Genomic DNA, 115,343 nt, shown 5'->3' with positions numbered 1-115,343 from the left:
GCGCAGCAGCAGCCCTGCCGCGAAGCTGGCACACAGCACCGTGGCGCTGGCTAACATAAACCCGCTGGTGAAGAGCCAGAAGCTGTGGCCGGACATCTCCACGCCGTGCGCCCAGCCGTGGAACATCGCCAGGGCTGGCACCGCCAGCAGCAGGCGATTTTCAGTCTTAAACATCATCACGCCGCAGACCGCCAGCGAGGCGATAATCAGCATCTCCATGCCGCTAAAGCCGCCGAGCAGGCTGCCCGCAACGGCACCAGCAAGCATCATGCCGAGCGTCGCTAACGGCAACAGCAGCTTGCGGCCGCTCAGGGCGGAGAGCACGCCAGCCCCCGTCAGCATCAGCAGGTGATCCAGCCCGGTCAGCGGATGGAGAAATCCTGCCTGGAAGCTGTCGGTCCCGTGGCCGGGATGGGCAAGCGCCGGAACGGAAAAAGCCAGCAGTAACAGCGGTAAGTACTTGCGCATGATGAGTCCTTAATGTGAATGAGCGTGAGAGTGGCTATGGCTGTGGGCATCGCTGGTGTAAGCGCCCGCTTCCGGTTCAAATGGCAGGCTGGCGAAGGTCACCTCCAGCCCGAACTGACGCAGCATATCGTCGAGGACGTGGTCGTGGTGGTAGCGCAGTTCGCCAGGCATTATTTGCAGCGGTACGTGACGATTGCCCAGGTGATAACAGGCGCGGGCGAGCAGGAACGGGTCGGCGCAGCGCACCACGGAAACCGACTCCGGGGCGGCGATCACTTCGATCACCTCGCTGCCATCGTCGGTAGTCAGCAGGTCGCCCCCGCGCAGCAGCAGGCCGCGCGGCAGCATTAGCCCGGCTTCGCGGCCGTCGTTCAGCGCCACGCGGGCGCGGCTTTTTACCCGCACATCAATCGGTAGCGTGACGCTGGCGGTAATCGGATGCGCATGGTCCAGGCGTTGGGTTAAATAGATCATCATGACTCCTCAAAACAGAAAATAGCGTTGCGCCATCGGCAAAACCTCTGCCGGTTCGCTGGTGATCAATTCGTCGTCGACGCGTACTTCATAGGTTTGCGCGTCAACGGTGATATTCGGCTGTAAATCGTTGTGGATCATGTCGGCCTTTTTCACCGACCGGCAGCCTCTCACCACCGCGGTGGCGCTTTGCAGTCCGAGCCGTTGCGGAATGCCGCTGGCATCAGCAGCCTGAGAGACAAACGTCAGCCGCGTGGCGTGGCGTGCGGCACCAAGGGCACCAAACATCGGGCGGTAATGTACCGGCTGCGGCGTGGGGATCGAGGCGTTGATGTCGCCCATCGGCGCGCAGGCGATCATCCCGCCTTTGACGATGGTGGCGGGTTTGACGCCAAAGAAGGCGGGGGACCAGACCACCAGATCCGCCAGCTTGCCCGCCTCAATAGAACCGACCTCATGGGCGATGCCGTGGGTCAGCGCCGGGTTGATGGTGTATTTGGCGACATAGCGCTTCACGCGGAAGTTATCGTTATCGCCGGTCTCTTCCGGCAGTGCGCCGCGCTGCACCTTCATGCGGTGCGCCACCTGCCAGGTGCGGATAATCACTTCCCCCACGCGGCCCATTGCCTGTGAATCTGACGAGGTGAGCGAGAACGCGCCGATATCGTGCAGCACGTCTTCGGCGGCGATGGTCTCCCGGCGAATGCGGGATTCGGCAAACGCCACGTCCTCGGCGATATCCGGGTCGAGGTGATGGCAAACCATCAGCATGTCCAGGTGCTCGTCGATGGTGTTGACCGTGTAGGGCAGCGTCGGGTTGGTGGAGGAGGGCAGAATATTCGGGTGCGCGCAGGCGGTGATGATATCCGGCGCATGGCCGCCGCCCGCCCCTTCGGTGTGGAAGGTGTGGATGGTGCGCCCGGCGATGGCGGCCAGCGTGTCTTCGACAAAACCGGACTCGTTCAGCGTGTCGCTGTGCAGCGCCACCTGAATATCCATCTCTTCAGCGACCTCCAGCGAACAGTTGATGGCCGCAGGCGTCGCGCCCCAGTCTTCGTGGATCTTAAGCCCGATGGCACCTGCCGCGATCTGCTCGCGCAGCGCGTCCGGGTTGGAGCCGTTCCCTTTACCCAGCAGGCCAATATTCACCGGTAGCGTATCGGCTGCCTGCAACATGCGGGCGATATACCACGGCCCCGGTGTGCAGGTGGTGGCGTTTGTGCCTGCCGCAGGCCCGGTGCCGCCGCCGATCATGGTGGTGACGCCAGACACCAGCGCCTCTTCCGCCTGCTGCGGACAGATCCAGTGGATGTGGGTGTCGATCCCGCCGGCGGTGACAATCCTCCCTTCGGCGGCGATCACCTCCGTTGCCGCGCCAATCGGGATCGTCACGCCGGGCTGAATGTCCGGGTTTCCGGCTTTGCCGATGGCGAAGATCCGCCCATCTTTTACGCCGATATCCGCTTTCACGATCCCCCAGTGATCGACGATTAGCGCGTTGGTGAGCACCAGATCCACGCAGTCGTCGGCGGTCATCTGCCCCTGTCCCATACCGTCGCGGATCACTTTTCCGCCGCCGAATTTAACCTCTTCGCCGTAGATCGTGAGATCGTCTTCCACTTCGATCCACAGCTCGCTGTCGGCCAGCCGCACTTTATCCCCGGTAGTGGGGCCGAACATATCGGCATACGCCTGGCGTGAAATCTCAGCCATGTTTCACCTCGCCCATGACCTCGCCGCGAAAGCCGAAAATGCGCTGTGCGCCCGTCACCTGCACCAGCGTCACTTCCCGCTTCTGGCCGGGCTCGAAGCGCACGGCAGTGCCGGCCGGGATGTTCAGCCGGTAACCTCGGGTGGCTTCGCGATCGAACTTCAGCGCCGGGTTGACCTCGTAAAAGTGGTAGTGCGATCCGACCTGGATCGGCCTGTCACCGTGGTTTTCCACGATCACACTTCGGGTTTCGCGCCCGACGTTGAGAGCAATGTTTCCGGACTGGATCCGGTATTCGCCTGGGATCATCACGCGCTCCTTACACGATCGGGTTGTGGACGGTGACGAGCTTGGATCCGTCCGGAAAGGTGGCTTCCACCTGGATATCCGGGATCATCTCCGGCACGCCTTCCATCACCTGATCGCGCGTCAGGACGTGGCGGCCGGCTTCCATCAGCGAGGCGACGGTTTCGCCATCGCGCGCGCCTTCCATAATAAAGGCGCTGATCAGCGCGACCGATTCCGGGTAGTTGAGCTTTACCCCGCGCGCGAGGCGGCGTTCGGCAACCAGCGCGGCGGTGAACAGCAACAGCTTGTCTTTTTCTCTGGGAGTCAGTTCCATAGCGTTTCTCTTATGTCTGCCAGATGCGCGGCGAACAGGCGGTTTTGGGAGTTAAAAGCGGGCGAAGCGACTGCCAGATATCGCGCATCACCCGCTGACAAATCAGGTTGTCGTGGGAGAGAAAACGCACCGACAGCAGATCGTCGGTGAGCGTCGCCCCGCCAACGTTTTCCAGCGGGGCGAGAAGCGCACGCACCGCGTCGAGAAGTGCTTCCCGGGCCGGATAGAACAGCAGCGTGCCGACCCACGGATGGTCCGCGACGGGCGTCAGATCGCCACCGCTGAGATGCAGTCGCTCAATCAGACGCGGCTCGCCATCCACCCACACCTCAAGGCGGTTCTCCAGCGTGCCGTGGCTGAAGGTTTCGTTTATCACCGGACGGCCCAGACAGTACAGCTCCCACGCCAGCAGCGTGCTGGTGGCGTGCAGGTGAAAGACGGAACGCAGCGCGGCGTTAGCGCCGGGGAAAATAATGGTGTCCTGCGGCAGCCACTCCAGCGTGGCCTCTTCGTCGAGGTAAAAATGCTGACTGAGGCAGGCCAGCGGGCCGTTGCTGCGATAGAACTTACTGGCGCCGGGCATGGTGATGAGGGCATGGCTTTTGGCGTCGAGCCGCACGGAAATATCCAGCGTATCTCCGCCCACAATTCCGCCTGGCGGGTGCAGCAGGTAAAGGTGGCAGGTTTCCCCTTCGGGATAAAACGGACGCTGAACGGTGAGCGGCCCGCTGTGACGCGCGGAATGGAGGAGGGTTTTCTCAGGGGTATGACAAAACTGGAGGGCAAGCGAGGCCTGCCAGCCTTTGTATGAATTATCAGTGACCTGAGTTGCTAACATGGTGCTTCCATTTCCACACTATCGGGGTACGTTTCAGTATGCCCTGGCGGAAATGAAGGCTGTCATATGAGTCGCTTATGGATAAAAAAACGGCTCATGTGAGCCGGTTTCAGTAATGTAGGCCGGGTAAGCGCAGCGCCACCCGGCAAGAAAGGCTACCGATAATCCTCTGCATCCACATCATACCCCGACGGCTCCCAGCGGATCGCCAGCAGCGACGCCAGACCGATAAACGGCGCCAGCGCAATCACCCAGAACACGGCGGTATCCAGCGAGGCGACCAGCAGCGGGAACAGAAACAGTGACAGCGTTGAACTGCTGCGCATCAGCGTCTGGTTAAGCCCCACGCCCACGCCGCGCAGCGAGGTCGGGTAGCTCAGGGAGGCAAACGTCATGGTATGCGCACCTGGACCAAAACCCTGACCAAACAGGAACAGCGCCAGCATCGCGACGGCGAACACGCCTTCCGTGGCCCCGTCAGGCCGGCCAATCAACGCCAGGCCGAGCAGTGCCGCAAGCTGGCACGCATAACCCGCCAGAGACATCCGCCATGCGCCGAAGCGCGGAACATAGCGCACCGCCAGCAGCCCGCCGACAAAGGCGAACAGCAGGTTAAGCGCCAGCGAGATCAGAATGGTGGTCAGCATCGACTGCACAAAGAAGCTGGAGATGATCACCGGCAGGCCAAAGGCTACGGCGTTATAGGCGAACGAGGAGACCACTGACAGCAGCGTGGCGAGCGTGGTACGCCGCAGATAGATACCGCGGAACAGGTTCAGGTAGTTCGACCATTTTGCCTTGTTCACGACAGGCGCGGGCTGGTCGAGCGCATCCTGCGGTACGTGGGCATTAATATTGTAAGACTGCCGCAGGATGGACGCCGCCTCCTTCAGATTGCCCTGATTCGCCGCCCAGACCGGGGATTCGCTCATATAGCGGCTGCGGATGGCGATAATCACCAGCGCGGGCACCGCGCCAAAGCCAAGGATCAGACGCCAGAGCCAGTCGCTGTGGCTTTCCGGCAGCACGGCGTAAAAGAAGAGCACCAGAAGATAAGAGATGCTGATGGCCGCGTACCAGGTGGGGCACCACATTGCGACGCTGGAGGCTTTATTCCCCGGGCCTTTCAGCCTGGCGAACTCGCTGAGAAACGCCATCGCGACGGGAAGGTCGATCCCAACGCCAAGACCCATCACAAAGCGCGCGCCCGCAAGCACATATTCGTTCGGGGCCAGCACACAGGCGATAGCGGCAACGACAAAGAACACCATGTCGGCCATAAAGACGCGGTAGCGCCCGATTTTATCCGTAAGATAGCCGCCGAGCAGCGCCCCGACAATCGCGCCAAAGGTAATCGCCGAGGCCACCATGCCGGTACCGGCGGGCGTCAGGTTAAATTCGCGGGTGATGTCTTTGATGCCGAATGCCAGCGCGCCGAGATCGTAGGCATCGAGGAAAATTCCCCCGAGCGCGATACCGACCACGATGCGGGCATTGGCCCGGCCCTGAGAGCCGTCATTAACGAGACGTGAAACGTCCGATGCGCTACGTACCCACTTGATGTCGCCATCCGGGGTATTTCCTGCCGTTGGAAGGGGAGTTGAATCTGTGATTTCTGCCATTTTCTTTTTGTGTGGTTGTGTTGTGTCTCTAACAGTTACCACAGGCAGAAGGTGACAAAAATCACATTTGGTTATAAGGCATAACGAACGGTTTACTGAGCGTCTTTCTTTTTACGCCTGAGCTTCGTCCAGATCTTCGTTTCCTTACGCCGCCACAGGCGCTGAATGTTGTCGTGGTGGCGCAACAGGATCAGACACGAGAGCATCGACACCGGGAAGGTAAACTGCGGTTTAAACCACCAGACATAAAACGGGGCGATCAGTGCGCTGACGATGGCGCCCAGCGACGAATAACCGCTCAGCAGGATGGTCAGCAGCCAGGTGCCCGCCATCACGCCGGTGAGATCCCAGCCGATCGGCGCAATCGCGCCAAACGCGGTGGCAACGCCTTTACCGCCTTTAAAACCAAAGAAAACGGGCCAGATGTGGCCGACGCAGGCGGCGATGGCAATCAGCCCCAGCCAGAAGGGTGTGACGCCGAGCGCATACGCGCCCCAGACGGGAAGCATTCCTTTCAGAACATCAAAAATCAAAACCGCTACGGCTGCTCCCTTGCCGCCAATTCGTAGTACATTGGTCGCCCCCGGATTCCCGGAACCACTTTCACGCGGGTCAGGCAACCCGGCGATGCGGCAGACCAGAATGGCGCTGGAGATTGAGCCGCAAAGGTAGGCGAGGATAATCATTCCAGGCGCGATTGCACTCATAACGCTGTTCCGTTTTGAAAATGTATCTGTATTCTCAGCATCTGTGGATAATACGCATAATTCGCCGGAAGTGGTATCCGGTTTAGCCAAAAAGCAGGCAGGTCGTGATGGATATTGTATTTATAGAGCAACTTTCGGTAATCACCACAATTGGTGTTTACGACTGGGAACAGACCATCGAGCAGAAACTGGTGTTCGATATCGAAATGGGCTGGGACAACCGCAAGTCAGCAAAAAGCGATGATGTGAATGACTGTCTGAGCTACGCCGACATCAGTGAAACGGTCATCGCCCATGTTGAAGGGCAACGTTTTGCGCTGGTAGAACGCGTGGCGGAAGAGGTAGCAGACCTGCTGCTGAGCAAATTTAACTCCCCATGGGTGCGCATTAAGCTAAGCAAGCCGGGAGCGGTGGCGCGCGCCGCCAATGTGGGCGTGATTATCGAGCGTGGCACAAATCTGAAAGGAAAGATTTAACGTCATAATAGCTAAACCATTTTAGGTTATATCGGTCTTAAAGCTGTATCTTTCACGGTTGTCCGCGTGGGACACCGTTTTTTTATATCTTTTTAGGGGTTTATAGATGAGCGATATGCACTCGCTGCTGGTGGCGGCAATACTGGGTGTGGTCGAAGGATTGACGGAGTTTTTGCCGGTGTCCAGTACGGGCCATATGATTATCGTTGGCCATCTCCTGGGCTTTGAAGGCGATACCGCAAAGACGTTTGAGGTGGTGATCCAGCTGGGCTCTATCCTGGCGGTGGTCGTGATGTTCTGGCGACGTCTGTTTGGTCTGATCGGTATCCACTTCGGGCGTTTGCCGCAGCGTGAAGGAGAGGGCAAAGGGCGCCTGACGCTGATTCATATTCTGCTCGGGATGATCCCGGCGGTGGTGCTGGGGCTGGTGTTCCACGACACCATTAAATCGCTCTTCAACCCGATTAACGTGATGTACGCGCTGGTTGTCGGCGGCTTCCTGCTGATTGCCGCCGAAGTGCTGAAGCCAAAAACCCCGCGTGCGGAAGGTCTGGACGATATGACGTATCGCCAGGCGTTTATGATTGGCTGCTTCCAGTGTCTGGCGCTGTGGCCGGGCTTCTCCCGTTCAGGGGCAACCATTTCCGGCGGGATGCTGATGGGCGTGAGCCGTTACGCGGCGTCTGAGTTCTCGTTCCTGCTGGCGGTGCCGATGATGATGGGTGCCACCGCGCTGGATCTCTACAAAAGCATCGGCTTCCTGACCGTGGGCGACATTCCGATGTTCGCCGTGGGCTTTATCACCGCCTTTATTGTGGCGTTGATCGCCATCAAAACCTTCCTGCAACTGATTAAGCGTATTTCGTTTATTCCGTTCGCGATCTACCGCTTTATCGTCGCGGCTGCCGTGTACGTGGTCTTCTTCTGATGACCGACCGCCCTCAGTCTTTCGGCTGAGGGCAACGTTTTTCCTTCCACGCTGCAACCGCATCAATCCGCCGCTTCGTCAGCTCTTCGCGGATCGCCGGGCCTTTAAACCCTGCCTCCACCACCTCTTTTGTTGGCACCGCTTTCGCTACGTCCCACGCCTCACGCAGCAAACGACCCTGCGGATAATCGGACGCTTCAAACCCGGTGCGGCCGCGCACGTCGGCTTCGCTGGTCAGCGCAATTTGCTCCACGCGCTGCGGTTTGCGCCAGGCGTCGATGTTATCAAACAGCCTGACGATGGTAGCGGGTTTCAGGATCGGGAAGGTGTGGATCAGGTCGTGGAACTCAGCCACCAGTTTTGCCAGATCGCGAATGTCATTCGGCACGCGCAGGCGCTGGCAAAGCCCTTCAACCAGCTTCACGCCAGCCGGACCGTGCCCGTGGTGGCGTGGCCACAACTCCTTTGGCGTTAACCCTTTGCCGAGGTCATGGCAGAGGGTGGAAAAGCGCACGTCCACCTCCGGGCTGAGCATGGCGGCCATGCTCAGCGTCATCAGGGTGTGAATGCCGGTATCAATTTCCGGGTGCCATTTCGCCGGGGCGGGCACGCCAAACAGCGCATCTATTTCCGGGAATAGCACTTTCAGCGCCCCGCAGTCGCGCAGTACCTGGAAAAAGACCTGTGGATTGCGGGTAGTCAGGGCGTTTTCGGTCTCTTTCCAGACGCGTTCTGGCGTCAGATGTTCCAGCTCGCCCGCGTCGGTCATGGCCGTCATCAGCGCCATCGTCTCGTCGGCGATGCGGAAGCTGAGATGGGCATAACGGGCGGCAAAACGCGCCACGCGCAGTACGCGTAACGGATCTTCAGAAAAGGCGGGGGAAATATGGCGTAAAAGACGGTCGCGCAGATCGTTCTGGCCGCCGTAGACGTCGATAATATGGCCTTTTTCGTCCTGCGCCAGGGCATTAATGGTGAGATCGCGGCGCAGTAAGTCCTGCTCCAGCGTCACATCCGGCGCGGCATAGCAGGTGAAGCCGGTATAACCGGAACCGGATTTCCGTTCGGTACGCGCCAGGGCGTACTCTTCCCGGCTTTTCGGATGGAGGAACACAGGAAAATCGCGGCCTACCTGCTGGTAGCCCGCGTCAATCATCGCTTCGGGCGTGGCACCGACCACGACCCAGTCTTTATCTTTGACCGGCAGACCTAATAACGCATCACGTACCGCACCACCGACCAGATAACTCTTCACGCCAACACTCCCGTTTTCTCTTTTCGCAAGATGATACGTAAGTGTGGCAGAGAAGACGAGTTAGTTCATCCAGCGGTCTTTACGTTTACGGCTCGGGATAAGGTGAGGAAGCACCAGACCCAGCACCAGACCGACGCCAAGCACCCCGCCGCCATACATAAACCACTGCATGATGATGGTGCGTTGTTTGTCATCCAGCTGTAGATTCGCGGCGTTCACTTTCTTCTGCGCGACGATGAGCTCATTTTTCAGCTTCTGATTTTCATCTTTCAGACCGGCGATCACGCTGTCGCTTTGCGCCACTTTCTGCTGCATCTCTGCGGTGCGCTGGTTCCAGGTGCCGTCAATGTTGTTCAGCTTATCGGTCAGGGTTTTCACCTGATTTTCCAGGTCCGGCACGCGGGTGCGCAGGCTTGGCACCGTGCTCAGCTCTTTCAGCGGGATCCATGAGGTGCGGCCAGAGCTGTCACGAACCTGACCGTAATTGGTGTCTGCATTGGTTTGCAGCAGAGTCACTTCCTCGCCGGCATTTACCGTACCCACGAGGCGATAATTGTCTCCAGGGCCGCTGCGTACCCAGGTATTCAGTTCATCAGAAACGTAACGTTTCTCTTCAGCGTGGACCGCGGTTGCGGCGCTAAAAGCGAGTAAAGTAAGTCCAATCAGGCGTAATTTAAGCATATCAGTCGTTATTTTCATAAAAAGTGGAACGATAGTAGTGGTATCAGTGTCGCTACGCAAAGGATTCATCATCAATCGGAATCATCTGTGTCATGATTTCCACCGCTTTAAACTTTTACGCCCGTCAAATTGCTCATTGCGTGGCAATTTGGCGCAAAATACTATGTACTGACAAACAAATGGCGAGGAAGTTCGCCTTCATCGACGCGTCTGTGACGCACGCAAAAGTACAAGGCTATGGCACAAGAGATCGAATTAAAGTTTATCGTCGAAAAAGACAGCGCTGACGCGCTCCGCCAGCATCTGAATACGCTGTCCGGCGAGCACCATGAACCCGTACAGCTGCTCAACATCTATTACGAAACGCCGGACAACTGGCTGCGCAACCACGATATGGGCCTGCGCATCCGGGGTGCGAACGGGCGCTACGAGATGACGATGAAAATCGCCGGTCGCGTGGTGGGCGGTTTGCACCAGCGTCCGGAATACAATATCGACATCAGTAAGCCAGAACTTGAGCTGGATCGTTTTCCGGCGGAAGTGTGGCCGGAAGGAACGCTGCCCGCAACGCTGTCGGCAGAGGCGCAACCGCTGTTCAGCACCGATTTCTGGCGCGAAAAATGGCTGGTGACGGAAGGCAAGAGCCGCATTGAGATCGCGTTTGATCGGGGTGAAATTAAGGCGGGTGAAGAGCAGGAGCCGATCTGCGAATTGGAACTCGAACTGCTGGAAGGCGAGGCGAGCGACGTGCTGAAGCTGGCGCACAAGCTGGTGAACCAGCCTGGCCTGCGTCAGGGCAGCCTGAGTAAAGCGGCACGCGGCTATCACCTGGCCGCCGGGAATGCGCCGCGCGTGCTGCGAGAAACCCCGATTCTGCGCGTTGTGCCGAAAGCCTCCGTTGAGCAGGGCATGGAAGCGGCGCTGGAGCTGGCGCTCTCTCAGTGGCAGTACCACGAGGAGCTGTGGGCGCGTAACGTGAAAAATGCCAAAAAACAGGTGCTGGCCGCTATGGGGCTGGTGCGTCATACCCTGACGCTCTTTGGCGGCATTGTACCGCGTAAAGCCAGCACTCACTTACGTGATTTGCTCACTCAAACCGAAACGCTGATGCTTTCCGACGTGTCGGCACAAACGGCGATCTACAGCCCGCAAAACGCCGGCGCGAAACTGGCGCTGACCGAGTTTCTGGTGACGCGCGGCTGGCGCACGTTCCTCGATGCGAAAGGGCAGACCAAAATTGCGGAAAACTTCAAACGTTTTGCGGATATCCACCTCTCCCGTCACGCAGCCGAGCTGAGAACCACCTTTGCGCATCCGCTGGGCGACCAGTATGGCGATCAGCTTCCCCGCCTGGCGCGTAACATCGACAGCATGTTGCTGCTGTCAGGTGCGTATGAGGGCGTGAAGGCGCAGGCCTGGCTGGAGAACTGGCAGGGGCTGAAGCATGCCATCGAGACCCGTCAGCAGATCGAGATCGAGCATTTCCGCAACGAGGCCATTTCGCAGGATCCGTACTGGCTGCACAGCGGAAAACGTTAATTCTGGCAAGGAACCCCTGATATGCCGCTTTCTTTGCAGTTACAACAGCACTGGCAGACCGTTTGCGAACGCCTGCCTGAGTCGTTACCCACGTCATCGTTAAGCGAGCAGGCGAAAAGCGTGCTCACGTTCAGTGATTTTGTGCAGGAGAGCGTCAGCGCCAACCCGGACTGGCTGGCAGAGCTGGAAAGCGCGCCGCCGCAGGCTGACGAGTGGCGGCATTATGCTGGCTGGCTGCAAACCGCGCTGGCAGAGGTGGCAGATGAAGCCACGCTGATGCGCGTTCTGCGTCAGTTCCGCCGCCGGGTGATGGTACGCATTGCCTGGGCGCAGGCGCTGGAGCTGGTGAGCGAAGAGAGCACCTTGCAGCAGTTGAGCGAACTGGCGCAGACGTTGATTGTCGCCGCGCGGGACTGGCTCTACGCCGCCTGCTGTAAAGAGTGGGGCACGCCGTGCAGCGAAGCCGGGGTTCCGCAACCGCTGTTGATTCTGGGGATGGGCAAGCTGGGCGGCTGCGAGCTTAATTTCTCCTCAGACATCGATCTGATTTTTGCCTGGCCGGAGAACGGCTCCACGCGCGGCGGTCGTCGCGAGTTGGACAACGCCCAGTTCTTTACTCGCCTGGGGCAGCGGCTGATTAAGGCACTGGATCAGCCCACCCAGGATGGTTTTGTCTACCGCGTGGATATGCGTTTGCGTCCGTTTGGCGACAGCGGTCCGCTGGTGCTGAGCTTTGCCGCGCTGGAAGATTATTACCAGGAGCAGGGTCGCGACTGGGAGCGTTACGCGATGGTCAAAGCGCGGATCATGGGTGACAGCGACGATGCCTGGGCCAACGAGCTGCGCGCCATGCTGCGCCCGTTTGTGTTCCGCCGCTACATCGACTTCAGCGTGATCCAGTCCCTGCGAAATATGAAAGGGATGATTGCCCGCGAGGTGCGTCGCCGTGGCCTGAAAGACAACATCAAGCTCGGCGCGGGCGGTATTCGTGAGATCGAATTTATCGTCCAGGTCTTCCAGCTGATACGCGGCGGGCGTGAACCTTCTCTGCAATCCCGCTCGCTGCTGCCGACGCTGAGCGCTATCGAGCAGCTGCATCTGCTGCCGGAAGGCGATGCGCAAACGCTGCGTGACTCTTATCTCTTCCTGCGTCGTCTGGAAAATTTGCTGCAAAGTATCAACGACGAACAGACCCAGACGTTACCGGGCGACGAGCTGAACCGGGCGCGTCTGGCCTGGGGGATGCGGTTGGATGACTGGGCGGCGCTGACGCAACGGCTGGAAGCGCATATGGCGGGCGTGCGCCGCATCTTTAACGATCTGATCGGCGACGACGAAAGCGAATCGCAGGATGATGCGCTCTCCGAGCACTGGCGCGAGCTGTGGCAGGACGCGCTCCAGGAAGATGACACCACGCCGGTGCTGGCGCACTTAAGCGACGATGCCCGCCATCGCGTGGTGGCGCTGATTGCCGATTTCCGCTTCGAACTGAACAAACGCGCCATTGGCCCACGCGGTCGTCAGGTGCTGGATCATCTGATGCCGCATCTGCTGTGCGATGTCTGCTCCCGCGAGGATGCGCCGGTGCCGCTGTCGCGCATGATGCCGCTGCTGAGCGGGATCGTCACGCGTACCACTTACCTTGAACTGTTAAGCGAGTTTCCCGGCGCGCTGAAGCACCTGATTTCTCTCTGCGCCGCCTCGCCGATGGTGGCGAACAAGCTGGCGCGTTATCCGCTGCTGCTGGACGAACTGCTCGACCCGAATACGCTGTATCAGCCTACGGCGACGGATGCCTACCGCGACGAGCTGCGTCAGTATCTGCTGCGCGTACCGGAAGAGGACGAAGAGCAACAGCTTGAGGCGCTGCGTCAGTTTAAGCAGGCGCAGATGCTGCGCGTGGCGGCGGCAGATATCGCCGGTACCCTGCCGGTAATGAAAGTGAGCGATCACTTAACCTGGCTGGCGGAAGCGATCATCGACGCGGTTGTCCATCAGGCGTGGGTGCAGATGGTGGCCCGCTACGGGCAGCCGAAACACCTTGCAGAGCGCGAAGGCCGCGGTTTTGCGGTGGTGGGTTACGGCAAGCTGGGCGGCTGGGAGCTGGGCTACAGCTCCGATCTGGATCTGATTTTCCTCCACGACTGTCCGGCAGACGTCATGACCGACGGCGAACGTGAGATTGACGGGCGGCAGTTCTACCTGCGTCTGGCCCAGCGCATCATGCACCTGTTCAGCACCCGCACCTCATCCGGCATTCTGTATGAAGTGGATGCGCGTCTGCGCCCGTCCGGCGCGGCAGGCATGCTGGTCACCTCGACGGAGGCTTTCGCCGACTATCAGAAGAACGAAGCCTGGACGTGGGAGCATCAGGCTCTGGTGCGCGCCCGCGTGGTATACGGCGATCCGCAGCTCAAAACGCAGTTCGATGCGATCCGCAAGGCGGTCATGACGACCCCGCGCGAGGGCAGTACGCTGCAAACCGAAGTGCGGGAAATGCGGGAGAAGATGCGCGCGCACCTTGGCAACAAACATCGCGATCGCTTTGATATTAAAGCCGATGAAGGCGGCATTACCGATATCGAGTTTATCACTCAGTACCTGGTGCTGCTGCACGCGCACGATAAGCCGAAGCTGACCCGCTGGTCGGATAACGTGCGCATACTCGAACTGCTGGCGCAGAACGACATTATGGATGAGCAGGAGGCGCAGGCATTAACCCGCGCCTACACCACGCTGCGTGATGAGTTGCACCATCTGGCCTTACAGGAACAGCCGGGCCATGTGGCGCTGGACTGTTTCGCCGATGAACGCGCGCAGGTGACCACAAGCTGGCAGAAGTGGCTGGTGGAACCGTGCGTAACAAAACAAGTGTGATATTATCGCGCGCAAATTGTGAATCTTTCTGGAGTCAGGAATGAAAGTAACACTGCCAGAGTTTGAACGTGCTGGAGTTTTGGTTGTCGGTGATGTGATGCTGGATCGCTACTGGTATGGGCCGACCAGCCGTATCTCTCCGGAAGCGCCGGTGCCGGTAGTTAAGGTCGACACCATTGAAGAGCGTCCAGGCGGCGCGGCAAACGTGGCGATGAACATAGCCTCGCTGGGCGCGCATTCGCGTCTGGTGGGCCTGACCGGCATTGACGATGCGGCGCGTGCCCTGAGTCAGTCGCTGGCGGACGTGAACGTGAAGTGCGACTTCGTTTCTGTTCCGACCCACCCAACCATCACCAAGCTGCGCGTCCTGTCGCGTAACCAGCAGCTGATCCGCCTCGATTTCGAAGAAGGATTCGAAGGCGTTGATCCTGAGCCGCTGCACGAGCGTATTAGCCAGGCGCTGGGCAATATCGGCGCGCTGGTGCTGTCTGATTATGCCAAAGGCGCGCTGGCGAGCGTGCAGACCATGATCCAGCTGGCGCGTAAAGCCAGCGTACCGGTACTGATCGATCCGAAAGGCACCGATTTTGAGCGCTATCGCGGCGCAACCCTGCTGACGCCAAACCTCTCTGAGTTCGAAGCGGTGGCGGGCAAGTGCAAAACTGAAGAAGAGCTGGTTGAGCGCGGCATGAAAATCATCGCTGATTTCGAGCTGTCTGCGCTGCTGGTGACCCGTTCCGAGCAGGGCATGACGCTGCTGCAACCGGGCAAGGCGCCGCTGCATATGCCAACCCAGGCGCAGGAAGTGTACGACGTGACCGGTGCCGGTGATACGGTGATTGGCGTGCTGGCGGCGACGCTGGCGGCGGGTAACTCCCTGGAAGAAGCATGCTACTTCGCGAACGCCGCGGCGGGCGTGGTCGTTGGTAAACTCGGGACCTCCACCGTTTCGCCAATCGAGCTGGAAAACGCGGTGCGTGGGCGTGCGGATACCGGCTTTGGCGTCATGACCGAAGACGAGCTGAAAGTGGCCGTTGCTGCCGCGCGCAAACGCGGTGAAAAAGTGGTGATGACCAACGGCGTGTTCGACATCCTGCATGCGGGTCATGTCTCGTATCTGGCGAATGCGCGTAAGCTGGGCGATCGCCTGATTGTGGCGGTCAACAGCGATGCCTCAACCAAACGTCTGAAGGGTGAAACGCGTCCGGTGAACCCGCTGGAGCAGCGCATGATAGTGCTCGGCGCGCTGGAAGCGGTGGACTGGGTGGTCTCATTTGAAGAAGACACCCCGCAGCGCCTGATTGCCGGGATCCTGCCTGACCTGCTGGTGAAGGGCGGCGATTACAAACCAGAGCAAATCGCAGGTAGCGAAGAGGTCTGGGCAAATGGCGGTGAAGTGATGGTGCTCAACTTTGAGGACGGGTGTTCAACCACCAACATCATTAAGAAGATCCAGAAAGACAGTCAGTAAAAAACGGGCCAACAGGCCCGTTTTTTTATGTCGGGTGGCGGCTGCGCCTTACCCGACCTACGCGTTCATCCAGGCCCGGTAAGGCGTAGCCGCCACCGGGCACAACAGGCCGCACTTATGCCTGGTCATCCACCGGTGGAATAGCTGGCGCTGGCTTCACTTCTTCCGGCGCATTGCGGCTCTCCAGCTCGCTCAGACGCTGTTCCAGCAGCGCCAGCTTCTCGCGGGTGCGCAGCAGCACCTGCGTCTGCACGTCAAACTCTTCGCGACTGACTAAATCAAGGCGAACCAACTGTGCCTGCAACGTCTGGCGGATTTTCTTCTCAACGTCATCACCAAACTCACGAATACCTTTCGGCATGGACTCATGAACCTGACGCGCGATCTGCTCAATTTTCTTTGGGTCAATCATTGTCGTTTCCCTTGATGAAAAGGTGTTAGTGCCTATTGTAGCGCGTCATGCCGTGGGTTAAACAAAATTGTTTGAAGCTTATGCATTGCCCAGGGTAATCAATAGCGTTATAGTTATCTCGCTTATTCTCAGGGCGGGGCGAAATTCCCCACCGGCGGTAAATCAGCTTAACGCTGAAAGCCCGCGAGCGCTTTGGGTGAATTCTCAAAGGTCAGCAGATCCGGTGTAATTCCGGGGCCGACGGTTAGAGTCCGGATGGGAGAGAGTAACGATCCAGTCGGGCATGGCCCGCTCACGTTATTTTTTTGCCGCTAGTACGGCGCTCCTAAGACTGCCCTGATTCTGGTAACCATAAAGTTAATGAGGTTTTTTTACCATGAATCAGACGCTACTTTCCTCTTTTGGCACTTCAACTCAACGTGTTGAGCATGCACTGGATGCACTGCGCGAAGGCCGCGGTGTGATGGTGCTTGACGATGAAAACCGTGAAAACGAAGGCGACATGATTTTTGCCGCCGAGAACATGACCGTTGAGCAGATGGCGCTGACCATCCGTCACGGTAGCGGCATCGTATGCCTGTGCATCACCGAAGACCGTCGCAAGCAGCTTGATCTGCCGATGATGGTTGAAAACAACACCAGCGCCTTTGGTACCGGCTTCACCGTGACCATTGAAGCAGCGCATGGCGTAACCACCGGTGTGTCGGCGGCTGACCGCCTGACTACCGTGCGTGCAGCGATTGCTGATGGTGCGAAACCATCCGATCTGCACCGCCCTGGTCACGTCTTCCCGCTGCGCGCGCAGCCTGGCGGCGTGCTGACCCGTGGTGGTCATACCGAAGCGACCATCGATCTGGTTACGCTGGCTGGCTTCAAACCCGCAGGCGTGCTGTGCGAACTGACCAACGATGATGGCACCATGGCGCGCGCGCCGGAGTGCATCACCTTTGCGCGACTGCACAATATGCCAGTGGTGACGATTGAAGATCTGGTTGAGTACCGCCGGGCGCACGAGCGCAAAGCCAGCTAAACATGCTGATGTGAAAAAGCCGGGGAAACCCGGCTTTTTTGTTTCTAGTGGTAGTTAATTTTGAAGAGTACCACGGTTTCAAACGGCCCGGACTGAATCGCTTTCCCTTCTTCCCGTGAAAGTTCAGCCGTGTAGTTTTGCTCAACATTCATCGTATCGCCCGTAAAATCGGCGTACTCCTTGTACTGGTTGAAGGTGTAAGGCTCCGTTCCGTTAAGAATACGCAGCTTTAACCCATTCCCTATCAGTACCGCGGTGTCGTCTGCGCTAAGCGTTTCGGTTGTGTAAAACGACGAGTCCATCTTAAATCCGTCCGAGCATTGGGCATCCTGCACTTTGGTGGTTCGTATTGAAAACGTGCGCATACGCGTCTGCTGATTCACAATGTCGCGCGCGCTGAAGGCGCCGAAGTCGATCTCCTGATTTTCAGGGAAAATGCTAAACGTCGCTCCGCAATCAAGCACCGTAATGTTTTGCAGTCCGTTGATGTGATACTTGAGGTTCTTCGCGTCGGCCATCTGATTCACGCCACCCTTACCGTCAAACTGCACAACGATGTAATCGCTGAGCGAACTGACATAACCATGTGGCGGCATAGTCTTAATTCTCACGAAAAGTCGTAATCGGGCGACGAACGTGCGTGAAATATGGATATCATCCGGATTGCCGGAGCAGATGCGATTCTCCCAACCCATCTGGCGGATTTGATCCGGGGTGTAAATGGTGATGTTATCGTTGTCCAGACACTGGCGGGTATCCACGCCGTTGGGCTGGCCTGTGGCATCGTAATCTATGCCTTCATAGGTAACGCCCAGTTCATAATAGGGATCGGTTGCGGCAGGATAAGGGTTTACCCACGCAAAGACATCTTCCGGCTGAAAATTGCTCGTGACGTTGTTGTCACAGGTCACCGGAATTTTAATGTCATCAGACTCCCATATTTTTTGACCAACCTGAGCGTTGCTGGGTATCGCAAAAGAGGTGATCGTTTTTGTCTCCTCGACGGGGCCGCCAGATCCACCCAGATAGCAGTTAAGCGCCAGCGCATCTTTCAAAGGCAGCGCTGAAAGCAGCAGTGTAAACAGCAAACTAGCGAGCTTTTGCATCTTTATCGATTTTCCGTTCGGTAAGTTTACATAGCGCCGTTCCGGTGCACTGCACGTCGACTTTTTTTAGGGCGCCGTAATCGTCGATATAGCCGATGCTGTAATAACTACCGTGGTAATCGCCGGTAGAGGCGGTTGCCGTGGCGAAAGGCGCAATCATCAGACTGTCAAAACCCGGCAGCATGGTTTTGGCATTTTTGCTCAGCCACGCCAGCGTGATGTAGTACGGCGTAGGGTTGTGGATCGTGAGTCCTTTCGCGCTGGCGGTAATTTCCATGCGCATTTCAGTCAGTTCGCCAGATTTTTTGCGAATCGCTTCCGGACGCCAGAACAGCTTAATTCGGCTCTGCATGGCAACCTGCATCACGCTGCGCTCCTCGCTGGCGCTGGTGCTTTTTGGCGGTACTTCACGCAGGTTGAAATAAAACAGCGATTCCCTGTCTTTTGGCAGCTGGCGGGTAGCGGCTTGTTTAACAATTCTTACCTGCGACGAGGCGCCTGCTTCGATACGTTGAATAGGGGGAAGCGCCATAAAGTGCGTATCTTCTTTTTGCCCCTTTTCATCTTCAATCCAGGAGAGCGCCAGATAAGGCAGCGCCTTGCTCTGGTTGTCCACTTTCAGGCTGCTGGCCTTGTCGCTTTCTGGAAAAACAATGCGCGTGCGGTCCAGATTAATGGCCGCATGGGTGGTAAATGCTGTGCTGATTAGCATCAGGCACAGGCTTTTAATCGGCGTTAATTTCATGATGATTTCTTACTGACACGGCAGTATCAACTGCATACTGTTTTCTAAGTGAGAAGGTAACGAGAAGCGACACTGTTGGTTGTCGCCCCATGTCACGCGAAACTGCTGTTCTGGCTCAACGGCGCCCAGCCAGACGTGGCCTTCATCGGCCACCATCCCAACCTGCAAATCGCTTTCTTCCAGGCGAACAATCGCCCCGAGCGGTGGCGTTCCTGATGACATCCGCAGAACGCCTGCCACGTCCTGACCTGCACGCGTGGCAATCTGACGAAAACCAATGGCCCCCTCAGTCCAGGTTGAGGTCACGACGCGGCTGTCCACGTCCACGCCATCCGGAAGGTTGTTCATATTGACCTGCACGCTGGAGGGGGAATAGCTGGAAAATGACGGTAAAACGCCGATGCCAAAACGGTTGGTTTCATCTCGCGACATATTCAGCGGGATATTGCCTACCCCGTCGGTGCTGACCATTACGCGGGGTTCATTACCGTAGCTGCGCCGGTGCAGCGCGGCGCCTTTCGCTGTTGAGGTGAAGGAACCGCTCCAGCTTGCGCTGAGGGAGTTATATTCGTCAGCTTTATAACTGCCGGAGAGATTGAGATCGCCGTACGCAGAATAATGCTGATAATTCCCGCTGACCTGCGCGCCGGAGTCTGGCTTCCCGCTCTCCGCGCCCGCGGAAACGCCCCAGGTGTTATTGCGATCCGACGTGTCGTACCACGACACGTTATGGCTCAGCGTGTCGCGGTTACGCAGGTCATAGTTAAGTCGATGATCGGGATCGAGCGGTACGCTGAGCGAGAGATAGAACTGAGTATCGTCACTTTCGTCTTTCTCATCGTAATGCGTTTTACTCCAGGACAGGGTTACGCCAAGGTTCTTCCAGCGGCCCATATCAAAGTTGTAGCCCGCCGTGATACTGCCGGTCGTGGAGGGTGAATCATTCCACCATGTCTGACGCAGCATATTGACGTACAGGTTCAGGGATAACGCCGAAATGTACTGGCTTGCCGTCACGCTCAGGGTTTGTTTTTCCGACTGGCGGTCACCGTCGTCATAATCAAGGTAGCGGGCGTAGCTCAAAAACTGTGGATCTGAGTAGCGGTAGCTGGCGAGCGTAAGCTGACTGCCGGTGGTATCGAAACGCTTGCTGTAGTTAATGCGATAGCTGTAACCCGTCTGGCTGCGCTGGTGTGGCAGCTGGCTGGTGGCCTGCGTGACGTCAAAAGAGAGCGCCCCCAGCCAGGCCATATTCTGGCCGATCCCGGCAGCGACGGAACGATAGCGGTCGCCATCGGCCAGCGTACCGCCATACAGGGAGGTGTGCGACAGCATGCCCCAGGAAAATTCGCCGCTCATGAAGGCGTTATCTTCAACGTCATGGGAGGCGCCCTGGCGCGCTTTACCCGCCGCGAGCTTGTAGCGCACCTGACCCTTGCGCGTTAAAAATGGTACGGATTCGGCCGAGACCTGGAAGGTGCTGACGCGTCCATCCTCTTCCGTGACTTTGACGTCCAGCGTGCCCTGAACCGACTGGTTAAGATCCTGAATAACAAAAGGACCTGGCGGCACTTTACTCTGGTAAATCACGCGATCGGCAAGGCTTACGGTTACCGTGGCGTTGGTTTGCGCTATCCCGGTAATCTGCGGGGCATAGCCGCGCAGCGACCATGGCAGCATACGTTCATCGCTGATTAGCGATGCGCCGGTGTAGGTAAAGGCGTCAAAAATTGCGGACTGGAAATCCGTTTCACCCAACGTCAGTTTCGCACCGATCGAGGGCAGAGGGCGGAACATATACACGCGTGAAAAACGTCCATTATGCTCCGAGCCTGCGTCAGTATGGCTTTGCGTGTACTGGTAATCGCTGCGTAGCCGCCACGCGCCCATGTTCGCACCGGCGGTGCCATAGGTATTGGCGTTGTCATTGTTGCTGCCGCTATTGGGCTGATAATGGCTGGCAAAAAGATTGTAATCCAGCAGTACGCCCGGCACGCCGATGTCCCAGGTGGATGGCGGCATCCAGTCAACCGCACGGTATTGCAGCCACGCCTGGGGGATGGTCACTTTCAGGGTCTGGCTGCCTTGCTCAAAAGTAAATCGGATGTCGGGTCTGGCGGAGAAATCAACGCATCCCTCTTTCTCAGGCAAAGCGTGGCGAACGTCATCCTGCAACGCAAAGGTATCGACCAGCTCGGGGGGAATACAGACCTGAACGGCATTATTTATTTCTCGCCAGCGAAGCTGCCAGCCATTTGCCAGCGGAATATCATTGACGGCAACCGTAACGAAATAGCTTCCCGGCGTAACCGATATTTGATCTTTAAACAGTGATAAATCGACGCTGCCGCGCTGATCTTTATCGATGGCGTTTATATTAAACTCGGTGGCAGAGGCAACTTTCGTCATTAACAGGGACGCAATGATGATTATCCATTGTAATTTGTATGTCATCATCCTGTTACTCGAGTAAATAGAGAGTGCCGACCGGCATGAATTACCAGTCGGCTGGTGCCGTGACGTAACAGAATTATTTGTACATCAGGACGTAGTTAGCCATGGCTTCAACCTGGCCTGCCGTCGCAGTTTTACCTGTAGGGACTTCCATAACCGCTTTGAAATGCAGCGTCTGGGTGGTTGAACCCGCCAGCAACTCAACCTCGTTGGCTTCTCCCAGTGTGATAGCAGACTCCGCGTTATCCAGCAGACGCACCCCCACGTTCTGCGCACCGCTTGCATAGGTGTTGCTCATCAGGCTGGTATCCGCCGCGTCTGTCGCTGCGCTGGTAAAGGTCACATCCACTTTGGTAATTGGCGTGTCGGTCTCGTCTGCCGGATCGTCAAGCTGGCAGTTTTCCAGATTGATATCGACCGGAACCGGGGTAGATTTTTTGTTGGCGTTGATAACAGCCGTGGTCACTTCACCCAGATCGACTTCTTTATCAACGCTGTCTGGTGCGATACTGCACGGTGCGTCAATAACAATACCTTTGAATTTGATTTTTCCTGAGCCTTGATCATCTGCAAAAGCAGCACCCGATACAATGACTGCCATAGCCGTCGCTAACAGTAGTTTTTTACCCATATACATGAAAATATCCTTTTTCAGAGTGATTCATAATGTGAATATTAATTTCAGAATACTCGCGAAGTATACGAATTGGGGTGGGGAGACGCGATTAACATGACTTAAATATATTTTTAGATGGTTTTAATTAATATTTGCAGGCTATCTTAAGAGGCGTGGTTTTTCGGGATTTTTACAGGTCTATATTTTTCAGGTTATTATAGGTGAAATATATAGGATTGTTTTTTTGAATAATATAAAGCCTCCGTATAAAACGGAGGCATAAATTCTTAGCCAATACCGGCCGTTTGCAGCAGTACCAGACTCATCCCCATCACTGACATTCCACACAGTACGCCGTAGCTGGGGTTATTGTTGGGATCGATCTCTTTCGCCAGCGGCATCAGCTCATCGACAGAGAGCGCGACCATAATCCCGGCCACGGCAGCCATAATCGCAGCCATCACAATCGGGGAGACGAGGCTACCGAGGATCAGCCACGCCAGCACGCCGCCGAGAATTTCAGCCATCCCGGAGATACCCGCCCAAAAGACCGCCGTACGTTTTGAGCTCGTGGCGGCATAAACGGGCCCGGCAACGGCAAGTCCTTCAGGAATATTGTGCAAAGCCACGGCCAGCGCCACACCAAAACCCATTTCCAGGTTGCTGCTGGCCGTGACATAGGTGGCGATACCTTCCGGAAAGTTATGCAGGCTGATACCCAGCGTCAGCAGAATGGCCGTGCGTTTGATATTGCCCGGGATGGGGGTAACGCTTTTTTGCATTAAATCCTGCGGGTGCGCGTGAGGAAGAATACGGTCGAGCGCAAAATAACCCAGCAGTCCAATGATAAACATGCCATAGCCCAGAACAGGCGACATACCTTCGGTGTGAAGCGCGGCGGGCAGCATCTCCATCAGCGAGATAAGCAGCATGATCCCGGCGGCGAAACCCAGCGAGAAGGCCAGAAGGCGATTAGAGGGTTTTTGCCCGAGTACCCCGAGGAACGCACCGATAAAGGTTGCGGCGCCCGCGAGTAAGGTCAAAATCAACGGTACTGACATGCATTCTCCTTAAGCGATATCTGACATTCAAATTTCCTGATGATGATCTTCACGGTTATCTGCGTTCATCTTCACCTGAATGCGCGTAATGTAGGCCCATCACATTGACACCTTCTCTAAGGATATCACCATGTCTTCTTCTCGTATGCCAGCACTGTTTTTAGGCCATGGCAGCCCAATGAACGTCCTGGAAGATAACGTCTATACCCGCGCCTGGCGTGAACTGGGTGAGACGTTACCGCGTCCGAAGGCAATTGTGGTGGTCTCTGCGCACTGGTTTACCCGGGGTACCGGCGTGACGGCCATGGAAACGCCAAAAACGATCCATGATTTTGGCGGCTTTCCGCAGGCGCTGTATGACACGCATTATCCTGCGCCGGGCTCCCCCGAGCTGGCGCAGCGGCTCGTTGATCTGCTCGCCCCTGTTCCGGTTGCGCTGGACAAAGAAGCCTGGGGCTTTGACCACGGCTCATGGGGGGTGTTGATCAAAATGTATCCGGATGCCGATATCCCGATGGTGCAACTGAGTATCGACAGCACCAAACCGGCTGCCTGGCACATGGAGATGGGGCGTAAGCTGGCTTCGCTTCGTGATGAGGGCATCATGCTGATTGCCAGTGGCAACGTGGTACACAATCTGCGTACGGTACGCTGGCACGGTGAAAATACGCCGTACCCCTGGGCAACAGCCTTTAATGACTATGTAAAAGACAACCTGACCTGGCAAGGGCCGGCCGAACGACACCCTTTGGTGAACTATCTGGATCACGACGGCGGTTCGCTCTCTAACCCGACGCCGGAACACTTCTTGCCATTGCTGTATGTATTAGGCGCGTGGGATGGTCAGGAGTTTATTACAATCCCGGTCGACGGTATTGAGATGGGGAGCTTGAGTATGCTGTCGGTGCAGGTGGGGTAAAAACATGTCGGGTGGCGGCTTCGCCTTACCCGACCTACATATTGAGCGTAGGCCCGGTAAGCGTAGCGCCACCGGGCAAGTCTTACTCGACGAAAATATGCGGGTAGAAACGCGACAGATCCTGCGTAATCAGCGCGCGATCTTCGCGAATGCCAATCCCGGCAGGCTGATCGTTAATAAGCCAGCTGCCGATCAACGTATAGCTGTCGCCAAACTTCGGCAGTTGATAAAACGCCTGGACGATCATCCCTTCTTCACCGTACGGCCCTTCAACCGCTTCCAGCGTTTTACCGTTTTCGATAATCGAGACGTTTGCCCCTTCTCGGGAGAAGATTGGCTTAACGACGTATTTCTCCATCGGTGGGAAATCATCTTCAGCAAAGTAAGCAGGCAGCAGGTTCGGGTGATTCGGGAACATCTCCCACAGCATCGGCAGCAGGGCTTTATTGGAGATAATGCTCTTCCAGGCCGGTTCCAGCCAGCGCACGCCGGCGTCTTCCAGTTTGGTAGAGAACATTTCCCGCAGCATGTATTCCCACGGATAGAGCTTGAACAGGTTGCTGATGACCTGATCCTGCATGTCCGTAAACTGACCTTTTTCACCTAAACCGATATCTTCGATATAGAGGAATTCCGTCGCCACTTCCGCTTCGGCTGCGCAGTCCTGCAAATACTGAACCGTACCGCGATCTTCTTCGGTATCGCGGCAGCAGGCGAGGTGCAACAGGTTGAAACCGTGCTGTTCACGCAGTTCGACGAAACGCTCAATCAGCTTTTCCTGAAGGCTGTTGAACTGGTCGCTGCCTTCGGGCAAGTTTCCGGCATTCGCCTGATCTTCCAGCCAGATCCACTGGAAGAACGCGGCTTCGTACAGGGAGGTTGGCGTATCCGCGTTGTTTTCTAAAAGCTTCGGTTCACCCACGCCATCCCATGCCAGATCGAGGCGAGAGTAGAGCGAAGGCTGGTTCGTTTTCCAGGACTGACGAACAAAACTCCAGGTGTGCTTCGGAATGCGGAATTTGGTCATCAGCTCATCGCTGTCGATGACTTTTTCTACTACCTTCAGGCACATCTGGTGCAGCTCTGCGGTTACCTCTTCAAGCTTTTCGACCTGAGCGAGCGTGAGCTTATAGTAAGCATCTTCACACCAGTACGGCTCGCCGTACATGGTGTGAAAGTTGAAACCGTATTCGGTGGCTTTTTCGCGCCAGTCCGGGCGCTCAACAATACTGACTCGTTCCATGATCAGCCGCCCATTGAGCGAGTTGAGGAGCCGGTCGCACTACGCTGCATGGTGGTTTGTTTGGCAACAGACTCACCAAAGCCGCCACGGGTAATGGTGCTGGTGGTGGCTGGTTTCGGCGCCATTGCGGTTTTCGGTACGGTCATCGTACGGCCTGGCGTTGCAGCACCGTAACCCTTGCCGGTGGCATCGGTGTATTTACCGTAGGCCGGGCTGTTCGGGTTTTTGGAGCTAAACAGCGGCTGCTGCTGGTAGCCCGCACCGCCGCTCATCAAACGGCCCATCATATAACCCGCCATCAGCGGCATCCAGAAGCTACCGCCGGACTGTGCCTGCGCCTGGTTTTCCGGTGCCATACCCGCCTGAGCAGGAGCCTGCTGGCACTGGCCTTCACCGAATTCGGCTACACAGTCTTCGCGAGAGGCATATTTCGGCGCGGTACGTTCCGCTTCTTTGAGGGCGTTGTTATAGGCCGTCGTACACTCAGCGGCTTTACCGGTTGCGCTCGCGCAGTCGTCTGCGTTTTGATACAGCGAAACCGTTTCGTCGTTTTGCTCACAGCCTGCCAGCATAAAGACGGCGGTGACCGCCAGCGCGACAGGTGTCAGGTGGCGTGCGTTCCAGCTTTTGCGGAACGACGCGTGATTCATCGTTTTTGTCCGTTTCATATTTGTCTTCCAGGACCCAGTGGTAATAACGCTCAGGATAGAGGATGAGTGGTTGAAAATGAAGCGAAGAGGGGCGAAATGCGGGGGATCTTTACGTTGGCTTACGTTCAGGTGTGATTTTGCGCCGGGTGGCGCTGTGCTTACCCGGCCTACGGTTAAGTAGGCCCGATAAGCTCAGCGCCATCGGGCAAGGCTTAATGACGGAACGGATTCGTACCGCTGCTGGCAGGTGCGGTGCTACGCGCTGCCGCTGGCTGCGCAAGCGGGGCGCTGCTGTTAGGGGTGAAATTATCAACGGCGGCATCCTGCTGTGGATTTTCCGGCGCGACGCTGTCAGGCGACGTAGGGACCGGTTTGCCTAGCGTGCTGTTCAGCATTTGCAGATCCTGCTCGTTCAGCGTACCCAGCGCCTGCTTGATGTTCAGCTGGTTAATCAGATACTGATAACGTGCGCTGGAGAGCTGCTGTTTCGCGTTATACAGCGTGGTCGTTGCGTCTAACACGTCCACGATGGTACGCGTACCTACGGAGTAACCCGCTTCGTTCGCATCCAGTGAGCTCTGGGCAGAGACGACGGCCTGTTTATAGGCGTTGATGCTGCTGATAGAGGCATTTACGTTGTTGTAGGAAGAACGCACGGTCTGCACCACGTTGCGGTGTGCGCTTTCCAGCTGCTCGCTGGCGCCCACAAAGTTGTACTGCGCCTGTTTCACCTGAGAGTTAACCATCCCGCCCTGGTACAGCGGCAGAGAGAAGCTGAGACCCACTTTGTTCTGGCCAACGTTGCTGTCGTCATAGGCCTGAGAGGTCGTTTTAGACCCGCTGTAGCTGGTGTCCGATACGCCGGTAGAGGCGCTCAGGCTCAGAGTTGGCAGGTGACCATCCTGTGCAAGACGGATCTGTTCGCGCGCCAGATCCTGGCTCAGGCGTGCCTGCAACAAGGTCAGGTTGCGGTTTTCCGCTTCTTTCAGCAGGGCGTTAACCGCCTGCGGTTTGTCCGTTTTGAAACTGTCCACGTTCAGAGAGGCCAGCTCAGGATAGTAGTTACCGGTGACCTGACGCAGTGCTTCCAGGGCGTTGTCGAGGTTGTTACGTGCGGTCACTTCGTTAGCCAGTACGGTATCGTACTGTGAACGGGCGTTCTGCACGTCAGTAATGGCGACCAGGCCCACGTTAAAACGCTGGGTGGTTTGATCTAACTGACGGTAAACCGCCTGTTTCTGCGCTTCGGTGTAGGAGAGGGCGTCAATCGCGCTCAGAACCTGGAAATAGGCGGTCGCGGTATTCAGGATCAGCGTCTGCTGATCGGTTTGATAGGTGACATCCTGAATGCCGGCGCTCTTTTCCTGCAAGCTCAGTTCCCGCCATTTGGACATGTCGAACAGGGTTTGTGTAAGCTGTAAAGAGGCGCTGGTGGCATTCGAATCGATGCCATTGTTATCGCGAAAACCGTTAGTGTAGGTATAATCTGCACCTAAGCCTAACTGCGGCAGCAGTGGACTACGTGCTTCGTTAATCTTTTCAAACGCAGCATCACGATCGGCCGCTGATTTACGTAAATCAGGGTTGCCCAGACGTGCCTGCTGGTAGACCTGTAACAGGTTTTCTGCCTGGCTCATTGCACTGAAGCCCGTCAGGCTCAGGCCGATAAGGATGGGGAGCAATTTCTTCATTTGCATTCCTTGTTGTGAAGCAGTATTAGCGCTGATCTAATTAAAAATAATTGCCGATTCTAACAGAATCATCCACACCAAAAGGTTGGCGTAACGTGCCATCTGGCGGTAATTTGCTCCAATCTACCATATAGCCATACAAACGGCAGCCAAACAGCCTTGAAATTCACAATTTCATCACCATTGCTACCAGGACTCGACCGATGCAAAAACCAGAAAACGTGCCTGTCACCTTCGCCAAAAACGATGTAGAAATTATTGCACGAGAAACGCTTTATAGCGGTTTTTTTTCAATGGAACTTTACCGTTTCAGGCATCGTCTGTTTAACGGTGAGATGAGCGGTGAAATCAAACGCGAAATTTTTGAGCGCGGGCATGCGGCTGTGTTGCTACCCTATGACCCAGTGCGTGATGAAGTGGTGCTGGTCGAACAGGTGCGTATTGCGGCTTATGATACCAGCGATACGCCGTGGTTGCTGGAGATGGTGGCCGGGATGATCGAAGAAGGTGAGTCGGTCGAAGACGTCGCTCGCCGTGAGGCGCTGGAAGAGGCGGGCCTGGCGATCGGCCGGACGAAACCGGTGTTGAGCTACCTGGCAAGCCCGGGTGGGACAACGGAACGTTCATCTATTATGGTGGGCGAAGTGGACGCCAAGACAGCGGAAGGGATCCACGGTCTGGCAGATGAAAACGAAGATATTCGGGTTCATGTGGTGAGTCGGGAGCAGGCTTACCAGTGGGTAGAAGAGGGGAAAATCGACAACGCAGCGTCTGTCATCGCCCTGCAATGGCTACAGCTGCATTATCAGACATTACGACACGAGTGGAAAAAATGAAGCGTTATACACCTGACTTCCCAGAAATGATGCGCCTGTGCGAAACCAATTTCGCCCAGCTGCGCCGCCTGCTGCCGCGAAACGACGCGCCCGGCGAAACGGTGAGCTATCAGGTGAGCAACGCGCAGTATCGGTTAACGATAACAGAATCAACGCGCTACACTACGCTGGTGGAGATTGAGCAAACGGCGCCGAGCATCAGCTACTGGAGCCTGCCGTCGATGACGGTACGTCTTTATCATGACGCGATGGTCGCTGAAGTGTGTTCAAGCCAGCAGATCTTTCGCTTTAAAGCGCGGTATGATTACCCGAATAAAAAGTTGCATCAACGCGACGAAAAGCATCAAATTAACCAGTTTTTAGCCGACTGGCTAAGATATTGTTTAGCACATGGAGCAATGGCGATTCCGGTTTGTTAGCGTCATAAACCTACCTAAGGACACCATTTGGAAAGCCTGTTGAACCTGACTGTTGCTGGTGGGGCGCCAGTCAGGATATTACAAATCACCGACACCCACCTTTTTGCCGAAAAGCATGAGACGCTTCTGGGCGTGAACACCTGGGAGAGTTATCAGGCGGTTCTTGACGCGATCCATGCTGAAAAGCGGCCATGCGATCTGATCGTCGCGACGGGCGATCTGGCGCAGGATCAATCCTCCGCAGCCTATCAGCATTTTGCTGAAGGGATTGCGAGCTTTAGCGTGCCTTGCGTCTGGCTACCGGGCAATCACGATTTTCAACCCGCTATGTACAGTTCGCTTCAGGATGCGGGGATTTCACCGGCAAAATGTGTCTTTGCGGGGGACCAGTGGCAAATTCTGCTCCTCGACAGTCAGGTGTTTGGCGTTCCGCACGGTGAGTTGAGCGACTATCAGCTTGACTGGCTGGAGACAAAACTGGCCGCCGAACCGAATCGCAATACGCTGCTGTTGCTGCATCATCACCCGCTGCCGGCGGGCTGTAGCTGGCTCGATCAGCACAGCTTACGCAACTCTGCGGCGCTGGACGGCGTACTGGCGAAATTTCCGCGCGTGAAAAATTTGCTGTGCGGGCACATTCACCAGGAACAGGATCTCGACTGGAATGGTCGCCGCCTGCTCGCGACGCCCTCTACCTGCGTGCAGTTTAAGCCGCACTGCGCCAACTTTACGCTGGATACCATCGCACCGGGCTGGCGCTGGCTGGAGCTGCATGCCGATGGCTCGCTGACCACCGAAGTTTGCCGTCTGGCCGGGGCTCAATTCCGCCCGGATACCGCTTCGGAAGGCTATTGATGTCGACGCTTCTCTATCTGCATGGGTTTAACAGCTCACCACGATCGGCGAAAGCGACGCAGCTTCGCCAGTGGCTGAGCGCGAATCATCCCCACGTGGAGATGATTATTCCGCAGTTGCCCCCTTATCCGGCGGATGCGGCAGAGATGCTGGAATCGATCGTGCTTGAACACGGCGGCGAATCGTTTGGCGTTGTCGGGTCGTCGCTCGGCGGCTACTACGCCACCTGGCTGTCGCAGTGCTTTATATTACCCGCTGTCGTCGTCAACCCGGCGGTCCGGCCATTTGAGCTGTTAAGGGACTTTCTTGGCGAAAACGAGAACCCCTACACCGGCCAACAATATGTGCTAGAGTCACGCCATATTTACGATCTCAAAGTTATGCAGGTCGACCCGCTTGAAGCGCCCGATCTTATCTGGCTGCTGCAACAGACGGGAGATGAAGTGCTGGATTACCGCCAGGCAGTGGCGTATTACGCATCCTGCCGCCAGACTGTAGAAGAGGGCGGTAACCATGCTTTCACGGGCTTTGAAGATCATTTCACCCAGATTGTCGATTTTCTTGGACTGCACAGCCACTGACAATCAATGCGAATTGCTAGCTTAAATCATGACGCAAACCTATAACGCTGATGCCATTGAGGTACTCACCGGGCTTGAGCCGGTTCGCCGCCGCCCGGGGATGTACACCGATACGACGCGCCCAAACCACCTGGGCCAGGAAGTAATTGATAACAGTGTGGACGAAGCGCTGGCAGGCCATGCCAGACGCGTGGACGTTATCCTGCACGCCGATCAATCGCTGGAAGTTATCGACGACGGCCGCGGCATGCCGGTAGATATCCACCCGGAAGAGGGTGTTCCCGCCGTTGAGCTGATCCTCTGTCGTCTGCACGCGGGCGGTAAGTTCTCCAACAAAAACTACCAGTTCTCCGGCGGCTTGCACGGCGTGGGGATCTCCGTGGTTAACGCCCTGTCAAAGCGCGTGGAAGTGAACGTTCGTCGCGATGGCCAGGTGTATAACATCGCGTTTGAAAACGGCGAAAAAGTGCAGGATTTGCAGGTCGTCGGGACGTGCGGTAAACGCAACACCGGCACCAGCGTCCATTTCTGGCCTGACGAAAGCTTCTTCGACAGCCCACGCTTTTCCGTTTCTCGCCTGACGCACCTGCTGAAAGCCAAAGCGGTGCTGTGCCCGGGCGTGGAAATCACCTTTAAAGATCACGTAAACAACACCGAACAGAGCTGGCGCTACGAAAAGGGTCTGAACGACTACCTGTGCGAAGCGGTTAACGGCCTGCCGACCCTGCCGGAAAAACCGTTCGTCGGGAATTTCGAAGGTGACACCGAAGCGGTGGACTGGGCGCTGCTGTGGCTGCCGGAAGGCGGTGAGCTGCTGACGGAAAGCTACGTCAACCTGATCCCAACGCTGCTCGGCGGGACGCACGTCAACGGCCTGCGTCAGGGGCTGCTGGATGCGATGCGCGAGTTCTGCGAATACCGCAACATTCTGCCGCGCGGCGTGAAGCTTTCCGCAGAAGATATCTGGGACCGCTGCGCCTACGTGCTCTCCGTGAAGATGCAGGATCCGCAGTTTGCCGGTCAGACTAAAGAGCGCCTGTCGTCACGCCAGTGCGCGGCGTTCGTCTCCGGCGTGGTGAAAGATGCGTTTACCCTGTGGCTGAACCAGAACGTTCAGGCCGCAGAAATGCTGGCTGAAATGGCGATCTCCAGCGCCCAGCGTCGCCTGCGCGCGGCGAAGAAAGTGGTGCGTAAAAAGCTGACCAGCGGCCCCGCGCTGCCGGGCAAGCTGGCGGACTGTACCGCCCAGGATCTCAACCGCACCGAGCTGTTCCTGGTGGAAGGGGACTCGGCAGGCGGATCGGCCAAGCAGGCGCGCGATCGTGAATATCAGGCGATCATGCCGCTCAAGGGTAAGATCCTCAACACCTGGGAGGTCTCGTCTGATGAAGTGCTGGCCTCGCAGGAAGTACACGACATCTCCGTGGCGATCGGCATCGATCCGGACAGCGACGATCTGAGCCAGCTGCGCTACGGCAAGATCTGTATCCTCGCGGATGCGGACTCCGATGGTCTGCACATCGCCACGCTGCTCTGTGCGCTGTTCGTGAAGCACTTCCGCACGCTGGTGAAAAACGGTCACGTCCACGTGGCGCTGCCGCCGCTGTACCGTATCGACCTTGGCAAAGAAGTCTACTATGCGCTGACGGAAGAAGAGAAAGCGGGCGTGCTGGAGCAGCTCAAACGCAAGAAGGGCAAACCGAACGTTCAGCGCTTTAAAGGGCTGGGCGAGATGAACCCGATGCAGCTGCGTGAAACCACGCTGGATCCGAACACCCGCCGTCTGGTGCAGCTGACCATCAGCGATGAAGACGAACAGCAAACCAACGCCGTGATGGATATGCTGCTGGCCAAGAAACGTTCTGAAGACCGACGTAACTGGCTCCAGGAGAAAGGCGACATGGCGGATATAGAGGCCTGATGTCCCCTCACCCTAACCCTCTCCCACAGGGAGGGGGTTAGGATCGTAGGCCCGGTAAGCGTTAGCGCCACCGGGCTTTTTTACGTCAAAACTCCATCTTCACCGTAAACTGCACTTCACGCGGGTCGCCAATCTGGTTGCCCAGGTTGTTGGTCGCAATCGACGACGTGTAGTAGGTCTTATCGAACAGGTTCTTCACGTTCACCTGTAGCGTCACCGGATATTGCAGCTTCATTTTGTACGCCGCAAATGCATCCGCCACGAAATAGCCCGGCAGATAATAATCCGCACCGTTAGTCGCTGAGCGGCGGCTTACGCCGTGCCCGCCGCCGCCAATTGTCAGCGTATTCCCGGCAAACGCATTGTGAATATCGTACGTCAGGAACAGGGAGCCGGTATGGCGCGGTACGTTCGGCAGCGGTTTGCCCGCGTAGTCCGGGTCTTCCAGCACCTTCGCATCGGTATAGCCGTAGCTGGCGATAATGTTGGTGTTCTCGGTCAGCGATCCGGCGAGATCCACTTCGACACCCTGCGAGCGCACGCGGCCCGCGGTTTTGGCGACGGTTTCATCACCGACGCTCTCGGTGTACAGCACGTTGCGCTTGTGGATATCAAACAGCGCGATGTTGGCGGTAATGCCGTCGAACAGGTCGAACTTAGCGCCTATTTCATACGCGTTCGACGTTTCCGGCGGCAGGTCGCCGATGTAGCTCGCAATGGACGACTGCGGCATAAACGTCTGGGAATAGTTGGCAAACAGGGAGACTGCCGGCGTGAGCTTGTATACCAGGCCCAGCTTCGGCGTCCACTGGTCGTCGCGGCTGTCGGTGTTGACGTTAAACGGACGGCCTTTGCCCGCGTACTGGGTGTAATACTGGTAGCGCAGTCCGGCAACGGCGATCCATTTATCGGTCAGGTACAGCGCGTCCTGCGCGTAGGCGGAGTAGCTCTCCTGCTTGATGGTTTGATCGCTGTCGGCTGCCGAGACGGTGGTGCACTTGCCGAGGCTGCCGTAGCTCGGGTTGTAAATATTGAAATCCTTAACGTTCTTACAACGGATCATGTCCGTGCGCAGCAGATCGTAATTCTCATACGACACGCCGGTCAGGATCTCATTGTAAAAGCCCGCGATGTCCACGTTCCCCTGCAAATCTGCCCGCGTTGTGTGCATACGCTGGGTCGAACCCTGGGTCGCATCCACGCGGCGGGTCAGGTTGCCGGTTTTTGAATCGTAGGCCATCACGCGAGCCTGGTTATCGCTGTACTTATCCTGGCTGTAGCTGTAGTCGAACTTCGCGGTCCACTGGCTGTTGAGCCGATACTCCGCGTTAAGCTGAGCGAGGTCGGACTGACCGTCGGTCACGTTAAATGGCTCATCAAAGCGGGTTTTGCGATCGACGTCGACGGCCTTTTTGGTGTTGAGATCGAAGATCGTTCCGCGATCGAACGGCGTTTTATAGTCGCGATGCGAATAGAGCACGGTCACGGTGGCATCATCGCCGAACCAGGTCAAAGACGGGGCAATAAAGGTGCTGCGTTCGGTGCCGAAATTACGCCAGTAATCCTCGTCCTGATACTCCCCCGTCAGGCGATAGGCCAGACGCGTACCTTCAATTGGACCGGTGACGTCAAACTGTCCGCTACCGCCGCCAAAGCTGGTTGATGTGGCAGAAATCGAGCCGCCGAAGGTTTTCTCCGGGCGTTTGGTCACCACGTTAATCAGGCCGCCGGGGTCGAGAATACCGTAAAGGGTCGAGGCCGGGCCTTTTAGCACCTCCACGCGCTCGGTTGCGGCATTGAAGCTGCGCGGCAGCACGGTGCGCAGGCCGTTGGTCATGATCGAGCCATCGCGGTTTGCGCCGAAGCCACGGCGCACGAAGGCATCCTGCGTGCCGCCCAGGGTGTTGGTCTGCACCACGTTGCTGACGTTATACAGCGCCTCGTCTAGCGTGGTCGCGTTTTGGTCTTCCAGCACTTTATCGCTGACGGTATTGACCACCTGCGGGATGTCCAGCATCGGCATGTTGGTCAGCGTGGCGGTGGAGGTGTTCAGGGGCTGATAGCCGCTGGTGGCGTCGGTGGAAGCGTAAGGATCGGCAGTGACGGTAAGCGTCTCACCGTCTTTTGCTGCTGCGTGCACCAGAGGCGCCATGAACAGGAGTGAAAAGAGCGCGCGCCCTTTTACCCCGGCGAATGAAGGTGTGAACTTAGCCATTACATCTGTTTTCCCAAAATATCCTGCGATGAAATGCTCGCGGAAGAATGTGTGAGTCATTGCCCTTACGGTCTGTCCGTTAGCCTCTACGGCATCGGACTTGTAATTGAGAATCATTCAAGCATGAGGGCATGTAGTAGTAAATGGAATAAATAAAAATTTCGCTACAGAGGTTTCTCTCTGGCTAACACGCTTCGATTTATTGTTTAAGGTATTGAAAATAATCAATAAAAATGAATTTTAATTTGTGCGGTGATGCTCAATTATCCCTGGGTTTTACAGGGTGTATCTTCGCTTGACTACTACATGGAGCGGCGGCAAACTCACAAAAGAGAATGAGTTTTATTTTTATTTGTTGGTTTTTTTTCTTACGTTGGCGTTCACGTGGCTCACTACATCAAAAAGCCGGGACTGGTTCTTGAGAACCTCTCCGCGGGTTACCAGAAAAAAATCATCGTTGATGATATCTCCCTTGCGATCCCCCAGCAGAAAATGACTGTTCTGGTGGGCGCAAACGGCTGCGGAAAATCGACGCTGTTAAGTACCCTCGCACGGCTGCTTCAGCCGCTCGGCGGCAGCGCGGTGCTGGACGGCAAAGCCATCCACTCGCAGCCAACCAAAGCGGTCGCCCGCCAGCTCGGGATCCTGCCGCAGTCTCCGCTGCTTCCAGAAGGGTTAACCGTATTTGAGCTGGTCTCGCGCGGACGTTTCCCCTGGCAGAACGTGATGCGCCAGTGGAGCGAGGAAGACGAGCGGGCCGTGGAAGAGGCGTTACGCCTGACCGGAACGGCAGAGTTTGCCCATCATCTGGTTGAAAGCCTGTCCGGCGGCCAGCGCCAGCGCTGCTGGATCGCTATGGTGCTGGCGCAGCAAACGCCCTATATCCTGCTGGATGAACCCACGACGTACCTCGATCTTCGCTACCAGGTGGAGATCCTCGAACTGCTGCACACGCTGACGCGCCGGCACGGGCGCACCGTGGTGGTGGTTCTGCACGATCTCAACTTCGCCGTGAATTACGGTGATTCGCTGGTCTTTTTACGTCAGGGAAAGGTTGAGGGGGTACTGCATGAGGGCGACGCCTGCACGCCGGAGCTGATCAAAGCGGTGTTTGACGTCGACGTGCATATGTCGGTTAACCCGCTGACCGGCAAGCCGTTCTTTATGCCGTTCCGTCAGGCTGACGACAAACCATGATGCGCACATCTGTGGCCTTTATTCTCTTTACGCTGCTGCTTCTGGCAGGCGCGATTGCGCACCTGAGCATCGGGGCGCGCGTTATCGCCCCCCGGACGGTAGTAGACGCATTTTTCCACTTCGACCCGCGCAATTTTGAGCATAGCGTGATCGTCAGGCTGCGCTTGATGCGGCTTTGCGCCGCCCTGGTGGCGGGCGCGGCGCTCGGCGTCGCGGGCGTGCTGCTGCAATCAGTGATCCGCAACCCGCTCGGCGAGCCGCATATCCTGGGGCTGAATGCAGGGGCGGCGCTGGCGGTGGTGCTGACGAGTGCCCTCGGGCTGTCGCTGCCGTTTGGCCGCCCTCTGATAGCCGCAGCTGGCGCCGCCGCGCTCTTTTTGCTGGTGCTAACGTTCTCCTCATCCGGGCGTACCGGTCTCACGCCGATGAAGGTCACGCTGTGCGGCGTGGCAATGTCGGCATTTGCCTCATCGATAACCGCCACGGTGTTGATTCTGGATGAACAGACGCTGCTGGCCATGCGGACCTGGCTTGCGGGGGATGTGGCGGGAGTCATCGGCGAGACGATCGCTAGCGCCGCGGGGGCCGCTGCCGTGGGTTTTGCGCTGGCGCTCTGGCTGTCGCCGTCGCTGAACATGCTGGCGCTGGGCGAGAGAATGGCGCAGGGGCTTGGCGTGTCGCTGCTGAAAACGCGCCTGCTCGCGCTGCTGGCCATCGCCCTGCTGTGCGGCGCGGCGGTTTCAGTTGCCGGACCGATCGGGTTTATCGGACTCGTGGTGCCGCAGCTGATTCGCCGTCTGGTATCGGTGGACCTGCGCGTGATGGTGCCGCTTTCAGCCCTCTGCGGGGCGCTGGTTCTGCTGATGGCGGATATCGCCGCCCGTACGCTGTTTACGCCGTATGAGCTGGCAACCGGCGTGATGACTGCGCTGGTCGGCGCGCCGGTCTTTATCCTTATGGCGTCAAGGATGTTCAAATGAACCGGGCTGGATTGAGGGCAGTACGATTTTTCTCCTTCTCGGCGCTGGTTCGCCCGAGGGCGCTGCTGTATCTGGCCGTATTATCGCTTGCCGCTCTCCTGCTGCTAAGTTTTGGCCTGACGCACGGTTCGCTGCCCATTCCTGCTTCCGCCATCGGACGTGCGCTGTTTTATCCTGAACGTCTGACGGCCGATGCGCATTACATTGTGATGGATATCCGCCTGCCGCGCCTGCTGATGGCGGTGCTGTGCGGCGCGATGCTCGGCATGGCGGGGGCGGCCATGCAGTCCATTACCCGCAACGGCCTTGCTGACCCCGGTCTTATCGGCGTGAAAGAGGGCTGTAGCGCGGCGGTGCTGCTGCTGATTTTTCAGTTTCCGGGATTGGGGCCGTACTGGCGTCCACTTATCGGCATGGCCGGTGGGCTGCTGACCGCGCTGCTGGTAGTGGCGCTGGCGCGTGATATCTCGCGCCCGCGATTCATCCTGATCGGCATCGGCGTGTCATGGGCGTTTGCCGCCGCGATGGGGGTCTTTATGACGACCGCCGACGTGCGCGACGTCCAGACGGCGATGCTGTGGCTGGCGGGGAGCCTGCATACGGCAAGCTGGACGCTGGTCAGCATCGCTGCTGCCTGGACAGTGCCGGCGTTTGCGCTGCTGCTCTTTACCGCACGCGCCGCAGACGTAGCCTTGCTCGGCAACCACACTGCGACGGGGCTGGGCGTGCGGACTTCACGCCTCGCTCTGCTGCGCGTGTTTGCCCCCGTGGTGCTCACCGCGGCCTGCGTCTCCTGCGTGGGGAGTATCGGCTTTGTCGGGCTGATTGCCCCGCACATGGCGCGCCTGCTGCTGCGCGGAGGGCAAACGGCACTGCTGACGGGAAGTGCCGTACTGGGCGCGCTGCTGGTGCTGCTGGCGGATAACGTCGGGCGGCTGGCATTTTTCCCGTTGCAGCTGCCGGCGGGAATTGTCATTTCACTGATTGGCGGACCGTTTTTCCTGCTGCTGCTCTGGCAGCGTCGGGATCGATTTTAGGGGATAAAAATGCGCGTATTTTTTGCAATGCTGGTGCTGGTGGGTTTTGCTGTAGGAGCCGCAGAGCCAACGCAGACGTTTACTGACGACCTGAACCGCAACGTGGTGGTGCCGGTTAACCCGAAGCGGATTGTGTCCCTGCACGACCTGGATATCACCATTCCGCTGATCGAGCTTGGCGTACCGCCGGTTGCCAGCCATGGCCGCACCCGACCGGACGGCAGCCATTTTCTGCGTTCCAGCGGTATGCTGACGGGCATCGATTTTGATAATTCCGACATCACATTCATCGGCACCGCGGATATCGATATTGAAGCCATCGCCGCGGCGAAGCCGGATCTTATCATCACCGAGCCGACCCGCAACACGCCGATCGAACAGCTGGAAAAAATTGCCCCGACGGTGAGTATCGATCACCTCGACGGCGGTGCGCCGGAGATCTACCGCAAGCTGGCGCAGCTTACCGGGACAGAGGCGCGGCTGAAGATTCTGGAGCGTCGCTATCAGGAGCAGATCGAGGCGCTAAAGGCGACCATCGATACGAGCAAACTGACCGTCTCGGTGATTCAGGCCAATCAGGGCAAAATCAACGCCATGCACAGCTACCACTCGCTTGGGCGCGTGCTGCGCGACGCAGGGTTCAGGTTCCCGCCGCTGATTGAGAGCATCCCGGAGGGCGGGCGCATCGACGTCAGCGCCGAGCGCCTGCCGGAGCTGGATGCTGATTTTGTCTTTGCCACCTGGCGCGGGGACACCGGCGGAAAACCGCAGGACGAGCTGGCGGCGATGGATGCGGTGATGCCGGGCTGGTGTCAGTTTCTCAACGCCTGCCGAACCGGGCATTACGTGCTCATCTCCCGCGAGGAAGCGATCTCAAATTCATTTGCCTCGCTGGGGCTGATGGCCGCGCAGGTGCAGTCGCAGATAGCGGGCCGTCCGCTGCCGGAGGCGACACGATGATCCGAAAAATTGATGTCTACGGCGACCGCCTCCGCTCGCGGGCGCACCAGCTGACGCCGCGTCTGCTGCAGGTGGCGAGCTATATCAATGAAAATCGTGAAGCGGTTATGGAGCAGACGGCAATGGAGATTGCCGCTGTGCTACACACCTCGGACGCCACCGTGGTGCGTGCCATTCAGGCGCTTGGGTTTGGCGGGCTGCGGGATCTCAAGCAGACCCTGGAGCAGTGGTTTGGCCCGGTGGTCACCTCCAGCGAGAAGATGTCCACCACGGTAAACACGCTTACCAGCGACGTCGACGCGAGCATCGATTTTGTGCTGGAAGGCCATCAGCACACCTGCGCGGTGTTGTCCGAACCGGGCAACCGCTACGCGATGGCGCAGGCCGTGTCGCTGCTGGCGCAGGCGAGACAGGTCGCTATTTTTGGCATTGGCGCATCCGGCATTCTGGCTGAGTACACCTCGCGACTGTTTAGCCGTATAGGCCTGCCTGCGATCCCGCTCAACCGCACCGGTATTGGCCTCGCCGAACAGCTGATTGCCCTACAGCGCGGTGACGTGCTGGTAATGATGGCGCAAAAATCCGCGCACCGGGAGGGGCAGACCACGCTGCGCGAAGCGAAGCGCCTGGGTATTCCCACCATTTTGCTGACCAACGCCACGGACTCGCGCTTTAGCAAAGAGGCAAGCGTAGTGATCCACGTCCCGCGCGGCGGCGAGAAGGGCAAAATCCCGCTGCACGGCACGGTGCTGCTGTGCCTGGAGATGATTATTCTGTCCGTCGCCTCCACCGAGCCGCAGCGCACCATCAAGTCGATGAAGCGCATCAACGAGTTACACCGCGGATTAAAGCCGGGGAAGAAGAGCGGATGATCTTCCCCCTCTCTCCGTGGGAGAGGGCTGGGGTGAGGGCGTCAAACCGCACGATGGTTCTTCCTGTACTGCAACGGCGTCTCGCCAATCCCCTTTTTAAATGCGCTGATAAACCACGTCACGTCGGAAAATCCCGCCTGTGCGGCAATGTCACGCACGCTCGAATCCGTGTGGAGTAAACACTCGCACGCCTTACGCAACCTTAGCGTGTTCAGGTAGTCGTGAATTTTTTCGCCCGTTTCCGCATGGAATCTTCGCGATACGTAACTGCGTGATTTACCCAGCTCTTCGGCCAGCGCATCCAGACGAAATTTCTCCTGATAATGCTCGTCGAGCCAGAACATTACCTGACTGGCGATCCCCTGGCTGTTGCCCGGCTCACCGTCGCGATCGTCGGGGAGCATCGCGAACAGGCCGATCAGCAGGCTGGCGATGCTCTCGCCGTTCATCGGCGGTTTATAGCAGCTAAAGAGATGGTCGATATGGTGGTGACAGTGGGCTAAATCGGCGACCCACGCTTCGCCGCCACGGCGTGACAGCCGCTCCAGGCGCTGCCGGGTCTGGGGAAAATCCCGCAGGATCTTCAGCACCGCGTGCTGGTCGAGATGAATAATGGTGCGGCGGTAAATTGCCTCCGCCTGTTCGTCCACCATGACCTTGTGCAGCGTAAAAGGCGGGAAGAAAAACAGTCGTCCGGGGCGCATGGTGTAGTGACGATTATCGACAATCGCCACGCCAAAGCCCTCTTCCACATAGAGGATCTCCAGACACTGATGCCAGTGATGGTAGCGCACCGTATTGGCAAACAGGCGGCTGAACGAGGCCACGGTATCATTCAGGGCGATCAGTTCCAGAAGGTCGGATGTCGGCGTGTCGCGCATAGTGCAATAAAACTCAACTTTTTCCCGTCTGATCGTCTTTATAAACCACCTTTTTAAATTTTCTCAACTGGAGGTTTATTCATCGTTCATGCCTGTGACATGGCTAACATTTCTGCCCCTTGCGGATTCACTATGCTTTGCCGCAGTTGATTACGAGGGCGAACCGATGTGGGCGGCAAACAAAGAAAAATCAAATCCGTTGTCTTCACGCCAGGAGGTAGTGGCGTCGTTGAATGCACTTTTACAGGCGCTGGACACGCAATTTCCGGCGAACCGTTCACGATTCCCGCTGGGCGACACCTGCGCCCATTACACAGCGGATATTGCGCAGATGGAGGGACTTTCTCGCGCGCTCTGGGGGCTGTTTCCGCTGATGGCATCTGGCGAAAGCACGCCGTTCAGCGAGAAGTACCTTACTGCCATTAAGCTTGGTACCGACCCGCAAAGCAGCGGCTACTGGGGTGAAACCGGCCCGTACGATCAACGTCTGGTGGAGATGGCGGCCTACGGTCTGGGGCTCGCTCTGCTGGGGGATAAACTCACCGCGCACTTTACCGGGCGCGAGGTGATGAACCTGCACGCGTGGCTCAACCAAATCACCGACGCGCAGATGCCGGACAGCAACTGGAACTATTTTGCCATTATGGTCCAGCTCGGCTTTAAGCGCGCCGGCCTGCCGTACGATCGGGCCGCCATTGACCACCGCTTTGCGCTGATGGACGCCTACTACCTCGGCGACGGCTGGTATTCCGACGGTCCCGGCCGCCCGAAAGATTACTACATCTCCATGGCTTTCCATTTCTACGGCCTGATTTACGCCACCCTGAGTGACGACGAGGCGAGGGCGAAGGTGCTGCGCGAGCGCTCGCGTCTGTTCGCGGAAGACTTTATCTACTGGTCCGCCGCCGATGGCGCCTCGGTGCCGTTTGGCCGCAGCCTGACCTACCGCTTTGCCATGGTTGCCTTCTGGAGCGCGGTGGCCTTTTCTCAACTGGACGTCTTCACCCCGGGCATCGTGAAGGGCATTGTGCTGCGGCATCTGCGCTGGTGGCAGCAGCAGTCGATTGTCGATCGCGACGGTATTCTCACCCTCGGCTTTGCGTATCCGAACCTGGCGATGTGCGAGGATTACAACTCCCCCGGTTCACCGTACTGGGCGCTGAAAACCTATCTGATCCTGGCGCTGCCGGAAGCACACCCGTTCTGGCAGGCGGAAGAACAACCGCTGCCCGCGCTTGCTGGAAAACATGTGATTCCGCATGCGCAGCAGATCCTGATGCATTCGAAAGATTCGCAGCACGTCGTCATGCTCACCGCCGGTCAGCTGGAGCTGAACAACTACGTCAACACCGAAGCGAAATACACCAAATTTGCCTACTCCAGCCGCTTCGGATTCACCCTTGAGCGCGGGCGTTTTGGCCTGAAGCATGCCGCCTGCGATTCCATGCTGCTGCTGGCGGACGGAGATGACTATTTCCGCGGTCGTCGCGAGTGCGAAGAGGTTCGGGTGGATGAAAATTACATTTTCTCGCGCTGGTCGCCGTGGCGCGACGTGCAGATTGCGACCTGGCAGATCCCGTTCGGGGAGTGGCACCTGCGCCTGCACCGTATCAACAGCGCGCGCACTCTGCAAACCGTCGAGGGCGGCTTTGCGGTGATGAAAACCGCCCACCAGGTGCGCGAACGCGGTTGTTATCTGTTGGCTGAAAACGGCAGCAGCGTCATTGTCGATCTTTCGCCGATCATTCATCGCCAGCCAGACAGCATCGTCACGCCGCCGAACAGCAGCATTATGTTTGCGGAGTGTGCCTCCATTCCGCTGTTAAAAGCTGACCTCCCGCAAGGGGAAAGCTGGCTCTGTTGCGCCGTTCTGGCTGGCGGAAAACAGCCCGCTGCGGCGACGCCGCAGCTGAATATAACCCATAACCAGGTCGTGATTAGCGAACCCGGAAGCGAACGTAAGCTGTCGTTCACATTATAAAAATCTGGCCCTACACCCCGGCGAGGATGATATGAAAAGCACATCGACAACCAACAGAACTGAATATTACAAAATCAGCAGCTTTATCTTTCTCTATTTCTTTACCTGGTCTGCCAGTATTGGTCTGCTGGCAATCTGGCTCGGTCAGAAAGCCAACCTGAGCGGATCGGTGATTGGAACCGTCTTTGCGGTGAACGGGATATTCTCCGTTATTCTCAAGCCGATCTACGGCTATATTCTCGATAAGATCGGCATGAGCAAATATCTGCTCTATTTTGTGGTGATCATGTCGGCCCTGATGGCGCCATTCTTTATTTATGTTTACCAGCCGCTGTTAATGTCTAATACCCTGCTGGGGATTATTATCGGCGCGCTCTATTTAAGCTTTGCCTGGTACGCGGGCGTGGCGGCGTGTGAATCCTATTCCGACCGCTTTAGCCGTTTGAATGGCATGGAGTTCGGGCAGATCCGTATGTGGGGATCGCTCGGCTGGGCGGTGGCGTCATCTTTCTCCGGCCTGCTGTTCAACCTCTCACCGGCGTATAACTTTATTCTCGGCAGCGTGGCGTCGGTGGTGATGCTGATTGTCCTGCTGAGCCTGAAAGTGAACACTAACTCCGCTCACGCAGGCGAGGTGCTGACGAAAGAGAAAATAGCCCCGTCTGACGTTTACGCCCTGCTGCGTAACCGCAAATTCTGGGCCTTCTGCCTGTACGTGGCGGGCGTGGCATGGATGATGTTTATCGCCGAGCAGCAATTCTCGCGCTATTTCGTCACCTTCTTCGATGATATTCATGAGGGCAACGCCGTATTCGGCTATCTCGGGACCGTACAGTCGGGCATGGAATTTGTCATGTATATGGTGGTCCCGCTGTTTGTGAACTTTATTGGCGCCAAACGCGGGCTGTTAATTGTCGGGCTGGTGGTTGGGGCGCGTCTAATTATTTCCGGCATGTGTGATTCACACCTGTTAATTTCAGTGCTTAAGCCGCTGTACGGTCTGGAAATTTGTCTCCTGCTGGTGTCGGTATTTAAATATATCGCCGAGCATTTCGACAAGCGCGTCAATGCCACCATGTATTTACTCGGCTATCAGGCGATGCTCTACGTTGGCAACGTGGTGGTCTCTTCCCCTGCCGGCTATATGTATGACCGTATTGGCTTTGAGCACACCTATATCATCATGGGCGCAACGGCGCTGACCTTTACCCTTATTTCTGCTTTTACGTTATCCGCCTGTCAGAGCAAATGGCGCGGGGCTCGTGCGCTGAACGTAGCAGAAACGTCAACACGATAAATTACGCCGTCAAAGAAGGAACCGAAATATGTTAAGTCGTATCAAAGAAGAACGTCTGCCTGTTATCGCTGCGCCCGTTGACTCCCGCGCATTCAGCGATGAACTGAATTCGGCGCGCAGCCACGTTCTCGACCTGATTAGCCGTCATTTAACGGAGTTCGGCGACAAATTCCCGGCGGAAACCTGCCAGAACGGTTTTTATCCGCTGACTGACAACGTGGAGTGGACCACCAGCTTCTGGACCGGGCAGCTGTGGCTGGCATGGGAGATGAGCGGCGAGGAAAAATTCCGCGCGATGGCGGAAAAACACGTGCGCTCGTTTGGCCTGCGCATCGCCGGGCGCAACGACACCAACACCCACGATTTAGGCTTCCTCTACACGCTCTCCTGCGTATCCGCGTGGCGGCTGACCGGAAACCGCGAGGCGCGCGGCTTCTCGCTGCTGGCGGCGGAAGCCCTGCTGGAACGCTTCCACGAGAAGGCGAAAATCATCCAGGCGTGGGGCGATCTCTCCGATCCGGAGCAGGCCGGGCGGATGATCATCGACTGCAACATGAACCTGCCGCTGCTCTACTGGGCAACGGAGCAGACGGGCGATCCGCGCTTTGCCGACGCCGCAAAAGCGCACGTCATGCAGGCCGCGACATACCTCATTCGTGACGATGCCTCCACCTTCCACACCTACTATATGGATGTGGCAACCGGCGCACCGCGCTACGGCAACACCCAGCAGGGCTACGCCGACGACTCCTGCTGGTCGCGCGGGCAGGCTTGGGGCATTTACGGTTTCCTGCTGAGCTATATCTATACCGGCGACGAAACGATGATCGCCCTGTCAAAACGGCTGGCGAACTACTTCCTCAATCGCCTGCCGGAAGACTACGTCTGCCACTGGGATCTGGCGCTGGTGGGCACCGACGCACTGCGTGATTCTTCCTCGGCGGCAATTGCGGTGTGTGGACTGCTGGAGCTGGTGAAACATCTGCCGGTCACAGATCCGGATCGCGAACGTTACCTCGAATGGGCGAAAGGGATTATGTCCTCGCTGACAAAGCACTATCTGATGGGCAAAGAAGAGAAGGGCAACGGGCTGCTTAAGCACTCGGTGTATCACCTGGCGAGCAATAAAGGCGTGGATGAGTGCGCGAGCTGGGGCGATTACTTCTACGTTGAGGCACTGGTGCGTTTTACGCAGAGCTGGAAACTGTACTGGTAAAAACAGTCGGGGGGTAACCCCCGACTTATCGATCACGCTTTCGGAATACGCAGCGTCTGACCGGGATAGATCTTATCCGGGCTGGAGAGCATTGGGCGGTTAGCCTCAAAAATCTTATTGTACTGGTTGGCATCGCCGTACACGGTTTTAGAGATTGCGCTCAGGGTATCGCCGGATTTCACCGTATAGTAGGTGGCTTCATCTTTGGCATCTGTTGCGGTGATATTGTTCTCCACTTCGCTGACGCCCGCGATGTTGCCGACGGCGACCTGGATTTTTTCTTTCTGCTCCTGCGTCAGCCCGTCGCCCGTCACGCTGGCCTTGCCGTCAGTGACGTTAACCTGAACCTTATCGGAACCGGGAATGTTGAGTTTCTTGAGGTGCTCGGTGATTTTGTCGCCCTGACCTTTATGATCGGTCAGGTTATCCCACAGCTTTTCGCCTGCTTCTTTTACGAAGTTAAAAAGTCCCATTCCATCCTCCTGTTAACAATGAAGTCAGAATAAGCATAGCAGTTGAATGTTAAGGTGATGAAAAAAGCCCGGCGGCGTTAACGCTTACCGGGCCTGGGAGGGAAGTTGAAGGCCGGGTAAACGCAGTGCCACCCGGCAAATTTCACGGAACTTAAACCCCTTGCTCCAGAATACGGATGTGGGTTTCCAGAACGTCCCCTTTCACCGCGTCGCTCCACGCTTTCATATGCGCGGTCTGCAAATGCGCTTCAAGGTGCGCGACGGTTTCCCACTGCTCAACCATGATGATTGAGTCTGGCGCGGTCGCCTGAAAGCTTGCGCTGGTGGCGGCGTCCACCATCGGCGCGTAGCCGTGGCAGCCTTCTTCTTTCAGTACGGTCGGGATGATCTTCGCGAACTCATCCAGTACCGCCTGGCGGTGATGTTGGCCAGGACGCGTACGGATTTCAGCAATAACGGTAAGCATAATTAACTCCTTCTAATTCCAGGCTACCAGTTAAGCAAAAATTTCCGCGAGATGCTTGCGATATTCTGCGATATAGCGCGGGACGTCCGGCATTTTAATCACGTCGTTGACGATAAAGGTCGGCAGCGGCTCCATACCCAGGAACTGATTCGCCTTGTGGAACGGCAGATACGCGCCGTCTACGCCCACGCCTTCGAAGAACTGATCTTGCTCAGTGAACGCTTCTAGCGGGGCATTCCAGGTCAGGGAGAGCATGTATTTCTTGCCCTGAATCAGGCCGCCGGAACCGTATTTTTTAGACGCGTCTGAGCGGGTGCGGCCGTCGCTGGCATACAGCGAACCGTGACCTTCGGTAAACACATCGTCCATGTATTTTTTCACGGTCCACGGTGCGCCCATCCACCAGCCCGGCATCTGCCAGATAACCACGTCGGCCCACAGGAAGTTCTGCACTTCGGCCTTCACGTCGTAATCGCTGTCCGCGCGCACGACCTTAACATCATGTCCGGCGTCGCGCAGGAAACCATCCGCGACCTCGGTCAGGGTGTCATTGAGCTGGCCTTTAGAGTGCGCAAATTCTTTCGCGCCGTTGATAATCAGAATATTGCTCATTATTTGTCCTCGATGCTGAGAGTATGCCGGGTATTCTACGCGCGAGGACGGAGCGGAAAAATAAGCAAAATGTGCAAAGTCTTTTGCGCTCAGCGCAATAATGGCTACCAGCTGACGGTCACCTCAAAGCCCCCTTCCGGCGCATTGCCCAGCGAGACGCTCATCCCATGTAACGTCGCGATACGCTTGACGATAGACAACCCCAGACCGCTGCCGGTGGCGTCCTGGCCCGGTGGACGATAAAAGCGCTCGCCGAGACGCGCCAGCGCATCGGAAGAAATGCCCGGGCCGTTGTCGCGCACGGTAAAGCTTTGGGTATGCAGCGTCACGTCCACCACGCTGCCGCGCGGGCTGTAACGAACGGCGTTGTCCAGCAGGTTACGCGCCAGAAGGCTCAGCAGTAGCGGCTGTCCGTGACGCATCACCTCGGGCGCGTTGACGTTGAGCCGAATATCAATGCCCGCCTGCTGCGCCGGATGCCAGATATCCAGCACCGCGGATTGCAGCAAATCGGCCATCATCACGGGTTCGACGTCATCAAGATTATCCAGTGAATCCAGGCGCGACAGGGTGAGAAGCTGGTCCACCAGCCGGGAGGCGCGGTCGATGCCCGCATGCAGCTGCCCCAGCGCTTTAGACTGCGCCCCGGGATCGTCAAGGGAAAGCTGCGCCACGTCGGTTTGCACCTTCAGCGCGGCCAGCGGGCTGCGCAACTCATGGGCGGCATCCGAGGTGAAGCGGCGCTCGCGGGCCATCATCTCCTGCGTACGGGCGAAAAGATGGTTAAGCGCATCAAGCAGCGGGCGAACCTCCGTCGGCACGCCGTGGGTGGGCAGCGTATCGGTCGCATCCGGCGAGCGCGAGCGCAGGGTCTGCGCCAGTTTTTTCAGCGGTTTCAGTTCCCGGCTCAGCAGAACAATCAGCAACAGTAGCATTACGGGCAGCGCCACCAGCCACGGCGTCAGCTGCGAGCTGACCACGTCCAGCGCCATATCCTGTCGGTACTCCCACTCCTGGCCAACCACCACGCGGTATTTCCCGTCCGGAGAAGTCAGCCACAGGAAACGCCATTCGTCGTTGTCATCCTGCAAGCGACCGTCATCAAACCCGTCCCGGCGGTAGAGGTAAGGTATGTCGCGCCCGTTTTCGCCGTCGTTAAGCACCATGCTGCCGTCGGCGGTGAAGATTGCGAAGGCCAGCGCATCGTCGTCCAGATGGCCGTGTTTGGCTTTTTTCGGTACCTCGCGCATGCGTTCCGGGGCGCGGAGTTCGTCCACGTCCATCGTCAGCAGCCGTTTGGCAAACAGCATCTGCTGGGTATCGAACAGCTTATCGAGCTTGTCGGTCGTCTGGTGCCAGGCCACCACGCTTGCGGCAAACCAGGCCGCCAGGGACAGCAACAAAAAGAGGAGCGTCAGGCGCAGCTTCAGGCTCAGGCGTAGGGTCAGTTTCATGCGTCACCCAGGGTATAACCGATGCCGTGCACGGTGCGGATAAATTCGCTGCCGAGCTTGCGGCGTAAATGATGAACGTGGACTTCGACGGCGTTGCTGGAGACGTCATCATCCCAGTTGTAGAGTTTCTCCTCGATGGTCTTGCGCGGCAGCACGCGGCCCGCGTTGCGCATCAGCAGCTCCAGCAGGGCGAACTCTTTGGGTTTGAGCACCAGCGTTTCGCCCTCCAGCGTGGCGACAAGGCTTGCCGGATCGAGCGTGACCTTGCCGTGACGCAGCTCGCTGCGCGCCTGCCCGTGACTGCGGCGCACCAGCGCTTCAAGGCGGGCCGCCACTTCAATCAGCGCGAACGGCTTACACAGGTAATCATCCGCCCCCAGGCGTAACCCTTCGACGCGCTGATTCAGCGCATCCCGCGCGGTCAGGATCAGCACCGGTTCGCTCTTACCGCTTTCGCGCCAGGCGCGCAGGATCTCAAGCCCGTCGATTTCTGGCAGCGTCAGGTCCAGCACCACGGCATCATACGGCGCGGTGTACAGGGCCGCCTGCCCGGTTTTACCGTCGGTAAACCAGTCCACGTTAAAGCCCATTTTGCTTAAGCCCGCTTTGATGCCGTCGCCGATGAGCTTGTCGTCTTCTACCAGTAAAATGCGCATATTTCCTCCTTGATGCCGCCAGTAAACCTTCTGCAAGCGCCTGCTGTACAGTAAAAATAAATAAATTTTCCCCTTAAGAAGTTGTTAAGGTTTACCCTGTTTAATGGATTGTGAAACGACATTAAAGGGAGAGATAAAGATGAAAAAATTCGCTGCAATTGCTGCCATCATGATGATGACCACGGCCCCTGTCTTTGCTGCACAGGGTGGCTTCTCTGGCCCATCTGCGACACAGAACCAGACGCAAACCCAGCAGGGTGGCTTTGTCGATAACAACGCCAACCTCACCACCGCAGCTAAAGTGAAAGACCTGAAGGACGATGCCTGGGTGAAGCTGCGCGGGAACATTACCGAGCGCCTGTCCGATGACCGTTACACCTTCCGCGATGAGAGCGGCACGGTGGTGGTGGAGATCGACCACAAGCGCTGGAACGGCGTGACGGTGACGCCCCAGGATAAAGTCGAACTCCAGGGTAAAATCGATAAAGACTGGAACGAGTTTGAAATCGACGTGAAGCAGGTTATCAAGCTGAACAAATAACCCGGAAAGGGCCGCTTATGCGGCCCTTTTTCTTTGTGACTCAACTCGCCAGATGAGGTAGTATCTGCGGCAATATTGCCTGAAACCCATCGGTTTCTGAGTTGAGGAATCACACGTAATGAGCGATATGGCAGAGCGCCTCGCGCTACATGAATTCACGGAAAACGCCTACCTGAACTACTCCATGTACGTCATCATGGACAGGGCGTTGCCGTTTATCGGGGATGGCCTGAAGCCCGTTCAGCGCCGCATCGTCTATGCGATGTCCGAACTGGGACTGAATGCTACCGCCAAGTTTAAGAAATCCGCCCGTACCGTCGGCGACGTGCTGGGTAAATACCATCCGCACGGCGACAGCGCCTGCTATGAAGCGATGGTGCTGATGGCCCAGCCGTTCTCTTATCGCTATCCGCTGGTGGATGGCCAGGGGAACTGGGGGGCGCCGGACGATCCGAAATCCTTCGCGGCAATGCGTTATACCGAATCCCGCCTGTCTAAATATGCCGAAGTGCTGTTGGGCGAGCTGGGGCAGGGGACGGTCGACTGGGTGCCAAACTTCGACGGTACGATGCAGGAGCCGAAGATGCTGCCTGCGCGTCTGCCGAACATCCTGCTGAACGGCACGACCGGTATCGCCGTGGGCATGGCGACGGACATTCCGCCGCACAACCTGCGTGAAGTGGCAAAAGCCGCCATCACCCTGATTGAGCAGCCGAAAACCTCGCTGGACGATCTGCTGGATATTGTGCAGGGGCCGGACTATCCGACCGAAGCCGAGATCATCACCTCGCGCGCGGAAATCCGCAAAATTTACCAGAACGGCCGTGGCTCCGTGCGCATGCGCGCGGTGTGGACCAAAGAAGACGGGGCCGTGGTGATCACCGCGCTGCCGCACCAGGTGTCCGGTGCGAAGGTGCTGGAGCAGATCGCCTCCCAGATGCGCAATAAAAAGCTGCCGATGGTGGACGACCTGCGCGACGAATCGGACCACGAAAACCCGACCCGTCTGGTGATCGTGCCGCGCTCTAACCGCGTGGACATGGAGCAGGTGATGAACCACCTGTTCGCCACTACCGATCTGGAAAAAAGCTACCGCATCAACCTGAACATGATTGGTCTGGACGGTCGTCCGGCGGTGAAAAACCTGCTGGAGATCCTCACCGAATGGCTGGCCTTCCGCCGCGATACGGTGCGCCGTCGTCTGAACCATCGTCTGGAAAAAGTGCTTAAGCGCCTGCATATCCTCGAAGGTTTGCTGGTGGCGTTCCTCAACATTGACGAAGTGATCGAGATCATTCGTACCGAGGACGAACCTAAGCCTGCCCTGATGTCGCGCTTTGGCATCAGCGAAACCCAGGCCGAAGCGATCCTCGAACTGAAATTGCGCCATCTCGCCAGACTGGAAGAGATGAAGATCCGCGGCGAGCAGAACGAGCTGGAAAAAGAGCGCGATCAGCTTCAGGCGATTCTGGCATCCGAGCGCAAGATGAACACCCTGCTGAAGAAAGAGTTGCAGGCCGATGCCGACGCCTTTGGCGACGACCGTCGTTCTCCGCTGCACGAGCGCGAAGAGGCGAAGGCGATGAACGAGCACGACATGCTGCCGTCCGAGCCGGTGACCATCGTGCTTTCCCAGAGTGGCTGGGTACGTAGCGCCAAAGGCCACGATATCGACGCGCCGGGTCTGAGCTACAAATCCGGTGACAGCTTCAAGGCGGCGGTGAAGGGCAAGAGTAACCAGCCGGTGGCGTTCATCGACTCTACGGGCCGCAGCTACGCCATCGACCCGATCACGCTGCCGTCTGCGCGCGGCCAGGGCGAACCGCTAACCGGCAAGCTGACGCTGCCGCCGGGCGCCACGGTGGACCATATGCTGATGGAGGCCGACGATCAAAAACTGCTGATGGCGTCTGATGCGGGCTACGGCTTTATCTGTACCTTCAACGATCTGGTGTCGCGTAACCGTGCTGGTAAGGCGCTGATTAGCCTGCCGGATAACGCACACGTCATGCCGCCGCTGATCATCGAGAACGAAAGCGACATGCTGCTGGCGATTACCGCTGCCGGACGTATGCTGATGTTCCCGGTCAGCGATCTGCCGGAGCTGTCGAAAGGGAAGGGCAACAAGATCATCAGTATCCCGTCAGCGGAAGCGGCAAAAGGCGTCGATGGCCTCGCGCATCTCTTCCTGCTGCCGCCGCAGAGCACCCTGACCATTCATGTCGGCAAGCGTAAAATCAAACTGCGTCCGGAAGAGTTGCAGAAGGTGGTGGGTGAGCGTGGACGTCGCGGCTCACTGATGCGCGGCCTCCAGCGAATTGACCGCGTGGAGATCGACTCGCCGGCGCGCAGCAAAGCGGACGACAGCGAAGAGTAACCTGTTTCATCCCCCCTCTTTCCGGAGGGGGAATTACCATAAAATTTCCCGTAAAAACGTTGTTAATTCGTGCGTTGCGATTAACAATACGCGCTCGTAATAAAGTCCTTACCTGGCCACAGGTGAAGTATAATTGTCAGCTGTCAGGGCTTCAGAGGTCGCTATGCTATACATTGTTCGTCTCATTCTTACCGTTATTTATTGCATTCTGGTCTGTATTTTCGGATCGATTTATTGCCTGTTCAGCCCGCGTAACCCAAAGCATGTCGCGACGTTTGGCCACATGTTTGGTCGTCTTGCGCCGCTGTTTGGCCTGAAGGTTGAAAAGCGTCTGCCTGAAGGGGCGGAGAATTTCGGTAACGCCATCTATATCGCTAACCATCAGAACAACTACGATATGGTGACGGCCTCAAATATTGTTCTTCCGCCGACCGTAACCGTGGGTAAAAAAAGCCTGCTGTGGATCCCGTTTTTCGGTCAGCTGTACTGGCTCACCGGTAACTTACTGATTGACCGTAACAACCGCGCCAAAGCGCATGGCACCATTGCGGAAGTGGTGGATCAGTTTAAAAAGCGCCGGATTTCCATCTGGATGTTCCCGGAAGGGACGCGCAGCCGTGGTCGCGGCCTGCTGCCGTTTAAGACCGGCGCGTTTCATGCTGCAATTGCGGCAGGCGTTCCAATTATTCCCGTGTGTGTTTCCAATACATCGAATAAGATTAATCTTAACCGTCTGAATAACGGACTGGTCATTGTCGAAATGCTGCCGCCGGTAGATACCTCAAAATACGGTAAAGACCAGGTGCGCGAGCTGGCCACGCACTGCCGCGAGCTGATGGCCCAGCATATTGCGCAGCTCGATAAAGAAGTTGCAGAGCGAGAAGCCGCCGGTAAGATTTGACCCGGTGTCGTGTAAGGGAAAACGAATTCCCGCGTTGTTAGTCGTTTCAGATGGAGCTTATATGTCACTCAGTCGGCGTCAGTTTATTCAGGCTTCGGGTATCGCCCTTTGTGCGGGTGCGATGCCGCGGACAGCCAGCGCCGCCGGGCAGCAACAGCCGCTGCCTATTCCGCCGTTGATTGAATCCCGTCGCGGGCAGCCGCTATTCCTCACGCTTCAGCGTAGCCACTGGTCCTTTACCCAGGGAACGCGCGCGCAGGTATGGGGCATTAACGGACGCTACCTCGGGCCGACCATTCGCGTGTGGAATGGCGATGACGTTAAGCTCATCTACAGTAACCGTACGACGGAAAATGTCGCGATGACCGTCAGTGGTTTGCAGGTGCCGGGGCCGCTGATTGGCGGCGCGGCACGCATGATGTCGCCGAATGCCGACTGGGCGCCCGTCCTCCCGATTCGTCAGAGCGCGGCGACATTGTGGTATCACGCCAACACCCCGAACCGCACCGCCCAGCAGGTCTACAACGGCCTGGCCGGAATGTGGCTGATTGAAGATGAGGTCAGCAAAACGCTGCCGATCCCGAATCACTACGGCGTTGATGATTTCCCGATCATTATTCAGGACAAGCGGCTGGATAACTTCGGCACGCCGGAGTACAGCGAGCCGGGCAGCGGTGGTTTTGTGGGCGATACGCTGCTGGTTAACGGCGCGCAAAGCCCGTATGTTGAAGTGTCTCGTGGCTGGGTGCGCCTGCGTCTGCTGAATGCTTCTAACTCGCGTCGCTATCAGTTGCAGATGAGCGACGGCCGCGCGCTGCACGTGATTTCAGGCGATCAGGGGTTATTACCTGCGCCGGTATCGGTAAAACAGCTGGCGCTGGCACCGGGCGAACGTCGTGAGATCCTCGTGGATATGACCAACGGGGATGAAGTGTCCGTGACCTGCGGCGAAGCGGCAAGCATTGTTGACCGTATTCGCGGCTTCTTTGAACCGTCGAGCGTTCTGGTCTCCACGCTGGTGCTCACGCTGCGCCCGACCGGCCTGTTGCCGCTGGTGACCGACAGTCTGCCGATGCGCCTGCTGCCGCAGGAGATTGTGACTGGCCCGGCAGTACGCAGTCGCGATATCAGCCTTGGCGACGATCCGGGCATCAACGGTGCGCTGTGGGACGTAAACCGCATTGATATCACCGCCCAACAGGGAACATGGGAGCGCTGGACCGTCCGCTCGGAGATGCCGCAGTCGTTCCATATTGAAGGGGTGTCATTCCTGATCCGCAACGTCAACGGGGCGATGCCGTTCCCGGAAGACAGGGGCTGGAAAGATACCGTCTGGGTGGATGGCCAGGTCGAACTGCTCGTCTACTACGGCCAGCCTTCCTGGCCGCACTTCCCGTTCCTGTTCCACAGCCAGACGCTGGAGATGATGGACAGGGGATCGGTAGGGCAGATGCTGGTGAATCCGGCACCATAAAACGCTTTCTCCCTCTCCCTGTGGGAGAGGGTTGGGGTGAGGGCAACAGCCCGCACAATATCCCTTCATTTCCCCCGGTAAACCAGCGTATAATCCCGCTCCTTTTGTCTATTTTTTCTTCGGAAGCATTATGAGCGCTATTTCCCTGATCCAGCCGGATCGCGACCTCTTCTCCTGGCCCCAGTACTGGGCAGCCTGCTTTGGACCGGCGCCGTTCCTGCCGATGTCCCGGGAAGAGATGGATCAACTGGGCTGGGACAGCTGCGATATCATTCTGGTGACGGGCGATGCGTATGTCGATCACCCGAGCTTTGGCATGGCGATCTGTGGCCGTATGCTTGAAGCCCAGGGCTTCCGCGTGGGGATCATCTCCCAGCCTGACTGGAACAGCAAAGACGACTTTATGCGTCTGGGCAAGCCTAACCTGTTCTTCGGCGTGACCGCGGGCAACATGGACTCGATGATCAACCGCTATACCGCCGACCGTAAGCTGCGCCATGACGACGCTTATACGGCTGACAACGTGGCGGGTAAACGTCCCGATCGCGCGACCCTCGTCTACACCCAGCGATGCAAAGAAGCATGGAAAGACGTGCCGGTGATCCTGGGCGGCATCGAGGCGAGCCTGCGCCGCACCGCACACTACGACTACTGGTCTGATACCGTGCGCCGTTCGGTGCTGGTGGATTCGAAAGCCGACATGCTGATCTTCGGCAACGGCGAGCGTCCGCTGGTGGAGGTGGCGCATCGCCTGGCGCAGGGTGAACCGGTCAGCGAGATCCGCGACGTGCGCAACACCGCGATCATGGTGAAAGAGGCGCTGCCGGGCTGGAGCGGGGTGGATTCCCGCATTATCGATATGCCGGGCAAAATCGACCCTATCCCACATCCGTACGGTGACGATCTGCCGTGCGCGGATAACAAACCGGTTGAGCCGAAGAAAGCGGAAGCAAAGGCCGTGGTGGTGCAGCCGCCGCGTCCGAAGCCGTGGGAAAAAACCTATGTGCTGCTGCCGTCTTACGAAAAAGTAAAAAGCGATAAAGTACTCTACGCCCACGCATCGCGCATCTTACACCATGAAACCAACCCCGGCTGCGCGCGAGCGCTGATGCAAAAGCACGGCGAGCGCTATATCTGGGTTAACCCGCCAGCGATCCCGCTCTCTACCGAAGAGATGGACAGCGTCTTTGCTCTGCCGTACAAGCGTGTGCCGCATCCGTCATATGGCAACAGCCGTATTCCGGCTTACGAGATGATCCGTTTCTCAATCAACATCATGCGCGGCTGCTTCGGCGGGTGCTCATTTACTCTTGTTTTTATGTATTTAGAGTTAAACTCTACTTTTCTATTTTTAGAATTCAAGCTATTCATCGTAATTGAGAGATATCCTTTTAATGTTCAGCAAGCCTGTTAAAAGCACTTTATCTGAACCGCGTTTTGCCTAAATCCTGCTCAATATATACTCTCCCTGAGTTCTGAAATCCTCAAATTCCCCAATCTTAAAGCATTGATACATAGATGATGTCAGATAATGCGCAATCATCTCACCGCCAATATGGATCCGTTCCGGGTGTGGGTATGTCGCCTGTATAGCCCTTTGTTCATTCATCATTACAGGAATTGTCTGCAACAAATCCCCATCCAAGATTTGGCACTCAGGTTTTACTCCTGTTCCGTATTGTAATTGCTCTGATTCGAAATCATGGACTGAGCGATAGGCGAACGAAACGATATTTCCTGTTTCCTCGCAAATTGCGAACTGATAAACACTGGTTGTCACCGTTGAAGAAGAGGGAATTGCATGGTCATGCTTGTATTGTTTCCACAGCCTCCTTAGACAGGCCGATGTATGATAATTGAGATTTTGTATACCTGATACGACCATTCTGGTTGATGCTTCAAGCAACCAGGTGTTAGAAAATCCACCTGCCCCCGTTCCTGCTATGATGGTTCTTAGCTGGGGGATGTAACCTGCTTTGGAAACAAAAGATAACGGCTCCCCATTATCGGTGACGGCAAGGGTATCTGTTACAATCAGTGCTTGTGCTTCGTCTGTATAAAATATCAGTGATGACATATTTTCCTCATCCAGAAAAGACATTACATGAATCACAGAACAGGTCACTACAACCACGTGAAAGGGAGTCAGACCATTTTCCAGAGGTAAATATATTCTTGTGTTTGGACGCGTTGCGGTTCTCTGTAAAAAATATATAGCACAAACAAAAGTCCCCGCAGGGATAAATATAGTTATATGCGCTTTTTCTGCTGGCTTTTACAATTGAAAGTGACAGGTAAACGAAATGTGTTACAGGTTTCTTTTGCTTTTCGTTGGGTTCTGTATATGCGAATTTACCCTGTGTGTTATTTTTGCAATGGACTCAGGCTGTATTCAATCAATTAAGGTTTACTTCTGGCATTAAGATGTATCCGTTGCCTGTTTTTTAAGGGCACGGTTTGTGCCGGGAAATGAAAATCACATCTTAAGTTCTTCACTCAAAGGATTTGTGATGTTTATCACGTATGGTCCGGGTAACGTGTTGAGGTCAATGTATTGCATCGTGATGGTGTCGTTACATCTTTTACTTTCCTCCTGATTTGCATATTCACTCCCGGCAACCTGGTTGTTTGTTTTTTCTTCTTCCGGATTTATAGTGTAGGCATGAGGTGGCGTTTCAGGGCGACAGACTGTGAGGATAATCACTAACATTCATGCGCGTTATGGGCGTGTCAGCAAACTGGATGCAACAGAGCCGAAACTGAAATTTGAACCCGGATTTCTGTATGCTGAAATACCTTATATTAGCGGCATCCAGAATCGAAAACTGAGCCGATATGTACACTTTTATCTTATGGATAAAGCTATCCTGCAGGCCAGGGATTTAAAGCCTTTAGCCCGGGCATTTTTACGCTGGATAAGGTGGCTGGAGGATAACGGACTTGACCCTTTCACCCCGGGAACGTTGAAATACCAAAGCCCTACATATGGCTTCAGGGAGTATCTTCTGGGGGCCGTAAGGCAGGGGCGCATCGCCTCATCCACCGCGGCGGTGTACATCAGCGTTATCCGACGGTTTTACGTATTTCTGGGCAAGTGTGGTGAGCTGGCTGCCAGCTCATTTTTTACGTTGGTCGAAAAAGTCGTTGACGGGCGACGCAAGGTGATAAGTTCGGATCTTGCCATCAGGATAACCAGCACAACAAAAAGGACAATCAACCCACTGAATGATGCAGAGGTTCATATCCTGGATGAGGCACTGAAATCTGAGTCCGGGTTGTTCAGTTTAATGATTGTGCTGATGAAAAATTGTGGGCTACGGCTGGATGAAATGCTGACCCTGCCGTCGTCACTCTTTACTGAAGAGTACCTTGCCAGTGTCCCTGTATCTGAGTTGACCATCAGGGGGCTTCATATTGGTCCGAGATGCGGAGTTCATACGAAGTTTGGGATGACGCGAGAACTCTTCATCACCAGACGATTGTACGAGCAGGTTCTGGATTATCTGGCGGATGAGGAGTATGAAAAGAAGATCCAAAAATGGCGTGCACGACAGGGTGGGGAAGGGCGGCACGAGCCTTTATTTTTAATGGCAAACGGGAAACGGATGTCTGAAAAAGCCTTTTACTCCCGCTGGTACAGTTTTCGCCATCGCCTGGCCCGGTCTGCTCCGGGAAATGTGTTCAGACATAAACCCCATGATTTGCGGGCAACGTTTGCGACCCATTTTTTACGCTCGGCACTGAGTTGCTATCCCGATCAGGCCGCAAATGCGCTGGGTACAGTAAAATACTGGATGGGCCATAAAAGCGAAAATACGACGATGAAATACATCGTCTTTCTTCAGCAAAACCAGATTTCTGATGCAGTCGCCGGGGTCATGGACGCATTGATTGACGGTGCTGCAGGTCGCGATGGAGCCATATATGAGCCGGAGTGAAACGCAGATAACGTGGATGGCCGAAAATGTGCTGTCATGGGAGACGGTCAGCGGACACATCACTCAGCGGGATCTGAACCGATATTATTTACTTGACGTTTATCTTCAGGCTCATTTTTCAGATTATGTGTTGCTCCCCGGATGGTTTAGTGAACATTCGCATCTTGCCCGCCCTGAAAAACGCGATTTTATTGCCTCTCTGAAACGATTTCTTCTGTCTTACCGTCCCGCCGGAAGGTTAACCATTTTCCGTTATCTCAATATGTTTTTTATATGGCAGTCAGTCAATCAGTATGACTATGGCACGGCTGAAGGCGTTGAAATGTATATTAAACATCTCATGAACGATATTCGTCGGCGAAAAATTTCAGTCAGGATGGCAAGACACTACTTGTCCGTGGTCAACCGGTTTTTGCTTACGGGCGGGCAGATTCAGAGGCGGTATGAATATGAATTCTTACCGAAAGGAACGTATCAGCAGCAGGGAAGGGATAGCTATACCAGGAATGAACTTTCCGAGATCCTGAGGCAGTTGTCATCCATGAATGAGTTCCTTGCGGGATGTATCCGGGAGCATATCGCTAAATCGGAAAAAGGGGTGCGGCATTTCTCACCGTCTTTGCTGGCACCTGTTTATGAAGCGTATTTCCGGTATCCGGGAGAGAACGGGGTCAGCAGGGCAGAGATCATCATCAGGGACGTTCTGGAAAATTACTTTCTTACTTCTTTTTTTCTGTTCTGTTACCACACATGGGGAAACACCTCTCAGGTTCTGGGTCTGACGCGGGATGATATACATCTGGATGAAAAGGGTATCAGCACTGATTATGTTTATAAGGGGAGAGCGAATAAGTATATACGTCTGACGATAGGTAAATCGGAGTATGTGACCAAACGTGCGGGCTATTACTGGTTTCTGTCTTTTATCAGGCTCAGGGACGACATCGTTAACTATCTGGTTTCCGCAGATAACTTCCCTCCGGTACAGGCGCTGTTTCTGAGTGAGCCGCAGGTGAAATTCCGTAAGCTTTATTCTCTTAATCCCAGTCATCTGACTAAATTTTCTAACTCTGAGGGGGCGTGGGCCACGATGCGGCAGCTTAATCCCTCGCTTCCATCAATTACCGTTTCTGGCTTGCGCAAAACGTCTGAGCAGTATACGGACAGAACATTAAAGAATGGTCTGATTACGGCGGAAAAAGCACAGCATAACTGGGGCACTTACAGGCGGAATTATGCTGCAGGTAACCCACAGGGGGCGAAGGAAAACTTCAGTGCTGCACTTGATACGCTTATGAATCAGGGGATTGCGACACGTGCGTTATCCGAGCGGGTAAAAGTTGCTGATGAGCTGGGGATCGATCTGCGTGGAAGCGATGAGGGTGTGGATCTTTTATTGAATGGCCTGGGATGTCGATCGCAGGAGCCGCCTACAGATATTGAATTGCGCTTTATAAAAAAGCAAAAACGATTTGGCCGGACACCAAAGGCTTGTGCGGATTTTTCTCATTGTGTCGAATGTTCAAAAAGTTGCGTTGTGGAAACGCTGGAGTCTGTATGGCTCCTGCTGTCATTCAGGCATGCTATCGAGTATGGAAAACCGTTGTACATCGGTTCGGTCAATGCTGTGGAGCGTTATGAAACGTTACTCCTGAAGATTGATTTACGGCTTGGGCTGGTAGATGAGGCGACCCTGAAAAAAGCGCGCGTTAAACTTCAGCGAGAAGGTGTGGCTCCGGTATGGCAGATTTGAAGAAAAAAGAGGTAAGCCGTAGTCGAATGGCGGAGTTTCCTGCCGGAACGCCGCTTCGTTCAGGGGATGAGTTTCCGACTGAGGATATCATCTGTGAGGCACTAGAAAACAAAAGCTTTGAACGTCTGAATAACTGCCTGGTTATCGCCAGCTCAGATGAACATGATATGCGTTTTATCAATGAGGAGACGCTGAATATTTATTTCAGGGATGATGTCTGGACCAATCGCTATGTCAGAACCCATATTGGTGAAACGTTAAGAACCGTTAATTTTTCAGGCATACGGGATCCTGAACTGCGTCTTGAAGCCAAAATCATCTCAGCCAGCCTGCTCTGGATTGTCGGCAGGACCGCGAAGACGCAGTCACTGATCCGGAAATGTGCAAACATTGTGGCGGGAGCCCGTATTATTGAGTCTATGGGGTATCGCAGTCTGTTTCAGCTTCGTTTTCCGCTTGTCCGGAATGCTTTCATTGTAAAGATGAAGGAGGAGGATGAGCACGGCAGGAAGCGTTCTGAAAGAACATTACGTAATTACTTTATGGACCTGGCGGATATCTCGCTGACAGGTCATACCCGTCTTCGAAAATACGGTTACTTTCCTGATATTAGCTTCGACAGTTACAACAGTGTGGATGATTCAAACCAGACATATTGTATGCCTTTCAGTCTTATGATGTCTGTCTGGGAAGGGCTGATTACTGAACTGGATGCTGAAATCAGTGATTTCGATTTTGACGGGTTTTCCCGGCTGTGCGCTATCATAAACGGTTTTTATGATTCGCCTTACTATACGTCGATGCTGGAAGCCCGTAAAAGAGGGACAGCAAAAAGCATACCGGATTACCGGGCCGCGTATTACTACAATATTGTTGCCGGGGAAATTCGGGCGCTTTTCGCGACACTTGGCCCCGGGATGCAGGGCTGGTTCTCGGTACATAAAAATAAGCGCTGGAGATCTGATTTTATTGGCGTTGATCACATAAAGCTGAACACCTGGCATTTTGAGCTGACGTTAAAAGTCATGAATGTGATACAGGCCATGTCGGGGATGAGACACAGCGAAGTGCTTGGCGTGATGCACGGTTCACTGATTTATGATGGTGATATCCTGGGACTTCGTTCGGTGTTGCATAAGTTCGCCCCGGAAGGTGGAAGTCACGAAGACTGGGTTGTTTGTCGCTATGTGGAAAAGCCTTTTCAGCATTTACGCAGAATTAATCAAATCATGACAGGCCTGGACGGGAAGACGCTGGACAATGTTCCATTGTCTTTAAATATCAGGTCGTGGTTCTCGGAGCAAAAACTCTCTTTTATGGGGACGCAGCGCCAGACTGAGTGGGCAAAGAAATTTGTGAAAAGACACCATCTGTTCATCCGACGTGACCATATTGATGAGTTCAGGCTTTTAAATCCAAACATACGTGATGATGAACGCGTTGCGATGGAGATTCGGGAGGGGGCTTTCTGGCCATTGCGAACCCATCAGTTTCGCCGTTCACTTGCTGTACACCTCAGGCGTCTTGATCTGATTTCTACTAATGATCTTATCCGGCAGTTTAAGCACTTAATCAGAGGCATGACGGAGTGGTATATGTCCGGTGCACTCAACGCTTCGCATTTTAGCCGGGCGATCCCTCAGGCATTCGCTGCCGAGATTGAAAGGGTTGATACCGAACTCTCAGCTTCCAGGGCTGTTTCTTATCAGCATGAAGGCCTGCTTTATGGCGAAGGCGGGAAGTTACTGATGTCCCAGAGAGGTGGGCACTTACATCAGATGACGTTTCCTACACTGAAAAAAGCGATGAGCATGGCTAAACGAGGCGGGCAAAAACTGGTATCTCTTGGAAACGGTTTTTATTGCATGAATGGCCATGACTGCGAGTTTAAGGCGGTTGTTCAGTCAGCGTCCTGCAATCCGGGATGTGAGAACATGCTGGCCGGAGCTGATTCTGTTCCCGTGTGGAAACGCAGGATGGCTCATTATGACAACCTTCTGGAGATTGCCGTGCGAAATAATGCTCCTCAGGCTGACAGGGATTTTCTGATGCTTGAGAGAGATTTTTATGCAGATGCTGTCCGCTTTTTTGAAAAGGATGAATAGAGCATGACGAACGAACAGTCGGGGGTTAAAAAAACACAGGCAAGAGCAGAGCAGGCCCTGAGGGAACTGATGTTATCAGGGGAGCGTATCAGCCAGTATGCTGTGGAAAAACGAGCGGGGCTGGCAAACGGCACCCTGAATTATAACTGTCCTGAGTACAGGCAGGTCAGGGAGGCTATCCGCAGTCTGAAAAAAACGTGCCAGGGCACCGCGCCGGTTGATGAGCAGGGCATTGAGCAGCAGATCAAGCTGAAAGAAAAGTATCGCCGTCAGAGAAATGAGCTGAGGGAAGAAATCAAAAAGATGATGGCTGAAAATGTAGAGCTGTTACATAACCTTATACTTTTACAGCAGTATGTCAGGGAGCTTGAACGCAACACCGGGAGGGAGAAAGGGGACGTCATTCCGTTCTCGGGTGGTGTCAGGGACTGAGGCTATACTGAACGGAAGGACGCGAGGTGAATCGCCACGCGTTTAACAGACACCTCAGAGTCATTTAAGATGACTTAAAGAGAGGTGCCCATGAGCGGTAAGCGTTATCCTGAAGAGTTTAAAACTGAAGCAGTCAAACAGGTTGTTGATCGCGGTTATTCTGTTGCCAGCGTTGCAACACGTCTCGATATCACCACCCACAGCCTTTATGCCTGGATAAAGAAGTACGGTCCGGATTCTTCCACTAATAAAGAACAGTCAGATGCTCAGGCCGAGATCCGCCGTCTCCAGAAAGAGCTGAAACGGGTTACCGACGAACGGGACATATTAAAAAAAGCCGCGGCGTACTTCGCAAAGCTGTCCGACTGAGGTACGCCTTTATCCGTGACAACTCCTGTTGCTGGCCTGTTCGCCTGCTCTGTCGGGTGCTGGATGTTCATCCCAGTGGTTTTTACGCCTGGCTTCAGCAGCCGCATTCACAACGCCATCAGGCAGACCTGAGACTGACAGGACAGATTAAACAGTTCTGGCTGGAATCGGGATGCGTCTATGGTTATCGCAAAATCCATCTGGATCTGCGTGACAGCGGGCAACAGTGCGGAGTAAACAGAGTCTGGAGACTGATGAAACGTGTCGGAATAAAGGCTCAGGTCGGATACCGAAGCCCGCGGGCACGTAAAGGCGAGGCCAGTATCGTGTCACCCAACAGGCTCCAGCGACAGTTCAATCCGGATGCTCCTGATGAGCGTTGGGTAACGGACATAACCTACATCAGGACCCACGAAGGCTGGCTGTATCTTGCCGTTGTTGTTGATCTGTTCTCACGCAAAATTATCGGCTGGTCCATGCAATCCCGGATGACAAAGGACATTGTCCTGAACGCACTGCTGATGGCTGTATGGCGGCGTAATCCCGAAAAACAGGTGCTGGTTCATTCGGATCAGGGCAGTCAGTACACAAGCCATGAGTGGCAGTCGTTCCTGAAATCACACGGCCTGGAGGGTAGCATGAGCCGTCGCGGTAACTGCCATGATAATGCGGTTGCAGAAAGTTTTTTCCAGTTGTTGAAACGTGAACGGATAAAGAAAAAGATCTACGGAACGCGGGAAGAAGCCCGCAGTGATATTTTTGATTACATCGAAATGTTTTATAACAGTAAGCGTCGGCATGGTTCTAGCGAACAGATGTCACCGACAGAATATGAAAACCAGTATTATCAACGGCTCGGAAGTGTCTAGATTATCCGTGGCGATTCAAATCCCGTACAATGGCGAATTCGCTATATCCGCTTCTCGCACTTAGCTGCCATAAATCGGCCAGGCAATCACAGGTCATTTCTGTCTCGCAAAGAAGGTGCCGTTTCTGCTTTGCGTTGACACCCCTAAATATTAGAATTAAAAGGAGAGAGTTACTGGAAAAAGGCAGCGGAGGCAGTGACAATCGTGGCTTGAAGCCACTACTCGATGGATGCGGACATGTAGTTGGCGTCATTCGACAAAACTAGCAAACTTCTAATAGTCACCATTTCTCCCGTCTGGCGGGAGTGCTGTCAAATGCCCCCCTCATCTCTGTGTGGGAAATGAAGGGTGAAGGGGAAATAGATGACAGCGTTATTTCTACGCCCAGAATACTGAATACCTTGTACAGACGATCAATACTGGCGCTAGCAGGGTTTGCTTCCAGGCGGGCATAGGTTTGCTGCGTTACGCCAAGCCTCTCAGACACATCTTTTTGCGTGAAGCCCTTGATTTTGCGAAACCCGATTAGCACAGGTCTGAGCTGGTTCAGCGTTTTTATCGGGAACTGATTATTCATAAGTGACCTGCCTCGCAGACTGAGTAGGGAGTACCGCCCTGTAATACAGCAGGTAAGGTGTATTTTGTGTTATACAGACTATAGGCTGTAAAACCTTTATTGAAAAGATGCTGATGTTCCAGGGGCATGCCGAGCATGGACGATTTTCTGCGGGGCGGTATTTCGCTACGGGGGAGATTGCGTTCGGGCAATGTACCGGTGTAAAAAACGTCAATTTTTCAAAACCGCTGTTATCGGGATAAGCTGAAAACTCCGAAGGCAGACACAGCCACGAATAATGTCAGACTTAAGCTCTGTAGCTGTCTTCTTTTGCCTGTAAATAACGTCTAGTTTGACTCTGATGAAGGCTGTACCAGGCAGAGAACATGTCACTCTCGGGGCCGGATGATAAAATGTGTTCAACTGGCTGGGCAGGGTAATAGCGAAGAACGTTCTCTGAAATTCGATTCAGCTCAGCGTAACGTGCGCTGTAGGTATGTATAATCCATTGCATCAATTTTGCATCCGTATTATTCGCAGATTACACACAAGAAGCTTAACAATGGCTGAAAGAGTGAGCAGGGATATGTAACAAAAACAAGGGCTTCAAGATGAACTGGATAAAACCGGAGCAGAGCAAGCCCTGTTCCGGTTTGTCAGGCTTTGGAATTTCTTCCAGGCCCCTGCAGCTAGTCACAACAAACACATTAATGTTTTCATTGCTTCAATTCAATATTATTGTGTGAAAGGGATTCCATCGAAATCGGCTTATGCATGCTTAAAACTAAACTGCCCCGGCTGCAGTCATTTGGTTGCTGTGGGCTCTGTACTGTGTCTAATAGTGAAAGAATCTTACGTTATAACGAAGGAAATTGCTGAATGACTCTACGATTGCAGACGGAATCACCCGCTGACCAGGATATGTTTAGAGGCAGCAGTCATGAAAAAGTTGCAGAGAATGTGGCTCAGATCATCAGGACACCTGATGTCAATATTATTGGTCTGGAAGGTGAGCTGGGTTCAGGTAAGTCAACAATATTGAAGTTCCTGCAGAAAAAGCTTAAAGATGATTTTACGTTCATTAACTTTGATGCAGAACGTTACCATCATGGCTCAACTAAAAAAGCGCTTATCGATGTCATCCACCACGGGGTCAGCCTACAATGTCCGGGCTCCCGGGATGTGTTGGATAAGTATAAAAATCTGGCTCTGGGTAACATCGTTGAATACGACAAGAGGGTCAGCAGCAGGCTAAGCTGGTTGACCGTCGTTTTTATTTTACTGTCATTGCTTTCCGTGCAGATGCTTCGTTATGTGCTAACAGACCTTAATCAATATTTTACTAACAAGGAGTCATTATTAGGGTGGCTTTTTTATGTTGAGGTGGCCGCGTTTCTTTCTCCTGCCATTATGGTCGCAGGACTGGCATGCCTGCAGAACATGGAATGGTACAGAAAGAAAGGGTATTCGAGTATTGGTGATTTGTTCAAACGCAACAGTACTGACAGGATTGAAGAGACTTGGCTAGTTAATAAGGAGGTCGGAGCTATTGAGCTGGCTGAAGCTCTGCAGGGATTTACCTCCAAAGAGGTCATTTCCCATGGAGATCGCTTCATCCTTATCATTGATAATCTGGACCGAATCAGTGCAGACAAAGTGAAAGAGCTCTGGAGTGATATGGAGCTTATTGCCGGAGCCACTCATGAACACTTCAGGATAGTGGTGCCCTATTCGGCAAGACAGGTTTCAGCCTCACTTTCTGTGGCGGGTTTCAGCGGGCGTGAGTTTATTGCAAAGCGGATTCCTGTAAGTTTTCAGGTTCCTCCTCTTATTTCGGCAGGATGGCAGGAAGCGTTAAGGCAGTACTGGAAAGAAACAGTAAATGAGGATGCAGGGATAGCGTGCCGGGAAGCAACGGTGTTGCTTGAGCGCTGGAAACCCTCTGAGTATCCTCGTATCACACCGCGATTAATGAAGAAGTTTGTTAATGATATTCATATTCTGAACCTTACCGTTCCTGCAACAGAAGATCATCGCCATATTCTTATTGCTCTCTACTTACTGGTGGTCAGATACGGGGAGCGAGATATTAAAGTATTACTTCGCGATCCCAAAGCTAGTCAGACCGAACCCGGTATTGCTCCGGATGATTTTGACGAGATGCTCTCGCTAACTTATCAACAAATATCCCGAATTTTTAATAACGATACAGAAAGATGGAGCGAATTTCTGATGAGCATCCACTATCAGTCCACGGTGGAGCTTGCCAGGAGCGAGTTGCTTGATACGCCTCTTAAAGACGCGATTGGTGCTATAAATATCCCACGGCTTGAAGAACTGACGGCCTTGTGGGGTTTCGCTGAAGCATGGCAGCGAGTGGCACCACATATTCAGATGCGAGACTGGCTGGTTTCTTATAGCCGGATGGATGAGAAGTGTCAGGCTCTCGCCGAACCGCAACTCAAAGTCGCAGTGCAAATGCTGAATCAGAGTTATGCTGTTTCACTCAGAGAAAAGAATGATGAAGGTTTCATATTGAGTCTGCAGAAACTGATGGCTGACGGGCGGATAAGCCTAGAGCCTTTCGTCGAAAGGCAAATATCGTTTATTGTGAGTAAACTTGATGAAATTCAGGATTCAGAAAAATTGGAGGCTGAATCCACGAAGACGTTGCTGCAGGAAGCTGATTCATACTCTGTTCTGGCCGGTGAATCACTACTGAATAAAATGGAGAATTTTGTAGATGGCGTATTTTATGTGGAATACCTTGTCAATAATGAAGAGACCTTGTCAAACCTGAAAATTGGCACACTAGATATCGGAAATCACGGTCGGGAGGAGATGTTACGCTATGGAGCTGAGCAACCTCAGATAGACCTTTTTAATCCGGGAATTATCCGGCATATCAATATTGCATCGAAGGCGGTACAGAACGTAATTGGAAAGAATGATGGTACAGGTGGGGCTCAGGTTAGCTCTGCAATAATGACGCTTAAAAATCGTCAGGTTGTTGAGGACGTTATCCATTTCAGAAAAATTGTTCTGAGCCCGGACTGGAATAATAATGTTTTAAATCAATATTATCTTAATAATACGGCGACGAGGAATCTCTTCCCTGCGGAATTTGCTGCACAGGCTGTTGCTCACATGGTGCTCCATGGTAACTATGCCGGTATCGAGTCGTACAGTGAACATATTGGTGAGGAACGGTTTGACCTGGCTTTGGCTGCATATCTTCGTTATCTACGTACTGCCGAGAGTATCTTTATAGCACTTAAGGATAAAAATGTTCTGCCGTACATCAAAAATGCTGTTGGCAGGATTGTTGATTTAGGTCTTCTGGTGAATATACCTGTCCTGAGCTTTGTTAAAGGTCAGTATGACGTCATCAAAGAAGCTACAAATGCAACCTCTCTTTTAATATTTGTGCGAGAGCGTCAAAAAGCACTGTCAGAGAAAATAATTGAGTCTGATGTGAATGCTATGGGTCCAGTATTTCTCCATGACGTATATCAGTCAGGTGAGCAGTTTGATATTTTGAAGAAAAAGCTGAACGCCCTGGCATGTGGAGTATTTAGTTCTTCTGAAAGGCTTATTGAGTGTTTTACGGTTCTTCCTGTGAACATGCGCTTTATCCTTGAACAAATGCAACTTCAGGGGCAGCATATCCGGATGGAAGGTAGTGTGGGTATCTTTGCATCATGGTTCCGTGATGCAGAGCCAGACGTTGTCACAAATGCCGAGAACATTCATTTTCTGTGGTCTTGCCTCGACGATACCCAGAGAGAGACTGTACTTGATGAGTTGCACGATGTCTTACTTGAAAGACATATTCGTATTGACAGCCGTATTGCGATTATTACCCGTTTTCATAATGAGTTGTCGTTTATTGAACCTGAGAAGGCCGTTGAACGCAGGGCTATTGCGGCGCTGTTTAGCGCTTCTGTTGATAATGTATTATTGTCTCAATGGCTTGACCGTCAGACGTTTTCATTTTCATCATGGTCTCCGGAGGACGCCCGTACGGCAACGAGTTGTATAATGAATAACTCGGAGATTTTTCCTCTCATCTGCAGGAATTCACAGTATATTAAAAACAGAATGTTACCAGAGAAAGCGGACGTTACAGAAGATAGTGATACGTTTCCGGACTGAGTTCGTTCTTTAAATCCTATACCTGAAGACCACAGCGGTGGTCTTTGGGAGTTTTTTTATTGCCTGATATACATTAAGCATGTTATATCTTGCTAAGAAATAATCATTCAGGGATTAATCATAACTACTGAAGTTATGTTGTGTTCTTTTCTTTTAAAAATAAATTATTCAGATTTATTTTCTATTGATTTAATGAGGTAGGGAATGACAGAAAGTGCTTTGCTTTTGCGAGAGGCATTTAATGAATCGGTTAACTATATGACATGGTCTTTTTATTCACTGATAACTGCTTACGTTTCGATGGCTTTTTATGATAGAGTTGAGGTTAAGACCCGAATAAATAATTATCTGAATAAGTTACTTTTCGTGATTGCTATGTCCGTTTTTATCCCAAATATGTACTTTGTTTCAATGGTGTTCAGTCAGAAGTTAGGCACCGCAGCTGGCGTTGCGTCATTCATTATTGGGCTACTTTTCATGATGTTAAACTCGGCACCTGTAATTACTGGTATCGTACAGCAGCGCAAAGATTGAGTTTTATGAGTATAGTCAGTTGGGTTTTCATCTGTTTTATCAGACTTAGAAAAATGAAATCTTTCAATTCATTGATTTTAAACGCAAAAAAATTTCTAAATGATCAGAATTATAGGGTGCTCGCTCTGTTCGATCACCGAACACGAAGGCCGTATTATTCAGAGCCGTTCCGAAGAGTCGATTGTTAACGAGATCGAAGCGATTCGCGACACGGTGCCGGGCTTTACCGGCGTGATCTCCGATCTGGGTGGTCCAACGGCCAACATGTACATGCTGCGCTGTAAATCGCCGCGCGCCGAGCAGACCTGCCGTCGTCTCTCCTGCGTCTATCCGAGCATTTGCGAGCATATGGACACCAACCACGAGCCGACGATCAATCTTTACCGTCGCGCCCGTGACCTGAAAGGCATCAAGAAGATCCTGATCGCCTCCGGCGTGCGTTACGACATTGCGGTGGAAGATCCGCGCTACATCAAAGAGCTGGCGACGCACCACGTTGGCGGTTATCTGAAGATCGCCCCGGAGCACACCGAAGAAGGCCCGCTGTCCAAAATGATGAAGCCGGGCATGGGCAGCTATGACCGCTTTAAACAGCTGTTTGATACCTATTCAAAACAGGCGGGAAAAGAGCAGTATCTGATCCCATATTTCATCTCCGCACACCCCGGCACCCGTGATGAAGACATGGTGAACCTGGCGCTGTGGCTGAAGCAGCGTCGATTCCGTCTGGATCAGGTGCAGAACTTCTATCCGTCGCCGCTCGCCAACTCGACGACCATGTATTACACCGGCAAAAACCCGCTGAGTAAGATTGGTTATAAGAGCGAAGACGTGGTGGTGCCGAAAGGGGATAAACAGCGCCGTCTGCATAAAGCGCTGCTGCGCTATCACGATCCGAAAAACTGGCCGCTGATCCGTCAGGCGCTGGAAGAGATGGGGAAAAAGCACCTGATCGGCTCGCGTCGTGATTGCCTGGTGCCTGCGCCAACGCTGGAAGAGATGCGCGAAGCGCGCCGCCAGAACCGCAACACGCGCCCGGCGCTGACCAAGCACACCCCGATAGCGCATCAGCGTTCGAACGGTGGTACAGGAACGAAGAAGAACGTAAAACGTAAGACCGGTTAAACCTGTAACAATGCCCGGTGGCGCTGCGCTTACCGGGCCTACAGGTCTGCGCGTAGGCCGGGTAAGGCGCAGCCGCCACCCGGCTTTTTTTGCATAAGGGTAGAAGGCCCAAAATGAATATAAGGAAGTTAACAGGAGCGATGCTGATTGGCCTGACGTTATGCAGTTGTGTAATGCACCGCCAGACACAGCCAGAAGTGGAAGGACGTCTAATCGACAACGCAGGTAAGCCAGTCCCGGGCGCAAAAATAACATTAGAGAGGGAGCAAACGCTTTCTGACGACAACGGTCGTTTTGCTTTTCAGAGCCAGCATGAGTGGATCTTTTTTCTGCCAATAGGTCCGATGGACTGGATTTATCACACCCCGCTCCAGATAAGTGTCAACGGAAAGGAATATGAAGCAGAAGCAGGCGGCGGTCTCGGTGGGCCACATGAACTTGAAGGGAAAGCGTATAACGTTATTTGCACCTTACCTGACCTTCCTGGAGAAGCGAGATGTCAGTCCGGTTTATAGATAAAAACGAGCCCGGCGGAAGACCGAGCTCGTTTTAGGTATCACCCGCCAAACTGATCCGGGTCCGGCCCAAGCCGTTTGCCCTGATCCAGCTTCGCAATTTCACCCAGCTCGTCTTTATCCAGGCGGAAATCCCAGACGTCGAAGTTCTCGGCGATACGCGATGGCGTGACCGATTTCGGGATCACCACCAGACCGCTATCCAGATGCCAGCGAATGACGATCTGCGCCGGGGTTTTACCGTACTTATCCGCCAGTTCACGGATGATTTTCTGGTCAAACACCCCTTCGCCGCCCTGAGCCAACGGGCTCCAGGATTCGGTCTGGATCTTGTGCGTGGCGTTCCATGAATGAAGCTGGCGCTGCTGCATCAGCGGATGCAGCTCAATCTGGTTAATCACCGGCGCGACGCCCGTTTCATCAATCAGGCGTTGCAGATGATGAACCTGGAAATTACAGACGCCGATGCTTTTTATCAGCCCCTCTTTTTGCAGTTCAATCATCCCTTTCCAGGCATCAACGTAATGGTCGATAGCCGGTACCGGCCAGTGCATGAGATAAAGATCGACGAAATCGAGCTGGAGTTTCTCCAGACTCTCCTGCAACGCTTCGCGGGGACGCTTTTGATCGTCGTTCCACAGCTTGGTGGTGATGAAAAGCTCATCCCGGGGAACGCCGGCGCTGGTAAGCGCTTTTCCCACGCCGTCCTCGTTTTTATAGGCGGCGGCGGTATCGATGGACCGATAGCCGACTTCCAGGGCTTTATGAATGGCGGAGACGACCTCGTCGTTACCGGCTTTCCATACACCTAGCCCCAGCTGGGGCATCACGTTGCCGTCCTGTAGCTTGATTACGGTTTGGTTTGCCATTTTTCCTCCTTCAGGTGCTCATCGCCGGAGGGAACCTCCGACGATGTGATGTGCATTAAGTCTGGACGAAATGTCAAAAAACGAAAGTCAGGATCCTAAAAACGCTTAGCGTGCCGCTTCGTAAATACGACGGCTGACGTCCAGGGTGATGTCGCCATGCTCGCCGATCTGCGTCATACCGTGTGCTTCCAGTTTCGCCAGCAGGGCAGGGATGGAACTGCCGTCCAGGCCATAGCCAGAGAGACGCGTTGGCACGCCCAGGCTTTCAAAGAAGTGACGGGTGGCTTCAATCGCGGCATCGATACGCGCATCGTCGGAACCGTCGGTGATGTTCCACACGCGTTCGGCGTACTGGAGCAGTTTGGCGCGTTTAGCGTCACGTTTTTCGTTCCACAGCGCAGGCAGAACCACCGCCAGCGTCTGGGCGTGATCCAGGCCGTGCATCGCCGTTAGCTCGTGACCGAGCATATGAGTAGCCCAGTCCTGCGGCACGCCTGCGCCGATCAGGCCGTTCAGCGCCTGGGTGGCAGCCCACATCACGTTGGCACGCACGTCGTAATTTTCAGGCTCTTTCAGCGCTTTTGGACCTTCTTCAATCAGCGTCAGCAGAATGCCTTCCGCGAAACGATCCTGAATTTTGGCGTTTACCGGGTAAGTAACGTACTGCTCAACGGTGTGAACAAAGGCATCGACCACGCCGTTCGCCACCTGACGCGCAGGCAGGGTATAGGTGTAAACCGGATCGAGGATCGCGAACACGGGCTGAACGTGTTCGTTCATAAAGGCCTGCTTGTCACCGGTGGTTTTACGAGAGATGACCGCGCCTTTGTTGGACTCTGATCCGGTGGCCGGCAGCGTCAGCACGGAGCCCATCGGGATCGCACTGCTGATGTCGCTGCCGCCCGTTTCCAGAATATGCCACGGGTCGATGCCGTCAGCGTAATGGGCCGCCGCCGCGATGAATTTGGTGCCGTCCAGCACGGAACCGCCGCCCACAGCCAGCAGGAAGGTGATTTGCTCCTCACGGGCGATTTTTACCGCGTTCATCAGCGTTTCATAAGACGGGTTAGGCTCGATACCGCCGAACTCGCGCACGTCCAGACCTTCCAGAGCGCTGTACACCTGATCCAGTACGCCGGTTTTTTTCACGCTGCCGCCGCCGTAGGTAATCAGGACGCGGGCGTCCGTCGGGATTTGCGCGCGCAGGTCAGCGATAGCGTTTTTACCAAACAGAATGCGGGTTGGGGTATGAAGATTAAAGTTGTTCATGGCTTGTTCCCTGTAGTGGGTAAAAAATCGTGGTGGCGCAGAAGGCAACCTGATGCTGCTCATTGTGGCGGGCAGGCGCTATCCTCTCAATGCACATTCCTGCCGATGTCTTGCCCATTTCTACAGCGCGCTGGAGAAACGGTAAGAAAATGCGCACACTGTCAGCGTCGGAAACCGTACCCGGAGTAACTGAAAATGAACCGTGATGCCATCTGCCGCCAGCTAACGTCGCAGATTAAAAGACTGATAGATAACGGAAATGATTCGGTTGAGCTGTTGCCGGATATCCGATTGCTGTACGGTACCCAGCCCGGGACGCGCACCCCGGTGATGTATCAGCCCGGCATCGTGTTTCTCTTTTCTGGCCATAAGATTGGCTATATCAATGAGCGCGTGTTCCGTTACGACACCAATGAATATCTGCTTCTGACAGTACCTTTACCCTTCGAATGTGAAACTTTCGCGACAGAGGAGGTACCGCTGGCCGGGATCCGCGTCAACGTCGACATCCTCCAGTTGCAGGAGCTGCTGATGGAGATTGGGGAGGACGAACTTTTCCGGCCGTCAATGGCGGCAAGCGGTATCAACTCCGCGACCCTGTCGGAGGAAATTCTCTGCGCGATTGAACGCCTGTTAGACGTGATGGAAAGGCCGCTGGATGCGCGTATTCTCGGAAAGCAGATTATCCGCGAAATTCTTTACCATGTGCTGCTGGGACCGGGCGGCGGGGCGCTGCTGGCGCTGGTAAGCCGGCAAACGCACTTCAGCCTGATTAGCCGCGTGCTGAAGCGCATCGAGAGCCAGTACACGGAAAACCTCAGCGTTGACCAGCTGGCGGCGGAAGCCAATATGAGCGTCTCGGCGTTTCACCATAACTTTAAATCTGTCACCAGCACGTCACCGTTGCAGTACCTCAAAACCTACCGTCTGCATAAGGCGCGGATGCTGATGATCCACGATGGCATGAAGGCCAGCGCCGCGGCGATGCGGGTCGGGTATGAAAGCGCGTCGCAGTTTAGTCGGGAGTTTAAGCGTTACTTCGGCGTCACGCCGGGGGAAGATGCGTCACGTATAAGAACCATGCAGGGAGCCTGAGGGGAAACGGAGGCCGGGTAAGCGGTAGCGCCACCCGGCTTTTATTTATGCGCTGCAATACTTTTTCTTAATCACCACCGCAATGGTACCCACCAGCCCTGCAACCAGCAGGAAAATCGGCAGGATCATCAGGAAGGTCATCACCTGGTCTTCATGGCGCTTAACAAAGGGGATCATATTCAGCGCGTAGCCGAGCGTGGTGACCACGCCTACCCAGAGCAGGGCGCTCAGCCAGTTGAAGAACTGGAAGCGGCGGTTAGAGAGGCCTGAAATACCCGCCATGGTAGGCAACAGGGTACGAACAAACGCCAGAAAACGCCCGGCAAGTAACGCCAGCAGGCCGTGACGGTCAAACATGCAGGTCGCGCGCTGGTGATATTTATGCGGCAGCTGCGCCAGCCAGCCTTTCACCACGCGAGTGTTTCCAAGCCAGCGCCCTTGCAGGTAGCTCAGCCAACAGCCGAGACTGGCCGCAGAGGTGAGGATCACCATTGTCGGTGCGAAGTCCATCACGCCCTTGCCGATTAACGCCCCTGCGAGCAGGAGCAGGCTGTCACCGGGTAAAAATGAGGCTGGCAGTAATCCATTTTCCAGAAACAGCGTCGCGAACATCACGAAATAGACAATCCCGACGACATGCGGGTCCGCCAGCGCGGCAAAATCGTGTTGCCAGAGCGCCGTGATGATATTTTGAATAACAGCCATGGACTTTCCTGTGGAACAGCAGATATAACGCTATTGTACTCCCAATTTTGCCTGTCGGGGTTGATCGCAGGCGCATCTCATACAGACTTTTCTGCTTGCGGTGTTCAGAATAGCGTCCGGGGAGTACATTTCAGCCAGCACTTTACACGATGCGCTCAAATCCTGCCGATAAATCCGCAATTAAATCGTCCACATTTTCCAGCCCAATATGCAGGCGGATTAAGGTCCCCTCGAAGTCCACCTCGCCGCCCGGGCGCAGGGCCGCAATCTGCTCCGGCTGGTTGGGCAGGATCAGCGATTCAAACCCACCCCATGAATAGGCCATGCTGAAGAGGGTAAAGTTATCCAGATAGCTTGCCAGTTCGGCGTCATTCAGGCGCTTTTTAAGAACAAATGAGAACAACCCGCTGCTACCCGTAAAGTCACGTTGCCAGTATTCGTGGCCCTTGCTGCCCGGCAGCGCCGGATGGTTAACGCGCTCCACCTGCGGATGCAGCGCCAGCCACTGTGCAATTTGCAGGCTGCTTTCGTGATGCTGACGCAAACGCACACCGAGCGTACGGATGCCCCGGCTGGTCATGTAGGCGGTATCGGCATCCACCATCTGGCCCATCAGGTAGGCGTTTTCACGCAATTGATCCCAGCAGCGGGCGTTAGACACCGCCGTACCGATCATGCCGTCGGAATGGCCAATCAGGTATTTGGTCGCCGCCTGAATGGAGATATCGATGTCAAATTCCAGGGCTTTAAACAGCACACCTGCCGCCCAGGTGTTGTCGATCATGATGATCGCTTCCGGCGCTATGCTGCGCACCGCCTTCACGATAGCCGGAACATCATGCACTTCCATGGTGATGGAGCCGGGAGATTCCAGGAACACAACGCGCGTGTTGGGCTGAATAAGCCCGGCAATACCGGACCCAATCAGCGGATCGAACCAGCTGGTGGTGACGCCGAGCTTGCTGAGTATTTTGGTGCAGAAGTCCTGGCTTGGCTCGTAGGCGGTATTGGTCATCAGGACGTGGTCACCCTGTTCCACAAACGCCAGAATGGTATTGGCGACCGCCGCCGCGCCGCACGGGAACAGCGCGCAGCCCGCGCCGCCCTCCAGTTCGCACATGGCTTCCTGCAACGAGAAATGGGTTAACGTGCCACGACGACCGTAAAACAGCCCGCCCTTCGCGCGATTACGCGTAGCGATTTTTTTATCTTCAACGGTATCAAACACCAGCGAGGAGGCGCGCTGGATCACGCTGTTGACCGAGCCCTGCGTGTATTTCTTACTGCGTCCTGCCTGCACCAGCGTGGTCTCAAGCTGCTTTTTAGTCATGTTCGCTAACCCTATTTTTATACGTCTGGACGTCCAGACTACCACGATTGTCAGAATGTGCATCCGGATGCTTATCGAATAAGCAGAAAATATTATCAAAAATTCGCATAAGAAATTTTTACTGCGTAAGCGCAAGGAAAGTGAGCGAAAATTACGGCACTATGTAAATACTAATGAGAACTACTATCAATTCGACGACGTTTTGATATTATTACGTTCAGATTTTGTGATTTGCGTCCTGGAGATACAGAGTGGGTAATAATTTGATGCAGACGGATCTCTCCGTTTGGGGCATGTATCAACATGCTGACATCGTAGTTAAGATTGTGATGATCGGCCTGATTCTGGCGTCCGTGATCACCTGGGCTATCTTCTTCAGCAAGAGCGCCGAACTTCTTTCACAAAAACGCCGCCTCAAGCGTGAGCAGAAGCAGCTGGCGGAAGCCCGCTCTCTGGATCAGGCTTCTGATATCACCTCATCCTTCCATGCGAAAAGCCTGACTACCCTGTTAGTGAACGAAGCGCAGAACGAGCTGGAACTCTCCGCAGGCAGTGAAGATAACGAAGGCATTAAAGAGCGTACCGGCTTCCGTCTGGAGCGTCGCGTTGCGGCCGTGGGTCGTCATATGGGCCGCGGTAACGGCTACCTGGCGACTATCGGCGCCATCTCCCCGTTCGTCGGCCTGTTCGGTACCGTCTGGGGCATCATGAACAGCTTTATCGGTATCGCCCAGACGCAGACCACTAACCTTGCGGTCGTCGCGCCGGGTATCGCAGAAGCGCTGCTGGCCACGGCTATCGGTCTGGTTGCCGCTATCCCGGCGGTTGTTATCTATAACATCTTCGCGCGCATGATTGGCAGTTACAAAGCCACACTGGGTGACGTTGCCGCGCAGGTTCTGCTGCTGCAAAGCCGCGATCTGGACCTGAACGCCAGCGCCGTTAAACCGGTTCATGCGGCGTCCAAACTGCGCGTAGGTTGATTGTATGGCAATGCGTCTTAATGAAAATCTGGACGATAACGGTGAAATGCATGAGATCAACGTGACGCCGTTTATCGACGTCATGCTGGTTCTGCTGATTATCTTTATGGTTGCCGCACCGCTGGCGACGGTGGACGTGAAGGTGAATCTGCCTGCGTCCTCCAGCCAGCCGCAGCCGCGTCCGGAAAAACCCATTTACCTGTCCGTGAAGGCCGATAAGTCCATGTTCCTGGGCAACGATCCGGTAACGGATGCCTCGGTTATTCCGGCGCTGGACCAGCTGACCGGCGGCAAGAAAGACACCACCGTCTTCTTCCGCGCGGATAAAACCGTCGATTATGAAACCATGATGAAGGTAATGGACACGCTGCATCAGGCGGGATACCTGAAGATTGGTCTGGTCGGCGAAGAGAAAGCGGCCGCGAAGTAAAACGAAGGCTTTTGCAGCCTTCCCTGCCGGGTGGCGGCGTCGCCTTACCCGGCCTGCATTCCGCAACAATCATTGTTGACTCACACTGAAGGCGCCGTCGGCGCCTCTTCATCAAGCGCTACACAGGTCACGTTTGAAGTTCGGTAATGACCTTCCGAGAGTTTACGGGTCAGGCGCAGGGTGGCTGTCTCGCGTGCCAGCAGGTACTGATAGTTCGCCTCCAGTCGCCCGAGGATCTTCTCTTTAAGCTCAGGGCGCTGTTCAATAATGGCGTTCATCACCGCGCCGTAAATCTCCTCCTTGGCCTGCAAGGCGTAAATCTCCCGACGATTCTGCCATTTCAGGCGCACCAGCGTGGCCGGAATCGAAACCAAATCCTGCGTAATTCGCGTCATCTCGTCATTTTTTATCTTTTTCAGGGTGTCGAGATTCTGCTTTAAGATAAATTCATCGCTTTTCTTATCATCTAAAGTCAAATAAACGTTATTACCGCTGTCATCATTCACGTTAATCTTCCCCCAGGTTATAAAAAATGGGATTGTTTTTTTCACGCGTAATTAAATTAAGCCAAATTTCATTGCCGGCCTCATTTATTTGCTGCGTTTTCTCGGTCATTATTTGACTGAGCCTCTGGGCGTCTATTTCCCCTTCGGCCTGTAAATCATTCAGCAGATGAACTAAGGCTTCAATCTTGATGGCGCGAAATAAACGCTCTTTTAAATGGCGATCGTGCTCTTCCAGCACCATATTACGGGATTTGCCGGTGCGTGAAACACCAATTAATATGTCGGCTTCATAGTCGGAGAGTTTTCTTTTTCCTTGAGTGAAATTCGCCTCTTTATCTGCTTCCGTCGAAGGCTGTTCCACAGGCGTAATGTGGTACTTTGCCGGGACAAGATTGTCGGGCAGCATTTTAATTTCCTTTAATTTCAAAAAAGGTGGGGGTGGAAAAAGGGTGAGATTCGTTGACAATAACATGAGGCAATTTTAAAATCAAAAAAAATGGAGCCTACCCATGAACAGCATTTTCTTTACGGTCATAACGTTACTATTACTGACCGCTGGCGTGCTTTTATTGATGCAAGCGTTAAATAAAACGAAAGCGTCAAAAGACGCCAGTGAACCGCCGCAGCCTGAATTGATGTCGAAAGAGGAGGGGGAAGATCATTTCTCCGTATTGATGAACGCCGTGACGCCGGTCTGGTACTGGCGGGTAAATCACGAATATATCGATTTTCTCCATGCGACAATTAAGCGAATGAAAATGGCTGAAATTAATGATACGCCCGGCCTGTTCGACGCGCAGCGCCGTTGTAGCGACCTTAATTCGGCGGTTTATAAATATTACGACAATATCAAAAAGCGCTGTCTGAATGGCGAGAAGGTGTCGTACTCCGATTTAGACGTATTAAATCTGCGCCAGTGTTTTCGCGAGTTTAGCCTGGAAGCCTACCCGGAACTGGTCGCGCTGGTCTGGCCGGAGTATGCGCGTCCGGATGTGGATCCCAACGAGGTATAGTTGAGATATACTGAGCGCTGGTTTCGTTTGCAGACAGGATTTTATGGAACGCTTCTTTGAAAACGCAATGTATGCCTCTCGCTGGCTGCTCGCACCCGTCTATTTTGGTCTCTCCCTGGCGCTGGTCGCCCTGACGATCAAGTTCTTCCAGGAGATATTTCACGTCCTGCCAAACATTTTCTCCGTGGCAGAAGCCGATTTGATTCTGGTTCTGCTGTCGCTGGTGGATATGACGCTGGTGGGGGGGTTACTGGTGATGGTGATGTTCTCCGGTTATGAGAATTTCGTCTCTCAGCTTGATATCGCCGAGCACAAAGAAAAGCTCAACTGGCTGGGGAAAATGGATGCCTCATCGCTGAAGAATAAAGTCGCGGCGTCGATTGTGGCGATTTCGTCTATACACCTGTTACGCGTCTTTATGGACGCGAAAAACGTCCCGGATAATAAGCTGATGTGGTATGTGATTATCCACCTGACGTTTGTGCTGTCGGCGTTTGTGATGGGGTATCTGGATAAGATCAGTAAGAAATAAATTCACCATGCCCCTCACCCTAACCCTCTCCCACAGGGAGAGGGAATATCAATCTCCCTCTCCCTGTGGGAGAGGGCCGGGGTGAGGGCAGCAGGCCGCACTATTTATTTATCCGACGACGCCTGCCACAAATTCAGCTCACCATCCGCAACGTGCTGGTCAATCCGCGTCAGTTCATCTTCGCTAAAGCGCAGGTTATTCAGCGCCTGAACGTTCTCTTCCAGCTGCTCCGGGCGGCTCGCGCCAATCAGCACTGAGGTTACACGCTCATCTTTCAACAGCCAGCTTAGCGCCATCTGCGCCATCGTCTGCCCTCGCGCGTGCGCCATCTCGTTCAGCAAACGAAGGCTGCTCAGGTTGGCTTCCGTCAGCATTTTCTCCGTCAGGCCGCGCACTTTTTTCCCTTCGCGTTGCATACGTGAACCGTCCGGAATACCGTTCAGGTATTTTCCGGTGAGCAGGCCCTGTGCCAGCGGGGTAAAGGCGATACAGCCCGTTCCGTTTTTCTCCAGCGCGTCCAGCAGGCCGGTCTTGTCGACCCAGCGGTTAAGCAGGTTGTAAGACGGCTGGTGGATCAAAAGCGGGATCTTCCACTCGCGCAGCAATTTGGCCATTACCGCCGTGCGTTCCGTGGAGTAGGACGAAATGCCGACGTACAGCGCTTTTCCGCTCTGCACCGCGTGCGCCAGCGCGGAGGCGGTCTCTTCCATCGGCGTGTTTTCGTCTACGCGGTGAGAATAGAAAATATCCACATACTCCACACCCATGCGTTTCAGGCTCTGGTCGAGGCTGGCGAGCAGGTATTTACGTGAACCGCCCGAACCATACGGCCCTGGCCACATGTCGTAGCCCGCTTTGGTGGAGATGATCAGCTCGTCACGATACCCGGCAAAATCCTCCCGCAGCAGACGGCCAAAATTCTCTTCAGCGCTGCCTGGTGGGGGGCCGTAGTTGTTGGCAAGGTCAAAGTGGGTAATACCGAGATCGAAGGCCTTACGCAGCAGCGCGCGCTGGGAATCGAGCGGCTGAACGTGACCGAAGCTGTGCCACAGGCCCAGCGACAGTGCCGGTAAGCGCAGGCCGCTTTTGCCGCAGTATCGGTACTGCATGTTTTCGTATCGGCCGGTGTAAGGGTGCCAGGACATGATGTCTCCTTTCTTGTCGGTGAATTTTCGAAACAACGTTTTCATTCTATGCCGACTCGATAACAAAAAAGTATATTTTCTGCGGTATCTGCCGATAAAGAGGGTAGTACTCGCCTCTGGGCGAATTCACCCTCACGGCAAGGAATACTCAATGAAGATGCTTCGTAATTTCACCATCCGTTTCGTCATGCTGACGATACTGGGGATCTTTTGTGTCATGTGGGCAGGCGTGGGGCTTTACAGCACCTGGTCTCTGTCTCGTGTTTCTGATGGTAATGATGTTGACCGCCAGCTGGTCCGGCAAATGACGGTGCTGAGCCAGGGCAACGATCAGTATTTCCGTTTCGTCACCCGCCTGAGCCGGGCGATGGAAGTTAAAGCGGCGGGCGGCACGCCGGACCTGGCTCCTGCTCAGCAGGCGCTGGATAACATGAGTAAAAAGCTGGCAGAGATGAAAGCTATCTCTCCGGGCCCGATGGATGAAAAGGTGTCTGCGCAGGTGATTTCCACCTGGCAGGCGCTGCTCGATCGTGGCGTGACGCCGCAGATGGCGCAGGCGAAGCAGGCGACGCTCGAAGGCTATCGTCAGCATGCCAACAACGTCACGCCGCCGCTAAGCCGTGCATTCGGGTCAGCGGCTGAGAACTTTAACAACACCGCGGCGAAGGCGCTCGACAGCACGCGCGTGGTGGTCGACGGCCTCACCAGCATGACCCGGACGGTGATTATCACCGCCACGATCGTGGGTCTGTTGATCCTGCTGTTCACCGACCGCTACCTGGTGGCGATACTGGTAAAACCGCTGGATCGTATCCGTCAGCAGTTCCGTCAGATTGCGCAGGGCGATCTCAGCCAGCCGATTGAATCCTTTGGCCGCAACTGCGTGGGGCAACTGGTGCCGCTGCTGAGCGCCATGCAGGACAGCCTGCGGGAAGCGGTCAGCACGATTCGTTCCGGCAGCGAGAATATCTGGCGCGGGGCAACGGAGATCTCCAGCGGGAATAACGATCTCTCTTCGCGTACCGAAGAGCAGGCCGCCGCGCTGGAAGAGACCGCGGCCAGCATGGAGCAGCTAACCGCAACGGTGAAGCTGAACGCCGAAAGCGCGCGGCAGGCCAGCCAGCTTGCGGATGTCGCCTCCAGTACGGCCAGCCGCGGCGGCTCGCTGGTGGAAGATGTGGTCACAACCATGAGCGGCATTTCGGACAGCTCGAAAAAAATCGCTGAAATCACTACCGTCATCAACAGCATCGCCTTCCAGACCAATATTCTGGCGCTGAACGCCGCGGTGGAAGCGGCCCGGGCCGGGGAGCAGGGGCGGGGCTTTGCGGTCGTGGCGGGTGAGGTGCGTAATCTGGCCAGCCGCAGCGCGAATGCGGCAAAAGAGATCGAAGGGCTGATTGCAGATTCCGTTGCCCGCGTGGAGCAGGGGGCGCAGCTGGTGAACGATACCGGCACCACGATGGAAGCGATCCTGCGCGACGTGACGGAAGTGACCGTCATTATGAAGCAGATCGCCACCGCGTCAGAGGAGCAGAGCAAAGGTATTTCTCAGGTCGGCGTTGCCATCACGCAGATGGACGGCGTGACCCAGCAGAACGCCTCGCTGGTGGAGCAGGTTTCCGCCGCCGCCGCCGCACTTGAACGGCAGACCGAAGAACTCCAGCGCTCAGTGCAGAAATTCCGTCTCACCGCGTAACCTCTCGTGTCAGGCCGTCTCTGGCGGCCTGACGTTTATCGCTCTGAATAATCTGTGTCACCTGCGACAGCTGACCAATTTTCACTTCACTTGCCCGCATAAATTTACTTTTGTCGATCAGCAGCAGCGACTGGCTGGCGCGGTTTAACAGCAGCGCCTTAAAGCCCGCGTTGTGCTCGGACGGATCCCAAAGGACGCCATGCTCATCGACCCCTTCACACGAGAAGATGAACAGATCGATCTCCAGCCCTTTTAGCTGCGTCACCAGCGCCGGGTTAACATAGCAGCGATACTTACGCTCAAGCGTTCCGCCGGAGCAGATAAGCGTGATCCGCTCGCGCTTTGCCATCTCGTGGCAGATAGGCAGACTGTTGGTAAATACGGTGAGGTTGATGTCCGGCAACTGGCGCGCCAGATGAAAGCAGGTTGAGCTGGCGTCGAGGGCGATGGTCATCCCTTCGCTGATCCAGCCCAGCGCGTGGCGGGCAATATCGGCTTTGTCGGCATAATGGCTTTTCAGGCGTGCGCCAAAGGGTTCACCGCTGTCGCGGCTGTCCGGGTGAATCAGACGCGCGCGCCCGTGCTGGCGCAGAAGCTTCCCCTGCTGCTGCAACGACTTCAGATCCCGGCGGATGGTCTCTTTGCTGACGGAGAGCTTTTCAGCCAGCACATCGGTAGTCAGCCAGTCGCTTTTACTCAGCAAGGTGATAAGACTCTGCTGTCGGGTCGCTTTTAGCGTCTGGTCTGACATACGAGGCTCCTTGCGCACGCGTGCTGACGCATTTTTCTCATCGCGGAAGAAGGGCGGCGAACCGCCCGGTCATGGATCAACCCTGACGTTTATCTTCCGTCTGGGTATCGAAGTCGCTTGCTGAATGACGCTCATGTAACTGCTCGTTCAGCTCGCCGTTGGTACGGTTAACAATGCGCCCGCGTTTAACGGCCGGACGATTCGCCACATCTTTTGCCCAGCGCTGCACGTTGGTGTACTTCCCGGCATCCAGGAACTCGGCGGCGTTATACACGCTGCCCAGCGCCACGCAGCCAAACCATGGCCAGACTGCCATATCCGCAATGGTATATTCCTCACCCGCTACGTAACGACCGCGCGCCAGCTGTTTGTCCAGCACGTCGAACAGGCGTTTAGCTTCCATGGTGAAGCGATCGATAGCGTACTCAATCTTCACCGGTGCGTAGTTATAGAAGTGGCCAAAACCGCCGCCGAGGAACGGGGCCGCGCCCTGTAACCAGAACAGCCAGTTCAGGGTTTCCGTTCGTCCTGCCGGATCTTTTGGCAGGAAGTGACCAAATTTCTCGGCCAGGTAGAGCAGGATATTGCCGGATTCAAAGACGCGCGTCGGCGGGGTGGTCGAGTGGTCACGCAGGGCCGGGATCTTCGAGTTCGGGTTCACGTCGACAAAACCGCTGGAGAACTGATCGCCCTCACCAATGCGGATTAACCATGCGTCGTATTCCGCGCCCGTCACGCCCAGCGCCAGCAGCTCTTCCAGCATGATGGTAACTTTCTGTCCATTCGGCGTACCGAGAGAGTACAGCTGGAGCGGGTGCGCGCCCACAGGTAGCTCTTTCTCATGCGTCGCGCCCGAGACGGGACGGTTGATGTTGGCGAACGCGCCGCCGTTATTCTGTTTCCATTCCCACACTTTCGGTGGCTGATAGGTGTTATCTGACATGTTGGCCTGCCTTTTTGGTGTTGTGTTGAGGCAGTGTAGCAGGAGATGCAGGAACCGTTTAACGATGCGAGCGTAATGGGCAGGGCGGGTGTATGATAACGCCACCTCTGTCAGTTAATTACAACGTGCAGACGACGACAACCCCACAAAAAAATTGCCGCCTGCCTGTTTTAGGTTGGACACATGCGTAAAGGAACGTTAAGCAGTGACGCACCCTTCGGGACGTTATTAGGTTATGCGCCGGGTGGCGTGGCGATTTACTCTTCAAATTACGGCAGTCTCGATCCGCGTCACTACCCGGAAGACGCGGAATTCCGCAGCTATATCGGCAACGAATACATGGGCCATAAATGGCAGTGCGTTGAGTTTGCGCGCCGTTTCCTGTTTCTCAATCACGGGTTTGTTTTTACCGACGTCGGGATGGCGTGGGAGATCTTCTCCCTGCGTTTTTTGCGCCAGGTGGTAAACGACAATATTTTGCCGCTACAGGCCTTTGCTAATGGCTCAAAACGCGCGCCGCAGGCCGGTGCGCTGCTCATCTGGCAAAAGGGCGGTGAGTTTCATGAAACCGGCCACGTCGCCGTCATTACCCAGCTGCTGGATGACAGAGTGCGCATTGCCGAGCAGAACGTTATTCACTCCCCGCTGCCGATGGGGCAGCAGTGGACGCGCGAGCTGCGTCTGAGCGTGGAGGACGGTTGCTATACGCTTCATGACACGTTCAACGATACCGAGATCCTCGGGTGGATGATCCAGACGGAGGAGACGGAACACAGTATTCCTCAGCCGGAGATCGACGGTGAACTGCTGAAAATCAGCGGCGCGCGATTGAAGAACAACCGTCAGTTCGACGGAAAATGGCTCAATGAAAACGACGCCCTGCAACAGGCGTACGTTCGCGCCAACGGCCACGTTATCAACAACGATCCCTGCCAGTACTTCACCATTACCGAAAGCGCCGAGCAGGAGCTGATCAAAGCCACCAACGAACTGCATCTGATGTACCTTCATGCCACCGACAAGGTGCTGAAAGACGACAGCTTACTCGCGCTTTTCGACATCCCGAAAATTCTCTGGCCGCGTCTGCGTCTCTCCTGGCAGTGGCGTCGTCACCATATGATCACCGGTCGTATGGATTTCTGCATGGATGAACGCGGCATCAAGGTTTACGAGTACAACGCGGATTCCGCCTCCTGCCATACCGAGGGCGGGCTCATTCTTGAAGAGTGGGTGAAAAACGGCTATCGCGGCACCGGCCACAATCCGGCGGAAGGCTTGCTGGAGGAGCTGACCGGCGCATGGAAGCACAGCCACGCTCGGCCGTTCGTCCATATCATGCAGGACAACGATACCGAAGAGGATTACCACGCGCTCTTTATTCAGCGCTCGCTGATCCAGGCCGGGTTTGAAACCAAAATCCTGCATGGACTGGGGGCGCTGAGCTGGGATGCCGCCGGGCAACTGATTGATGATGAAGGCCGTCACGTCAACTGCGTATGGAAAACCTGGGCGTGGGAAACGGCGATTGAGCAGATCCGCGAGGTGAGCGAAACCGAGTACGCCGCCGTGCCTATCCGCACCGGTCACCCGCAAGGTGAAGTCCGCCTGATTGACGTCCTGCTGCGCCCGGAAGTGCTGGTCTTTGAACCGCTGTGGACGGTGATCCCAGGTAACAAGGCGATCCTGCCGGTGCTGTGGCAGCTGTTCCCGAACCACCGTTACCTGCTGGATACCGATTTTGAGGTCAACGATCTGCTCAAACGGACCGGTTATGCCGTTAAACCGATCGCCGGACGCTGCGGGAGCAATATCGATCTGATCGGCGCCCAGGACGAACTGCTGGACCAGTCCAGCGGCAAGTTTGTTGACCGCAAAAATATCTACCAGCAGCTATGGTGCCTGCCGAAAGTTGACGGCAGATACATTCAGGTCTGCACCTTTACCGTGGGCGGGAACTATGGCGGAACCTGTCTGCGCGGGGATGACTCGCTGGTGGTGAAGAAAGAGAGCGATATTGAACCGCTGATTGTGGTGAAAGATAAATAACGTCTCCCTGTTATAAAAACGCCCCCGCAGGGCATGTTGCGGGGGCGTTTCATTACTGCTCTTCCTCTTCCTGCTGCTCGCTGATCTTCAAATCAATGATCCGGCCAATCTGGTCATGGTAAACCGTCAGCAGGTTGTACTGGCTCATCTCGGACATAATTTGCGGCGTGACGTTAAAACTTTGGGCAAGCTCGTCATGGCGCAACATTTCCGGATGACGCCGCCTCACATGCGCGCGGCGGCGATTGTACTGATACCACAGGATCAGCAGCCAGCCGTTGAACGCGGCAATCAGCAGATAGACCAGCACCGTATTAAAAGAGGCGATAATCACGCTCCAGCGGTGATCGCCCTCCTCGGTTAACTGCATCCACAGCCTGGCGTAAAGGAAAAACAGGAATCCTCCCCAGGCTATCAGCGTTAATGCGGCATCGAAAAGACGCGGTGCCAGCCGCTGTTCAGTCAAAATTAACGTATTCTCGTTCATTGAATGCTCCCTTTACCCCGGTCCGGACTGATCCAGCGCGCGCGGGCGCGTTTACGTTTAAGCATGACTTTCGGAAATGCCACGAGGGTGGTAAACAGGCCAATCATCCAGTACACCATCGGGAACCAGATTACCCAGAACAGCGAGCCTGCCACTTTCCGCTCGTAGCGCCGCTCGATATACAAACTGACGAGGAATTGCAGCAGGCACATCACACCCAGCAGCAGCCCGGTAAACGCCGGGGGAAACAGGCTCGCAACGGCCAGGTTCGCGGGAAGAGGGATAATATGGCTGAGAATGAACAACACCACGGTTGCCCCATAGGCAAACGCCCACAGCGTTGATAGCGCGTACTCAAGAAACAGGGGCCACATGCGATGATGCTCCCAGCGGGCCATCTTGCGCAGGTTAACCAGAAACACCTCTGCCCCCCCCTGCGCCCAGCGCAGACGCTGTTTCCACAGCCCCTTTAGCGTCTCCGGCATCAGGATCCAGCACAGTGCCCGCGGCTCGAAAAAGATATCCCAGTGGCGAAGCTGAAGCTTCCAGCTTATGTCGATATCCTCTGTGATCATGTCCGGGCTCCAGTACCCGACATCCGCCAGCGCCTGTCGGCGAAAGGCGGCGATGACGCCGGAGACGGTAAAGACCCGGCCATAGATCCGCTGCGTTCGCTTGATAAGGCCAATAATGGAAGAAAACTCGCCCACCTGAATGCGGCCAATCAGCGTTGAGCGCGTGCGAATACGCGGATTCCCGGTGACGGCCCCAACGTGGGGATACTGAATCAGCGGTGCCACCAGATACGCCGCGGTGTCGCGGTCGAGCAGGGCGTCGCCGTCAATGCAGACCAGCAAATCGCCCCGGGCCGCCGCAGCGCCGGCCTTGAGCGCCACGGCTTTCCCCTGGTTCTCCGCGAGATTAATCACCCGCAGGCGCGGTTGCTCTCGCGCCAGCTGTTGCAGTACCTCCGCCGTGTTATCAGAAGAACCGTCGTTGATGGCGATAACTTCCACATTCCAGTACCGCTGACCCAGCGCGGCGCTAATGGTCTCCCGTGCGTTGCGTTCCTCATTGAAGCAGGGAATAAGAATCGAGATTAACGGCTCACCGGCTAAGGCGGGGGCGGGTGTTGCGTTATCCCACGACCAGTGCCGTTCAAGCTGAAACCAGAAATAGAGGCCGCCGGTTACCCAGAGCACGGACATAAACAGCGGCCAGAAAAAGACAAAGTCCAGAATCAGTTCGCCGGTAAACAGCGCGGCTACGCCTAACGGCAACCCGAATACCAGACACAAAATAGAGAAGGCGATAATGCGATCAGTCATTGTCAGGATACCAGTACGAAGAAAATTCAGGTCTGATACGTGAGATATCAGGTTGGTTGTTGAGGAAGTCGTCGGGGTAATAACCGTAATTTTTGATGCCGTTCAGCTGGAGCACCCGCATCCACTCCATCAGACGTTCATCGGCTACGGCACGCTGCGGTTTCTGTGCCCAGTCCCTGGCCTGTAGCTCAAAAATCGTTTTATTCAGCGCGCCGGGGCGTGCGGCGACGGCTTTGACTAAACGCGTCAGCCAGGCATTGCTCTCTTCTGCCGGGACGGACTCCATCAGCGGCATTGCCATCGGCACCGTCCAGTCGTAGGCCGCCAGAAAATCATCGAGATTTTGCGCAAACCATGCCTCGCTTTCCGGCTCGAGAATGGGCAACGCGAACATGTTCCGCGCGGTTTTGATCTGCGGGCCACGGATGTTTTTCACCGCCTGGCTCAGGGTGCGTGTAAAGCCGATAAGTCGCTGACTCTTCTGTCGGGTCGTGTCCTGTCCTGCATCGTCAACGTCCGTCAGCACCGCGTCGTCATGAAATAAGATGCCATTGAAGCTGGCATAGCGGGCCAGATCTTCATAGATCTCCGTCACCTGCTGGCGAACCTGCGGACTCCAGGGGGAGAGCCTGATATAGGGCTCGGCGGCCACGGTCAACTCTCCCGTTTGACGATCCCGGCGCTGCACGCGCGGCAAGGCTGGACTGAGATCGAAAGAGAGAACCGGCATCCACGCGAAGACTTTCACTCCCGCGCGGGTTTGTAGCTGCCAGGCGACAAAATTAAAGAGATCGGCCCGGACCGGGAGCCGACGGTTGGGGAAATAGAGCGCATCGATCCTGCCGTCGCCCCGCGGATCCGAAAACGCCTGGAGAAACACATGGCTGATTTTCATGTCGTAGACCCGCTGGACGAGTTTGTTGATGTTTTTCGTCTGCTGGGCCGGATCGGGATCGTAGACGTAATCGAGATCAACATGCATGACGCGCACCGGGTCAAACTCCTGAACGCGGCTAATCGTGTTGGCAAAGGTTTTTATCGACGGATTTCCGGCGATCAGCAGGCGCGGGATGTTGCCGAGGTCGCGCACGTTTCCCAGCCCGTCCTCCAGGGTAAAGGCCAACTGATAGCCCTGTTTTTGGGCGATAGCGAGCGACGTACCGTTGGCAGCCCCATAGGGCCACACCCAGGCACGCGGCGCTTTTCCCGTCACCTGGGTGATTTTATCGGTGACTTTGCGTACGTCTGCGGCGATCCGCTGGTTGAAGTGTTCATCGGTTTCGTAATGCCCCGTCGCGTTATCGAAAAAACGGTTGGCGATGGCGGGTTCACGGCTTCCCTGCGGGTTGGCCGGAATGCCGTAATGCGAGGCCCAGGTATGCGAGCCAATCTCAATCAGCGGGGACTGGCTGAGCTCGTGAACCATATCCCAGGTGGCAAAGCGATCGCGGGGCGTCATCAGACCGCCGAAGTTAACTTTTTGATTTGCCGGCGTATCCACCCAACTGCCCACCGGCGCCCACAGCGCAGGAACGTTCCAGGCCTGAAGCAGAGGCCAGACCCGGGTGTAAAAGCTGCTGTAGCCGTCGTCAAAGCTGAGCAAAACGGCTTTCGGCGGCAGCGCTTTTTTCCCTTCATGCGCATCCAGAATGTCCTGCACGCTGATGGCGTGATAGCCGTTGTGCAAAAGCCAGCTTATCTGCTCGTTTAACGCGCTGGTGCGAACGGAGAGGTAGCGCTGATCGGCGGCATCATCTTCAACGTCGTGGTAGGCCAGGACCAGAAACTGATTCTCCGGCCAGGGTTTGCTGGCCTCCAGCTGCGGCCTCTCTTCAGGGGCCATAAAGGATAGCGGCTGCGCGCAGAGGCTCGCGCTGAGGCAGAGCCAGCCGATGACGATCAGGCTTACAGAAAAACGTGTGTTCAGCATATTCATCCTTAAAAGCGTAAAGTCGCATCTAACGTGACGGAGAGATTGCTCTCGCGTTTGCCGTCGTAAGGGCGCTTATCCCAGTTCAGCATCACGCCAGTATCGACAACGTTGTTCCACTGGATGCGTTGCCCGTAACCCAGCAGGGTAACGGCACCCGCGGACTGATTTTTCTGCCAGTAGCTGCCCCCTCCTGCCACGAACTGCTGGCTCCAGAGGGTGTCGTAGTGGCGGTACATCTCATGGTCAACGGACAGGGCAGCCGTCACGGACAGATCCCGTGCCGGGTTGTAATAGAGCGTATTCCGCAGGCTGTTTTTACTGGCGGCGATCCCCGGTTCGAGATCCAGCGTCAGGGTCGGGGTCTGCCAGAGACGCTCTTTCCCAGAGAGGGTGTATTCCTGACGGCGGTTGTGGTCTGAGAAGCGGCTGACGGCGGCGTTGAACTGGTATTCACGTCGCTCGTTTTGATACCAGCGCACCCCACCTTCACCCCGGTTGGCGCTGATCCCATTGCGTAATGCCCGTAAGGGTGTGGCGCGTGACAAGCGTTCGAGGTTACCGCTGACCTGCCAGTGATCACTCAGGCTGTAGGTTGTTGAGAGCCGTGCGCCCGGCCTGTTTGTACCGTGATAGCGGTTGCTGGAGAGCTCGGCTTCGAGCGTGAGGTCACGGGGGCGCCACTCAACGCCGCCCAGCAGGTGGCGGCTGATGCCTTTACCTTCGTCGAAATTCCCCTGGGCATAGCGGGCGCCGGCAAACAGCCGCCAGTTATCCGCCACGGGCGGGCCATAGAGCGTGGCGTCCCAGCTCATATCGTGGCTACCGCTGACGGGGTTATCTGAGTGCAATCCTTTACCCGCATTCAGACGCAGCTCAGACATGTGGTGGACCGCTCTGAGCCTGTCCAGGCGACGGGCGCTGCGATCGGCGGGGGCGCGAGCAATCACGTCAGCAGCCAGTAAATCCATCTGGCGCCACTCCTGAAGGTCCATTGCGACGTAAGCCTGCTGTTTTTCAAGCTCCAGATTCGCGGGTTCAAGCGCCTCTGCTCGTTTAAGCTTTTGCTCGGCCGCGCGCGGCAGGCCTCTGGCCTGAAGCAGGGCGGCATAATCAATCTGTAACCCCTGATTTCCCGGCGCCGTTGATGCCAGACGATACGACAGCTTTTCGGCCTCCGGCAGGGCGTTGGTCGCCAGCAAATAGTTAAGTTTGAGAGACTGTCCGGTGAGCCACCGATCGTTCGGCTGAGCGGTCGGGGATCCGAAATCGTAGCGGGTCCAGGGAACGCTGCGGGTCTCGCGCTCAACGTAGTGGCGGGCGGTCTGATACTGCCCCGTATCCAGCCAGGCGTAGAAAAGCGCATGCTCCTCATCCTGCGGATCGGAGGCGTAGTGTGGATAGCGTTGCACAAGCGAGAAGGCGGCGACGGTGTTTTTCTCCTGCAAATATGCCGAGATCACCCAGCCGATGGCCCAGTCCGGTACCGGATGCTGTGCGGCCGTCAGCGCCTCATATTCGCTAATGACCTGCCGGTAATTACCCTGCGCATACAGGGCGCCAAGCCGATCGATACGTGCAAGGACGACGTCTTCAGCCGCCTGCGGTTCGTTTTGCCAGCGGGAAAGCAGGGCGTGATAGCGATCTAACGCGTTTTGTGCCAGCCGCAGGCGCTCTTTCTCCGTTCTGCCAGGCACATCCGCCAGGCGTACCCTTTCAGCCGCGGTGTTACGCTCAAGGCGGCGGCGCTCCGCGGGAGACATCGCCGCGCTTTGCGACAGCCAGAGTGCAGGCATGCTTACCCGGTTTTCCGTTAACGCATCGATCGTCTCGCGAAGAAGGGCATTATTCCCGGGAGCGGCGTTCAGTGCGCGCATGTCCGCCAGCAGCCGGTCCCCGTTTTTTCCCTGGCGCATCCAGACATAGGAGAGCGTCTCAAGGTGCGCGGGAGAAGGATTGTCCTTAACCAGCCGCCGGGCTTCCGAAAGCGCGAGGCGATCTCTGCGGGCATCGGCCAGGGTCTTAACATAGCCGATGCGGTAATCGTCGTTATCCGGCGCAAGGCTGAGCGCCTCTTTCCACAGCGATAAGGCGGATGGCCAGGCTTTTTGGTTTCTTCTGGATTGGGCGACAGCAGCGATGGCGCGAGCGGGCAGCGGCATATAAATACCATAACGCTGCCAGACCCGGATAACCTCATCATCGCGTCCTGCCCAGGAGGCTACCTGTAACCAGTCCGCAACCTGTCCGGGTGTTAAAGCATGCTGTTGCTCATAGCGCTGTAGGTAATCAAGAAACAGAGCGTAATTACCGTTACGTGCCTGTTGTATCTGATGCTCATAAACGGATTCATCAGCCTGAACCAGAACAGGAAAGAGTAAAAGCAGGAGCAATAATATTGTGGTGCGATAAAAGAATAACGTAGTGAAGCTAAGCGATCTTTCCATATCTATTTGCCATTTGTTTATCGTGAATCCATTGCATAACACGGCCGCCTTTTAACTCTGTGTTAAAGGGCATAAAGGAGAACATTAAATCTGAATGATGCTACGTTATGGGGTACTTACTTAAAGGTAATTATGAGCCCTCATCTCAGTGGTCTGATTGGGCTTAATGTACACCCGATATGTTGGGGGATAAATAAGTTGAAAAGCGGCTGGGAGGTTTTGAGATAATTCTGGAAGAAGTAAGTTTTTTAGATAATTCAGTGCAGGATTGTTCTTTTTAACTGATTGATGTTAAATGTTTTTTCTTTTGCTGCTTCCTGTTTTTTTATATTAGAAATGAAGTTCTGCTGAGTTAATTAAAGTACTTTCTGGTGCATGTTTGGGAAGTTTCATGACAAAAATTCTTAATGTTCAGAGAAGTGACTTTTCTGAAATTCTTTTTTATTTATAATTAACGCCAGGCATTGAGTGATAGTCTACAAAAAGTCTAGCTCACCAATGTCATATTGAGGGATGATCAAAGCCAGAAAACATTTGCCGTTAATGTAAAACGCTATAAACGAAAGCGTTCTTGTTTCTTAAGAGGCGGGCTTGCTTTAATCTAAAAGGGATGGTTAGTGGCGACTTCAATAGTGTTAGTGACTCAGGATTGTTTCCTTGTCAGGGGGATGCGGCTATTTTTCCCGGATATAATTTGCCTCAGTTCGATAGACAGAAACATATTTGATACCGACGCAAATGAATATACTGTACTGATTGATAGCCGTACGCCGCTCCGTTTATATGATTACCTGATACGCCATCCGGCCAGAACGAGAAAAACGATCTGCTGCGTTATGCTGGATATGCGTCCTCGAGAGGAGGATCTTCTCAGTATGAAGCTGTTTATGAACACGTCGCTTACGGCTCCGGATATGGCGTCGTTATTCAATCTGGTGCTTGATATGAAAGGCAGGCGTCTGACAACCAAATGGCTGCTTAACTTACGGCTGAGTCGACACGAAGCGATAATGATCAGGTTGCTGAAGGCAGGGAGGTCAATGGAAGAGATTGCAGATAAGCTGAATATGTCGGTTAAAAGCCTCTATCGCAAGCGAACGGTGCTGTCGGAGCGGTTAGGAGCAGGTAACTTCAACGAGGCGTGTTTGTTTATCTTTAAAAACAAACTGCTGGACGTGGTTGGGAACGATCCCTAGCTTTGTCAGAAGCCAAAAGCAGAAACCCGCCACGAGGGCGGGTTCTTTTAATGGAAATAATTCAGAACGACCAGCGCAGATTGGCGTTAACAGAGTTGACGCGGGTATCCGCACCATATTGTCCCTGGTAACCCACATCCAGCGTCGCAGCACGCGACAGCTGTACGCTCACGCCGATATCACCGACCATCACATCCTCATCCACGGCCTGTCCCTGAGTAATGAACGCGTCGCTGCCCGCAAACGCCATGCGCGAAGAGGTATTCTTATCGCCATAGGCGTGCTGCCAGCCCAACGAACCGTAGAGGTTAACGTGCTTCGGCAACTCGGTCACACCGCGCAACCCGAGTGTCGTATAGAAGGTGTTCATCGTTTCGTTACGGACGCTCAGCGCAGCGGCACCGCCGTCTTCCCTGAAGCTGTCGGTATGCAGCCGGATGTACGATAAATTGACGAACGGCTCAATATTCCTGTCTGGCTGGCCGAAACGGTAGCCCGCTTCGGTGAACGCCAGCAGGGAGTTCGCGTCGTAATCTGACTTCAGCCGATCCGAGAAGCCGCTGAAATCAACATTGCGCTCGCCTTCGATCTTGTGCCAGGTGTAACCCAGCGCGCCGCGAAGGGAGAACGCATCCTGTTGACCCGCCGCATACAGACCAAGGTGATAGTTGTCGGTATCCGTTGAAGAGCGACGGCTGTCGACGTCATAATCACCCCGGCTGTAGCCGAAGTAGCCGCCGACACGCACGTTATGGTCCGCCAGTTTGCGATCTGCCCCCAGCAGGAAGCCGGTGGTGTTGCCGTCCAGCTTGCCCACGTTACCGTCGCCGCTGTTTCGGCTCCAGGAGCTGAAGGTCTGGCCCCAGACGCCATTGTTTTGCGGCTCCGGCTGCTGCACCAGCGACATGGCTAACGGTGGTATCGGCAGGCTGTCGTTATCAAACGCGCGCTGCATCCGCTGGTTTAACACGTTAAACACCTGCGTGCTGCCAGCGATCAGGTTGGACTGCATTGACGGATAAACTTCACCAGAAAGCTGGTTGAACGCCTCGCGCGCTTCCGGTGCGCTTAGCAGAAGCAGCGAGTTATACAGCGCCAGCGACGGGCCGCTTTGCGTCAGCGTGGAGAGCGCGCCAGCGGTATTCCACTGGTTGCTGCTTTGGGCCACGGTCTGGAAAATGCCCGGCTTGCCGCTGCCCGGGTTTTCACCTTCGGGGTTTTCACCACCAGGATTCTCACCGCCAGGATTTTCGCCTCCGGGGTTTTCACCACCAGGATTCTCACCGCCAGGGTTTTCGCCTCCGGGGTTTTCTCCTCCAGGATTCTCGCCACCGGTCTCTTTCTGCGCGATGGTCAGATCGACGGCGTTGGTGCTTTGCTTAAGCGCCACGTCGAGGAAGGCGGATTTGGAGATCGCTCCGGCGAACTCACCGTCGATTCCCCCGTCGGAGGTCAAAATGCGGTAGCTTTGGCCCGTTTTATAGCTGGTTTGCGGATCCAGCGCGGTGATCTGTACCTTAGCCTGATTGCTGATGGTAGTTTTGCCCGATACCAGTAGCTGGTCGCTACGGCCATCTCCTGCGATATCCACGTCATAGAAGGATTCGCCGATAAAGTTCAGATAGCGTTTCAGCGTCAACGTACCGATATTGCCGTCGCCGGGCGAGATATGTCCGCCGGACAGGATCTCGGTCTGGCCCAGCGTCCCGTTGCCGCCCAGCGTGCCGCCGGACTTGATTGACGCGGCGCTGCTATAACCCACCCCGTTGCTGACGTCTGAACCCGCCGTCGCGTTGAGGATCAGCGTGCCGCCGTTCTCCGCGCTAAGGGTCTGGACGTCAAAGATATCGTCTTCTGGCTGGGTATTAATATTGCTGGCAATGATGACTTTACCGCCCCGCGCGGTTACGTTCGCCTTGAGTGCGGAAAGATCGCCGTTCAGCGTCGTCTGCCCGGAGGTGTTGATCACATCACCTTCACCGCTCATCGTGTTGCTGAAGAGGTAATTTCCGTCGGTATGGTTGAAGTAGACATAGCTGCCGAACAGTCCGCCACGAAGGCTGATTGCCGTCTTCGCATCGAGGGTACCTGCGCCGCCCGCCGTGCCAAGCGTTGGCTCAGTTAAACCCGTGCCGGTGTCCATATTGCCGCGGCTGCCGATGATGAGCGCACCCCGGTTCGAGCCGGAACCCGATGTCCCCACGATCAGCGCATTGCTGCCAGCGGAAAATGAACCGCCGTCAATCACAGACAGCACGCCATTGCCATAATCGCCCACGCTCACGCTGCTGCCGCTGGTAAAGCGCGAGTCCTTGCCCGCAATAACCAGTTCGGCAGTTTTCCCTGCGCCGGAGACGCCCGCCACCTGCACGCCGCCAACGTTAACCACCCCGCCGTTCAGCACGTCCAGGTCGCCATAAAGCGTCAACGTACGGCCAACGTTCCACTGTGACCCGCTCCCCGTGACGATGGCTTTTGGGCTCAGCGTGTCGGTTTCACCCGGCCCGGTACCGTTGCCGATGCGCGCATCGTAAGCGGTGCTGAGCGACGCGCCGTCTTCAATCGCAAGCGTGGAGCGTGCGCCCAGATCGGTGCCTACACTGAGAAAATTACTGGTCACACGAGAGCCGGCACCCGTGGCGATTAGGTGGCTGTCGTAGCCGCGGGTGGTGCCGACAACGATCTCCTTTGCGCTCGCCAGCGCGCCCTCTTCGACTCGCAGGGTGCCGAGGCCAAGATTCAGGTCGCCGCGCAGGACGTACCGATCGTTCACCGCGTTAAGCTCAGCGTCTGGCCCACGGACCGTGACCACGCTTTCATAAATTTTGCCGTCGAACAGCCGACCGATATTGATGTTATAGGCGGTGATTTTGCCATTATCGATCAGCAGGTTTCCGCGTTGGTTACGTCCAACATAAACATCTCCGGTGTAACCCAGCGTTTCGGTAATACGCGACTCGCCATCAAAAAAGGCATCGGCTGCACGCGCGACATCGGCAGGTAAAAAAAGTAACAGCGGCGCGGAAAATAGAGCGAGGTAAAGTCTGGAAAGCGGTGTCTTAACCGCTAAAGAATGTGATGTAGAGTTATTCACGGGCTATCTCCGTACTCATTAGCATGATGTCAGGAACATCGTTTTTATATGAAAACTCAGATACGTCAGATAACGTAAAAGGCGTTATTTCAGTACGCCTTTTAATGCGGTGCTAATTATTTATGTGTGACAACTGGTGTACAGGTTGGCGCGCTCAGCGTCGGTGCAGATCCTAAAATTCCCGGCATCATCATCGATGAACAATCGAAAATACGCCCTTTTTCTGTCGTGGCGCGATAAGAGAGTTTTTGTCCTCCCAGTGCGTCCGGCTGGGCGCCATTAACGTTGGATACGGTTATTTCATCCGATGAGCCCAGTCCCAGCATTTTAGCGGTCTCCGCCTGTAGGAGTGGAATAGCCTGATCGGTTTTCAACGTGGAACAACCGGCTAGCATCAACGTAACGGTTAAAACGATTAGTGGTTTTTTCATAAATTATCCTTGATATCCAACCAGTTAATTTCACTGATTGTATTTATGTTTTCTTTTACCCAAATCAGCGAATAATATATTTCTCTTTCCTAATCGAAAAAACCCTCCTAAAGTAGGGTGGGTAGATAATAATTCATCTGTACTCTAAGATATGCGAAGGTAAAAGGAGGCTCCTTTGGGACAGAATTATGCGTTAGTCGTTGATGACCATCCATTGGTAGCAAGCGGCATCGCCAATTTTCTGATTACACATTGCCAGTTTAAGCAGGCGTGTGTGGTGACGAATGAGGATGATTGCTACCGCCAAATTAGGGATCATGGCCCGCCACGTTTGCTCGTAATCGATTTTTGGCTCTCTTCCGGAACGGCCCTGAAATTACTCAAAGAAGTAAAGCAACTTTACCCACAGGTACGACTCCTGGTGGTCAGCGGGGATGACAATAATGATATCTGGCGCAAAGTTAATGCCGCCGGGGGACACGGTTTTGTATTGAAAAGCGAGCCACCTGAGATGTTCTCGCGGGCCGTTTTCGCACTCACTGATAATCAGACATGGTTTCCTGAGGGAAACGAAATTTCCGTTAAGACGAATAATGAGAAGTTAAGTAAATTTAACTTAACGCCGCGACAAATAGACGTGTTAAATATGATTATGCGCGGCCTGCCAAATAAACGCATCGCCGCCCAGCTTTCAATTTCTGAGCCCACGGTCAAAGAACACATCAGCAATATATTGAAAAAGATAGGCGTTAACAGCCGGGTCGAAGCCATCACGCTTCTGCATGGCAAGCAGGAACCGTCGGAATGAGGTTTTTTCAGAGCTTACAAAATGATGGTATCTCTCCTCCGGCGCAGATCCGTTTGCTAAACAACACCTTTCTGCGGCTGGTATTTAGCTTTAGTGCAGTGCCCTTTGTTGGTATTCCTTTCGCCATCTGGATTTATATGCTTGGGGACGACCTCGGCCCAACGATTATCTGGATAATTATTTATCTGCTATGTGCCGTGGCGATACGAATATTGCACCGACGCTATCAGCGTGAAGCGAAAGAAAACGGTGAAAGGGACGTTCTGCGACGCTGGCTTCCGCGTATTAATAATATTGCCTTTATTCACGGGCTGGGAATTTCATCACTCTATTTAATTACGCCACAGACGCAGAATTTTGACTTTTTCCTGTTACTTAATATCAGCATTGCCGCCATCGTCGCCGCCAATGCGACGCATCTGACGCCTGTCATCAGTACCTTTACGCGTTTTTTCTTCGCCTCCTGGGGGGTGCTGAACCTCGGTATTATCTGGCGGCTGGATGAGTTGATGTTCATCGTGCTCATGCTGAATCTGCTTTACGGCTTCGCGATTTACCGCCATGCGTTAACTTCCCATGCGTTCTTTATTCAGCAAGCGCTGCTTGAGGAAAAAAGCTCACGCCTTGCGGAACAGTTTCGTCAGGCCAAAGAGGACGCGGAGCAGGCACTGCTGGATAAAAATCAGTTTCTGACCACCGCCAGTCACGATCTGCGCCAGCCCGTACACGCAATGGGCTTTCTGATCGAAGCCATCCTCCACCGAAACCGGGACGACAGCCTGACGCCGCAACTCCTTGACCTTCAGCAGAGCGTTCGCTCGGTGCATTTAATGCTCAATTCTCTGCTCGATCTGAGCAAAATAGAATCCGGGAATGTCCTCTCTGCCCCGACCAAAGTGGATATCGGTGCTCTGCTCGACTCGGTCATCACGCTGTTTCGTGAAGAGGCCAACAGCCGCGCGCTTAGGCTGTGTATCCGGCGGCCTAAACGCCGTATCGACGTGATGGGCGATCCGCTGCTGGTGCGACAGTCCCTGATTAACCTGATTCAAAACGCCCTTCGCTACACGCTCCAGGGCGGGGTGCTGGTCGCCATCCGACCGCGCGGTGACGAGTGTATGGTGGAGGTGTGGGACACGGGAGTCGGTATCGCCGATGAAGAGAAGGGCAAAATCTTCTCACCTTACTACCGCCCCGAGCTGGCATGGAAGATCGACAGCGCCGGACACGGGCTGGGGCTGGCCGTCGTTGCCCGTTGTGCCAAGCTCATGAAGGTAAAATACGGGATGCAATCCATTGAAGGTAAAGGCTCACGCTTCTGGATGCGCTTTATCCAATATGCTGGCGAAGATAGCGTGCTGGACACCCCGCCCGCCGCTGACAACACCGCCACGCCGGTACGCTATGCGCCGCTGCACGGTTCCTGCCTGGTCGTCGATGACGACCCGCTGGTGACGTCTGCCTGGGAGAGCCTGATGAGCGTCTGGGGAATCGACGTACGCTGTGCGGCCTCCGCTGAAGAAGCGTTTGCCATCATCGACGACGGCTTTACGCCGTTCGCCGTGCTGTGCGACCAGCGCCTGCGATCGGGCGAAAGCGGCTTCGACATCCTGAAAGCGCTTTTTGACCGTCTGCCGGATATGAGCGGCGCGATAGTCAGCGGCGAATTTAATTCACCGGTTCTGCTGGAGGCGGAGCAGGAGGGTTACCTGGTGCTTCGCAAGCCTCTTGAGCCGGCTAAACTGCATGCGCTGCTGACGCAGTGGTCGGGGTGTCATTAAGGGAATGCAGAAGTGTCGATTCTGGCGGGTTCAGAATGCAAAAACGGACCTCCGTGGAGGTCCGTTAATATAAATTTTGGTGCCCGGACTCGGAATCGAACCAAGGACACGGGGATTTTCAATCCCCTGCTCTACCGACTGAGCTATCCGGGCAACGGGGCGCATTAAACCCGATCCTACCTCCGGCGTCAACGAAATTTGTTGCTTTCGGAGCAGACTGCACACTCTCTCACCATTTCGTCGCAAACTTAAGCGAAAAAGTGCGTCCAGAGCGCGGAAAGCGGCATCGCGAGCAGCAGGGCAGGGAGCATGTTCACCACTGCAAACATCTTAATGCCACAGATGCGCAGCCCTGTCGCCAGCAGCAACAGGCCGCCGACGGCGGTAAAGTCTGCCATCATCGCTGGCGTTGTCAGCGGCAGGATCAGCGTGGCGCAGGTGGCCAGCGCCAGCTGAATAAGCAACATAGGCACACAAATCGCGGCGACGGCGATGCCGAGGGTGGTGGCAAAAATGGTGGCAGTAAAGAAATCCAGAAACGCTTTCGCAATCAATATGCTGGGATCGCCGGTCATCCCTTCCTGCATCGAACCGAATATCCCCGTGCCGCTGGCGCAGAACAGAATAATGATCGCAACGTAGTTCTGAATAAACGACTCGTGCGTGCCGTGCTTTGCCTTGCCTGGTCGGGCAATCAGATTTTTGGCTTTGCCTACCGCGTGATTAATGCCTTTTTCCAGATAGCAAAACTCGCCGATGAGCGCGCCGAGCAGCGTCGCCAGTACCATCACCGGCAGGTTGGCGCATTTCACCACTAAAAGGATACCAATCCCTAACGACGCCAGGCCAAAAATAGAAGGCATGGAGACGCGAATACGCTCCGGCAGGCGCTGACTTAATACTGCCCCAAGTACACCGCCCAGCAATACGGCTCCCGCATTGATAAAGGGTCCAATTACCACGTTTAACTCCTGTTATTTAAGCACTGGCATTGCATGATTATGGCACGTTCGTCCCTGATTACGCTTAGCTTTGGGAGGCGTAACGCATACTGATTCCTTCTTGCACCTGAAAATAAAAGGTGACATGATTGCGCGAATTTTCTCCTTCCTGTCTCGCCGTTCGGTGAGGGTATTTGCGCCTATGAAAACCATGAAAATTGCCGTCAGCCGTGAGCTGGTATCCAAAGTTTCTACGCATCGCGAAAAAGTTATGCTGGATAACACTGATTTCACCGATGTGGCGGCAGTCGTCATTACGGTTGTTGAAAGCTACAGCGGCATTCTCGCATTGCTGAAGCGTACGGGCTTTCAGTTACCGGTATTTTTGTTCTCAACAGAGCCAGGAGAGGTGCCAGAGGGTGTCACGGCGATCATCTCGGGTAAAGCACAGGAATTGCTGGAACTGGAATCTGCCGCCTGCCGGTATGAAGAGAACCTGCTGCCACCCTTTTTTGACACCCTGAGCCAGTATGTGGCGATGGGAAACAGCACCTTTGCCTGTCCGGGTCACCAGCACGGTGCCTTTTTCAAAAAACACCCGGCGGGGCGGCAGTTCTATGATTTCTTCGGTGAGAACGTTTTTCGCGCCGACATGTGCAACGCCGACGTTAAGCTGGGCGATCTGCTGATCCACGAAGGCTCCGCCAAGCACGCGCAAAAGTTCGCGGCGAAAGTGTTCAACGCGGATAAAACCTACTTCGTGCTGAACGGCACGTCGGCGGCCAATAAAGTGGTGACCAATGCGCTGCTGACCCGTGGCGATCTGGTGCTGTTCGATCGTAACAACCACAAGTCCAACCATCATGGAGCGCTGATCCAGGCCGGGGCAACGCCTGTCTATCTTGAGGCAGCCCGTAATCCGTTTGGTTTTATCGGCGGGATTGATGAGCACTGCTTTGATGAGGCCTGGTTGCGGGAACTGATCCGTGACGTCGCGCCGCAGAAAGCCGCCGAGGCGCGCCCGTTCCGTCTGGCGATCATTCAGCTCGGCACCTACGATGGCACGATCTACAACGCCCGTCAGGTGATCGACAAGATCGGTCACCTTTGCGACTACATCCTCTTTGACTCCGCCTGGGTCGGCTACGAGCAATTTATCCCGATGATGGCGGAAACGTCTCCGCTTCTGCTGGAACTGAACGAGAACGATCCGGGAATTTTCGTGACCCAGTCGGTCCACAAGCAGCAGGCCGGGTTCTCGCAAACGTCGCAGATCCATAAAAAGGATAACCATATTCGCGGTCAGTCGCGCTTCTGCCCGCACAAGCGGTTGAACAATGCGTTCATGCTGCATGCCTCCACCAGCCCGTTTTACCCGCTGTTTGCTGCGCTGGACGTGAACGCCAAGATCCACGAGGGCGAGAGCGGACGCAGGCTGTGGGCGGAGTGCGTCGAGCTGGGCATTGAAGCACGCAAGGCCATCATCGCCAACTGCAATATGATCAAACCGTTTATCCCGCCGGTGGTGGCGGGGCGGCCATGGCAGGATCACCCCACACAGGCTATCGCCAGCGAGCGTCGCTTCTTTAGTTTTGAACCGGGTGCAAAATGGCACGGTTTTGAAGGCTATGCCCGCGAGCAGTATTTCGTCGATCCGTGCAAGCTGCTGCTGACCACGCCGGGCATTGATGCTGAAACAGGGCACTATACCGATTTCGGCATTCCGGCGACCATTCTCGCCCACTACCTGCGCGAGAACGGCATTGTGCCGGAGAAGTGCGATCTCAACTCCATCCTGTTCCTGCTGACGCCAGCCGAGAGCGCGGAGAAGCTAATGCAGCTGGTGGCAATGCTGGGGCAGTTTGAACAGCATATTGAAGACGACACACCGCTCGCGGATGTGCTTCCGACTATCTATCAGAAATACCCGGTGCGTTACCGCGACTACACGATCCGTCAGCTGTGCCAGGAGATGCACGATCTCTACGTCAGCTTTAACGTGAAGGATTTACAGAAGGCGATGTTCCGTCAGGAGAGCCTGCCTGCCGTGGTGATGAACCCGCAGGATGCCAACCAGGAGTACGTTCGCGGGAACGTCGAACTGGTGCGTATTCGTGACGCCGAAGGACGCATTGCCGCCGAAGGTGCGCTGCCATACCCGCCGGGCGTGCTGTGTGTGGTGCCCGGGGAAGTCTGGGGTGGAGCAGTACAGCGCTATTTCCTGGCGCTGGAAGAGGGCATTAATATGCTGCCGGGTTTCTCGCCAGAGTTGCAGGGCGTTTACAGCGAGAAAGATGCGGACGGGATTAAGCGGCTGTATGGATACGTATTGAATGTCTGAACGTAGGCCGGGTAAGCGTTAGCGCCACCCGGCGAGTGCCCGGCGGCGCAAGCTTACCGGGCCTACAATACTGCGTCAGGCTTCTGCGCGGCGGTACATCCTTCTCGGATGCCCAATCTTCCCGTACAGCATCTCCACCGTCAGAAAACCCACCTCCACGCAGTGTTCCAGATAGCGCCGGGTGGTGGTTTTACTCAGGCCCGTCTCGCTCACCACCTCATCCACCGTAAAACAGTGCGCCGCCTTGTTGTTAAACAGCATTTGCACCCGCGCCAGCGTGTTCTCCTCTATCCCTTTGCTGCCGTTGTCCAGGCGATAGTTTTTCGCCTGCAATTGATAGAGTGAATCTACGTTCTGCTGGTCGACGATCTTCCAGACGCGCTGCTGTTCGGCAAACTGCACAAAACGTTCCAGCGACTGGCTCAGGCGCTTCCAGGAAACCGGCTTGAGGATGTAGTCGAACGCGCCGTTACGAATTGCCTGGCTACAGGTGTCCATATCGCTGGCGGCGGTGATGAAAATCACCGAGCAGTTGGCGCGGGTGAGCATCGGGTTGCTGATAAGGGTGATGCCTTTGCCGTCCGGCAGGTAGTTATCCAGCAGCATCAGCTTCGGCTGTTTGCTCTCCAGTTGTACCTGCGCGTCGGCCAGCGACGCGGCAATCCCCACCAGCCTCAGGCGCGGATGTTTACCGATAAGCTCCGCGTGCAGTTGCGCCAGTTCGTTCTCGTCTTCAACAATCAGTACGTCGATAAGTTCATGTTGCATAGTCGGTATCTTCCAGTTCCTGTACGGGGTGCCGGGCCGTTCCCGTGGCGGGAATAAACAGTGAGAAAATGGCACCGCGTGGGGTGTTATCGGCAACTTCAATTGCACCGCCAGCCTGTGTGACATAGCTTTCAATCAGATACAGGCCAATACCATGATCGCCGCGCGTTTTGGTGGTGATGCCGCGCTCAAAGATCCGGTCGCGGATCTCCGGTGTGATGCCGACGCCCTGGTCGGCGACTTCAATAATCAGTTCCTGCTCGTTCAGCTTTATCAGCACGTCCACCGGGGCATGCGGGAGCGGTGCACGCTGGGTCGCTTCAATGGCGTTATCCAGCAAGTTCCCGATGATCGAGATAAGTTCCGATTCGAGCAGCGGCAGGAACGGTTTATCCACCCGGCAGGCCGGGTCGAAACTCAGCTCAACGCCTTTTTCACGCGCGCGGGCGGCCTTTCCAAGCAGCAAACCACACAGCGTCGGAGAGCTAAAGCGGGACGAGATAAAGTCCAGCAGCTCCTGAGCGTGTTCCGACTGCGCCTGTATGTAGCGAATCGCTTCGTCATAACGGCCCATATGCAGCAGGCCGGACAGCGTAGTCATGCGGTTCAGCTGTTCATGGCGCATGATGCGCAGGTTATCAACGTAGCGCTTCACCTGGCTGAGCTGGGCGCTGAGCGAGTCGATCTCGTTGCGATCGCGAAAGGTGATCACCCAGCCCTGCAACGCATCTTCCAGCATGATCCGCACCCGGCTGGCAATAACTGTGAGATCGTTAAAGCGACAGATCTCATCGTGGGTGTCTTTCGCAAGCATGGTTTGCGCGTTGAAGAACGGAACGGGCGCGATCACCTGGCTGATGAGCTGACCCCGCAGTTCGCGGGCGGGCTGGCGTAAGCCTAATAATTTACGCGCCGCCTGGTTAATCACCTCAATGCGAAGATCGTCGTCGATGGCAATCACCCCTTCATAAATGGATTCCATCATCGCCTTTTGCTGGCGCACCAGCAGGCCGATTTCGCGCGGCTCCAGAGAGAATATCTGCTTCTTGATGCTGCGGGTGAAGAACCAGGAGAAAATAAACAGGGCGATAAGCAGCAGCACGGCGGCAATCAGGATATTAACCACCTTGCTGACGGTGATGGTGTCCAGATAGCTCGTGAGATAGCCTACCGAAACAATCCCCACCACCTGCCCGGCATCATTAAAAATGGGCGCTTTGCTGCGCAGCGAAATGCCTAACCCGCCCTTGCGGATGGTGATGGTGCTTTTGCCGTGTAATACCTCGTCGTTATCTCCGCCAACCAGCGTTTTGCCTACCCGGTCGGCAAACACGGAGTGGAAAAGATGCAGCCCCTTATTGTCACCAATCACAATAAAACTGGCGTCGCTGCGGGCGGCTATTTTCTGCATAAAGTCATGGATACCCAGGATATCCTTTTGTTCGACTTCTTTTCGCAGGGTAGGAATAAGCGCAATTTCTTCGGCCTGTATTTTTGCGCGCGCGCTCATTTCCTGATAAAGCTGCCTGCCGACATCGACATAATAATATCCGCCCAGTAATGCGAACAGCACTGAGAAAAAGGCGACCAGCGAAATAAACAGCTTGATCTGAAACGATACTTTCATAACTATCACGCGAGATATCAACAGGTCGGCTGAATATATCATCTTTTAAAGCCGGGATGCCCGCTTTGCCGAAAACTTGTGATCCCTTGCACAGCGCAGCCTGTAAAAGATTTTTCCGAAAGTCTCATCCTCTTAAGGTTAAATGAATAAATGTTATTTCTTTGTTCAGTTAAGAAAAGAAACCATAAAAACCACGGCAATAAATAAGGCGTAAATCACATTAAATAAAAGAAACCATTAAAACCATAGCGTCCATTAAAACTTCGCTTTTAATATGCCATTCCTCACATAAAGTAAGCCTTTGTGACTCTAAGCTGAACGCACAAAATAACTAAGGGGCTTATTATGAGCACAACTGACGATTCATTCTCTGTTACCCACGACCCGATTGATATTCAGCGGCCATCGCTCAAAGAGCGCTGGTGGCATATTATGGATACCTGGAAAATCGGCATTATTCCTCTGCCGCTGTTCGTTCTGGCGGGCGCGCTGATTGCGATTGATTGCCTGGGCGGAAAACTGCCGAGCGACATTGTGGTCATGGTGGCCACGCTGGCCTTCTTCGGCTTTGCCTGCGGTGAGTTCGGCAAATGCCTGCCGATTGTCGGCAAGCTCGGTGCGGCGGCAATTTGCGCCACCTTTATCCCTTCCGCGCTGGTCTATTACGGCCTGCTGCCGGACGTGGTGGTTGAGTCCACGACCAAATTCTATAAATCCACCAATATTCTCTACCTCTATATCTGCTGCATTATCGTCGGCAGCATCATGAGTATGAACCGCACCGTGCTGATCCAGGGCTTCCTGCGCATCTTCTTCCCGATGCTGTGCGGTGAAATCGTCGGCATGATTGTCGGCATGGGTGTTGGGCTGGCGCTGGGCCTCGAGCCGTTCCAGATCTTCTTCTTTATCATTCTGCCGATCATGGCGGGCGGCGTCGGGGAAGGGGCGATCCCGCTCTCTATCGGCTATGCCACCCTGCTGCATATGGATCAGGGCGTGGCGCTCGGCCGCGTGCTGCCGATGGTGATGCTCGGCGGCCTGACGGCGATCATTATCTCCGGTTGCCTCAACCAGCTCGGTAAACGCTACCCGCACCTGACCGGTGAAGGCCAGCTGATGCCGAATCGCGCCAACGCTGATGCCACTGTTTCCCAACCTGCGTTCTCCGGCAAAGCGGACGTGACGACCATCGCCTCGGGCGCGCTGCTGGCGGTGCTGCTGTACATGCTGGGCATGCTCGGTCACAAGCTGATTGGTCTGCCAGCGCCGGTGGGCATGTTGTTTATGGCGGTGCTGGTGAAGCTCTGCAACGGCGCCTCTCCGCGTCTGCTGGAGGGTTCCCAGGTGGTGTACAAATTCTTCCAGACCTCCGTGACCTACCCAATCCTCTTCGCTGTCGGCGTGGCGATTACCCCATGGCATGAACTGGTGGCGGCGTTCACCGTCAGCAACCTGCTGGTGATTGTCAGCACCGTTTCCGCGCTGGTGGCGACCGGATTCTTCGTTGGCAAAAAGATTGGTATGCACCCGATTGATGTCGCCATCGTCTCCTGCTGTCAGAGCGGGCAGGGTGGCACCGGTGACGTGGCGATCCTGACCGCAGGCAACCGCATGAGCCTGATGCCATTCGCCCAGATTGCTACCCGTATCGGCGGCGCGATTAACGTCTCTGTCTCACTGCTGATTCTGGGCAACTTCCTCGTTTAAGTTTTCAGGAAAGAACAATGAAACTCGCAAGCTTTTTATACCAGGGAAAACGCAGCTACGGCATCGTACAGGCCGAAGGCGTGATTGATTTGGGCCGCCGCCTGGGCGACCGCTATGGCGACCTTAAAGCGCTGTTGCAGGGGAACGGGCTGGCGCAGGCCACCCGTTTTCTGAACGACGCGGTGGATGTACCGCTGAATGCCATCACCTTCTTACCGGTGATTGTCCAGCCGGAAAAAATCCTCTGCGTGGGCATGAACTATGCCGACAAGCGCAAGGAGTTTGACCAGCACAACCCGGCTCCGACGCTGTTTGTCCGCTTCCCGGATTCACAGACCGGCCACAACGAGCCGGTGCTGAAGCCGCGCCACTCCAGCGAGTTCGACTACGAAGGCGAGCTGGCGGTGATCATCGGCAAAGGCGGGGAGAACATCAGCCGCGACGACGCCCTGCGCCACGTGGCGGGCTACAGCTGTTACATGGACGGCTCCGCCCGCGACTGGCAGCACACCTGGTTCACCGCCGGGAAAAACTGGCGCCAGACCGGGGCGTTCGGCCCGTGGATGGCGACGGCGGATGAGATCCCGGACCCGCACAGCCTGGCGATCCGCACCTGGCTGAACGGCCGCATGGTGCAGGAGGACAACACCAGCAGCATGATCCACAAGGTGGCGGAGCTGATCGAGTACATCAGCACCTTCACCCGTCTTAGCCCGGGCGACGTGATCATCACCGGCTCGCCTGGCGGCGTGGGTAAAAAGCGCAACCCGCCGCTGTTTATGAAGGAGGGGGATCGCATTGAGGTGGAGATCGAGCATATCGGTCATCTGAGCAACGTGATCGTGGAAGCGCCAGCCGTTGGGCTCGCGGCAGCGCACTGAGTAAGGCGGCAGCATGCAATCGCAACCCATTGATTTTCGACACACCGTTGTGGCGAAACACCCGGAACGCTTAAGCCAGATCCGCTACCTGCTGGCAGACAGCGGCCTTGGCCTGGACAACGACATCACGCTGTTTGTCGAAGCCTGGTCCGGCGCGCAGCTGGTGGGTTGCGCCGGGCTGGCTGCCAACGTCATCAAATGCGTGGCGGTCAACGAGCAGCTTCGTGGGGAAAACCTCAGCGCGCGTCTGCTGGCAGAGGTGGAAAACGCGGCGCTGGAGCGCGGCCATTTTCACCTCTTCCTCTGCACCCGTCCGTGCAATAAGGAGCGCTTTGGCCGCAGCGGTTTCTGGCCGATTGCCCAGAGCGGGAACAACGCGGTGCTAATGGAGAACACTCCGCAGGGGATCGCGCGCTACTGCCGATCCCTGCGCGCGAAGCGCCGGTGTGGGGAAAAAACGGGCGCGATCGTGATGAACGCCAATCCCTTCACCCTCGGCCATCGTCATCTGGTGGAGCAGGCGGCGACGCAGTGCGATGCCCTGCATCTGTTTGTGGTGCGTGAAGACGCCTCGTTCTTCCCGTTCAGCGCGCGCATTGAGATGGTGCGTGCGGGCGTGGCGCATCTGCCGAACGTGGTGGTGCATGAAGGCTCGCAGTACATCATCTCCCGCGCCACCTTCCCGGCCTACTTCCTGAAGGAGACCGGCAAAGTGCAGCAGGCGTGGAGCGAGATCGACGTGCTGATCTTCCGGGACTATATCGCCCCGGCGCTGGGCATCACGCACCGCTTCATCGGCTCGGAGCCGTTCTGCGACATCACCCGCCAGTACAACCAGACGCTGCACGACCTTCTGGCCTCGCATATTGAGGTGGTGGAGATGCCGCGCATCAAGGCCACCGGCAACGCCATTTCGGCCTCGGAAGTGCGCCGTTTACTCAAGACACAGCAGTTTTCCCGGATCCGGGAGATTGTCCCGGACTCCACCTTCGCGCACCTCGAAGCACATTATCGTGCGAGTGCGGAAGTCGCATAACTATCAGGAATTTATCATGAATATTGTAAGGGAGGCGCTGGCCGGAACGCAGGAGTCCAGCGACCTGATGGTGAAAATCGCCCCCGCTCACGGTGAGCTGGAGATTGTCATCCACAGTGAAGTGATTAAGCAGTTTGGCGAGCAGATACGCCAGGTGGTCAACGACACATTGCGCGCCATGAACGTGCACCAGGGATTAATCATTATTGAAGACAAAGGGGCGCTGGACTGTGTGATCCGCGCTCGCCTGCAAAGCGCGCTTCTGCGTGCCGCCGATGAACAGGCCATCAACTGGGGGGCGCTGAAATGAGTAAACTCCGCCGCAGTATGCTGTTCCTGCCAGGCGCCAATGCCGCCATGCTCTCTACCGCCTTTATCTACCGCCCCGACTCCATCATGTTTGACCTTGAGGACGCCGTGGCCCTGCGCGAGAAAGACACCGCGCGCATGCTGGTGTTCCACGCGTTGCAGCACCCGATGTATCAGGATATCGAAACCGTGGTGCGCATTAACCCGCTGAACACGCCATTTGGCCTGCTGGATCTGGAGGCCGCCGTGCGCGCGGGCGTGGACGTGATTCGCCTGCCGAAAACCGACACCCCGGATGACATCTACGAGCTGGAAGGCCACCTCGAGCGCATTGAGCAAGCGTGCGGGCGCGAAGTGGGTTCCACCCGCGTGATGGCGGCGATTGAATCGGCCATTGGCGTCATCAACGCCGTGGCGATTGCCCGCAGCTCCCCGCGCCTGATCGGCATCGCGCTGGCCGCCTTTGACTACGTGATGGACATGCAGACCGAGCGCGGCGATGGCACCGAGCTGTTCTACGCCCGCTGCGCCGTGCTGCACGCCGCACGCGCCGCCGGTATCGACGCCTTCGACGTGGTGTGGTCCGACGTTAACGACGAAGCCGGGTTCCTGCGCGAGGTCGACCTGATCCGCAAGATGGGCTTCAACGGCAAATCGCTGATTAACCCGCGCCAGATAGACCTGCTGCACAACGCCTACGCCCCGACTCAGGAAGAGGTGGATCACGCCAAAAGGGTGATTGAGGCGGCAGAAGAGGGCGAGCGTAACGGCCTGGGCGTGGTGTCGCTCAACGGCAAAATGGTGGATGCACCGATTATTAACCACGCGCAGGTGGTGCTGGAGCGCGCGGCGGCCTCTGGCGTGCGTCGGTAAGGATGACATAATGAATCAGACAGAACTTCTCCATGTAAATTTCCCCCATCTGCGGGATCTGAAACCCTTTGATACCGCCCACAGCGCGACGCCGTGGCTGGCGGACAGCGAGGCGAAGCACAGCCGCAAGCTCTGCGCCTCTATTGAAGAGGCGGTTAAGCGCAGCGGCTTGCAGGACGGGATGACCATCTCCTTCCACCATGCCTTTCGCGAAGGCGACCGGGTGATCAACACCGTCGTGGCGCTGCTGGCGCGGATGGGCTTCAAAAATCTGACCCTGGCTTCCAGCTCGCTGATGACCTGCAATGACGCGCTGATCGAGCATATCGAGAGTGGCGTCATCACCCGGATTTACACCTCCGGCATGCGCGGCAGGCTGGCGGATGCCATCTCCCACGGGCTAATGGACGAGCCGGTACAAATTCACTCCCACGGCGGGCGCGTGAAGCTGCTCCAGGACGGCGAACTGAGCATCGACGTGGCATTTCTTGGCGTGCCGTGCAGCGATGAGTTTGGCAACGCCAACGGCACGCACGGAAAATCGTGCTGCGGTTCGCTGGGCTACGCCATGGTGGATGCGCACTTTGCCCGTAAGGTGGTGCTGCTGACCGAAGCGCTGGTGCCATTCCCCAATATGCCCGCCAGCCTGGTGCAGGATCAGGTGGACTACATCGTGCAGGTGGAGAGCGTGGGCGACCCGGCGAAAATCAGCGTCGGCGCGGCGCGCGTCACCAGCAACCCGCGCGAGCTGATGATCGCCCGCTATGCGGCGGACGTGATTGAACACTCTGGCTATTTCAAACCAGGCTTCTCGATGCAGACCGGCTCCGGTGCAGCGGCCACCGCCTGCACCCGTTTTATGGAAGAGAAGATGGAGCGCGGCGGCGTGAAGGCGCGCTTCGCCCTTGGCGGCATCACCGGCAGCCTGGTGGATCTGCACGAGAAGGGGCTCATCGAAAAGCTGCTCGACACCCAGTGCTTTGACGGCCAGGCAGCGGCCTCGCTGGCGCGCAACCCGAACCACGTGGAGATCTCCACCAACGTCTACGCCAACCCCGGCAGCAAGGCGGCAAGCTGCGACCAGCTCGACGTGGTGATCCTCAGCGCCCTGGAAATCGACGTCGACTTTAACGTCAATGTCATCACCGGCTCCGATGGCGTGATGCGTGGCGCATCCGGCGGACACTGCGACGTGGCGGCGGCAGCCAACCTGACCATTGTGGTCGCGCCGCTGCTGCGAAGCCGCATCCCGACCGTCGTGAAGCGCGTTACCACCCGCCTCACGCCGGGGGAGAGCATTGACGTGCTGGTCACCGACCACGGTATTGCGGTCAACCCGGCGCGCCCGGAGATCCGCGAACGACTTATGGAAGCAGGGCTGAAGGTTGTAGATATCAACGCGCTGTATGAGCGAGCGATTTCGTTGACAGGCGTACCGAAACCGATTGAGTTCACCGACAAAATCGTCGGGGTGATCCGTTACCGCGACGGCAGCGTGATCGACACCGTTCGACAGGTAAAGGAGGAAGTGTGACTATTGCGACACCCGTGCGGACGGGTGTCAGCCTGGACGAACTGCTGGCGGCGAAAGAACGCCGCGCAGCGCGCCAGGCTGACATGCTTGCGCACTATCAACAACCGGTGATCTCCCTCACGCTGGTTACGCCTGGGGAAATCAAAGACAGCCTTCGCTATCGCAACACCATGGGCGTGGCGCTGCAAATGTGCGACCAGCTGCTGTGGGAAAACCGCTGGCAGGTGCTGGACCGTAAGGTGCTGTGGCTACCCACCGGACCTGAAGCCTTGTGGTGCATCGCGCATCCGGCGGCGGAAATTAAGGCGCACTGTGCAGAACTGGAGCAGACGCACCCACTCGGCAGGCTGTGGGATCTGGATGTGATCTGCCCTCAGCACGGCCACGTCGGGCGTCAGTCGCTGGGGGCGAATCTCAGACGCTGCCTGATCTGTGACGAGCCCGCTCATGCCTGTTCCCGTTCACGCAATCACCCCGCTGAGCAGGTGGTTTCCCGCGTGGAGAAGATGATCGATGACTGGTTTGCTCGCGACTGAACCGCGCCCGGTTGATCTCCCTGCGCTTGCCGCAGAGGCGCTGTGGCAGGAGCTGGAGCTGACGCCAAAACCGGGGCTGGTGGACAGGCTCAATAACGGCTCCCATCGCGATATGGACCATGCCTTGTTTGTCCGCAGCATTATGGCGATTACGCCGTGGTTTGCCCGGTTTGCGGAACTGGGTGAAGCACATGCGGCCAAACCTGCCGATCGGCAGTTGCGGATTCTTCGCCCAATGGGAATGGCCTGCGAGCAGGCAATGTACGCCGCCACGGGCGGGGTAAATACCCACAAGGGCGGGATTTTTGCCCTCGGTTTGCTCTGCTTCGCCGCCGGGCGTGTGAAAAATATCTCTGCGGATAGCCTCTGTTGTGAGGTAAGTAACATCTGTCGTGGGCTGGTGGCGAGGGAGCTGGCCGGGCGCAGCGGGCAGGCAACGGCGGGGGAGCGGCAGTTTCAGCTGTACGGTTTAACCGGCGCGCGTGGCGAGGCAGAAAGCGGCTTTGCCACGGTGCGTAAGGCTTTGGATGCGTGGAACGGTCAGTCGCTTCACGGCCTGCTGTTGCGCCTGATGGCGGTAAATCAGGACAGCAATCTCGTTTCGCGCGGCGGCATTGAGGGGCTGCGCTACGTTCAGGGCTACGCGCGGGAATTACTGGCTAACGGCTGGGACTGCGAGGCGTTGCTGAAGATGGATAAGGCATTGATTGAACGCAATCTGAGCCCGGGCGGCAGTGCGGATTTGCTGTCGGTGGGGTGGGTGCTTTCTGGAATAAAATAGCCGGGTGGCGCTGACGCTTACCCGGCCTACGGTTTACGGTTTGTAGGCTCGGTAAGGCGAAGCCGCCACCGGGCACAACAATCAATGCGCGATCGGCTGCGCACCGTGCGGCTCGCGCACGTGCTTGTACTTGAACAGCGCGATGAACGCGAAGAACAGCACCAGCGAGTACCCGGCGAAGATCAGCCACACTGGCTGCCAGTTGGTGATGCCGTTGGTGGTGTACATCTCCACCACTTTACCGCTCACCACGCCGCCCAGAATACAGCCGAAGCCGTTGGTCATCATCAGGAACATGCCCTGCGCACTGGCGCGGATTTCAGGTTTCACCTCTTTTTCCACAAACACCGAGCCGGAGATGTTGAAGAAGTCGAAGGCACAGCCGTAAACAATCATCGACAGAACCAGCAGCACGGTGCCGAACGCGCTTGGGTCGCCATAGGCGAACAGACCGAAGCGCAACATCCAGGCGGCGATACTGATCAGCATGACGTTCTTGATACCGTAGCGGCTCAGGAAGAACGGGATGGTCAGGATGAACAGCGTCTCGGAGATCTGCGAGATGGACATCATCACCGACGCGTGTTCGACGATAAAGCTCCCGGCAAACAGCGGATCGTTATCGAAGCTGTGCAGGAAGGTATTACCGAACATGTTGGTGATTTGCAGTTCCGCGCCCAGCAGCATGGAGAAGATAAAGAAGATCGCCATGCGCTTGTTTTTGAACAGTGCGAAGGCGTCCAGGCCAAGCATGGTGCTCCAGCTCTGGTTTTTCTGCTGGTTAGATACCGGAATGGTGGGCAGCGTCAGGGTGAACAGCGCCAGCAGTACGGAGAGCGCCGCGCCGATGTAGAGCTGCATATGGCTCAGCTCGAAGCCCGCGAAGCTCACGCCCCACATCGCCATGATAAAGCCGATGGTGCCCCAGATACGGATTGGCGGGAAGTCGGTGACGATATCCAGACCGGCAGATTTCAGGCGATAGTAGGAGATGGTGTTGATCAGGCCAAGCGTTGGCATATAGGCCAGCGAGTTAAGCAGGATCACCATGAACATCGCCCCCGGCGTGGTCACTTCGGCCGCCATAAACAGCGTCCCCGCACCCACCAGGTGGCAAAGCATATACAGCCATTTCGCGCTTAGCCATTTATCCGCCACGATACCGAGCAGCGTTGGCATGAAGACAGCCGCAATACCCAGCGAGCTGTAAACGGCACCGATCGACGCACCATCGAACTTGAGCGTCACAAACATATAGGAGCCGAGTGTAGTCAGCCAGCTACCCCACAGGCAGAACTGCAGAAACGACAAGATTTTAAGCTGCAGCTTAAGGTTCATGTTACTTTCCTCACAAGTGAGCGGGAGATATGTTGTTTTGGGAACATTCAGGGTTGTTATTTGATGCAATTCTATCAGTTGGCAACGATATGTTTTGTTACCTCCCGCAAAAAAATGCAATCCACATTAATTTGCAGTCTGGATTGTGATGCAAATAGCATTTTCGTATGGGTGGGATGAGATGGGTGCGGTCTGATGTCCCCTCACCCTAACCCTCTCCCAGAGGGAGAGGGAACTTGAATACCCTCTCCCTCTGGGAGAGGGCAGGGTGAGGGGTAGTTTTCTAGCGGCGACGGTAGTTCTTCTGCGCCGTATTCACCTTATACAGATAGCGGCGTGATTCCGCAGACGGGTGGCGGGTGGTGAGGGTTGAGTAGACATCCCCCGGCGCCATGCTGTTGATGATGTTCGCGGCCTGCACTTTGTCATTTGAGAAGACGCGCAGCACGCTGCCCGCGCCACCGTTATAGGCGGTGATCACCGCATAGCGGCGTGAGGTTGGGTTATCAATCCCGCCCAGGTAGACATTGTTCAGCATCGCCAGGTAGGCCGTACCGGTATCAATGTTGCTTTGCGGATCGAACAGGTAGCTGCGGCTCGGCGTGCCGGATTTCCCCTGTGCGCGGAACACGTCTTTACCGGCGCTGTGCTGTACAACCTGCATCAGCCCCAGCGCGTCGGAACGGCTTACCGCGTAGGGGTTGAACGAGGACTCGGTCTGCATAATCGCCAGGATCAGCGACTCATCCACGCCATACTTACGCGACGCCTGACGCACCATGCCCAGATACTTATGCGCACGCTTGTCGAGGTGGTTCGGCACTAGGTTGATCGTGACGCTGTAGATCACTTTCAGGCCGTTGGTGCGGCTTTTCAGGCGCGTTTGCAGCAGGTAGTCGGCAAATTTCGTGGCGCGGCCTTCCCAGCGGATCGGCTGACCGGTCTGGTCAACGACCTGGCCATACAGAAACGGCTCTTTGGAGATGGTGATGTCATCGGCATCAGAGTAGAGGTCTATAGACCCCGGATCGTCGCCCATCAGCAGGGTTTTGATGATGGCCTGACGTAAATGCGCCGCAGGTTCAGTCCCTGCGATGGTTTCAACCGTAATCGTACCGTCATCGAAGTTGATGTGGCTACGGGTCTGATAGGCGTCGGTGTACTTAACGTAGTCCTTCGGTCCGGCAATAAGAACTTCGTTAAATCCCCATATGTTCTCGATGTTGTGGGCAAACTGCCCCATCAAAATGTCAAAACCGTTGGTGTCCTTGACCCAGGCTTCGTTGTATTCATCGCCTTTTTTGGAAGAACAAGACACAAGCAACGGCGCAACAAGGGCTAGCGCTAAAAGTTTTTTCATCATTCCGGGAGTGCGTGTTGTGTTTGCTTTGGGGTTGCTGTTGCCGGGTGGCGCTGCGCTTACCCAGCCTACGAAACCGTAGGCCCGTGCAAGCGCAGCGCCGCCGGGCAGCAGCCGCAGAGTATTATTTTTCCGGTGGCGTATAGCCTTCGATATGGACGTCTTTACCCTCGAACAGGAAGTTCACCATCTCCTGCTCCAGCAGTTTGCGGTGTTCCGGGTTCATCATGCTGAGCTTTTTCTCGTTGATCAGCATGGTCTGCTTCTTCTGCCACTGTCCCCAGGCTTCTTTGGAGATCTCGTTGTAAATGCGCTTACCCAGGTCGCCCGGGTAGAGCTGGAAA

Annotated in this window: 100 protein-coding genes, 1 tRNA gene, 2 pseudogenes and 1 riboswitch (2 of these 104 only partly in view); of the genes and pseudogenes, 53 read left to right on the top strand and 50 right to left on the bottom strand. The window is 55.5% G+C overall.

Annotation, left to right across the window (positions count from 1 at the left end; all coding sequences use genetic code 11):
* From L379_RS03870 to plsY, 8 genes are all read right to left on the bottom strand, one after another.
* On the bottom strand, nucleotides 1–468 hold the 5' portion of the coding sequence (locus L379_RS03870) for a HupE/UreJ family protein (RefSeq protein WP_015571909.1). 72 nt of this gene lie to the left of the window's left edge; the window shows 468 of its 540 coding nt (coding positions 1–468); it begins with the start codon at nucleotides 466–468; the stop codon falls past the left edge of the window.
* 9 nt (nucleotides 469–477) lie between these two features.
* Nucleotides 478–942, bottom strand: a complete 465-nt coding sequence (ureE, locus tag L379_RS03875) for an urease accessory protein UreE (RefSeq protein ID WP_017384028.1) — start codon at nucleotides 940–942, stop codon at nucleotides 478–480.
* 9 nt (nucleotides 943–951) lie between these two features.
* Nucleotides 952–2,655, bottom strand: a complete 1,704-nt coding sequence (gene ureC / locus L379_RS03880; protein ID WP_032655078.1) for an urease subunit alpha — start codon at nucleotides 2,653–2,655, stop codon at nucleotides 952–954.
* Nucleotides 2,648–2,962, bottom strand: a complete 315-nt coding sequence (locus tag L379_RS03885; RefSeq protein WP_015571906.1) for an urease subunit beta — start codon at nucleotides 2,960–2,962, stop codon at nucleotides 2,648–2,650. Before L379_RS03885 ends, ureC begins: the two co-directional genes overlap by 8 nt.
* A gap of 10 nt (nucleotides 2,963–2,972) precedes the next feature.
* A complete protein-coding gene (locus tag L379_RS03890; protein WP_003862556.1) occupies nucleotides 2,973–3,275 on the bottom strand; it encodes an urease subunit gamma in 303 nt (100 codons plus the stop codon).
* 10 nt (nucleotides 3,276–3,285) lie between these two features.
* Nucleotides 3,286–4,113, bottom strand: coding sequence for an urease accessory protein UreD (locus L379_RS03895; protein ID WP_032619000.1), 828 nt, complete (start codon nucleotides 4,111–4,113; stop codon nucleotides 3,286–3,288).
* A gap of 155 nt (nucleotides 4,114–4,268) precedes the next feature.
* Complete coding sequence (locus L379_RS03900) at nucleotides 4,269–5,735, bottom strand: MFS transporter (RefSeq protein WP_032655075.1); 1,467 nt, start codon at nucleotides 5,733–5,735, stop codon at nucleotides 4,269–4,271.
* A 92-nt stretch (nucleotides 5,736–5,827) separates the two neighbouring features.
* Nucleotides 5,828–6,442, bottom strand: a complete 615-nt coding sequence (gene plsY, locus L379_RS03905) for a glycerol-3-phosphate 1-O-acyltransferase PlsY (RefSeq protein WP_017384031.1) — start codon at nucleotides 6,440–6,442, stop codon at nucleotides 5,828–5,830.
* 107 nt (nucleotides 6,443–6,549) lie between these two features.
* On the opposite strand from plsY, the gene folB reads away from it, so the two are divergent.
* Both folB and bacA read left to right on the top strand, forming a co-directional pair.
* Nucleotides 6,550–6,918: a bifunctional dihydroneopterin aldolase/7,8-dihydroneopterin epimerase gene (folB, locus tag L379_RS03910; protein ID WP_015571902.1), complete on the top strand. Its 369-nt coding sequence runs from the start codon at nucleotides 6,550–6,552 to the stop codon at nucleotides 6,916–6,918.
* Between the two features lie 106 nt (nucleotides 6,919–7,024).
* Nucleotides 7,025–7,846, top strand: a complete 822-nt coding sequence (bacA, locus tag L379_RS03915) for an undecaprenyl-diphosphate phosphatase (protein WP_003862545.1) — start codon at nucleotides 7,025–7,027, stop codon at nucleotides 7,844–7,846.
* Nucleotides 7,847–7,859: 13 nt separating this feature from the next.
* Here bacA and L379_RS03920 read toward each other — a convergent pair whose 3' ends face one another.
* Nucleotides 7,860–9,101: a multifunctional CCA addition/repair protein gene (locus L379_RS03920; RefSeq protein ID WP_017384033.1), complete on the bottom strand. Its 1,242-nt coding sequence runs from the start codon at nucleotides 9,099–9,101 to the stop codon at nucleotides 7,860–7,862.
* A gap of 60 nt (nucleotides 9,102–9,161) precedes the next feature.
* Nucleotides 9,162–9,782: a TIGR04211 family SH3 domain-containing protein gene (locus L379_RS03925; protein WP_001303390.1), complete on the bottom strand. Its 621-nt coding sequence runs from the start codon at nucleotides 9,780–9,782 to the stop codon at nucleotides 9,162–9,164.
* Nucleotides 9,783–10,019: 237 nt separating this feature from the next.
* Here L379_RS03925 and L379_RS03930 point away from each other — a divergent pair, with 237 nt between their 5' ends.
* Genes L379_RS03930 through hldE form a run of 3 tightly spaced genes read left to right on the top strand, consistent with a single transcriptional unit; the run spans nucleotide 10,020 to nucleotide 15,669 of the window.
* Nucleotides 10,020–11,321: a CYTH domain-containing protein gene (locus L379_RS03930; RefSeq protein WP_017384034.1), complete on the top strand. Its 1,302-nt coding sequence runs from the start codon at nucleotides 10,020–10,022 to the stop codon at nucleotides 11,319–11,321.
* Nucleotides 11,322–11,342: 21 nt separating this feature from the next.
* Entirely contained in the window at nucleotides 11,343–14,198 is a 2,856-nt protein-coding gene (glnE, locus tag L379_RS03935) for a bifunctional [glutamate--ammonia ligase]-adenylyl-L-tyrosine phosphorylase/[glutamate--ammonia-ligase] adenylyltransferase (protein WP_032655072.1), read from the top strand.
* A gap of 40 nt (nucleotides 14,199–14,238) precedes the next feature.
* Nucleotides 14,239–15,669, top strand: a complete 1,431-nt coding sequence (hldE, locus tag L379_RS03940) for a bifunctional D-glycero-beta-D-manno-heptose-7-phosphate kinase/D-glycero-beta-D-manno-heptose 1-phosphate adenylyltransferase HldE (protein WP_032655069.1) — start codon at nucleotides 14,239–14,241, stop codon at nucleotides 15,667–15,669.
* Nucleotides 15,670–15,784: 115 nt separating this feature from the next.
* On the opposite strand, the gene ubiK is transcribed toward hldE, so the two are convergent.
* Nucleotides 15,785–16,081, bottom strand: a complete 297-nt coding sequence (ubiK, locus tag L379_RS03945; protein ID WP_000566823.1) for a ubiquinone biosynthesis accessory factor UbiK — start codon at nucleotides 16,079–16,081, stop codon at nucleotides 15,785–15,787.
* Nucleotides 16,082–16,201: 120 nt separating this feature from the next.
* A riboswitch (FMN riboswitch) is annotated at nucleotides 16,202–16,352 on the top strand.
* Nucleotides 16,353–16,457: 105 nt separating this feature from the next.
* Between ubiK and ribB the strand changes: the two genes are divergently transcribed.
* Entirely contained in the window at nucleotides 16,458–17,111 is a 654-nt protein-coding gene (ribB, locus tag L379_RS03950; RefSeq protein WP_015571897.1) for a 3,4-dihydroxy-2-butanone-4-phosphate synthase, read from the top strand.
* A gap of 44 nt (nucleotides 17,112–17,155) precedes the next feature.
* On the opposite strand, the gene L379_RS03955 is transcribed toward ribB, so the two are convergent.
* The 5 genes from L379_RS03955 to zupT all read right to left on the bottom strand — a co-directional run bounded on the left by L379_RS03955 (nucleotide 17,156) and on the right by zupT (nucleotide 23,093).
* Nucleotides 17,156–18,217, bottom strand: a complete 1,062-nt coding sequence (locus L379_RS03955; RefSeq protein WP_032655066.1) for a fimbrial protein — start codon at nucleotides 18,215–18,217, stop codon at nucleotides 17,156–17,158.
* Nucleotides 18,201–18,962 (bottom strand): fimbrial biogenesis chaperone, encoded by a 762-nt coding sequence (locus tag L379_RS03960; protein WP_032655065.1) that lies wholly within the window; start codon nucleotides 18,960–18,962, stop codon nucleotides 18,201–18,203. The genes L379_RS03955 and L379_RS03960 overlap by 17 nt, the downstream gene beginning before the upstream one ends.
* 9 nt (nucleotides 18,963–18,971) lie before the next feature.
* Nucleotides 18,972–21,416, bottom strand: coding sequence for a fimbria/pilus outer membrane usher protein (locus L379_RS03965; protein ID WP_032655062.1), 2,445 nt, complete (start codon nucleotides 21,414–21,416; stop codon nucleotides 18,972–18,974).
* A 76-nt stretch (nucleotides 21,417–21,492) separates the two neighbouring features.
* Nucleotides 21,493–22,053 (bottom strand): fimbrial protein, encoded by a 561-nt coding sequence (locus L379_RS03970; protein ID WP_032655060.1) that lies wholly within the window; start codon nucleotides 22,051–22,053, stop codon nucleotides 21,493–21,495.
* Between the two features lie 266 nt (nucleotides 22,054–22,319).
* Nucleotides 22,320–23,093 carry a zinc transporter ZupT gene (gene zupT, locus L379_RS03975; RefSeq protein ID WP_032655057.1) on the bottom strand — a complete coding sequence of 258 codons (774 nt, stop codon included), beginning with the start codon at nucleotides 23,091–23,093 and terminating at the stop codon, nucleotides 22,320–22,322.
* 130 nt (nucleotides 23,094–23,223) lie between these two features.
* On the opposite strand from zupT, the gene ygiD reads away from it, so the two are divergent.
* Nucleotides 23,224–24,012: a 4,5-DOPA-extradiol-dioxygenase gene (gene ygiD / locus L379_RS03980; RefSeq protein ID WP_032655054.1), complete on the top strand. Its 789-nt coding sequence runs from the start codon at nucleotides 23,224–23,226 to the stop codon at nucleotides 24,010–24,012.
* 82 nt (nucleotides 24,013–24,094) lie between these two features.
* Here the strand turns inward: ygiD and L379_RS03985 are convergent, their stop codons facing one another.
* The 3 genes from L379_RS03985 to tolC all read right to left on the bottom strand — a co-directional run bounded on the left by L379_RS03985 (nucleotide 24,095) and on the right by tolC (nucleotide 27,596).
* On the bottom strand, nucleotides 24,095–25,255 hold the full coding sequence (locus tag L379_RS03985; protein WP_017384039.1) for a glutathionylspermidine synthase family protein: 1,161 nt from the start codon (nucleotides 25,253–25,255) through the stop codon (nucleotides 24,095–24,097).
* Between the two features lie 2 nt (nucleotides 25,256–25,257).
* On the bottom strand, nucleotides 25,258–25,923 hold the full coding sequence (locus tag L379_RS03990; protein ID WP_017384040.1) for a DUF1190 family protein: 666 nt from the start codon (nucleotides 25,921–25,923) through the stop codon (nucleotides 25,258–25,260).
* Nucleotides 25,924–26,117: 194 nt separating this feature from the next.
* Complete coding sequence (gene tolC / locus L379_RS03995; RefSeq protein ID WP_017384041.1) at nucleotides 26,118–27,596, bottom strand: outer membrane channel protein TolC; 1,479 nt, start codon at nucleotides 27,594–27,596, stop codon at nucleotides 26,118–26,120.
* A 203-nt stretch (nucleotides 27,597–27,799) separates the two neighbouring features.
* Here tolC and nudF point away from each other — a divergent pair, with 203 nt between their 5' ends.
* The 5 genes from nudF to parE are packed head-to-tail and all read left to right on the top strand — an operon-like array spanning nucleotide 27,800 to nucleotide 32,208.
* Complete coding sequence (gene nudF / locus L379_RS04000) at nucleotides 27,800–28,432, top strand: ADP-ribose diphosphatase (RefSeq protein WP_017384042.1); 633 nt, start codon at nucleotides 27,800–27,802, stop codon at nucleotides 28,430–28,432.
* Entirely contained in the window at nucleotides 28,429–28,851 is a 423-nt protein-coding gene (locus L379_RS04005; protein ID WP_003862516.1) for a DUF1249 family protein, read from the top strand. The genes nudF and L379_RS04005 overlap by 4 nt, the downstream gene beginning before the upstream one ends.
* A gap of 27 nt (nucleotides 28,852–28,878) precedes the next feature.
* A complete protein-coding gene (gene cpdA / locus L379_RS04010) occupies nucleotides 28,879–29,706 on the top strand; it encodes a 3',5'-cyclic-AMP phosphodiesterase (protein WP_023314864.1) in 828 nt (275 codons plus the stop codon).
* A complete protein-coding gene (yqiA, locus tag L379_RS04015) occupies nucleotides 29,706–30,287 on the top strand; it encodes an esterase YqiA (protein ID WP_032655051.1) in 582 nt (193 codons plus the stop codon). Before cpdA ends, yqiA begins: the two co-directional genes overlap by 1 nt.
* A 28-nt stretch (nucleotides 30,288–30,315) precedes the next feature.
* Nucleotides 30,316–32,208, top strand: a complete 1,893-nt coding sequence (gene parE / locus L379_RS04020) for a DNA topoisomerase IV subunit B (RefSeq protein ID WP_017384044.1) — start codon at nucleotides 30,316–30,318, stop codon at nucleotides 32,206–32,208.
* 85 nt (nucleotides 32,209–32,293) lie between these two features.
* Here parE and L379_RS04025 read toward each other — a convergent pair whose 3' ends face one another.
* On the bottom strand, nucleotides 32,294–34,423 hold the full coding sequence (locus tag L379_RS04025) for a TonB-dependent siderophore receptor (protein WP_015571887.1): 2,130 nt from the start codon (nucleotides 34,421–34,423) through the stop codon (nucleotides 32,294–32,296).
* A gap of 384 nt (nucleotides 34,424–34,807) precedes the next feature.
* On the opposite strand from L379_RS04025, the gene L379_RS04030 reads away from it, so the two are divergent.
* From L379_RS04030 to L379_RS04050, 5 genes are read left to right on the top strand one after another with little or no spacing between them, the layout of a single operon-like run.
* Entirely contained in the window at nucleotides 34,808–35,620 is an 813-nt protein-coding gene (locus L379_RS04030) for an ABC transporter ATP-binding protein (protein ID WP_017384046.1), read from the top strand.
* A complete protein-coding gene (locus tag L379_RS04035; RefSeq protein WP_023295453.1) occupies nucleotides 35,617–36,600 on the top strand; it encodes a FecCD family ABC transporter permease in 984 nt (327 codons plus the stop codon). The genes L379_RS04030 and L379_RS04035 overlap by 4 nt, the downstream gene beginning before the upstream one ends.
* Nucleotides 36,597–37,637 (top strand): FecCD family ABC transporter permease, encoded by a 1,041-nt coding sequence (locus tag L379_RS04040; RefSeq protein WP_032655048.1) that lies wholly within the window; start codon nucleotides 36,597–36,599, stop codon nucleotides 37,635–37,637. Before L379_RS04035 ends, L379_RS04040 begins: the two co-directional genes overlap by 4 nt.
* 9 nt (nucleotides 37,638–37,646) lie before the next feature.
* Complete coding sequence (locus tag L379_RS04045) at nucleotides 37,647–38,597, top strand: iron-siderophore ABC transporter substrate-binding protein (protein ID WP_032655045.1); 951 nt, start codon at nucleotides 37,647–37,649, stop codon at nucleotides 38,595–38,597.
* Nucleotides 38,594–39,469: a MurR/RpiR family transcriptional regulator gene (locus L379_RS04050; RefSeq protein WP_015571883.1), complete on the top strand. Its 876-nt coding sequence runs from the start codon at nucleotides 38,594–38,596 to the stop codon at nucleotides 39,467–39,469. Before L379_RS04045 ends, L379_RS04050 begins: the two co-directional genes overlap by 4 nt.
* A 41-nt stretch (nucleotides 39,470–39,510) precedes the next feature.
* Here the strand turns inward: L379_RS04050 and L379_RS04055 are convergent, their stop codons facing one another.
* Entirely contained in the window at nucleotides 39,511–40,350 is an 840-nt protein-coding gene (locus L379_RS04055; RefSeq protein ID WP_023295450.1) for an AraC family transcriptional regulator, read from the bottom strand.
* Between the two features lie 166 nt (nucleotides 40,351–40,516).
* Between L379_RS04055 and L379_RS04060 the strand changes: the two genes are divergently transcribed.
* The 3 genes from L379_RS04060 to L379_RS04070 are packed head-to-tail and all read left to right on the top strand — an operon-like array spanning nucleotide 40,517 to nucleotide 44,844.
* Nucleotides 40,517–42,331: a DUF2264 domain-containing protein gene (locus tag L379_RS04060; RefSeq protein ID WP_023304435.1), complete on the top strand. Its 1,815-nt coding sequence runs from the start codon at nucleotides 40,517–40,519 to the stop codon at nucleotides 42,329–42,331.
* Between the two features lie 31 nt (nucleotides 42,332–42,362).
* Nucleotides 42,363–43,628, top strand: coding sequence for an oligosaccharide MFS transporter (locus L379_RS04065; protein ID WP_015571880.1), 1,266 nt, complete (start codon nucleotides 42,363–42,365; stop codon nucleotides 43,626–43,628).
* A 28-nt stretch (nucleotides 43,629–43,656) separates the two neighbouring features.
* On the top strand, nucleotides 43,657–44,844 hold the full coding sequence (locus L379_RS04070) for a glycoside hydrolase family 88 protein (protein WP_032655042.1): 1,188 nt from the start codon (nucleotides 43,657–43,659) through the stop codon (nucleotides 44,842–44,844).
* A 32-nt stretch (nucleotides 44,845–44,876) separates the two neighbouring features.
* Here the strand turns inward: L379_RS04070 and lysM are convergent, their stop codons facing one another.
* The 5 genes from lysM to qseB form a co-directional block, all read right to left on the bottom strand.
* Entirely contained in the window at nucleotides 44,877–45,317 is a 441-nt protein-coding gene (gene lysM / locus L379_RS04075; protein ID WP_014885249.1) for a peptidoglycan-binding protein LysM, read from the bottom strand.
* A 151-nt stretch (nucleotides 45,318–45,468) separates the two neighbouring features.
* Complete coding sequence (locus L379_RS04080; protein ID WP_003862506.1) at nucleotides 45,469–45,783, bottom strand: putative quinol monooxygenase; 315 nt, start codon at nucleotides 45,781–45,783, stop codon at nucleotides 45,469–45,471.
* Nucleotides 45,784–45,813: 30 nt separating this feature from the next.
* Nucleotides 45,814–46,395 carry an NAD(P)H-dependent oxidoreductase gene (locus tag L379_RS04085; RefSeq protein WP_015571876.1) on the bottom strand — a complete coding sequence of 194 codons (582 nt, stop codon included), beginning with the start codon at nucleotides 46,393–46,395 and terminating at the stop codon, nucleotides 45,814–45,816.
* 104 nt (nucleotides 46,396–46,499) lie between these two features.
* Nucleotides 46,500–47,849: a quorum sensing histidine kinase QseC gene (gene qseC, locus L379_RS04090; protein WP_032655040.1), complete on the bottom strand. Its 1,350-nt coding sequence runs from the start codon at nucleotides 47,847–47,849 to the stop codon at nucleotides 46,500–46,502.
* A complete protein-coding gene (qseB, locus tag L379_RS04095; protein WP_023295445.1) occupies nucleotides 47,846–48,505 on the bottom strand; it encodes a quorum sensing response regulator transcription factor QseB in 660 nt (219 codons plus the stop codon). Before qseB ends, qseC begins: the two co-directional genes overlap by 4 nt.
* A gap of 139 nt (nucleotides 48,506–48,644) precedes the next feature.
* Here qseB and L379_RS04100 point away from each other — a divergent pair, with 139 nt between their 5' ends.
* The 5 genes and pseudogenes from L379_RS04100 to L379_RS04120 all read left to right on the top strand — a co-directional run.
* On the top strand, nucleotides 48,645–49,046 hold the full coding sequence (locus tag L379_RS04100; RefSeq protein ID WP_003862501.1) for a YgiW/YdeI family stress tolerance OB fold protein: 402 nt from the start codon (nucleotides 48,645–48,647) through the stop codon (nucleotides 49,044–49,046).
* Between the two features lie 118 nt (nucleotides 49,047–49,164).
* On the top strand, nucleotides 49,165–51,423 hold the full coding sequence (parC, locus tag L379_RS04105; RefSeq protein ID WP_015571873.1) for a DNA topoisomerase IV subunit A: 2,259 nt from the start codon (nucleotides 49,165–49,167) through the stop codon (nucleotides 51,421–51,423).
* Nucleotides 51,424–51,586: 163 nt separating this feature from the next.
* Nucleotides 51,587–52,324 carry a 1-acylglycerol-3-phosphate O-acyltransferase gene (gene plsC, locus L379_RS04110; protein WP_003862497.1) on the top strand — a complete coding sequence of 246 codons (738 nt, stop codon included), beginning with the start codon at nucleotides 51,587–51,589 and terminating at the stop codon, nucleotides 52,322–52,324.
* A gap of 61 nt (nucleotides 52,325–52,385) precedes the next feature.
* Complete coding sequence (ftsP, locus tag L379_RS04115) at nucleotides 52,386–53,798, top strand: cell division protein FtsP (RefSeq protein WP_017384056.1); 1,413 nt, start codon at nucleotides 52,386–52,388, stop codon at nucleotides 53,796–53,798.
* Nucleotides 53,799–53,928: 130 nt separating this feature from the next.
* A pseudogene (locus tag L379_RS04120) lies at nucleotides 53,929–55,104 on the top strand (YgiQ family radical SAM protein); the annotation flags it as partial.
* Between the two features lie 135 nt (nucleotides 55,105–55,239).
* Here L379_RS04120 and L379_RS04125 read toward each other — a convergent pair.
* A complete protein-coding gene (locus tag L379_RS04125; RefSeq protein WP_012477419.1) occupies nucleotides 55,240–55,875 on the bottom strand; it encodes a hypothetical protein in 636 nt (211 codons plus the stop codon).
* Between the two features lie 613 nt (nucleotides 55,876–56,488).
* Here L379_RS04125 and L379_RS04130 point away from each other — a divergent pair.
* From L379_RS04130 to L379_RS0124310, 5 genes are all read left to right on the top strand, one after another.
* On the top strand, nucleotides 56,489–57,736 hold the full coding sequence (locus L379_RS04130; protein WP_007897923.1) for a tyrosine-type recombinase/integrase: 1,248 nt from the start codon (nucleotides 56,489–56,491) through the stop codon (nucleotides 57,734–57,736).
* On the top strand, nucleotides 57,723–59,489 hold the full coding sequence (locus L379_RS04135) for a hypothetical protein (RefSeq protein ID WP_007897920.1): 1,767 nt from the start codon (nucleotides 57,723–57,725) through the stop codon (nucleotides 59,487–59,489). Before L379_RS04130 ends, L379_RS04135 begins: the two co-directional genes overlap by 14 nt.
* Nucleotides 59,477–61,594, top strand: coding sequence for a hypothetical protein (locus L379_RS04140; RefSeq protein ID WP_017384059.1), 2,118 nt, complete (start codon nucleotides 59,477–59,479; stop codon nucleotides 61,592–61,594). Before L379_RS04135 ends, L379_RS04140 begins: the two co-directional genes overlap by 13 nt.
* A 3-nt stretch (nucleotides 61,595–61,597) precedes the next feature.
* The gene (locus tag L379_RS04145) at nucleotides 61,598–62,026 is read left to right on the top strand and encodes a hypothetical protein (RefSeq protein ID WP_017384060.1); all 429 of its coding nucleotides are present in this window, start codon (nucleotides 61,598–61,600) and stop codon (nucleotides 62,024–62,026) included.
* 90 nt (nucleotides 62,027–62,116) lie between these two features.
* Nucleotides 62,117–63,264, top strand: a protein-coding gene (locus tag L379_RS0124310; protein ID WP_085949497.1) for an IS3 family transposase whose coding sequence is annotated in 2 segments (ribosomal slippage) — nucleotides 62,117–62,354 and nucleotides 62,354–63,264 — 1,149 coding nt in all. Because the reading frame shifts where the segments join, the coding sequence is not laid out codon by codon here.
* Between the two features lie 280 nt (nucleotides 63,265–63,544).
* On the opposite strand, the gene L379_RS04155 is transcribed toward L379_RS0124310, so the two are convergent.
* The gene (locus tag L379_RS04155) at nucleotides 63,545–63,841 is read right to left on the bottom strand and encodes a helix-turn-helix transcriptional regulator (RefSeq protein WP_017384073.1); all 297 of its coding nucleotides are present in this window, start codon (nucleotides 63,839–63,841) and stop codon (nucleotides 63,545–63,547) included.
* An 858-nt stretch (nucleotides 63,842–64,699) separates the two neighbouring features.
* On the opposite strand from L379_RS04155, the gene L379_RS04160 reads away from it, so the two are divergent.
* The 4 genes and pseudogenes from L379_RS04160 to L379_RS04175 all read left to right on the top strand — a co-directional run bounded on the left by L379_RS04160 (nucleotide 64,700) and on the right by L379_RS04175 (nucleotide 70,149).
* The gene (locus tag L379_RS04160; RefSeq protein ID WP_032655038.1) at nucleotides 64,700–67,975 is read left to right on the top strand and encodes a P-loop NTPase fold protein; all 3,276 of its coding nucleotides are present in this window, start codon (nucleotides 64,700–64,702) and stop codon (nucleotides 67,973–67,975) included.
* A gap of 204 nt (nucleotides 67,976–68,179) precedes the next feature.
* Nucleotides 68,180–68,509 (top strand): hypothetical protein, encoded by a 330-nt coding sequence (locus L379_RS04165; protein WP_000140246.1) that lies wholly within the window; start codon nucleotides 68,180–68,182, stop codon nucleotides 68,507–68,509.
* 114 nt (nucleotides 68,510–68,623) lie between these two features.
* Nucleotides 68,624–69,634: pseudogene (locus tag L379_RS04170) on the top strand (radical SAM protein); the annotation flags it as partial.
* 140 nt (nucleotides 69,635–69,774) lie between these two features.
* On the top strand, nucleotides 69,775–70,149 hold the full coding sequence (locus L379_RS04175) for a carboxypeptidase-like regulatory domain-containing protein (protein WP_228099907.1): 375 nt from the start codon (nucleotides 69,775–69,777) through the stop codon (nucleotides 70,147–70,149).
* 41 nt (nucleotides 70,150–70,190) lie between these two features.
* On the opposite strand, the gene dkgA is transcribed toward L379_RS04175, so the two are convergent.
* Nucleotides 70,191–71,018 (bottom strand): 2,5-didehydrogluconate reductase DkgA, encoded by an 828-nt coding sequence (gene dkgA / locus L379_RS04180; RefSeq protein WP_032655034.1) that lies wholly within the window; start codon nucleotides 71,016–71,018, stop codon nucleotides 70,191–70,193.
* 105 nt (nucleotides 71,019–71,123) lie between these two features.
* Complete coding sequence (gene yqhD / locus L379_RS04185; protein WP_003862492.1) at nucleotides 71,124–72,287, bottom strand: alcohol dehydrogenase; 1,164 nt, start codon at nucleotides 72,285–72,287, stop codon at nucleotides 71,124–71,126.
* Between the two features lie 195 nt (nucleotides 72,288–72,482).
* On the opposite strand from yqhD, the gene L379_RS04190 reads away from it, so the two are divergent.
* Nucleotides 72,483–73,382, top strand: a complete 900-nt coding sequence (locus tag L379_RS04190; protein WP_015571870.1) for an AraC family transcriptional regulator — start codon at nucleotides 72,483–72,485, stop codon at nucleotides 73,380–73,382.
* A gap of 45 nt (nucleotides 73,383–73,427) precedes the next feature.
* On the opposite strand, the gene yghB is transcribed toward L379_RS04190, so the two are convergent.
* Nucleotides 73,428–74,087 (bottom strand): DedA family general envelope maintenance protein YghB, encoded by a 660-nt coding sequence (yghB, locus tag L379_RS04195; protein ID WP_015571869.1) that lies wholly within the window; start codon nucleotides 74,085–74,087, stop codon nucleotides 73,428–73,430.
* A gap of 142 nt (nucleotides 74,088–74,229) precedes the next feature.
* A complete protein-coding gene (metC, locus tag L379_RS04200; protein WP_032655033.1) occupies nucleotides 74,230–75,417 on the bottom strand; it encodes a cystathionine beta-lyase in 1,188 nt (395 codons plus the stop codon).
* Between the two features lie 251 nt (nucleotides 75,418–75,668).
* Here metC and exbB point away from each other — a divergent pair, with 251 nt between their 5' ends.
* Nucleotides 75,669–76,400 (top strand): tol-pal system-associated acyl-CoA thioesterase, encoded by a 732-nt coding sequence (gene exbB / locus L379_RS04205; RefSeq protein ID WP_003862482.1) that lies wholly within the window; start codon nucleotides 75,669–75,671, stop codon nucleotides 76,398–76,400.
* 4 nt (nucleotides 76,401–76,404) lie between these two features.
* The gene (exbD, locus tag L379_RS04210) at nucleotides 76,405–76,830 is read left to right on the top strand and encodes a TonB system transport protein ExbD (protein WP_001251472.1); all 426 of its coding nucleotides are present in this window, start codon (nucleotides 76,405–76,407) and stop codon (nucleotides 76,828–76,830) included.
* 80 nt (nucleotides 76,831–76,910) lie between these two features.
* Here exbD and L379_RS04215 read toward each other — a convergent pair whose 3' ends face one another.
* Both L379_RS04215 and L379_RS04220 read right to left on the bottom strand, forming a co-directional pair.
* The gene (locus L379_RS04215) at nucleotides 76,911–77,336 is read right to left on the bottom strand and encodes a hypothetical protein (RefSeq protein WP_032655031.1); all 426 of its coding nucleotides are present in this window, start codon (nucleotides 77,334–77,336) and stop codon (nucleotides 76,911–76,913) included.
* Nucleotide 77,337: 1 nt separating this feature from the next.
* On the bottom strand, nucleotides 77,338–77,742 hold the full coding sequence (locus tag L379_RS04220; RefSeq protein WP_032655029.1) for a hypothetical protein: 405 nt from the start codon (nucleotides 77,740–77,742) through the stop codon (nucleotides 77,338–77,340).
* Nucleotides 77,743–77,845: 103 nt separating this feature from the next.
* Between L379_RS04220 and L379_RS04225 the strand changes: the two genes are divergently transcribed.
* Nucleotides 77,846–78,349 carry an ESA_00282 family adhesion-associated protein gene (locus tag L379_RS04225; protein WP_015571866.1) on the top strand — a complete coding sequence of 168 codons (504 nt, stop codon included), beginning with the start codon at nucleotides 77,846–77,848 and terminating at the stop codon, nucleotides 78,347–78,349.
* Nucleotides 78,350–78,392: 43 nt separating this feature from the next.
* The gene (locus L379_RS04230; protein WP_006811956.1) at nucleotides 78,393–78,881 is read left to right on the top strand and encodes a TIGR00645 family protein; all 489 of its coding nucleotides are present in this window, start codon (nucleotides 78,393–78,395) and stop codon (nucleotides 78,879–78,881) included.
* Nucleotides 78,882–78,985: 104 nt separating this feature from the next.
* On the opposite strand, the gene L379_RS04235 is transcribed toward L379_RS04230, so the two are convergent.
* The gene (locus L379_RS04235; protein WP_032655026.1) at nucleotides 78,986–80,026 is read right to left on the bottom strand and encodes an aldo/keto reductase; all 1,041 of its coding nucleotides are present in this window, start codon (nucleotides 80,024–80,026) and stop codon (nucleotides 78,986–78,988) included.
* 151 nt (nucleotides 80,027–80,177) lie between these two features.
* Between L379_RS04235 and L379_RS04240 the strand changes: the two genes are divergently transcribed.
* On the top strand, nucleotides 80,178–81,725 hold the full coding sequence (locus L379_RS04240) for a methyl-accepting chemotaxis protein (protein WP_015571864.1): 1,548 nt from the start codon (nucleotides 80,178–80,180) through the stop codon (nucleotides 81,723–81,725).
* Here the strand turns inward: L379_RS04240 and fucR are convergent.
* The gene (fucR, locus tag L379_RS04245) at nucleotides 81,715–82,476 is read right to left on the bottom strand and encodes an L-fucose operon activator (protein ID WP_032655022.1); all 762 of its coding nucleotides are present in this window, start codon (nucleotides 82,474–82,476) and stop codon (nucleotides 81,715–81,717) included. The genes L379_RS04240 and fucR overlap by 11 nt on opposite strands.
* 76 nt (nucleotides 82,477–82,552) lie before the next feature.
* Complete coding sequence (gene yghU, locus L379_RS04250; protein WP_003862465.1) at nucleotides 82,553–83,419, bottom strand: glutathione-dependent disulfide-bond oxidoreductase; 867 nt, start codon at nucleotides 83,417–83,419, stop codon at nucleotides 82,553–82,555.
* Between the two features lie 183 nt (nucleotides 83,420–83,602).
* Here yghU and gss point away from each other — a divergent pair, with 183 nt between their 5' ends.
* A complete protein-coding gene (gene gss, locus L379_RS04255) occupies nucleotides 83,603–85,465 on the top strand; it encodes a bifunctional glutathionylspermidine amidase/synthase (RefSeq protein WP_032655021.1) in 1,863 nt (620 codons plus the stop codon).
* A 52-nt stretch (nucleotides 85,466–85,517) separates the two neighbouring features.
* Here gss and pgaD read toward each other — a convergent pair whose 3' ends face one another.
* From pgaD to pgaA, 4 genes are read right to left on the bottom strand one after another with little or no spacing between them, the layout of a single operon-like run.
* Nucleotides 85,518–85,952 carry a poly-beta-1,6-N-acetyl-D-glucosamine biosynthesis protein PgaD gene (gene pgaD / locus L379_RS04260; protein ID WP_032655018.1) on the bottom strand — a complete coding sequence of 145 codons (435 nt, stop codon included), beginning with the start codon at nucleotides 85,950–85,952 and terminating at the stop codon, nucleotides 85,518–85,520.
* Nucleotides 85,949–87,280: a poly-beta-1,6-N-acetyl-D-glucosamine synthase gene (pgaC, locus tag L379_RS04265; RefSeq protein ID WP_015571860.1), complete on the bottom strand. Its 1,332-nt coding sequence runs from the start codon at nucleotides 87,278–87,280 to the stop codon at nucleotides 85,949–85,951. Before pgaC ends, pgaD begins: the two co-directional genes overlap by 4 nt.
* Complete coding sequence (gene pgaB, locus L379_RS04270) at nucleotides 87,273–89,210, bottom strand: poly-beta-1,6-N-acetyl-D-glucosamine N-deacetylase PgaB (protein ID WP_032655016.1); 1,938 nt, start codon at nucleotides 89,208–89,210, stop codon at nucleotides 87,273–87,275. The genes pgaC and pgaB overlap by 8 nt, the downstream gene beginning before the upstream one ends.
* Nucleotides 89,211–89,218: 8 nt before the next feature.
* A complete protein-coding gene (gene pgaA, locus L379_RS04275; protein WP_032655014.1) occupies nucleotides 89,219–91,657 on the bottom strand; it encodes a poly-beta-1,6 N-acetyl-D-glucosamine export porin PgaA in 2,439 nt (812 codons plus the stop codon).
* Nucleotides 91,658–92,325: 668 nt separating this feature from the next.
* Between pgaA and L379_RS0124305 the strand changes: the two genes are divergently transcribed.
* Complete coding sequence (locus L379_RS0124305) at nucleotides 92,326–92,853, top strand: helix-turn-helix transcriptional regulator (RefSeq protein WP_045324834.1); 528 nt, start codon at nucleotides 92,326–92,328, stop codon at nucleotides 92,851–92,853.
* Nucleotides 92,854–92,914: 61 nt separating this feature from the next.
* Here the strand turns inward: L379_RS0124305 and L379_RS04280 are convergent, their stop codons facing one another.
* Together L379_RS04280 and L379_RS04285 are read right to left on the bottom strand one after the other, a co-directional pair.
* Nucleotides 92,915–95,947 carry an autotransporter outer membrane beta-barrel domain-containing protein gene (locus L379_RS04280; RefSeq protein WP_032655011.1) on the bottom strand — a complete coding sequence of 1,011 codons (3,033 nt, stop codon included), beginning with the start codon at nucleotides 95,945–95,947 and terminating at the stop codon, nucleotides 92,915–92,917.
* Nucleotides 95,948–96,063: 116 nt separating this feature from the next.
* A complete protein-coding gene (locus L379_RS04285) occupies nucleotides 96,064–96,378 on the bottom strand; it encodes a lipoprotein (protein WP_017382737.1) in 315 nt (104 codons plus the stop codon).
* A gap of 175 nt (nucleotides 96,379–96,553) precedes the next feature.
* On the opposite strand from L379_RS04285, the gene L379_RS04290 reads away from it, so the two are divergent.
* Together L379_RS04290 and L379_RS04295 are read left to right on the top strand one after the other, a co-directional pair.
* Nucleotides 96,554–97,186, top strand: a complete 633-nt coding sequence (locus tag L379_RS04290; protein ID WP_017692678.1) for a response regulator transcription factor — start codon at nucleotides 96,554–96,556, stop codon at nucleotides 97,184–97,186.
* Nucleotides 97,183–98,967, top strand: a complete 1,785-nt coding sequence (locus L379_RS04295) for a hybrid sensor histidine kinase/response regulator (protein WP_015571857.1) — start codon at nucleotides 97,183–97,185, stop codon at nucleotides 98,965–98,967. Before L379_RS04290 ends, L379_RS04295 begins: the two co-directional genes overlap by 4 nt.
* A 77-nt stretch (nucleotides 98,968–99,044) precedes the next feature.
* Here the strand turns inward: L379_RS04295 and L379_RS04300 are convergent.
* Both L379_RS04300 and L379_RS04305 read right to left on the bottom strand, forming a co-directional pair.
* Nucleotides 99,045–99,120, bottom strand: a tRNA-Phe gene (locus L379_RS04300).
* Between the two features lie 95 nt (nucleotides 99,121–99,215).
* A complete protein-coding gene (locus tag L379_RS04305) occupies nucleotides 99,216–99,929 on the bottom strand; it encodes a DUF554 domain-containing protein (RefSeq protein WP_003862452.1) in 714 nt (237 codons plus the stop codon).
* Between the two features lie 181 nt (nucleotides 99,930–100,110).
* On the opposite strand from L379_RS04305, the gene L379_RS04310 reads away from it, so the two are divergent.
* Entirely contained in the window at nucleotides 100,111–102,249 is a 2,139-nt protein-coding gene (locus L379_RS04310; protein ID WP_032655707.1) for an ornithine decarboxylase, read from the top strand.
* 75 nt (nucleotides 102,250–102,324) lie between these two features.
* Here the strand turns inward: L379_RS04310 and L379_RS04315 are convergent, their stop codons facing one another.
* Nucleotides 102,325–103,017 (bottom strand): response regulator, encoded by a 693-nt coding sequence (locus L379_RS04315; RefSeq protein WP_015571854.1) that lies wholly within the window; start codon nucleotides 103,015–103,017, stop codon nucleotides 102,325–102,327.
* On the bottom strand, nucleotides 103,007–104,644 hold the full coding sequence (locus L379_RS04320) for an ATP-binding protein (RefSeq protein WP_015571853.1): 1,638 nt from the start codon (nucleotides 104,642–104,644) through the stop codon (nucleotides 103,007–103,009). Before L379_RS04320 ends, L379_RS04315 begins: the two co-directional genes overlap by 11 nt.
* Before the next feature lie 345 nt (nucleotides 104,645–104,989).
* Between L379_RS04320 and L379_RS04325 the strand changes: the two genes are divergently transcribed.
* The 8 genes from L379_RS04325 to citG are packed head-to-tail and all read left to right on the top strand — an operon-like array spanning nucleotide 104,990 to nucleotide 112,301.
* Nucleotides 104,990–106,351, top strand: coding sequence for a 2-hydroxycarboxylate transporter family protein (locus L379_RS04325; protein WP_032655007.1), 1,362 nt, complete (start codon nucleotides 104,990–104,992; stop codon nucleotides 106,349–106,351).
* Nucleotides 106,352–106,368: 17 nt separating this feature from the next.
* The gene (locus tag L379_RS04330) at nucleotides 106,369–107,232 is read left to right on the top strand and encodes a fumarylacetoacetate hydrolase family protein (protein ID WP_015571851.1); all 864 of its coding nucleotides are present in this window, start codon (nucleotides 106,369–106,371) and stop codon (nucleotides 107,230–107,232) included.
* 13 nt (nucleotides 107,233–107,245) lie between these two features.
* Nucleotides 107,246–108,268 (top strand): [citrate (pro-3S)-lyase] ligase, encoded by a 1,023-nt coding sequence (gene citC / locus L379_RS04335; RefSeq protein ID WP_015571850.1) that lies wholly within the window; start codon nucleotides 107,246–107,248, stop codon nucleotides 108,266–108,268.
* 16 nt (nucleotides 108,269–108,284) lie between these two features.
* Nucleotides 108,285–108,578, top strand: a complete 294-nt coding sequence (gene citD, locus L379_RS04340; protein ID WP_017382935.1) for a citrate lyase acyl carrier protein — start codon at nucleotides 108,285–108,287, stop codon at nucleotides 108,576–108,578.
* Nucleotides 108,575–109,450 (top strand): citrate (pro-3S)-lyase subunit beta, encoded by an 876-nt coding sequence (gene citE, locus L379_RS04345; RefSeq protein ID WP_032655004.1) that lies wholly within the window; start codon nucleotides 108,575–108,577, stop codon nucleotides 109,448–109,450. The genes citD and citE overlap by 4 nt, the downstream gene beginning before the upstream one ends.
* A 10-nt stretch (nucleotides 109,451–109,460) precedes the next feature.
* Nucleotides 109,461–110,984, top strand: coding sequence for a citrate lyase subunit alpha (gene citF / locus L379_RS04350; protein WP_023295416.1), 1,524 nt, complete (start codon nucleotides 109,461–109,463; stop codon nucleotides 110,982–110,984).
* Nucleotides 110,981–111,520: a citrate lyase holo-[acyl-carrier protein] synthase gene (gene citX, locus L379_RS04355; RefSeq protein ID WP_032655002.1), complete on the top strand. Its 540-nt coding sequence runs from the start codon at nucleotides 110,981–110,983 to the stop codon at nucleotides 111,518–111,520. Before citF ends, citX begins: the two co-directional genes overlap by 4 nt.
* Nucleotides 111,498–112,301 carry a triphosphoribosyl-dephospho-CoA synthase CitG gene (citG, locus tag L379_RS04360; protein WP_032654999.1) on the top strand — a complete coding sequence of 268 codons (804 nt, stop codon included), beginning with the start codon at nucleotides 111,498–111,500 and terminating at the stop codon, nucleotides 112,299–112,301. Before citX ends, citG begins: the two co-directional genes overlap by 23 nt.
* An 81-nt stretch (nucleotides 112,302–112,382) precedes the next feature.
* Here citG and L379_RS04365 read toward each other — a convergent pair whose 3' ends face one another.
* The 3 genes from L379_RS04365 to L379_RS04375 all read right to left on the bottom strand — a co-directional run.
* Nucleotides 112,383–113,639 (bottom strand): nucleoside permease, encoded by a 1,257-nt coding sequence (locus tag L379_RS04365; RefSeq protein ID WP_015571846.1) that lies wholly within the window; start codon nucleotides 113,637–113,639, stop codon nucleotides 112,383–112,385.
* A 283-nt stretch (nucleotides 113,640–113,922) separates the two neighbouring features.
* On the bottom strand, nucleotides 113,923–114,999 hold the full coding sequence (gene mltC, locus L379_RS04370; RefSeq protein WP_017382930.1) for a membrane-bound lytic murein transglycosylase MltC: 1,077 nt from the start codon (nucleotides 114,997–114,999) through the stop codon (nucleotides 113,923–113,925).
* Nucleotides 115,000–115,123: 124 nt separating this feature from the next.
* Nucleotides 115,124–115,343, bottom strand: partial view of an oxidative damage protection protein gene (locus L379_RS04375; protein ID WP_003862425.1) — the 3' portion only. 53 nt of this gene lie beyond the right edge of the window; 220 of the gene's 273 nt are visible here — the last part of the coding sequence; the start codon falls outside the window, past its right edge; it ends in the stop codon at nucleotides 115,124–115,126.

It is taken from the genome of Enterobacter sp. MGH 33 (genome assembly GCF_000534535.1).
In the GTDB taxonomy this organism is placed as follows: domain Bacteria; phylum Pseudomonadota; class Gammaproteobacteria; order Enterobacterales; family Enterobacteriaceae; genus Enterobacter; species Enterobacter hormaechei_C.
The sequence above is the reverse complement of the archived record's forward strand: the minus strand, read 5'-3'. Positions and strand labels throughout refer to the sequence as shown.

What these genes read in the sequence shown, in the direction of transcription:
- L379_RS04225 (WP_015571866.1), top strand. Translation starts at nt 77,846, where the DNA reads ATGAACAGCATTTTCTTTACGGTCATAACGTTACTATTACTGACCGCT.
- dkgA (WP_032655034.1), bottom strand. Translation starts at nt 71,018, where the DNA reads ATGGCAAACCAAACCGTAATCAAGCTACAGGACGGCAACGTGATGCCC.
- L379_RS04285 (WP_017382737.1), bottom strand. Translation starts at nt 96,378, where the DNA reads ATGAAAAAACCACTAATCGTTTTAACCGTTACGTTGATGCTAGCCGGT.
- L379_RS04065 (WP_015571880.1), top strand. Translation starts at nt 42,363, where the DNA reads ATGAAAAGCACATCGACAACCAACAGAACTGAATATTACAAAATCAGC.
- ureE (WP_017384028.1), bottom strand. Translation starts at nt 942, where the DNA reads ATGATCTATTTAACCCAACGCCTGGACCATGCGCATCCGATTACCGCC.
- ribB (WP_015571897.1), top strand. Translation starts at nt 16,458, where the DNA reads ATGAATCAGACGCTACTTTCCTCTTTTGGCACTTCAACTCAACGTGTT.
- pgaD (WP_032655018.1), bottom strand. Translation starts at nt 85,952, where the DNA reads ATGAACGAGAATACGTTAATTTTGACTGAACAGCGGCTGGCACCGCGT.
- L379_RS04190 (WP_015571870.1), top strand. Translation starts at nt 72,483, where the DNA reads ATGAACCGTGATGCCATCTGCCGCCAGCTAACGTCGCAGATTAAAAGA.
- L379_RS04005 (WP_003862516.1), top strand. Translation starts at nt 28,429, where the DNA reads ATGAAGCGTTATACACCTGACTTCCCAGAAATGATGCGCCTGTGCGAA.
- L379_RS03985 (WP_017384039.1), bottom strand. Translation starts at nt 25,255, where the DNA reads ATGGAACGAGTCAGTATTGTTGAGCGCCCGGACTGGCGCGAAAAAGCC.
- citC (WP_015571850.1), top strand. Translation starts at nt 107,246, where the DNA reads ATGCAATCGCAACCCATTGATTTTCGACACACCGTTGTGGCGAAACAC.
- glnE (WP_032655072.1), top strand. Translation starts at nt 11,343, where the DNA reads ATGCCGCTTTCTTTGCAGTTACAACAGCACTGGCAGACCGTTTGCGAA.
- folB (WP_015571902.1), top strand. Translation starts at nt 6,550, where the DNA reads ATGGATATTGTATTTATAGAGCAACTTTCGGTAATCACCACAATTGGT.
- L379_RS04155 (WP_017384073.1), bottom strand. Translation starts at nt 63,841, where the DNA reads ATGAATAATCAGTTCCCGATAAAAACGCTGAACCAGCTCAGACCTGTG.
- L379_RS03895 (WP_032619000.1), bottom strand. Translation starts at nt 4,113, where the DNA reads ATGTTAGCAACTCAGGTCACTGATAATTCATACAAAGGCTGGCAGGCC.
- L379_RS04055 (WP_023295450.1), bottom strand. Translation starts at nt 40,350, where the DNA reads ATGCGCGACACGCCGACATCCGACCTTCTGGAACTGATCGCCCTGAAT.
- L379_RS04220 (WP_032655029.1), bottom strand. Translation starts at nt 77,742, where the DNA reads ATGCTGCCCGACAATCTTGTCCCGGCAAAGTACCACATTACGCCTGTG.
- L379_RS04315 (WP_015571854.1), bottom strand. Translation starts at nt 103,017, where the DNA reads ATGCAACATGAACTTATCGACGTACTGATTGTTGAAGACGAGAACGAA.
- citF (WP_023295416.1), top strand. Translation starts at nt 109,461, where the DNA reads ATGAATCAGACAGAACTTCTCCATGTAAATTTCCCCCATCTGCGGGAT.
- tolC (WP_017384041.1), bottom strand. Translation starts at nt 27,596, where the DNA reads ATGAAGAAATTGCTCCCCATCCTTATCGGCCTGAGCCTGACGGGCTTC.
- L379_RS0124305 (WP_045324834.1), top strand. Translation starts at nt 92,326, where the DNA reads ATGCGGCTATTTTTCCCGGATATAATTTGCCTCAGTTCGATAGACAGA.
- L379_RS04125 (WP_012477419.1), bottom strand. Translation starts at nt 55,875, where the DNA reads ATGTCATCACTGATATTTTATACAGACGAAGCACAAGCACTGATTGTA.
- L379_RS04330 (WP_015571851.1), top strand. Translation starts at nt 106,369, where the DNA reads ATGAAACTCGCAAGCTTTTTATACCAGGGAAAACGCAGCTACGGCATC.
- L379_RS04235 (WP_032655026.1), bottom strand. Translation starts at nt 80,026, where the DNA reads ATGTCCTGGCACCCTTACACCGGCCGATACGAAAACATGCAGTACCGA.
- parE (WP_017384044.1), top strand. Translation starts at nt 30,316, where the DNA reads ATGACGCAAACCTATAACGCTGATGCCATTGAGGTACTCACCGGGCTT.
- L379_RS03900 (WP_032655075.1), bottom strand. Translation starts at nt 5,735, where the DNA reads ATGGCAGAAATCACAGATTCAACTCCCCTTCCAACGGCAGGAAATACC.
- L379_RS04295 (WP_015571857.1), top strand. Translation starts at nt 97,183, where the DNA reads ATGAGGTTTTTTCAGAGCTTACAAAATGATGGTATCTCTCCTCCGGCG.
- L379_RS03930 (WP_017384034.1), top strand. Translation starts at nt 10,020, where the DNA reads ATGGCACAAGAGATCGAATTAAAGTTTATCGTCGAAAAAGACAGCGCT.
- lysM (WP_014885249.1), bottom strand. Translation starts at nt 45,317, where the DNA reads ATGGGACTTTTTAACTTCGTAAAAGAAGCAGGCGAAAAGCTGTGGGAT.
- ygiD (WP_032655054.1), top strand. Translation starts at nt 23,224, where the DNA reads ATGTCTTCTTCTCGTATGCCAGCACTGTTTTTAGGCCATGGCAGCCCA.
- L379_RS04100 (WP_003862501.1), top strand. Translation starts at nt 48,645, where the DNA reads ATGAAAAAATTCGCTGCAATTGCTGCCATCATGATGATGACCACGGCC.
- yqhD (WP_003862492.1), bottom strand. Translation starts at nt 72,287, where the DNA reads ATGAACAACTTTAATCTTCATACCCCAACCCGCATTCTGTTTGGTAAA.
- qseB (WP_023295445.1), bottom strand. Translation starts at nt 48,505, where the DNA reads ATGCGCATTTTACTGGTAGAAGACGACAAGCTCATCGGCGACGGCATC.
- L379_RS04175 (WP_228099907.1), top strand. Translation starts at nt 69,775, where the DNA reads ATGCTGATTGGCCTGACGTTATGCAGTTGTGTAATGCACCGCCAGACA.
- mltC (WP_017382930.1), bottom strand. Translation starts at nt 114,999, where the DNA reads ATGAAAAAACTTTTAGCGCTAGCCCTTGTTGCGCCGTTGCTTGTGTCT.
- nudF (WP_017384042.1), top strand. Translation starts at nt 27,800, where the DNA reads ATGCAAAAACCAGAAAACGTGCCTGTCACCTTCGCCAAAAACGATGTA.
- citD (WP_017382935.1), top strand. Translation starts at nt 108,285, where the DNA reads ATGAATATTGTAAGGGAGGCGCTGGCCGGAACGCAGGAGTCCAGCGAC.
- exbD (WP_001251472.1), top strand. Translation starts at nt 76,405, where the DNA reads ATGGCAATGCGTCTTAATGAAAATCTGGACGATAACGGTGAAATGCAT.
- metC (WP_032655033.1), bottom strand. Translation starts at nt 75,417, where the DNA reads ATGACTAAAAAGCAGCTTGAGACCACGCTGGTGCAGGCAGGACGCAGT.
- plsC (WP_003862497.1), top strand. Translation starts at nt 51,587, where the DNA reads ATGCTATACATTGTTCGTCTCATTCTTACCGTTATTTATTGCATTCTG.
- L379_RS04070 (WP_032655042.1), top strand. Translation starts at nt 43,657, where the DNA reads ATGTTAAGTCGTATCAAAGAAGAACGTCTGCCTGTTATCGCTGCGCCC.
- hldE (WP_032655069.1), top strand. Translation starts at nt 14,239, where the DNA reads ATGAAAGTAACACTGCCAGAGTTTGAACGTGCTGGAGTTTTGGTTGTC.
- citG (WP_032654999.1), top strand. Translation starts at nt 111,498, where the DNA reads ATGACTGGTTTGCTCGCGACTGAACCGCGCCCGGTTGATCTCCCTGCG.
- L379_RS04035 (WP_023295453.1), top strand. Translation starts at nt 35,617, where the DNA reads ATGATGCGCACATCTGTGGCCTTTATTCTCTTTACGCTGCTGCTTCTG.
- L379_RS03955 (WP_032655066.1), bottom strand. Translation starts at nt 18,217, where the DNA reads ATGCAAAAGCTCGCTAGTTTGCTGTTTACACTGCTGCTTTCAGCGCTG.
- gss (WP_032655021.1), top strand. Translation starts at nt 83,603, where the DNA reads ATGCGTAAAGGAACGTTAAGCAGTGACGCACCCTTCGGGACGTTATTA.
- ftsP (WP_017384056.1), top strand. Translation starts at nt 52,386, where the DNA reads ATGTCACTCAGTCGGCGTCAGTTTATTCAGGCTTCGGGTATCGCCCTT.
- L379_RS04135 (WP_007897920.1), top strand. Translation starts at nt 57,723, where the DNA reads ATGAGCCGGAGTGAAACGCAGATAACGTGGATGGCCGAAAATGTGCTG.
- pgaA (WP_032655014.1), bottom strand. Translation starts at nt 91,657, where the DNA reads ATGGAAAGATCGCTTAGCTTCACTACGTTATTCTTTTATCGCACCACA.
- L379_RS04365 (WP_015571846.1), bottom strand. Translation starts at nt 113,639, where the DNA reads ATGAACCTTAAGCTGCAGCTTAAAATCTTGTCGTTTCTGCAGTTCTGC.
- L379_RS03960 (WP_032655065.1), bottom strand. Translation starts at nt 18,962, where the DNA reads ATGAAATTAACGCCGATTAAAAGCCTGTGCCTGATGCTAATCAGCACA.
- L379_RS04320 (WP_015571853.1), bottom strand. Translation starts at nt 104,644, where the DNA reads ATGAAAGTATCGTTTCAGATCAAGCTGTTTATTTCGCTGGTCGCCTTT.
- L379_RS04080 (WP_003862506.1), bottom strand. Translation starts at nt 45,783, where the DNA reads ATGCTTACCGTTATTGCTGAAATCCGTACGCGTCCTGGCCAACATCAC.
- yghU (WP_003862465.1), bottom strand. Translation starts at nt 83,419, where the DNA reads ATGTCAGATAACACCTATCAGCCACCGAAAGTGTGGGAATGGAAACAG.
- qseC (WP_032655040.1), bottom strand. Translation starts at nt 47,849, where the DNA reads ATGAAACTGACCCTACGCCTGAGCCTGAAGCTGCGCCTGACGCTCCTC.
- L379_RS03885 (WP_015571906.1), bottom strand. Translation starts at nt 2,962, where the DNA reads ATGATCCCAGGCGAATACCGGATCCAGTCCGGAAACATTGCTCTCAAC.
- bacA (WP_003862545.1), top strand. Translation starts at nt 7,025, where the DNA reads ATGAGCGATATGCACTCGCTGCTGGTGGCGGCAATACTGGGTGTGGTC.
- L379_RS04085 (WP_015571876.1), bottom strand. Translation starts at nt 46,395, where the DNA reads ATGAGCAATATTCTGATTATCAACGGCGCGAAAGAATTTGCGCACTCT.
- yghB (WP_015571869.1), bottom strand. Translation starts at nt 74,087, where the DNA reads ATGGCTGTTATTCAAAATATCATCACGGCGCTCTGGCAACACGATTTT.
- citE (WP_032655004.1), top strand. Translation starts at nt 108,575, where the DNA reads ATGAGTAAACTCCGCCGCAGTATGCTGTTCCTGCCAGGCGCCAATGCC.
- pgaC (WP_015571860.1), bottom strand. Translation starts at nt 87,280, where the DNA reads ATGACTGATCGCATTATCGCCTTCTCTATTTTGTGTCTGGTATTCGGG.
- L379_RS04060 (WP_023304435.1), top strand. Translation starts at nt 40,517, where the DNA reads ATGTGGGCGGCAAACAAAGAAAAATCAAATCCGTTGTCTTCACGCCAG.
- L379_RS04045 (WP_032655045.1), top strand. Translation starts at nt 37,647, where the DNA reads ATGCGCGTATTTTTTGCAATGCTGGTGCTGGTGGGTTTTGCTGTAGGA.
- L379_RS03965 (WP_032655062.1), bottom strand. Translation starts at nt 21,416, where the DNA reads ATGACATACAAATTACAATGGATAATCATCATTGCGTCCCTGTTAATG.
- zupT (WP_032655057.1), bottom strand. Translation starts at nt 23,093, where the DNA reads ATGTCAGTACCGTTGATTTTGACCTTACTCGCGGGCGCCGCAACCTTT.
- L379_RS04140 (WP_017384059.1), top strand. Translation starts at nt 59,477, where the DNA reads ATGGCAGATTTGAAGAAAAAAGAGGTAAGCCGTAGTCGAATGGCGGAG.
- ubiK (WP_000566823.1), bottom strand. Translation starts at nt 16,081, where the DNA reads ATGATTGACCCAAAGAAAATTGAGCAGATCGCGCGTCAGGTTCATGAG.
- L379_RS03970 (WP_032655060.1), bottom strand. Translation starts at nt 22,053, where the DNA reads ATGTATATGGGTAAAAAACTACTGTTAGCGACGGCTATGGCAGTCATT.
- pgaB (WP_032655016.1), bottom strand. Translation starts at nt 89,210, where the DNA reads ATGCTGAACACACGTTTTTCTGTAAGCCTGATCGTCATCGGCTGGCTC.
- L379_RS04050 (WP_015571883.1), top strand. Translation starts at nt 38,594, where the DNA reads ATGATCCGAAAAATTGATGTCTACGGCGACCGCCTCCGCTCGCGGGCG.
- L379_RS04040 (WP_032655048.1), top strand. Translation starts at nt 36,597, where the DNA reads ATGAACCGGGCTGGATTGAGGGCAGTACGATTTTTCTCCTTCTCGGCG.
- plsY (WP_017384031.1), bottom strand. Translation starts at nt 6,442, where the DNA reads ATGAGTGCAATCGCGCCTGGAATGATTATCCTCGCCTACCTTTGCGGC.
- L379_RS04145 (WP_017384060.1), top strand. Translation starts at nt 61,598, where the DNA reads ATGACGAACGAACAGTCGGGGGTTAAAAAAACACAGGCAAGAGCAGAG.
- L379_RS04165 (WP_000140246.1), top strand. Translation starts at nt 68,180, where the DNA reads ATGACAGAAAGTGCTTTGCTTTTGCGAGAGGCATTTAATGAATCGGTT.
- L379_RS03990 (WP_017384040.1), bottom strand. Translation starts at nt 25,923, where the DNA reads ATGAAACGGACAAAAACGATGAATCACGCGTCGTTCCGCAAAAGCTGG.
- L379_RS04240 (WP_015571864.1), top strand. Translation starts at nt 80,178, where the DNA reads ATGAAGATGCTTCGTAATTTCACCATCCGTTTCGTCATGCTGACGATA.
- yqiA (WP_032655051.1), top strand. Translation starts at nt 29,706, where the DNA reads ATGTCGACGCTTCTCTATCTGCATGGGTTTAACAGCTCACCACGATCG.
- L379_RS04325 (WP_032655007.1), top strand. Translation starts at nt 104,990, where the DNA reads ATGAGCACAACTGACGATTCATTCTCTGTTACCCACGACCCGATTGAT.
- L379_RS03925 (WP_001303390.1), bottom strand. Translation starts at nt 9,782, where the DNA reads ATGCTTAAATTACGCCTGATTGGACTTACTTTACTCGCTTTTAGCGCC.
- L379_RS04310 (WP_032655707.1), top strand. Translation starts at nt 100,111, where the DNA reads ATGAAAACCATGAAAATTGCCGTCAGCCGTGAGCTGGTATCCAAAGTT.
- ureC (WP_032655078.1), bottom strand. Translation starts at nt 2,655, where the DNA reads ATGGCTGAGATTTCACGCCAGGCGTATGCCGATATGTTCGGCCCCACT.
- L379_RS04160 (WP_032655038.1), top strand. Translation starts at nt 64,700, where the DNA reads ATGACTCTACGATTGCAGACGGAATCACCCGCTGACCAGGATATGTTT.
- parC (WP_015571873.1), top strand. Translation starts at nt 49,165, where the DNA reads ATGAGCGATATGGCAGAGCGCCTCGCGCTACATGAATTCACGGAAAAC.
- L379_RS04230 (WP_006811956.1), top strand. Translation starts at nt 78,393, where the DNA reads ATGGAACGCTTCTTTGAAAACGCAATGTATGCCTCTCGCTGGCTGCTC.
- L379_RS04025 (WP_015571887.1), bottom strand. Translation starts at nt 34,423, where the DNA reads ATGGCTAAGTTCACACCTTCATTCGCCGGGGTAAAAGGGCGCGCGCTC.
- L379_RS03890 (WP_003862556.1), bottom strand. Translation starts at nt 3,275, where the DNA reads ATGGAACTGACTCCCAGAGAAAAAGACAAGCTGTTGCTGTTCACCGCC.
- fucR (WP_032655022.1), bottom strand. Translation starts at nt 82,476, where the DNA reads ATGTCAGACCAGACGCTAAAAGCGACCCGACAGCAGAGTCTTATCACC.